Origin of the sequence: Terriglobus sp. TAA 43, assembly GCF_000800015.1 — a bacterium.
Lineage (GTDB): Bacteria > Acidobacteriota > Terriglobia > Terriglobales > Acidobacteriaceae > Terriglobus.
The window spans coordinates 1-115,343 of sequence record NZ_JUGR01000003.1 but is presented as its reverse complement, the minus strand read 5'-3'; the positions used below and the strand labels follow the sequence as shown (position 1 = coordinate 115,343).

Annotated in this window: 85 protein-coding genes and 2 pseudogenes (1 of these 87 running past the window's edge); 54 read left to right on the top strand and 33 right to left on the bottom strand. The window is 54.1% G+C overall.

The features are described 5' to 3' along the window. On the bottom strand, positions 1–971 hold the 5' portion of the coding sequence (locus tag M504_RS18250) for an esterase (protein ID WP_052201032.1). Its footprint begins 253 nt before the window's first position; only the first 971 of its 1,224 coding nucleotides appear in the window; its start codon is at positions 969–971; its stop codon lies beyond the left edge, outside the window. Then, positions 964–1,785: an SGNH/GDSL hydrolase family protein gene (locus M504_RS18245; protein WP_052201071.1), complete on the bottom strand. Its 822-nt coding sequence runs from the start codon at positions 1,783–1,785 to the stop codon at positions 964–966. The genes M504_RS18250 and M504_RS18245 overlap by 8 nt, the downstream gene beginning before the upstream one ends. Before the next feature lie 129 nt (positions 1,786–1,914). Between M504_RS18245 and M504_RS18240 the strand changes: the two genes are divergently transcribed. Beyond that, the gene (locus M504_RS18240) at positions 1,915–3,297 is read left to right on the top strand and encodes a neutral/alkaline non-lysosomal ceramidase N-terminal domain-containing protein (protein WP_047497042.1); all 1,383 of its coding nucleotides are present in this window, start codon (positions 1,915–1,917) and stop codon (positions 3,295–3,297) included. A gap of 38 nt (positions 3,298–3,335) precedes the next feature. Here the strand turns inward: M504_RS18240 and M504_RS18235 are convergent, their stop codons facing one another. Then, positions 3,336–4,424 (bottom strand): GntR family transcriptional regulator, encoded by a 1,089-nt coding sequence (locus M504_RS18235; RefSeq protein ID WP_047497040.1) that lies wholly within the window; start codon positions 4,422–4,424, stop codon positions 3,336–3,338. 419 nt (positions 4,425–4,843) lie between these two features. On the opposite strand from M504_RS18235, the gene M504_RS18230 reads away from it, so the two are divergent. The 9 genes from M504_RS18230 (at position 4,844) to M504_RS18190 (ending at position 18,458) form a co-directional block, all read left to right on the top strand. Further along, a complete protein-coding gene (locus tag M504_RS18230; RefSeq protein WP_052201031.1) occupies positions 4,844–8,398 on the top strand; it encodes a TonB-dependent receptor in 3,555 nt (1,184 codons plus the stop codon). Between the two features lie 86 nt (positions 8,399–8,484). Further along, on the top strand, positions 8,485–9,774 hold the full coding sequence (locus M504_RS18225) for an SGNH/GDSL hydrolase family protein (RefSeq protein WP_198137693.1): 1,290 nt from the start codon (positions 8,485–8,487) through the stop codon (positions 9,772–9,774). A gap of 207 nt (positions 9,775–9,981) precedes the next feature. Next, positions 9,982–10,755, top strand: a complete 774-nt coding sequence (locus M504_RS18220; protein WP_232296356.1) for a GntR family transcriptional regulator — start codon at positions 9,982–9,984, stop codon at positions 10,753–10,755. A 28-nt stretch (positions 10,756–10,783) separates the two neighbouring features. Further along, positions 10,784–11,929 (top strand): sugar MFS transporter, encoded by a 1,146-nt coding sequence (locus M504_RS18215; protein ID WP_047497038.1) that lies wholly within the window; start codon positions 10,784–10,786, stop codon positions 11,927–11,929. A 128-nt stretch (positions 11,930–12,057) separates the two neighbouring features. Then, positions 12,058–13,401: an AGE family epimerase/isomerase gene (locus tag M504_RS18210; RefSeq protein ID WP_084214528.1), complete on the top strand. Its 1,344-nt coding sequence runs from the start codon at positions 12,058–12,060 to the stop codon at positions 13,399–13,401. A gap of 27 nt (positions 13,402–13,428) precedes the next feature. Continuing rightward, positions 13,429–14,397: a sugar phosphate isomerase/epimerase gene (locus M504_RS18205; protein ID WP_047497034.1), complete on the top strand. Its 969-nt coding sequence runs from the start codon at positions 13,429–13,431 to the stop codon at positions 14,395–14,397. A gap of 39 nt (positions 14,398–14,436) precedes the next feature. Next, entirely contained in the window at positions 14,437–15,891 is a 1,455-nt protein-coding gene (locus M504_RS18200; RefSeq protein WP_047497032.1) for an aldehyde dehydrogenase family protein, read from the top strand. A gap of 54 nt (positions 15,892–15,945) precedes the next feature. Continuing rightward, positions 15,946–16,746, top strand: coding sequence for a c-type cytochrome (locus M504_RS18195; RefSeq protein WP_047497029.1), 801 nt, complete (start codon positions 15,946–15,948; stop codon positions 16,744–16,746). Positions 16,747–16,802: 56 nt separating this feature from the next. Next, positions 16,803–18,458, top strand: coding sequence for an acido-empty-quinoprotein group A (locus M504_RS18190; protein ID WP_232296355.1), 1,656 nt, complete (start codon positions 16,803–16,805; stop codon positions 18,456–18,458). Here the strand turns inward: M504_RS18190 and M504_RS18185 are convergent. Beyond that, a complete protein-coding gene (locus tag M504_RS18185; protein WP_047497026.1) occupies positions 18,451–19,386 on the bottom strand; it encodes a carbohydrate kinase family protein in 936 nt (311 codons plus the stop codon). The genes M504_RS18190 and M504_RS18185 overlap by 8 nt on opposite strands. A gap of 266 nt (positions 19,387–19,652) precedes the next feature. Here M504_RS18185 and M504_RS18180 point away from each other — a divergent pair, with 266 nt between their 5' ends. Next, complete coding sequence (locus M504_RS18180) at positions 19,653–20,345, top strand: hypothetical protein (RefSeq protein ID WP_047497024.1); 693 nt, start codon at positions 19,653–19,655, stop codon at positions 20,343–20,345. A gap of 228 nt (positions 20,346–20,573) precedes the next feature. Here the strand turns inward: M504_RS18180 and M504_RS18175 are convergent, their stop codons facing one another. Further along, a complete protein-coding gene (locus M504_RS18175) occupies positions 20,574–22,205 on the bottom strand; it encodes a glycosyltransferase family 39 protein (protein ID WP_084214526.1) in 1,632 nt (543 codons plus the stop codon). Positions 22,206–22,279: 74 nt separating this feature from the next. Between M504_RS18175 and M504_RS18170 the strand changes: the two genes are divergently transcribed. From M504_RS18170 to M504_RS21905, 3 genes and pseudogenes are all read left to right on the top strand, one after another. Continuing rightward, complete coding sequence (locus M504_RS18170) at positions 22,280–25,291, top strand: RNA polymerase sigma factor (protein WP_047497020.1); 3,012 nt, start codon at positions 22,280–22,282, stop codon at positions 25,289–25,291. A gap of 74 nt (positions 25,292–25,365) precedes the next feature. Next, positions 25,366–28,470 (top strand): carboxypeptidase regulatory-like domain-containing protein, encoded by a 3,105-nt coding sequence (locus M504_RS18165; RefSeq protein WP_052201029.1) that lies wholly within the window; start codon positions 25,366–25,368, stop codon positions 28,468–28,470. Positions 28,471–29,096: 626 nt separating this feature from the next. After that, positions 29,097–29,396 (top strand): annotated as a pseudogene (locus tag M504_RS21905) (ArdC family protein); the annotation flags it as partial. A 118-nt stretch (positions 29,397–29,514) separates the two neighbouring features. Here the strand turns inward: M504_RS21905 and M504_RS18155 are convergent. Both M504_RS18155 and M504_RS18150 read right to left on the bottom strand, forming a co-directional pair. Further along, on the bottom strand, positions 29,515–31,491 hold the full coding sequence (locus tag M504_RS18155) for an alpha-L-arabinofuranosidase C-terminal domain-containing protein (RefSeq protein ID WP_047497018.1): 1,977 nt from the start codon (positions 31,489–31,491) through the stop codon (positions 29,515–29,517). 82 nt (positions 31,492–31,573) lie between these two features. Further along, positions 31,574–33,268, bottom strand: coding sequence for a carboxylesterase/lipase family protein (locus M504_RS18150; RefSeq protein ID WP_047497017.1), 1,695 nt, complete (start codon positions 33,266–33,268; stop codon positions 31,574–31,576). A 471-nt stretch (positions 33,269–33,739) separates the two neighbouring features. On the opposite strand from M504_RS18150, the gene msrB reads away from it, so the two are divergent. Beyond that, on the top strand, positions 33,740–34,192 hold the full coding sequence (msrB, locus tag M504_RS18145) for a peptide-methionine (R)-S-oxide reductase MsrB (protein WP_047497015.1): 453 nt from the start codon (positions 33,740–33,742) through the stop codon (positions 34,190–34,192). A 58-nt stretch (positions 34,193–34,250) separates the two neighbouring features. On the opposite strand, the gene M504_RS18140 is transcribed toward msrB, so the two are convergent. Next, positions 34,251–34,889, bottom strand: a complete 639-nt coding sequence (locus tag M504_RS18140; RefSeq protein ID WP_047497013.1) for a carboxypeptidase-like regulatory domain-containing protein — start codon at positions 34,887–34,889, stop codon at positions 34,251–34,253. A 578-nt stretch (positions 34,890–35,467) separates the two neighbouring features. Beyond that, positions 35,468–35,989, bottom strand: coding sequence for a heme-binding protein (locus M504_RS18130; RefSeq protein WP_047497010.1), 522 nt, complete (start codon positions 35,987–35,989; stop codon positions 35,468–35,470). A 389-nt stretch (positions 35,990–36,378) separates the two neighbouring features. On the opposite strand from M504_RS18130, the gene M504_RS18125 reads away from it, so the two are divergent. Then, the gene (locus tag M504_RS18125; RefSeq protein WP_047497008.1) at positions 36,379–37,068 is read left to right on the top strand and encodes a type 1 glutamine amidotransferase domain-containing protein; all 690 of its coding nucleotides are present in this window, start codon (positions 36,379–36,381) and stop codon (positions 37,066–37,068) included. 89 nt (positions 37,069–37,157) lie between these two features. Then, positions 37,158–37,724 carry a hypothetical protein gene (locus M504_RS18120; RefSeq protein WP_047497006.1) on the top strand — a complete coding sequence of 189 codons (567 nt, stop codon included), beginning with the start codon at positions 37,158–37,160 and terminating at the stop codon, positions 37,722–37,724. A 79-nt stretch (positions 37,725–37,803) separates the two neighbouring features. Here the strand turns inward: M504_RS18120 and M504_RS18115 are convergent, their stop codons facing one another. Next, a complete protein-coding gene (locus tag M504_RS18115; RefSeq protein WP_052201027.1) occupies positions 37,804–39,114 on the bottom strand; it encodes a glycosyltransferase in 1,311 nt (436 codons plus the stop codon). Between the two features lie 379 nt (positions 39,115–39,493). Between M504_RS18115 and M504_RS22805 the strand changes: the two genes are divergently transcribed. The 11 genes and pseudogenes from M504_RS22805 (at position 39,494) to M504_RS18060 (ending at position 53,210) form a co-directional block, all read left to right on the top strand. Continuing rightward, positions 39,494–40,312: a sigma-70 family RNA polymerase sigma factor gene (locus M504_RS22805; RefSeq protein ID WP_084214524.1), complete on the top strand. Its 819-nt coding sequence runs from the start codon at positions 39,494–39,496 to the stop codon at positions 40,310–40,312. Positions 40,313–40,397: 85 nt separating this feature from the next. Next, positions 40,398–41,261: an alpha/beta fold hydrolase gene (locus tag M504_RS18100; protein ID WP_047497003.1), complete on the top strand. Its 864-nt coding sequence runs from the start codon at positions 40,398–40,400 to the stop codon at positions 41,259–41,261. A 315-nt stretch (positions 41,262–41,576) separates the two neighbouring features. Beyond that, positions 41,577–42,446, top strand: coding sequence for an enoyl-CoA hydratase/isomerase family protein (locus M504_RS18095; protein ID WP_156994000.1), 870 nt, complete (start codon positions 41,577–41,579; stop codon positions 42,444–42,446). Between the two features lie 540 nt (positions 42,447–42,986). Beyond that, entirely contained in the window at positions 42,987–44,222 is a 1,236-nt protein-coding gene (locus tag M504_RS18090) for a carbohydrate porin (RefSeq protein WP_047496997.1), read from the top strand. An 86-nt stretch (positions 44,223–44,308) separates the two neighbouring features. Continuing rightward, a pseudogene (locus tag M504_RS22555) lies at positions 44,309–44,656 on the top strand (Crp/Fnr family transcriptional regulator); the annotation flags it as partial. Between the two features lie 108 nt (positions 44,657–44,764). Further along, on the top strand, positions 44,765–46,051 hold the full coding sequence (locus M504_RS18085; RefSeq protein ID WP_232296373.1) for an NAD(P)/FAD-dependent oxidoreductase: 1,287 nt from the start codon (positions 44,765–44,767) through the stop codon (positions 46,049–46,051). 226 nt (positions 46,052–46,277) lie between these two features. After that, positions 46,278–46,775, top strand: a complete 498-nt coding sequence (locus M504_RS18080; protein WP_052201024.1) for a heme-binding protein — start codon at positions 46,278–46,280, stop codon at positions 46,773–46,775. Between the two features lie 125 nt (positions 46,776–46,900). After that, positions 46,901–47,767, top strand: a complete 867-nt coding sequence (locus M504_RS18075) for an enoyl-CoA hydratase/isomerase family protein (protein WP_198137691.1) — start codon at positions 46,901–46,903, stop codon at positions 47,765–47,767. A gap of 165 nt (positions 47,768–47,932) precedes the next feature. Next, positions 47,933–48,778, top strand: coding sequence for an aquaporin (locus M504_RS18070; protein ID WP_052201023.1), 846 nt, complete (start codon positions 47,933–47,935; stop codon positions 48,776–48,778). Positions 48,779–49,074: 296 nt separating this feature from the next. Then, positions 49,075–49,779, top strand: a complete 705-nt coding sequence (locus tag M504_RS18065) for a response regulator transcription factor (RefSeq protein ID WP_084214522.1) — start codon at positions 49,075–49,077, stop codon at positions 49,777–49,779. A gap of 401 nt (positions 49,780–50,180) precedes the next feature. Beyond that, positions 50,181–53,210 (top strand): TonB-dependent receptor, encoded by a 3,030-nt coding sequence (locus M504_RS18060; RefSeq protein ID WP_047496995.1) that lies wholly within the window; start codon positions 50,181–50,183, stop codon positions 53,208–53,210. A 92-nt stretch (positions 53,211–53,302) separates the two neighbouring features. Here the strand turns inward: M504_RS18060 and M504_RS18055 are convergent, their stop codons facing one another. From M504_RS18055 to M504_RS18040, 4 genes are all read right to left on the bottom strand, one after another. After that, positions 53,303–53,692: a hypothetical protein gene (locus M504_RS18055; protein WP_156993994.1), complete on the bottom strand. Its 390-nt coding sequence runs from the start codon at positions 53,690–53,692 to the stop codon at positions 53,303–53,305. Between the two features lie 79 nt (positions 53,693–53,771). After that, positions 53,772–54,398, bottom strand: a complete 627-nt coding sequence (locus M504_RS18050; RefSeq protein ID WP_047496991.1) for a response regulator transcription factor — start codon at positions 54,396–54,398, stop codon at positions 53,772–53,774. A 73-nt stretch (positions 54,399–54,471) separates the two neighbouring features. Next, positions 54,472–57,534 carry a sensor histidine kinase gene (locus tag M504_RS18045; RefSeq protein WP_047496989.1) on the bottom strand — a complete coding sequence of 1,021 codons (3,063 nt, stop codon included), beginning with the start codon at positions 57,532–57,534 and terminating at the stop codon, positions 54,472–54,474. A gap of 143 nt (positions 57,535–57,677) precedes the next feature. Beyond that, positions 57,678–58,628 (bottom strand): LysR substrate-binding domain-containing protein, encoded by a 951-nt coding sequence (locus M504_RS18040; protein ID WP_052201022.1) that lies wholly within the window; start codon positions 58,626–58,628, stop codon positions 57,678–57,680. Between the two features lie 96 nt (positions 58,629–58,724). On the opposite strand from M504_RS18040, the gene M504_RS18035 reads away from it, so the two are divergent. From M504_RS18035 to M504_RS21545, 5 genes are all read left to right on the top strand, one after another. Then, positions 58,725–60,065 carry an MFS transporter gene (locus M504_RS18035; protein WP_198137690.1) on the top strand — a complete coding sequence of 447 codons (1,341 nt, stop codon included), beginning with the start codon at positions 58,725–58,727 and terminating at the stop codon, positions 60,063–60,065. Positions 60,066–60,260: 195 nt separating this feature from the next. Then, positions 60,261–61,340, top strand: coding sequence for a nitronate monooxygenase family protein (locus M504_RS18030; RefSeq protein ID WP_047496987.1), 1,080 nt, complete (start codon positions 60,261–60,263; stop codon positions 61,338–61,340). Positions 61,341–61,864: 524 nt separating this feature from the next. Then, positions 61,865–62,773, top strand: coding sequence for an ArdC family protein (locus tag M504_RS18025; protein ID WP_047496985.1), 909 nt, complete (start codon positions 61,865–61,867; stop codon positions 62,771–62,773). Continuing rightward, positions 62,770–63,183 carry a hypothetical protein gene (locus tag M504_RS18020; RefSeq protein WP_047496983.1) on the top strand — a complete coding sequence of 138 codons (414 nt, stop codon included), beginning with the start codon at positions 62,770–62,772 and terminating at the stop codon, positions 63,181–63,183. Before M504_RS18025 ends, M504_RS18020 begins: the two co-directional genes overlap by 4 nt. A gap of 80 nt (positions 63,184–63,263) precedes the next feature. Continuing rightward, complete coding sequence (locus M504_RS21545) at positions 63,264–64,949, top strand: ParB/RepB/Spo0J family partition protein (protein WP_052201021.1); 1,686 nt, start codon at positions 63,264–63,266, stop codon at positions 64,947–64,949. A 299-nt stretch (positions 64,950–65,248) separates the two neighbouring features. Here M504_RS21545 and M504_RS18010 read toward each other — a convergent pair whose 3' ends face one another. Beyond that, positions 65,249–65,866 carry a TetR/AcrR family transcriptional regulator gene (locus M504_RS18010; RefSeq protein WP_047496981.1) on the bottom strand — a complete coding sequence of 206 codons (618 nt, stop codon included), beginning with the start codon at positions 65,864–65,866 and terminating at the stop codon, positions 65,249–65,251. An 88-nt stretch (positions 65,867–65,954) separates the two neighbouring features. On the opposite strand from M504_RS18010, the gene M504_RS18005 reads away from it, so the two are divergent. Continuing rightward, a complete protein-coding gene (locus M504_RS18005) occupies positions 65,955–66,902 on the top strand; it encodes an SDR family NAD(P)-dependent oxidoreductase (protein WP_047496979.1) in 948 nt (315 codons plus the stop codon). 15 nt (positions 66,903–66,917) lie between these two features. Continuing rightward, positions 66,918–67,526, top strand: coding sequence for a DinB family protein (locus M504_RS18000; protein ID WP_047496977.1), 609 nt, complete (start codon positions 66,918–66,920; stop codon positions 67,524–67,526). 113 nt (positions 67,527–67,639) lie between these two features. Here M504_RS18000 and M504_RS17995 read toward each other — a convergent pair whose 3' ends face one another. Next, positions 67,640–68,464, bottom strand: a complete 825-nt coding sequence (locus M504_RS17995) for an AraC family transcriptional regulator (protein WP_198137689.1) — start codon at positions 68,462–68,464, stop codon at positions 67,640–67,642. A gap of 166 nt (positions 68,465–68,630) precedes the next feature. Here M504_RS17995 and M504_RS17985 point away from each other — a divergent pair, with 166 nt between their 5' ends. After that, positions 68,631–69,017 carry a nuclear transport factor 2 family protein gene (locus tag M504_RS17985; protein WP_052201019.1) on the top strand — a complete coding sequence of 129 codons (387 nt, stop codon included), beginning with the start codon at positions 68,631–68,633 and terminating at the stop codon, positions 69,015–69,017. Between the two features lie 12 nt (positions 69,018–69,029). Further along, entirely contained in the window at positions 69,030–69,467 is a 438-nt protein-coding gene (locus M504_RS17980) for a nuclear transport factor 2 family protein (protein WP_047496972.1), read from the top strand. 216 nt (positions 69,468–69,683) lie between these two features. Here M504_RS17980 and M504_RS17975 read toward each other — a convergent pair whose 3' ends face one another. The 3 genes from M504_RS17975 to M504_RS17965 all read right to left on the bottom strand — a co-directional run bounded on the left by M504_RS17975 (position 69,684) and on the right by M504_RS17965 (position 72,959). Next, positions 69,684–70,373, bottom strand: coding sequence for a hypothetical protein (locus M504_RS17975; protein ID WP_047496969.1), 690 nt, complete (start codon positions 70,371–70,373; stop codon positions 69,684–69,686). Between the two features lie 388 nt (positions 70,374–70,761). After that, a complete protein-coding gene (locus M504_RS21540) occupies positions 70,762–72,231 on the bottom strand; it encodes a PAS domain S-box protein (protein WP_052201018.1) in 1,470 nt (489 codons plus the stop codon). Further along, positions 72,228–72,959, bottom strand: a complete 732-nt coding sequence (locus M504_RS17965) for an alpha/beta fold hydrolase (RefSeq protein ID WP_198137688.1) — start codon at positions 72,957–72,959, stop codon at positions 72,228–72,230. Before M504_RS17965 ends, M504_RS21540 begins: the two co-directional genes overlap by 4 nt. A gap of 389 nt (positions 72,960–73,348) precedes the next feature. Between M504_RS17965 and M504_RS17960 the strand changes: the two genes are divergently transcribed. The 5 genes from M504_RS17960 (at position 73,349) to M504_RS17935 (ending at position 81,020) form a co-directional block, all read left to right on the top strand. Then, complete coding sequence (locus tag M504_RS17960) at positions 73,349–74,623, top strand: sodium:proton antiporter (RefSeq protein WP_198137687.1); 1,275 nt, start codon at positions 73,349–73,351, stop codon at positions 74,621–74,623. Positions 74,624–74,708: 85 nt separating this feature from the next. Continuing rightward, positions 74,709–76,037: an IS1182 family transposase gene (locus M504_RS17955; protein WP_047496967.1), complete on the top strand. Its 1,329-nt coding sequence runs from the start codon at positions 74,709–74,711 to the stop codon at positions 76,035–76,037. A 748-nt stretch (positions 76,038–76,785) separates the two neighbouring features. Beyond that, a complete protein-coding gene (locus M504_RS17945) occupies positions 76,786–77,868 on the top strand; it encodes a DNA cytosine methyltransferase (RefSeq protein ID WP_198137686.1) in 1,083 nt (360 codons plus the stop codon). Then, positions 77,865–79,832, top strand: a complete 1,968-nt coding sequence (locus M504_RS17940) for an ATP-binding protein (RefSeq protein ID WP_052201017.1) — start codon at positions 77,865–77,867, stop codon at positions 79,830–79,832. Before M504_RS17945 ends, M504_RS17940 begins: the two co-directional genes overlap by 4 nt. Then, positions 79,833–81,020 carry a hypothetical protein gene (locus tag M504_RS17935; RefSeq protein ID WP_047496962.1) on the top strand — a complete coding sequence of 396 codons (1,188 nt, stop codon included), beginning with the start codon at positions 79,833–79,835 and terminating at the stop codon, positions 81,018–81,020. A gap of 294 nt (positions 81,021–81,314) precedes the next feature. Here M504_RS17935 and M504_RS21900 read toward each other — a convergent pair whose 3' ends face one another. Then, positions 81,315–81,536: a helix-turn-helix domain-containing protein gene (locus tag M504_RS21900; protein ID WP_047496960.1), complete on the bottom strand. Its 222-nt coding sequence runs from the start codon at positions 81,534–81,536 to the stop codon at positions 81,315–81,317. Between the two features lie 106 nt (positions 81,537–81,642). Between M504_RS21900 and M504_RS17925 the strand changes: the two genes are divergently transcribed. The 4 genes from M504_RS17925 to M504_RS17910 all read left to right on the top strand — a co-directional run bounded on the left by M504_RS17925 (position 81,643) and on the right by M504_RS17910 (position 89,158). Continuing rightward, entirely contained in the window at positions 81,643–82,287 is a 645-nt protein-coding gene (locus tag M504_RS17925; protein WP_047496958.1) for an RNA polymerase sigma factor, read from the top strand. A gap of 297 nt (positions 82,288–82,584) precedes the next feature. Beyond that, on the top strand, positions 82,585–83,580 hold the full coding sequence (locus tag M504_RS17920) for an anti-sigma factor domain-containing protein (RefSeq protein WP_156993988.1): 996 nt from the start codon (positions 82,585–82,587) through the stop codon (positions 83,578–83,580). Between the two features lie 86 nt (positions 83,581–83,666). Continuing rightward, positions 83,667–86,801 (top strand): TonB-dependent receptor, encoded by a 3,135-nt coding sequence (locus M504_RS17915; protein WP_047496954.1) that lies wholly within the window; start codon positions 83,667–83,669, stop codon positions 86,799–86,801. A 23-nt stretch (positions 86,802–86,824) separates the two neighbouring features. Continuing rightward, positions 86,825–89,158: a hypothetical protein gene (locus M504_RS17910; RefSeq protein ID WP_156993986.1), complete on the top strand. Its 2,334-nt coding sequence runs from the start codon at positions 86,825–86,827 to the stop codon at positions 89,156–89,158. 224 nt (positions 89,159–89,382) lie between these two features. Here M504_RS17910 and M504_RS22160 read toward each other — a convergent pair whose 3' ends face one another. From M504_RS22160 to M504_RS22385, 6 genes are all read right to left on the bottom strand, one after another. Beyond that, positions 89,383–89,535 (bottom strand): hypothetical protein, encoded by a 153-nt coding sequence (locus M504_RS22160; RefSeq protein WP_156993984.1) that lies wholly within the window; start codon positions 89,533–89,535, stop codon positions 89,383–89,385. Positions 89,536–89,584: 49 nt separating this feature from the next. Beyond that, on the bottom strand, positions 89,585–91,465 hold the full coding sequence (locus tag M504_RS17905) for an asparagine synthetase B (protein WP_047496950.1): 1,881 nt from the start codon (positions 91,463–91,465) through the stop codon (positions 89,585–89,587). Continuing rightward, entirely contained in the window at positions 91,465–91,836 is a 372-nt protein-coding gene (locus tag M504_RS22800) for a lasso peptide biosynthesis B2 protein (RefSeq protein ID WP_198137684.1), read from the bottom strand. The genes M504_RS17905 and M504_RS22800 overlap by 1 nt, the downstream gene beginning before the upstream one ends. A 4-nt stretch (positions 91,837–91,840) precedes the next feature. Then, positions 91,841–93,193, bottom strand: coding sequence for a phosphotransferase (locus M504_RS17900; RefSeq protein ID WP_047496948.1), 1,353 nt, complete (start codon positions 93,191–93,193; stop codon positions 91,841–91,843). Then, positions 93,186–93,479, bottom strand: a complete 294-nt coding sequence (locus M504_RS17895) for a PqqD family protein (RefSeq protein ID WP_047496946.1) — start codon at positions 93,477–93,479, stop codon at positions 93,186–93,188. The genes M504_RS17900 and M504_RS17895 overlap by 8 nt, the downstream gene beginning before the upstream one ends. Positions 93,480–93,604: 125 nt before the next feature. Beyond that, positions 93,605–95,152, bottom strand: coding sequence for a hypothetical protein (locus tag M504_RS22385; protein WP_198137683.1), 1,548 nt, complete (start codon positions 95,150–95,152; stop codon positions 93,605–93,607). Positions 95,153–95,814: 662 nt separating this feature from the next. Here M504_RS22385 and M504_RS17885 point away from each other — a divergent pair. Together M504_RS17885 and M504_RS17880 are read left to right on the top strand one after the other, a co-directional pair. Then, the gene (locus M504_RS17885; protein WP_255347736.1) at positions 95,815–96,171 is read left to right on the top strand and encodes a PadR family transcriptional regulator; all 357 of its coding nucleotides are present in this window, start codon (positions 95,815–95,817) and stop codon (positions 96,169–96,171) included. 36 nt (positions 96,172–96,207) lie between these two features. Continuing rightward, a complete protein-coding gene (locus M504_RS17880) occupies positions 96,208–99,069 on the top strand; it encodes an ABC transporter permease (RefSeq protein ID WP_047496942.1) in 2,862 nt (953 codons plus the stop codon). 131 nt (positions 99,070–99,200) lie between these two features. Here M504_RS17880 and M504_RS17875 read toward each other — a convergent pair whose 3' ends face one another. Continuing rightward, positions 99,201–99,416 (bottom strand): hypothetical protein, encoded by a 216-nt coding sequence (locus tag M504_RS17875; RefSeq protein WP_047496940.1) that lies wholly within the window; start codon positions 99,414–99,416, stop codon positions 99,201–99,203. 267 nt (positions 99,417–99,683) lie between these two features. Further along, entirely contained in the window at positions 99,684–100,097 is a 414-nt protein-coding gene (locus M504_RS17870; RefSeq protein WP_047496937.1) for a putative toxin-antitoxin system toxin component, PIN family, read from the bottom strand. Between the two features lie 812 nt (positions 100,098–100,909). On the opposite strand from M504_RS17870, the gene M504_RS17855 reads away from it, so the two are divergent. Continuing rightward, positions 100,910–102,688: an ATP-binding protein gene (locus M504_RS17855; protein WP_047496934.1), complete on the top strand. Its 1,779-nt coding sequence runs from the start codon at positions 100,910–100,912 to the stop codon at positions 102,686–102,688. A 44-nt stretch (positions 102,689–102,732) separates the two neighbouring features. On the opposite strand, the gene M504_RS17850 is transcribed toward M504_RS17855, so the two are convergent. Continuing rightward, positions 102,733–103,128, bottom strand: coding sequence for a response regulator transcription factor (locus tag M504_RS17850; protein ID WP_047497308.1), 396 nt, complete (start codon positions 103,126–103,128; stop codon positions 102,733–102,735). A gap of 331 nt (positions 103,129–103,459) precedes the next feature. After that, a complete protein-coding gene (locus tag M504_RS21885; RefSeq protein ID WP_084214556.1) occupies positions 103,460–103,603 on the bottom strand; it encodes a DUF3309 family protein in 144 nt (47 codons plus the stop codon). A 291-nt stretch (positions 103,604–103,894) separates the two neighbouring features. Between M504_RS21885 and M504_RS17840 the strand changes: the two genes are divergently transcribed. Both M504_RS17840 and M504_RS17835 read left to right on the top strand, forming a co-directional pair. Then, on the top strand, positions 103,895–104,683 hold the full coding sequence (locus M504_RS17840; RefSeq protein WP_047496929.1) for a DUF4386 domain-containing protein: 789 nt from the start codon (positions 103,895–103,897) through the stop codon (positions 104,681–104,683). An 887-nt stretch (positions 104,684–105,570) separates the two neighbouring features. Continuing rightward, a complete protein-coding gene (locus tag M504_RS17835; RefSeq protein ID WP_047496927.1) occupies positions 105,571–106,059 on the top strand; it encodes a hypothetical protein in 489 nt (162 codons plus the stop codon). Positions 106,060–106,097: 38 nt separating this feature from the next. On the opposite strand, the gene M504_RS17830 is transcribed toward M504_RS17835, so the two are convergent. Together M504_RS17830 and M504_RS17825 are read right to left on the bottom strand one after the other, a co-directional pair. Then, positions 106,098–107,342, bottom strand: coding sequence for an exo-beta-N-acetylmuramidase NamZ domain-containing protein (locus tag M504_RS17830; protein ID WP_084214514.1), 1,245 nt, complete (start codon positions 107,340–107,342; stop codon positions 106,098–106,100). A 29-nt stretch (positions 107,343–107,371) separates the two neighbouring features. Continuing rightward, positions 107,372–110,584 (bottom strand): TonB-dependent receptor domain-containing protein, encoded by a 3,213-nt coding sequence (locus M504_RS17825; RefSeq protein WP_198137682.1) that lies wholly within the window; start codon positions 110,582–110,584, stop codon positions 107,372–107,374. 396 nt (positions 110,585–110,980) lie between these two features. On the opposite strand from M504_RS17825, the gene M504_RS17820 reads away from it, so the two are divergent. The 3 genes from M504_RS17820 (at position 110,981) to M504_RS21535 (ending at position 114,189) form a co-directional block, all read left to right on the top strand. After that, positions 110,981–111,166, top strand: a complete 186-nt coding sequence (locus tag M504_RS17820; RefSeq protein WP_047496926.1) for a type II toxin-antitoxin system HicB family antitoxin — start codon at positions 110,981–110,983, stop codon at positions 111,164–111,166. A gap of 870 nt (positions 111,167–112,036) precedes the next feature. Then, on the top strand, positions 112,037–112,420 hold the full coding sequence (locus M504_RS17810) for a BlaI/MecI/CopY family transcriptional regulator (RefSeq protein ID WP_047496921.1): 384 nt from the start codon (positions 112,037–112,039) through the stop codon (positions 112,418–112,420). Then, complete coding sequence (locus tag M504_RS21535; RefSeq protein ID WP_052201013.1) at positions 112,417–114,189, top strand: M56 family metallopeptidase; 1,773 nt, start codon at positions 112,417–112,419, stop codon at positions 114,187–114,189. The genes M504_RS17810 and M504_RS21535 overlap by 4 nt, the downstream gene beginning before the upstream one ends. 745 nt (positions 114,190–114,934) lie before the next feature. Here the strand turns inward: M504_RS21535 and M504_RS17795 are convergent. Further along, the coding region (locus M504_RS17795; protein WP_232296353.1) for a hypothetical protein at positions 114,935–115,343 on the bottom strand (409 nt) is incomplete at its 5' end.

Here is a 115,343-nt window from a genome sequence, read left to right as displayed (position 1 = left end):
ATGGCAGCGCTATAACCAAGAACATATCGGAACAGTTCCGGGTGAGACAGTCCGATGGAGAGCGCCTGGCCGCCGCCCATGGACAAACCAGCAATGGCACGCGCGTCAGGAGATGTGCGCACTCGAAATTCATGTTCGACCAGGGGGATGACTTGGTCCAGAAGGTCGCTTGGAAAGAGGGGGGAAAACATGCTGTTCTCTCCGGTGACGCGCTGAAGAGGTTCGACGCCGGGCGCCTGGAGAGCGTGTCCCTGTGGCATGACGACGAGCATGGGGTGAATTTTGCCTGTCGCCAACAGATTGTCCAGGATGATGTTGGCGCGACCGTTACGCACCCATCCCGCAATATCCTCACCGTTGCCGTGCAGCAGATAGAGAGCGGGGTATTTTTGTTTGCTCGTGTCGTATCCCGGTGGCGTGTACACCCATAGTGCGCGGGTGAATCCCATCGCCTTGGACTCGTACAGCATCATGCGCACTTGTCCGTGGGGGACAGCTTGTGAATCGTAGATCGCCGGGGATGCTCCCGGCACTTCAACGAAATTGGAGATGAGCTGACCGGGAGGCACCGGTTTTACAGATGGATTGGACGGATCGAGGACGTCGACACCATCCACGCGGAAATTGTAGATCCATATTTCCGGATCCAGTGGCACCGTCGTAAGAGACCATATGCCAGTGTCGTCCTTGCTCAGTGGTTGGGGTCCTTGGCCACGCGTGATCTCTCCAATCAAGGACACGCTTTTCGCCAGCGGTGCGCGGAATCGAAAGGTCACAGTCCGATCGTCATGTACCTCTGGGGAGACGAGGGCATTGTTGGGATAGTTGGACGCAGCGCGACTGCCTCGCGCGGTCGCAACAGCTGTTCTCCCCCCTTGTGAATCCGTCAACTGTGCATCCATCTGCGTCATGCCGAGGAGTGCGGATGCCGCGAAGAACAAGGAGATGCGGACGATGCGTGTCTTATTCATGGGGCGTAAGTATCTTGCTTGATTGAGTGGTTGAACCCTGCAGTGCCTGCGTTATCGCGCTTTCTGCAATAGGGGCCATGATCTTGTATCCCTCGGCCGTCGGATGAATGCCATCCACACTCAGACCTTCTTTCATCCCTTGCTTTTCATCCGCCATCGGGGTGAAGTAGTCGGCGTAGATGTACCGTCTCTCGGCGCAGAAGGCTTTGATCCAGGCATTCAATGCAACCACCTTGTGCGCGGGCTCCAGGCCTTTTCGCCATGGATAATCAAATGCCGGGGTGACGGACGTTAGGACGACACGTATCCCATGCGCCTCTGCGATCTCCGCCATCGCTTCTAAGTTGTGTTCAATCATCTCGATGGACGATGGTCCGGTATTTCCAGCAATATCGTTCGTTCCACCGTTGATCACTACCACGTTGGGCTTTAGCTGCACCACGTCCTGGAAGAAACGAAGCAACATCTGGGGAGTCGTCTGCCCACCGATGCCGCGGTTCAAGTATGGCTTCCCCGGGAAGAAGGTCTCCGGTTTCGCGGACCACAATTCTGTAATGGAATCCCCCATAAACACGGCGACCACGGGTTGCTTCACAAGCGCATCTGCATCGCGGTATCGGGAAAGATTAGGCCAGTCTTTCAACATCTGTTCTCGACGTGCCTGGATGCGCGCTTCACGCTCCTCTGCGGTGAGCTGTTGCGGAACAGGAGTTGTATTGGCGGAATTGCCTGGGGTGGAAGAAGTAGAGGCTTGCGCTGGAGCATGTTGCGTTACGAGCGCAGTTGCCAATAGAGCGAGTAATACGGACCTCATGACGACTCCTGCGAAGTGATGAGAGATTGAACGGTCGAAATCTTCAGGCATCAAACCTATCATGACAGGAGCATATCCTGCTACCATTCGCGAAGCCTTAAAGACGAAGGCAATCGGGAGGAAAAACAGATGCGCTCCAAGAGGTTGGTGGGTTGCATGCTCGCCGTGGTCTTACTTTCTGCTTCCGCGGAGACGATCAAACAGGGGACATTCCGGGCTGGTGCGGCCAAGGTGGACATAACGCTCCAGCAATCGGACTTGCCTAAGAACTACCGGGGTGTGCTCGATCCCGTTTACGCGCGCGCCGTGGTCGTGAGCAATGGTGCATCAAGCGTGGCGCTGATCACGTTGGATGCGGGAGGTGTCCCGAATCCGGTGTGGGAACATGTCTCACAACGAGTCGAGAAGGAACTAGGCATTCCTGCGACAAACGTTTTGATCACCGCAACCCATTCCCACAGCGTTCCTTCTCCCTACCGCAGGGGAGCGAACGGAATGGAAGAGACGCCCGCTGCCCGCACCTATGAAGACAAAATCTTTCAGGCTGCAAAGGCGGCAAAGGCCGCACTCCAGCCCGCCCGGATCAGCTACGGAACGGGAGTATCTTTCCTCAATGTGCAGCGCGACCAGATTGACCCTGTGACGCATGGCTGGTGGGAGGGTGCTAACTACCTCGGACTGTCCGACAAAACGGTTGCCGTAGTGAAATTTGAGGCATTGGACGGGAAGCCTATTGCGGTCTATTACAACTACGCGATGCACGCCGTGATTACCGGTGTGCTCGATATGGTAAGCGCCGACATCCCCGGTGCAACCTCTCGCTACATTGAAAAGCACTATGGAGATAAGATGATCGCCCTATGGTCGGAGGGGGCTGCGGGCGACCAGAATCCCATCTTCTTCCAACAGACTTACGATCTTCGACAGATTCGCATTGATGACTACGCCAAACGAGGGCAGGACATTAAGAACTCGTTGCCTCCTGGTGGTGAGGGACTCGATCGCTCGAATCCAGAGGTGAAACAGCTCATGGAGGAACAAAAGAGCATGATTCTTTCCATGGGGCAGCTTCTTGGGGAAGAGGTGCTGCATGTTGTGAGAACGTCGGGGCAAGGGCAGAGTGAAGGGCGCCTCTTTGGCGCAGTGAAACAGATAACATGCCCGGGCCGGCAGCGAACCGACCAGGGAAGAGCAGGATCCGCAGGAACATATCAGGACGGGCCGCCCGTGAAACTTCAACTCGGCCTTCTGATGATCGATGACGTCGCAATTGGTGCGGTAAATGGCGAGGTCTACAACGAGATTTCGCAACGCCTTAAGAGCGAGTCTCCGTACAAGAAGACGATGATGGCAACTCTTACCAACGGTATGGCGAACTCCGGATACATTCCTGACGATGCATCGTTTGGTCACAATACATTCGAAGTTCTCTCTTCAAGACTGAAGCCAGGCTGCGCTGAAACCTCGATTGTGGATGGCATCATCAGCTTGATGCCACGCATACAGTACTGACTCGATTTGGGTTCTTCGCTGGCTGCGAAGAACCCTATCTATTCACTTCCACCACACGATTGCCTCACCACCAATCGACAGTCGAGTAAAACATCACGTGGTGGCAGATCGGGCGTCTGCATCCGATCCAGCATGACAGACAGCGCGACCTGGCCAATGTGCCTGCATGGTTGATGCTGTGTCGTGAGTGGTACGGGCAAAAGCTTCGAATACTTCACATCGTCGAATCCCACGAGCTTGATTTCATTCGGAATGCGTTTGTCCATTGCGAGCAGGGTGTGCATCAGATGCCCTGCCGTCAGATCGTTGCCGCAGAGAAACGCATCCGGTTGATGCTTTTTCAGGCACTCCTTGACAAAGGACGCATCCGTCGCATCCCCCATACAAACCATCGGTTTTCGATTGCGTGCGTCGTCCTGGATCAAGGCTTCGCGATAGCCAGCAATTCGCGCATCGACCGTGGAGGCCGACTCAGGGCGTGCGAAGAACGCGATCCGCTTTGCACCCGAGCGAATGAGATGCGCCGTGGCGACGTACGCGGCACGCCGATTGTCTATACCGACCAGGTCGAAGAGGCTCCTGTTCGGATATGGCTCCAAGCAACGATCCAGCAACACGACGGGAATAGCAGCCTTACGAAGAGCCAAGACGACCCTCTGATTCGCCTGATAGCGATCGGGAGAGAACTCAAGCGGTGCGAAAAAAACACCGGAGACCTTTCTCTCGATGTAGTGCCGACACAACTGTTCCGCGGCTTGCTCTTTCGTGTTTTGGCTGGATGCAGTATTACCCCATAACAGCGAATGACGAGACGCTTGCGGAGCATCCATGATTCCTTTGCAGATGGCCTCGAAAATCTCCGTTTCTCCCAGTTCCGGAATAAGCAGTCCAAAGACATGCTCGTTCGATGACCGTTCTGTGGAGACATAAGATCCAGAGCCAATTCGTCGGACGATTAGCCCCTGATGTTGCAGTTCCTGCATCGCGCGGAACACGGTCATGCGAGAGACACCATACCGGCGCACCAGTTCGGTTTCACTGGGCAGCCTCTGACCCGGCTTGTATTTACCGGAACTCAGATCATCTTGAAGTTTCTTAATAATTTCCTGGTACTTGTGATTGGTCATAGCCACATCCCATGCAGTGACAGGAACTCTACCACAAGACAACTGTTAGACAGGTTCGTGCAATTCACCTAGTGATCTTCGCAGAGAATCGCGTGAGTCCACTGAAGATCGCAGCCAATCTCGGGCGAGGCCACGCGCATCGCAGCGACGACGATTCACCCATAAACCGCCTATTCGCAGAGATGTGACTCCTAGTATCCAAGTCACAAGCGACATTGCTGCGTGTTCCTGGCTAGGTTGCAAAGTGTCGGCGAAAGTTCCCTATACTGCTTTTTCTTGGAACAAGCAGATTCTCCACCGTTTGGTGCTTGACAGCGCCATTTAGGGATTCGTAGGATGGCCGCCAAGCTGTCCACCTATCATTACAGCGCATCAGGTTGGGGCACTCTTAAGGTCGACGACAGCGTGACGGAGGCATTATGCAGGTTCAGTTTCAAACACGGAGAGCTGCAGGTTCATTCAGCGCGAAAGCGCTTCTGGCGCTTGTCGCAACTGGCGCACTCGGGTTCTGCGCAGGAACGCTACACGCACAAACGACATTTGGTTCTCTGGTAGGCACAGTGACCGATCCCTCCGGCGCGGCCGTGCCTGGAGCGAAGGTGACGCTCACCAACCAGGACACGAATCAGGTTCATGTGATCGATTCGAGCGAGGCCGGCACATACAGCTTCGTGAACTTAAATCCCGGAACCTATCGCGTCGACATCGACACTGCGGGATTCAAACATCTCACACTCTCCAACCTTCAGGTGCAGGTGGGGGGCACGGCGCGTGCCGACGCATCGCTGCCGATTGGCAACGTGACCGAGACGGTCGAAGTTACGAGTGCGGCGCCGTTGATCCAAACAGACACTGCCAATCTCGGCGGCGTGATTGAGGGTCGCACCATTCAGGACATTCCTCTGAATGGCCGTAACGTAAACAACCTGCTGACGCTGGTTCCGGGCGTGATCGCACAGGGAAGTACAAGCGGAAACATCTCCACCAACCTGATTGCGTATGGCAACTATCAGATTGGCGGTGGCTTCGGTAATCAGAGCATCACCTTTGTGGACGGTGTGCAAGCAAACATCCCAGCAAATAACGCGACCTCATTCATCCCTTCGCAAGATACCGTGCGTGAGTTCCGCGTCTCCACCAGTAACGTGAGCGCCGAGTTCGGCGGTTTTGCGGGTGGTGTGATCAATATCAGCACAAAAGCCGGGGCTAACTCATTTCATGGTTCGTTGTATGAATACCATCGCAATCGGATTCTGAATGCGAACGACTTCTTCAGCAACCGCGCTGGCCGGGGCCGTCCTGCCTATATCCAGAATCAATTTGGCGGTACACTGGGCGGTCCTATACGCAAAGACAAGACCTTCTTCTTTGTGGGATACGAGCGTCAGCCGGTAGTGAACGGCAATCTCTCTACGACTACAGTTCCAACCGCCGCTGCATTACGTGGCGATTTCAGCTCTCCGCTCTATCCGAAGATCTATGACTCTGCAAACGGTGGAGTCCAGTTCCAGTGCAACGGTGTCCTCAACGTGATCTGCCCAAACCGTATCGATCCTGCTGTAGCCGCTCTACTCAAACAGGACTATCCGGCGAATGCGACCAATCCCAATGCCATTGCAAGCAACTACATCACAACGACGCGGACGCGCTATACCAACGAGCAGATCAATGCGCGCGTCGATCAAAACTTCGGTACCCGCAATGCCGCCTTCGTGAAGTATGCAAAGTTTAAAGTGGAAAGTCTCACGACGAATCCGTATCCGGGCGTGCCTGCATTTGAGCCACCAAAGCCGGGCGGAATTTCAGATCACATCGCTATCATCGGCGACACTTTCACGCTGAACCCCACCACCATCTTGGATGGTCGTGCCTCCTATCTCCGGGTGTTTCAGTACACGTACCCTCGCGGACTCGGGACGGATATCTCTGGTATCTCGCCTGGTCTGGCTGCCATGCAAAACGCTCTTGGCCAGAAGCTTCCAACAGCCTTCAGCTTCGCTGGAACTGGCATTGCAGGAAGCACGGGACCAGCACAGCTCTATTGGCACACAAACGTGTATGCGCTATCAGGAAGCCTCACAAAGATATTGGGACGTCACACCGTGAAAGTAGGTGCGACATGGCGCAGTGTTCAATGGATCGCAGACCCGGACAGTGGCGGCAACGTATTCACGTTTACTGCACAGACCACGGCTAACCCTACGGTCGCTGGAACTGGATACTCCGTGGCCTCGGGATTGCTTGGAACACCAACCAGCACATCGGCTCAAGCCATTGGTGGCTCGCGTGCCTTTCTGCATAACTATGGATTCTTTATTACAGACAGCTTTCAAGCCACAAGGAAGTTAACTCTCGACCTTGGTCTGCGCTGGGATCAGCCTGGATCGTATTCGGAGGCGAACAACTGGAACACGGTTATTCTTCCCAACGCACCAAGTCCTTTGGGAACGATCTCCAATCCAGCCTTAAATACGAATCAAACCGTACCGGGTAAACTCGCGTTGGTTGGTAGCAGTGATCGTCCCTCCCGTCGTGAAGAAGATCTGCACTGGCTCCTCTTTGCCCCGCGTGTCGGATTTGCCTATCGCCTGTCCGAGAACATGGTCCTACGTTCCGGATACGGCATTTCCTACCTTCCTTCTACGTTATCCCAGGATGGTCCCAACAGTTCCAGCGTGAACACAGCGGCCACCCTGGTCACGAATACTTTCAATCCCAACAATACCTACAGCCAAGTCAATACGACCGTAGCGAATCCGTTCCCGAATGGCGTTCTAACGCCGAGCCGCGGAGACGCGTCTCGTCTCAGTGCACTGTATGGCCAGAACATTCAATCGCGTCTGACGAATCAGCCATACAGCTATGTTCAGCAGTGGAACTTTGCATTCGAACACCAGTTGAGCTCTACAGCGAGTTATAGCCTCGCGTATGGTGGCGCACGAGGCGTTCATCTACAGGCACAAGGTGCGAACACATGGTCCGCGTCCAACATCAACCAATTGCCCGACCAATACTTGGGTCTCGGGGCTGATCTCGAGACGCTTGTTCCCAATCCCTTCTACGGGAAGATCGCAACTGGTTTGTTGTCTCAACCCACGGTCTTCAAAGGGCTATTGCTCAAGCCCTTCCCGCAATACAACTATGTGACAGCGGCAGGCAGCAGAAACAGCGGCTCGAGCTACAACTCGCTCCAGACATCCGTGAAGAAGCGTTTCTCGCACGGTGGGTTGGTGACGCTTGCCTACACCTGGGGCAAGCTCATGTCCAATACGGACTCAGTGACCCAGTTCCTTGAGGGAGGAAGCACCTATCAGGGAACGGTGCAGAACAACAACAACCTGGCAGGGGAGTGGTCGGTAAGTTCCTCTGACTACCGACATTCAGCAGTGATCGGATACGGCATCGATCTTCCGTTCGGACAGAAGCAGATGTTTCTTCCTAATGTTCACGGAGTCGTAGGCATTCTGGTCTCCGGTTGGAGAGTGAACGGCCTGTCCACGTTTAGGACGGGAACGCCTCTTGGTATCCTCGCGGCACCGAATGATCTCTCCACCTATTTTGGTGCTGGCGGCTACTACCAGAATGGAATCGGTCAAGGAACCACCCGGCCCAACGTGGTAGCAGGCTGCAACAAGATTCCGGTGAGCGACGCTCATGCCCGAGTCAATAGTGGTTCGTGGTTTAACAAGGCATGCTTCACCGCTCCCGGACGCTTTCAGTTTGGGAATGCACCTCGAGTCGACAACGACATCCGCCGTCATGGCGTGAACAACTACGACTTCTCACTCTTGAAGGCAACTCAAATTCGAGACTCCGTAGCCCTGAGCTTCACGGCGGAATTCTTCAACATCTTCAATCGTGTCCAATTCCAGGCTCCCTCCACGGCTGCGTATGACGGAGGAAGTTATGGTCAGGTCACGGCACAGGCCAACAACCCACGTCAGATCCAGTTCGGTCTGCGATTGACGTACTAGCGCCTCCAGGGGACGAGGGCCTTAAGCCCTCGTCCAAATTTCCTCCTCTTGCATCCGGAAATACTTTGCTCCGACTCAGGGTCACTATGAAGAAGATGTACGGCGTGTTCGTTCTGGGTATCGGTCTCACGTGTCTCTGCGATTGGATTGGTGGTCATGCCCAAGCCTCGAAGCACTGGGTAACAGCCTGGGCTACCGCTCAGGACATGGCGCCGACCAAACCCGCTATTCCCAATGTTCCGGCCACCGTAAAGCGGCCTGTGTTCCCTGCGAACCGTTCTAGTTCGCGTCCTGCTCTTCCCACGGACGTAAGAGACCAGACCGTCCGTATGACCGTAAAGATCGGGCTTGGGGGGACCAAGTTTCGGGTGGAGCTGTCGAATGCATTTGGCAAAGCGCCCGTCTTGTTGGGTGCAGTCCACATCGCCCGGAAGAACGCGGGATCTGCCATCCAGCCAGCCACGGATCACGAGTTGACGTTTTCCGGTCATCGGGAAGTAACAATCCCGCCGGGGGCCGTCGTCGTCAGCGATGTGGTCGATCTCGACCTTCCCGACCTCTCTACCGTCGCGGTATCTGTGTATGTCAAGAGCTCAGAAGGAGTGGCAACCACACACGCCCTGGCACTGCACACTACCTACATCACCTCAGGCAACGCGACATCCGCTGTCGAGTTCCCAGAGTCTTCGACGACAGACGCCTCGTACTTATGGCTGTCAGGAATCGATGTCCTTGCTTCATCAGATCGCTTCGCTATCGTCGCACTTGGCGACTCGATCACGGACGGTTTCAAGACCACGGTGAATGCAAATAAAGCTTGGCCATCGCTCTTGCAGGACAGACTTCTCACGTCGAAAGGCTCTCCCAAGGCGAGTGTGTTGAATGAAGGAATTTCCGGTAATCAAGTCTTACAGGATGGGGCAGGTGTAAGCGCACTTGCACGATTCGACAGGGATGTACTGAGTCGCCCCGGCGTTCGCTGGATCATCCTTCTTGAAGGCATCAACGACATCAATATCCATGGCCAAGTGGAGGACGATGACGCTCTTACCGCGGAAGATCTGATCGCTGGCTATCGACAGATTGTGGCACGCGCACACATGAACAACATCAAAGTGATGGGCGCAACACTCACTCCGGAAGAAGGCGTATGGCTCGCAGGTCCGGTGGGTGAAGCGACGCGGCAAAAAGTCAATGCGTGGATACGTGCTACCGGAAACTTCGATGCAATTGTTGATTTCGATCAGGTCCTACGCACACCTGGACATGAAGCCGCGCTTCGCTCAGAGCTTGATCCGGGGGATCACATTCATCCCAATGACAAGGGCAATGCCTTGATGGCTGAACAGTTCTCGACTTCCGAGTTTCGGCGATAACTCATGAACACGACCCCTACTTGGCTTCCTATAGGCATAGGATACTATCAGCCGGAAACGCATAAGGCTCGTCCGAAACTGGACGTCTCGACGTTGCGGAGCAGATGCTCCGCTCATCCGCGACGGAAGTTTGGGCGTGCGTTCTTTTCAGGCGAAATCAGAATGCAAGAGAGGCATCGCGGCTGGATATTCGTGATGAAACTAAGCATGAGTAAGTCGTCGTCTATTACCGTCGGACTACAGGATTTGGGAACAATTGTCGAAGCAAGCCCCATACCCCTCTATTTCCAGTTGATCAAATTGGTGGAAGAGAAGATCCAAACCCAGGCGTGGGTTCCCGGACAGAGTCTTCCAAGTGAGCAGGCATTCTGTGACCACTTCAGCCTGAGCCGTACTGTAGTGCGTCAGGCATTCGCAGATCTGGAGCATCGAGGTCTACTCAGGAAACGCAATGGCAAGAAAACGACGATCGCCCATCCTGAATACCGTGGTGCCTTGATGCAGAGCCTGAGAGGCTTTCATGAGGAAGCGGAGCGGGAGGGACAGCGCCCTCGTACAAAAGTACTGGAATTTAAAGTCATCGCCGCCGATGCCAACATCGCTACGAAGCTAGGGATTGCGGAGGGCGCAAAGGTCATTCTGCTCACGCGACTTCGTTATCTGGGCGAACAGCCGGAAGTCTTTGTGAAGACGTATCTGAATCATGATCGCTGCGCATCGCTGCTCTCTGAGAACTTTTCTGACAAATCGCTGTACCGGGTAATGGAGCAGAAGCTCGGGCTCGTGATTGCCAAGGGCGTGCGAACCATCCGGGCAGTAGCGCTGAACGCTCGCGAAGCCAACATGTTGAAAGTGAAACCGCAAAGCCCAGCATTGCTTTTGTCCAGTGTCGGATACCTGGATGACGGCACTGTCTTGGAGTACTTTGTCGCGAAACACCGCGGAGATTGCACCGAGTTTGAAGTTCATCTGATTCGCTAGAAGTCATCATTCCTACGGAGTTGCCATAGTGCTTATTCTTGTCGCGTGTGTTGTGATCTTTATCTATGGAATGATGGCATCCCTGCTGGGGACCATTGTTCCAAGTCTGGGAGCGACGCTCTCCCTGACCAACACGCAGATTGGTTATTTGGCCTTGGCCCAAGGCTTGGGTTTGGCTGGGACGTCGGTCGTGGCTGGCGCATTCATGGACAGCAAAGGGAAGATGGCTGGTGTCGTGGTCGGCCTTCTAGCCAGCCTGGTCGGTCTCACCATGCTGTCTCATCCCACCAGCCTACTTCTTAGTGTCATCGCCATGGTGATCCTCGGATGCGGTGGAAGTCTCGTCATCGTAGGATCAAATGCGATCGCGAGTGATGTCCCCGATGATCGGCGCGCTGCCACAATCACTTTTCTCAATGTGTTTGTGGGTCTGGGCGGCTTCGCGACTCCTTTTGTCGCTGGCAATCTTCTCGGCTCCGATGCCGTGAAGAGCGCCTATTGTGGAATCGGAATCGTCGCAATAGCACTTGTTCTCACTCTGTTGACCCCATTTCCCAAAAACAGGCCAGAGCTCAGACGGGGCAGAGCAGAGACTGTCAGTATTTTCCATTCTGGTGTCCTGTATGTGCTGGCCTCCATTACCTTTCTCTACACGGCGTGTGAGTTCGGCATCTGGAACTGGCTCCCAAAATTTCTGATTGCGACGGGACTTCCCAATGCAAAGGCCCTCAATATCCTCTCGTTAGGGTTCGCTTCGGGCCTTCTCATCGGACGCCTTCTTGCCACAAAGCTTCTAACGAAGGCCTCGACGTACTATGTCAACCTCGTCTGCTGCAGTCTCATGTGTCTTTCACTCTTTGCCGTTCTGAGATTTCCTGCTGCAGCAGGCGGCGCGCCTCTGGTCTTCTTCACGGGACTGGTTATGGCACCGATATTTCCAACGACCATTGCAATTGTGGGAAAGCTGTTTCAACAACGTTCGGCAACGGCGATCGGTTTCGCGATCACGTGTGGCTTCAGTGGTCTGGTCGTCAGTTCACCCCTGATCGGTTGGCTGGCAGGAACTGATCCTTCCGGACTCAAGCGAGGACTGATGTTGTTACCCGCTATGTCAGCCGCAGTGGTTGTCATTCTTGTGCTGTTTCGGAATCGATTGGTGAAAACAACAGAATAGGAAGAACCCGTAGTTTATGAAAATTCACCTGTAAACCTATAGTCATAGGACGACTGGTTAAGTTATGCTGCTGCTACTTGATCGTAGTAGCGGAAACCGTATGGAAAGCATTTCGTAGGGAGAGCGACATGATGAACAGAAGGCACTTTGGAAGGCTCGGGCTGGGAACCCTGGCTCTCTTGTCCGTGGAGGGGTGGGGAGAGCAGGGACAGAGTCGTGGTAACTCAGGAGCGGCAAGCAGCGCGGCCAAGAACATCGATCGTGCGTGGGTGAAAAAGGCCATGCTGCCGGACTTGCTGGATCACTGGCTCACTGCTTCTGTTATGCCCAACGGATTCATCCAGGAAAACCTCGATCGCGAATGGAAGCCATTTGGAACGCAACGCGAGGCAAGTCTGAATGGGCAGGGACGACAGCTCTACTGCATGGTTGCTGGGTATGAACACTCGAAAGACCGGCGATACCTCGATGCGGTGACGAAATGCGCGGATTTCCTGATCAAGATGCGTGACCCGCAATACGGTGGCTACTTCAACCGGACAACCCCGGATCTTAAAGTTATCGACGATACGAAGACCGGTTACACAAGCTTCACAATTTTTCCGCTTGCGCACGCGGCTCGAGTGACTGGCAAAAAAGAATATGCCGATGCTGCTCTGCAATCGTGGCACGAGGTCAGCACGAAGATGCGCGATGGCCAGTTTTTCTACAACAGTATGAAACGTGATTTCAGTGGCACCGCACCGATGACAATTGGAAATCCGTCTGGCGCGGTGCGTCCCGCAGGACAGGGACCAGCACCTGGCGCGATGATGCGTCGACATGGTCTGAACGTGCATATGTTCGAGGCATTGCTGGCACTCTACGAAACGACCAAGTCGAAGGAAGTATGGTCCGAAATTCAGACCGAGATGGCGGCATTCGAGAAAATGTATGACTACTCGCGAGGCTATCTTCCCGAGGGATACGACGATCACTGGAAAGCGCCTGACCCCAAAACGTATAACGTCGGTCATCTTTTTGAATGGGGTTCGCTCTTTAGTCGAGCAGTCGAACTCGGCGCGGACAAGAAGTTTATCGAGCTCGGATCACGGAGTGTCGATCTTGGCTTGAAGATGGGCTTCCATAAACCTACGGGTGGTACATGGATGATTGCGAATGCAGACGGTAGCGGACCTGCGCGCGACTACATGATCTGGTGGACGCAGTGCGAAACCATCAAAGCAACGGCTCGATATGCCACACTCCACGGCCGCAGCGACCTGTGGTCGATCCATCATCAGGCTCTTGATTTCGTGAAGAAGAACTTTCTCGATCACGAATACGGTGGATGGTTTGAAGGTGTCATCCCGGGAAAGCCACGCGAGGCTCTCGGCGATCGCGCTTATCTCAAAGGGGCCGTGGATGGTCCGGAGCTTGGTTCTTACCACCAGACCACCATGTTCACTGACCTTCTTCACCTTTCCGCTTAGCGCGTTCTTCTTACGAGGTCAGAATCGATGATCACCCGCCGGACATTTGCAACAACCGCCTTATCTGCGTTGGCATATGCGAAGTTTGCGCCCGCGTTTGCACAACAGGCAGTCAAGCCCATCGACTCAACGATTGATGGCGTGCTGATGGGAGTACAGTCTGCAAGTTTTACCTTCAGCGGAATGGGCTTGCCAGACATCATTACCACGATGCGTGCGGTGGGGCTTTCCACGATCGACACCATGTCGGAGCATGTCGAAAACTTCCTTGGTGGGCCCGTTGCCCTCCCGGGCACCGGCCGTCCGGGCCCGTGGGTTCCTCGTCCACCCAGACCCGCGGGAAGCCGTCCCAGTTTTCCTCCCCCAGACCCTGCCAAGCGCGAAGCGCTCCGTCGCTGGCGCCTTGAAGTCGGCTTGGACAAGTATGAACAGGTCGCGAAGATGTTCCGCAATGGCGGCCTCAACTTCTTCTCGTACAACCTGAGCTTTGATAACAGCTTCAGCGATGAAGAGATCGAAAAAGGATTTCTGATGACGAAGGCTCTGGGGACACGCATCATCACGGCGTCATCTCCTGTTGAGATCTTCCCGCGTCTGAAACCCTATGCGGAAAAACACGATGTGATTGTTGCCTTGCACAATCACACCATCGGCCCCAAGGAGTTCGCTGAGGCCATGGCTCTATCGGACAAGTTCTGGGTGAACCTCGACGTTGGGCACTTCTTCGCGAGTGGCCACGATCCGGTCGAATACCTTAAGCAGCATCATGAACGCATTACCAATATCCACATTAAAGATCGCTTGAGTCACGAGGGTGAGTCCGTTCCCTTCGGCGATGGGCAGACACCGCTGGTTGCGGTCTTCCAACTTCTGAAGAAAGAAAGATGGACCTTTCCAGCCTGCATTGAATACGTCGGCCCTGCGGGACCTGCGATTGAACTTGCAAGCTGTCTGCAGTACTGCAAAGACGCCATCAAGCACCCCTATCAAGCGTAACTCTGGCAACTGCCAGTAAGAGGAATGGAGACCCCCACCATGCAAATGCTCATCAATGGAAAGTTTGTGGATTCGTTGAACGGTGGCACGATGCAGATCTTGAATCCAGCAACGGGCAAACTGGTGGACACGGTGCCACAAGCAAATCAGGACGATGTGGAGATTGCGCTCGAAGTGGCTGTACGCGGCCGCGAGATCATGCGCAGGCTTCCTGCGCACCGTCGGAGTGACATTCTTCGGCGCGCTGCGGATAGGATCGCGGCGGAGCATGAGAGCTTGAGTCAATTGCTGTGCTCAGAGAATGGCAAGACCATTCGGCAATGTCGCGGCGAGATGACCGCGACACAGCGATTGTTCCTTGACTTCTCAGAAGAAGCGAAACGCATGCGCGGACAGACGATCCCGATGGATGCGGTTGAGGGACTGGAACATATGATCGCCTATACCATCCGGCAACCCATGGGGTTAGTCGTCGGTATTGTTCCGTTCAATTATCCTGCGGAGTTGTTTGCACACAAGGTGCCGGGCGCCCTCGCAGCAGGCAATTCTGTAATCGTTAAGTTGCCAGAACAGTGTCCGCTTACCGTGTTGCAGCTAGGACGAATTTTGCTTGAGTCGGGGCTTCCTCCCGAGGGCATTCAAATGCTCACCGGGCATCCACGCGATCTCGGAGACCGGCTCATTACCCATCCTGAGGTGGCAATGATTTCGTTTACAGGCGGTGTCGCGGCAGCAAAGGGGATCGCCAAGCTGGCTGCAAATTCCTTGAAGCGAACAGCCTTTGAACTTGGTGGCGTTGATGCAATGGTTGTTCTGGAAGACGCGAACATTGATGCTGCGGCTGCTGCCGTCATTCAAGGAAGATTGACCAATGGTGCAGGGCAGATCTGCTGCGCAGTGAAACGTGTTCTGGTCGATCAGAAGATCATGAAGCCGTTCGTGGACGCAGTGGTCGAAAAGGCGAAGGCCATCAAGATGGGGGACCCCTCGTCCGAGCAGACAGATCTTGGTCCGCTGATCACACCGCAAGCTGCCGAACGGGTGCATTTGGAAGTTCAAAAGTCGATTGAGCTCGGTGCGAAATGCCTTATTGGTGGACACCGCGTGGGTGACAACTTCTATGAGCCCACAGTTCTGGTTGAAGTCGATAGTGCGATGCCTTGCCTCCTTGATGAGGTCTTCGGTCCAGTTGCTCCCATCGTCCCATTTCAGAGCGTGGGTGAGGCGATTCGTGTAGTGAATGAGTCGCCCTATGGTTTACAGGCAAGCGTCTTTTCGGAAAACATTCACAACGCGCTTACGGTGGCGAACAGGCTCGAAGTGGGAGGCGTGGTCGTGAACGGACCAGGGTCTTTCCGTCCCGGCAACGTTCCTTTCGGCGGCTTTAAGCAGAGTGGCATCGGGCGCGAAAGCATTACCGATACCATCCGCGAGATGAGTCACGAAACTGCTGTGGTTCTGAATCAACAGCCAACCTTTACTGCGGAAGCATAGGGAGGCGCTGTGAACATTCTGGAATTTCATTGGCCAAGAGCTGTTGGAGCAAGCATGTCCTTCGCGGCGTGCAGTCTTCTACTTGCCTTGCCCGTGCAGGCGCAACAGGGACAGGCTGCGCCATTGTCTCGACCGAATCCTTATGCTCGCAAAGCCGTCGATTCCGGATTGGCGGAGCAAGGCAAGAATCTTTTCAGCGTTCGTTGTGCGTTCTGTCATGGTTCGGATGCACGGGGCGGAGAGAGCGGCCCCAATCTACTTCGATCGAGCGTTGTCTTGAACGATGAGGACGGAGAGAAGATCGGCGAAGTTGTCCTTCATGGCCGTCCTCAGCAGGGTATGCCTTCCTTTGATCTGACGGCACAGCAGATCAAGCAAATCGCCGGATTTCTGCACAGCATTCCAGTCAGCGGGAATCAGCGTCGCGAGGCAGCACTCATCATTCCGGTGGGAGATCGCATCGAGGGCGAGAAACAGTTTCAGTCCAAATGCTCATCGTGCCATTCGGTCACAGGGGACCTAAAGGGCATTGGAGCAAGAACGACAGACCCACGCACCTTGCAACAGACTTGGATGATGCCGGGTATGCGGGGCGGCGATCCCTCGGTCAAAACGCCACAGAAGACAGTAACCGTGACGAAGGCTGGAATGATTGTGAAGGGTGATTTGCTGCGTATCGATGACTTCATCGTTCGTCTGAAGACAGATAACGGAACCATCCGCAGTTTTACCCGTGCGACCGATGATCCGAAGGTTGTCGTGCATGATCCGTTGAAGGGGCATCTTGACCTGCTGTCTTCTTACACAGACAAGTCGATTCACGACCTCACCGCGTACCTGGTCACACTCCGATGAAGATGCTACGAGCGCTGCGCTTTTCCCTGGTTCTTTTCGCGGGAGTCTCTCCTCGCTTGCCCGCTCAATCACTCGCGCCAAGCGATCTATTGGGTCGCCTCAACGCAACCTGGCCAACCTATTCCGGTGATTACACGGGGCAGCGATACAGCCAGCTAAAACAGATCACGGCAGCGAATGTAAAGAACCTTTCGCTGGCGTGGACATCGCGCATTAACTCAGGGCTTCCCACTTCCGGTGGACGTGCAAGTTTCTTCGCGGGCCCTGCGCCCGCACCAACCATCATTGCCGGTGAAGGGAAGGGAGACTTGAACGAGAGCGGCGCGACTTCGCGTTCCAGCCGTATTGTCTGCTCTGCCATCGTCTGGAACGACACCATCTATCTCTCGACTCCTGATAATGCTTGGGCGATGGATGCACGCGATGGCAACATCTTGTGGCACTTTGTTTGGAAGACACGCGGAGGCACACATACCGGGAATCGCGGACTTGCACTCTACAAGGACACGCTCTTCCTCGAGACGCCGGATGATTACCTCGTTGCAATCAGCGCCAAGAATGGAACAGAAAAGTGGCATAAGGTGATTGCTCCCTTCAACGAACAGTACTTTTCTACGGGCGCCCCCATCCTTATCGGAGACCATCTCTTGGTCGGTACTGGAAACGATCTTGATGCGCCAGAGGCACTCACGTCCTTTGATCCCGAAACGGGAGACGTCCAATGGAAGTGGTACGCCACGCCACAGACCGAGGACGATCCAGCCTTGAAAACTTGGGCGAACTTGCGTGCTGCGAAATATGGCGGCGGTCCGATGTGGATTCCAGGTTCTTATGATCCTGAAACGCATCTCTACATTCTCGGCACTGGCAATCCCACACCTGCCTATACTTCACAGAGCCGCGGCGAAGGCGACAACCTATACACATGCTCTCTTGTCGCCATCAACGTGGATACGGGGAAGCTGGTCTGGCATTACCAGACGTCGCCTCATGACACGCATGATTGGGATTCGACACAGACACCGGTCCTTGTGGACGCTCCGTTTGGAGGAAGGCCGCGCAAGCTGGTTTTACAGGCTACACGCAATGGCTACTTCTATGTTCTGGATCGTTTGTCAGGCGAACATCTGCTCACGAGCAAGTTCTCACCCATAGCTAACTGGGCTACCGGTTTGGACACAAAGGGTAGGCCAATTCGTGATCCGAAGAAGGACTTCGATATTGCGGGCTCGCTTGTCTCGCCCGTGAACGCGGGGGCAACGAACTGGATGCCGCCATCCTTCAATCCGCAGACAGGGCTCTTTTACGTCACGACTGAGGATGCATATTCCATGTATTACCTGACAGAGACAGATCCCCGAGGTGCCATGGGATTGGGAGGAAAAGATGAACTCGGTGTCGGCCTCATTGGAAGTTACCTCACCGCGATGGATTACAAGACCGGAAAGATTGCGTGGCGGCACAAGTATCCGGAGGCTCCGAGTTGGGGTGGAACGAATGTCGGTCACGCCCTTCTGAATACAGCAGGTGGTTTGCTCTTTGCAGGTGATCCTCAAGGCAATCTTGTAGCCTATGATCCTGCCAACGGAAATCCGTTATGGCATGTCCATTTAGGAGATGTCTCCGGACCGGTCCAGACGTTCCTGCTGGATGGGAAACAGTATGTGATCGCGGCTGCGACCGACACTCTCTATGCGTTCCGTCTCAACTAGCTGGAATTCCATCGCGATTCTGCTGCAATGCGAACTGTTCTTGCAGCAGTTCGCGTTCCTGCTCCGACCACTCAGGTATCGCACCGATTTTTCTTGCAACGAGGCCACCCATGTAGTTGGCAACGCGTCCTGAATGTTCCATGCTCAAACCGTGATGCCAAGCATGAACAAAGCCCGCGCTGAATGCATCGCCCGCACCTAACGGATCCAACACCTGAATGTGAGCGCAGGGTATGGTCAGAACCTCCTTGGTTGTGACGAGGAGGCATCCAGCTGCACCGAGCGTCAAGCAGACACATTCCAGATCGAATATCCGCAACCACTGATGACAGAACCCTTCCGGACTCGCATCAAAGTTTCGGAAACCGCTGGCTTCCGCGAGTGTATGAGCTTCCGATTCATTGAGTTTCACGATGTTCGCGTGGCTTGATAAGCACTTTACCAACGGAAGGCTCCAATTGTCGGGCCTCAGATTGATGTCATAGAAAACACGGAGATGTGGCATGCTCCTGCGCAAATGGACTGTTCGAAGAGCAAATTCCGGTTGCAGGTGGAAGAGAGTTCCGATGTAAAGCCAGTCTGGTCTGTATTCACCGATTTCCTGCATCGCGAAAGTGTCGACCTTCACGAAATCGTAGGCAGCAGGACGGTTGATTCTCGAGGTCGGCTCACCGTTCGGGCTTAGCACAACGGAGGTACTCCCCGTGGCCGCTTCCGAACTGGTTTGCAGAAAACGTAGGTCCACTCCAAGATTCTTGATGTTCTGAACAGCTTCGTCGCCCGAGTCGTCCCTGCCGACTGCGCTTAAGATCGCGACTTCGTTTCCGAGGCGAGACATGTGTGCGGAGAAATTGAGGGGAGCGCCGCCGAGGGTTCTCTGAGTGCCGCAATGATCCCACAGGATCTCGCCAATGCTAAGTACGCGCATCTCCCCTCTTTCTGTCTCTAGCCCGGTCCGGGCCCTCTTGCGTGGGCAACCAATTAAAGCACGGTGCGCAATACCCCAGTCAATCTGGAAACCATGTCAGAGCGAGAGGCCGCTAACTGATTTGCTGACTCGTTCTGTACCGGAGGATGATGGACGTATGCGTATTTGGCGGGCAGGAGCGACAGCAGTGTGCATGGCTATTGCCATGAGCATAGAGGCACAGCAGCAAGTGCAGGGCGATCCCGAACCATATTCGCACCTATCGAATGGCGGCCTTAAACCACTCGCTGACGGCTTTCGTGGTACAGGGGCAGCCTTTCTCTGCGCAGCAGGTCGCCAAGACGGGCAAAACTCTCCAGGATGGAACAAACATCGAGCACTTCGGTCATCATGCGATCTATCGCGACTCCGAAGGACGTGTACGCGTCGAGCAGCCGTGCGGTTGCGCGCCGGACCACGAGCAAAAGGTAGAGATTTATGTGATGGATCCGGTCGCTGGCACGATGACGACGTGGCGACAGGGTGCAGGCGAACCCCAGGTGGCCAAGGTCACGAAATGGGAGGCGAAGACACCGGAGTCGGTTGAGGCACAGCGTTCTGCGGCAAAGCTGATGCGTCAATCGGTGGGCGACGGCACGAGACCGCAGCCGGTCAGCACCGTGTCTGAAGATCCGCTTCAGGTGCTAGACAACATTCCGCTACGGGTGGTGAAAGTGACAACGATAGTGCCCGCAGGGCGTAGTGGCAACGACCGTCCGATCACCAAGATACACACTGCGTGGATATCCGATGACCTCAAGCTGGTCATGATGGAGCAGTGGCAGGATCCACCCGCAGCGCTGCGAACAGTGGACCTGGCAGAGGTGGTTCGCAAGGAACCGAATGCGGCGCTGTTTCGAGTCCCGGTGGGTTACACGGTGAAGACGGTCGAGAGGTCTCACGAGGGCCCGTTGTACTAAAGGGACAAGATGGCGAAATCGTAGGTCATGCGCTTGCTGGTAGGTATTACGTCGGTTCCAATAAGTCGAGCTGTCGGACGCGTTTTCTGAAGCCCAATGAACTGAGTTTGTCGTTATCTCTTACGAGCTACTCCTTGCCGCTCTCAGTCCATCAATAAGCGCGGGAACACCGCGATCTTTCTAATCAGCCAGCGGGTATGTTTCGCTCGATCCGGTGGAACAAGAGCTTCATATCCCGGGTCGATAGCAAAGGATTTGATACGTACTCGGCTGTTGCTCACGACTCCACCACTTGATCGTGTGTGGTGGTCGGCCTTGGGCACATTGAAAGTAGTTTGCTTTCAGATAGCTTGCGAACTTAGGCCACTGCTTTACCTTCTGGAAGTTGTTCGGACCTGAAGGGAACAGATCGTCTGTGACCACAAGTAACTGTGGTGGCTTTCGCCGAAGTTCCTCGAAGAACGACTCCCGCGCTCTCAGAACAGCCTGATTCTCTGTCGCGTTGAATAGGAACTCGTCGTAGATAAATCGATCGCGTTGCAAGGCTCTCAAGTCGTAGAGAACGGAGAAGCATCCGCCGATTGTGTCGATGCATTGCACATGGCCCGATACACTTCCACCGCTCAAACGCAGCAGATCACTCTGCAGCATCTCGGAGAATTCGTTGTTATGCCAGTCGTACCGACTTGCTTTGATGGTGCAGAGCGGTGCCAGGATAAGTGCGCCGAACGCAATCCCCACCCAACCAATAGGCCGCGCCCAGCCGCTCTCCTGTGTGCTGCGATAGCAATCGATGCTCATGATCATCAGGAGCATGGCGAGAAACGGATAGCGGTGATAAGAGAATCCCTTTCCTTGTGCAATGTATGAGACAAGTCCAAACGTCAGGCCAATCAGCATGGCTTTTCCCTCAAACGTGCCCCATCGCCTCCATTGCGTGCGGAGGCAGGGAATCCACAACAGGACGAGTGGCAGGAGAGGTGAGAAAGAATGCAAGAGTAGAAAGCCTAAGGGCTTCCGCGCTAACCCCGTGTGGAATGGCAGCAGGCCCGTCATGACGGAGATGAAGTCCGTGGATGCATGCATCGCCGAGAGGAAGGTAGCCGTAGCCGCAAGCGGTAGCAGTAGACCGACGATACCGTAGTAGGCGAATGAGGAGACTGTCTGCTGTCTCTTTGTCTTCTCGGCCACCATCACGAGAAGCAAGGCGACGCCAAAGAAGATGAAGATGGGCTTGATCGTCGTAGCAAGGCTTGCACTTATGCCAAAGGCGAGCATCCACCGCGGTGACTCCTTTCTGGTTGCCTGAAAGAACGTTGCGTACGCGAGCAATACAAGGACTGCCACAACAAGATCGCGCTGGCCGAGTTCGAAGATGCCGTCTTGACCGTGAATGAGTGTCAGCAACGCCGCGGCTGATAACCCCGAAAACCACCCATAGGGTCGTGCTATCGACATCATTGCAACTGCGGCGACCGCCGTCAGGCCGAGGTCGAAGATGCGCCATACCAGGGAGCTGCTACCAAGCAGATGAAGGACGGCATAATCCACCAAATATGAGCCGGGCAGGTTCATGTCGTCGATTTGGCGATACGGTACGCGCCCGTGGTCCATCAGGAAGCTGATGTAGCGCATAAGCGCTGCATCGCCCGATAGCGGCCAATGCAGCGTGTTGGCCGCAAAGATGGTCACGCAGGCAACAAGAAGACAACTCCCACTTAACAGGGCCGGGTGTGTACGCGCAATGTCGGCTTTGCTGGCGTGTCGGTGTTGGTGGAAGTGAACGTAAGTAGATAGGCGGGCAGGAGCGTTGTGCGGATCAGGCAGAGGCTGCAGCATGTTGTAGCGATAGAGCCGCATGCGTTACCGAAACTACCTTGGAACGGCACGAATGACGCAATTCGTCGCGATGCTTGCCCAGTGAGAAAATAATTATGGGGTTGAAGGGTAGATTCGAAACCGGCAATCCCTCATTACGCTTGATGGTCCCAAAGAAAACAACATGGAGCGCGTTCGGTTCTCTCCGAAAGCCGGACGAGTTCCTCGAACGCCATTACGATCGACTGCTTCGCTGGGGCGTTCTGCTGACTCGAGGCGATGCAGGTTTGGCTCGGGAAGTCGTCCACGACTTGTGCGTCTACCTCATGTTGACGAACGTAGACTTCGACACTGTTGCCAATCTTGAGGGCTACCTCTACACCTCACTCCGCCACGTGTATCTGTCTCGCCTGGATCAGGCCTCTCGCGAGACGCTGCGGTTCGTGAGTGTCGCCGATTTCGACTCAGTACAGTTCGCGCTCCTAGGAAATGATCGGAATGGATCGCTGGCCATCCAGAACGAACTTCGCGCGATTTGTTCCTACGCTGTCTGGCGAAAGGACGCATCGAAGAGTTTCAGCTATTTCATCCTCCACTTCTTTCTTGGATATTTCCCCCGCGAGATCGGGGAACTTGCGATCCTTCCCGTCGCCGCCATCTACAACAAGCTGAAGAGTGCTCGGACCGAGCTAGGAGCGCATCTTTCTGCCATCGACAAAGTCCATTCCATCGATCAAAGCAGTAAGCCGATACCGCCTGAGTCTGTTGTCTCAGTGGCCGTGATGGAGTTCTTCGCCGAGCTTCGCGCAATGATTGCTGAAGCGAGAAAAGGAGAGTGCCTACCGGAAGCCGCGTTATTAGATCTTTATTCGCAGGATCCGTCTTCACCGATTCCTTGCGATCTTCTTTCACACATGGTCAGTTGCGAACGATGCTTGAATGTCATCGATCGTCACTTCCAACGCCCCACTCTGATCGACAGGGATACGCTTGATGGCTTTGACCGCGGACTCAACATGCAGGGACCCGCGCCCCGCATAGACGACAATACCTTCGAAATCATGCGCCGACACAAAGAGCGCATCTTCCACCATCGGCCTCAAGCGTTGTTCATCGCCGTGAATGGCCGCGTCCTAGCGTTCCACGATGTACATGGGACGGAAAGCACACTCGCTGCGCGACTGGACTACTCCGAGCGGCCTGACTTTGTGGAGGTCTTTAGCGAGCAGCAGGTTCGACTCGCGCTGATTTCCATTGGGGACGCTCCACCCAGCGGACCGTCAACCCTGTCGCAAAGCATCTCTCTCAGTGAACGTCGAAGGTTGAATCTTAAAATCACATTCGACGGACTTGGTATTCACGGCGAAGCTATCTACTTCGATCCTGATGCGTTTCCCGTCCATCTAGAGTTGAGCGAAGGCGCCAATGCTCCGGCCATAACGCCCACACAGAACTTGGGGCGACGTCTGTCGGTCAAGGAACTCCTCTCAACCCTGTTCCCATCGCCTGTCGGCGCATGGATTCTTGCAACTGTTCTCGTACTCGCGACGGGAGCCTACCTCATCCATCACGTCGGCGTTGCTCGTGTCGACGGGAATGCAGTGCTTGATCAAGCGGTTCAGGCGGAAGCAATGGCGATGGTGGAGGCTACGAAGCATCAGACCCTGGTGCTGGAAGAAACAAGCTCCAACGGTCAACAACTCAAGGGTGTTGTTGAAGTGTGGCAACAGAATGGTCGCTCCATGCGACGTCTCTATGACACCCATCATCATCTTCTTGCGTCGGCGTGGAACAGTCGAGACGGACACGCGGATGAATCGACCGCTCCAGAAGGTGCAATCGTTGACCACGCGGCACGCCAGCTTCTTGAGAATGATTTATGGAAGCGTGACGTATCGCCGCAAAGCTTCCGCAGCCTGGTGGGTAAAACCGTACAGGCTGCAACCGATGCGGACGGGTATACGCTCAGCGCCTCCTTTGGACCGCAGCTGGAAGGGCATGTCGACTCGGGTGTCCTTGTGCTCGATAAGCATTTCAAGGTTGTTCGAGAAGAGTTGCATCTGGGCAGTACGTCGCCGATCCGGAGCGCTAAATTCGTCTTATTGACGCAAGAGTTTGAGCCGTCGTCGCAAGTTCTGGATAATGTGTTCTCTGAGCAAAAGAGTCAAGGTGGATCAACCGATGTGCCAGGCCGAACTGCTTCAGAGCGCCAAAGTTCGACAACGTCCGAGACGAAGTTGGTTCAGTTGCAGGTCGAGACGCTGTACGCGATGACAAAGATGCAAGCCGACATTGGAGAGCCGTTGCAGATATTGAGAACGCCAGATGGGCGACTGTTGGTATCGGGAGTTCTATCGAGCGAATCGCGAAGAGCAGAAATCGTGTCAAGGCTGAAGACACTGCCAGAGCAACAACTCCTGATTGTGAATCTGAACACCCAAGGCCAGTACGATGCCAATGCGTCTTCACTCCCGAGGAGCAAGGCGCTTCCCGTTAGCGTCTATAGTGTAACGGGCGCTGAGCCCCCTGCAGATGCCCTCATCAAGAGGTACTTCTCGACCTCCGGCAGATCGAATGACGATCAGAAGATGGCTGCATCCCAGTTTTCGCGCGACGTGCTCGAGAATGCTCAGCGTGCCTTGCAACATGCGTATGCCTTGGATCGGTTGAAAACAGACTTCACCATGACCGAGCTTCGACTCGCTGGGCCCATCTATCAGCAGCAGTGGGCAGAGATGGCTGCAACACATGCTGTCGAACTACAAGATCAATTGAGTGCGTTAGAGACTCAACTCGCTACCATCGCTCCATACAACAAAGGGCCCGAGCTGTTAATCGACGCAGGCACAGCCCCCATCGACAATCCGATGATGTTCGCACATACCGTTTCCCAGCTGCTGCGTAAGACCCAAGAGCTAAATCGGACAATCGGGCTTGCATTTACGTCCAACGCCGCTCAAACCTCCGGTCAGAATGCCGTGGACTTGTTGGCACACGCAAGAGCATCCGTGCCCATGGAAGAAGTGACAAGAGCCGCGGACTTTGCACAGCAGCTTTCCATGTCTCAAGCGCCTCATGCAGGAAAGAACAATCGGGGCAGCTCTCTGCCTTCTCCTGGTAATCCGTGATGTGGTTTAGGGGGAGAAGTTATAGAGCCTGCCTGATCTGTCCTTTCTGGCTCGCAAGCATCAACGTGCTGTCGATGCGTCTCATTGCGCAGGTCAGTACTGCGAGTGTGATGGGAACAGTTGTTGACGTGACGACGGCTCGCATCGCCGATGCGGACGTGAAGCTAGTCAATCTTCTGACGGGTACGGAGAATGACTCGAAGACGAACCGCAGTGGAGCGTTCCTGATGCCCGGTATTATTCCGGGCGACTACACGTTGGAGATCGACCGCGAAGGCTTTGCTGCGGTGCAGGTCACCGGCATCACGCTCCACGTAGGAGATACGAAGAATCTGCTCATACGCATGCGGGTTGGCTCTGTCTCCCAAACCGTGAATGTCGAGCAAACAGGCACATCGCTTGATAGCGGTGACATCTCGGTAGGCACGGTGGTCGACAAGGAGTTCGTGGGGAATCTGCCCTTAAACGGTCGAAGCTTTCAGGACTTGATTGACATGACTCCCGGCACTCTTACGCAGAGTCCGCAAGTGACGGGACAGACGTTTGGAGGACGTGGAACCTTCAGTGTGAACGGCCAGCAGGTGGATGCGAACGGGTATACGGTCGACGGTGTCTCTGCAAATGTTGGCACGGGCACACTCGCTGGCCATCAGAAATTTGCGAGTGACGGCAGCGTTGCTGGACTCACAGCGTTAGGCACGACGCAAAGCCTCGTCGCGGTCGATGCTCTGCAAGAGTTTCGGGTGTTGACGTCTACGTATTCGAGTGAGTACGGACGGTCGCAAGCGGGCCAGCTTGTTCTGCTCACGCGGTCCGGCACCAGCACCCCTCACGGCACCCTCTTCAACTACGTGCGAACAGACGCGCTCGACGCGAACGACTGGTACACGCGCTTCAATCATGCGGACAGACGTACAACCTATCACCAGGATGATTTCGGGGGGACTCTGGGCATGCCCGTGTCTGTCCCCGGTATGCATCGAGGAACAAGCAAGGGATTCCTGTTTCTTTCATATGAAGGCCTTAACGTTCAACAACCATCGGCACCACAAGTACAGTTCGAACCTCGCCTGAGATTGCAGGGAGAGGCCGCGGGAGATCTTCAGCCGGTGCTTAACCTCTTTCCGCAAGGCGATTACGGTACTGAGTATCCATCCACAGACTCGACTGGATTGGCGCCGTACGCAGGCGGTGCAACCTCGTATCCTGGCATCGTCAACGCGACGAGCGTCCGCTTTGATCAAGCGTCGTCCTTTCGTTTTAACGGGTTCTTTCGCTATGGCGAAACGCCGAGCAGCAGTGAAGCCGGTAGCCTCTCGTCACTGACTCGCGTGCATGTCGACACGCGCACCTTAACTGCAGGGTTCGATGCACAACTCGGAGCGCGAGCCAGCAATGATCTGCGGGTAGGCTATGCTGCAAGCCACGCTTCGTTGGCGACATCACTCGACAACTTCTCCTACTCCACGTCGTTCCACTACGGCAATAGCCTCAACACTCTTATGGGGCTGCCATCATCGACAGACGGCTCAAGTGCCGACGTCTTCATTCAGATACCGGGTGCGGGGCCATCGGAGATTCTGACCGACCACGCTTCAGGCAGACTCGAGCAATGGAACCTGCGAGACACGATCAGTGCCCAGGTTGGCGGGCACCTCCTACGCTTTGGCTTCGATCAACGACGCGTCGTCTCCACTATCCGGCCTCCTGCGCTCAGTGTTGAAGCGGACTTCTTCAGCACGAATGCCCTAACGCGGAATCTGTCGTCTGCCATGTCTATCACAAGGAACGGGACAGCCAAGCCCGTCTTCGAGCAGTTCGCCGCGTTCGTTCAGGACGAGTGGCGGATCGCGAAAACGTTCACCGTCTCGTCAGGCCTTCGATGGGAGATAGCACCGCCTCCGCGTGGTAGCGACGGCAACGATGCCTACACATTGCTCGGGGACGTGAATGCTCCGTCAACGCTTAGCCTGGCCAGCAGAGGCACGCCCCTTTGGCGCACGGGGAAATTCAACGTCGCTCCGCATGCGGGCGCTGTCTGGTCACCCATAGTAACGCCCGGAAAGGAATTGCTGTTACGGGGAGGAATGGGAGTCTACTTCGCAACGCCGAATCAGGCTGCGGTGGAATCGTTCTCAGCGATGGGCTTTTCCGAGACAAGACATCTATCGAATGTGCCGGTTCCCATTACTCCAGCGCAGCTAGATTTTTCAACGCCTTCATACGGGACCGCAGCGGTCTTCGCATTTCCTCATCACCTCCAGCTACCGTATGCACTCCAATGGAACGTCGCGCTTGAGAAGTCGCTAGGAAGAAGTCAAACAATCGATGTGTCATGGGTTGGAACCGACGGTCGCAGGCTACTCCAAAAGCAACTTAGAAATGTTCAGGGACAGAACCCGTTGTTGGGTGAGATCTATTTCTTCCCGGGTCAGGTCACGTCCAGCTATCAGGCTTTGCAGATCAAGTTCCAACGAAGCCTCAGCAAGGGGCTGCAGGTCCTTGCAAGCTACGGATGGTCGCACACTCTGGATTACGGCTCGACCGCCCCGGCCTTTCCCTTGAGTCGAGGGAACTCTGACCTCGACGTCCGTCACAATCTCCAGGCAGCGATCACATGGGATCCACACTTCCATCCGAACGCACGACCAGGGAGCACTTTGTTCTCGGGATGGGCCATTGACGGAAGACTCAGTCTTCGCAGCGCTTTTCCAATCACACCTCTAGGAAACATCTTCTCTGACTCAGCCACTGGCAATCGTTATTACAGTGGAGTCGACCTACTACCCAGACGCTCGCTCTACCTCTACGGCGGACAGTATCCCGGCGGCAGAATCATCAATGGCGGGCCCAATGTAACCTCGCCCGCCTTTGCACTACCGAGCGGAACCGCCGCAGGCAATGCTCCGCGCAATCAGTTGCGAGGCTTCGGCGCTTCTCAGGTGAGCTTGTCGGTACGTCGAGACTTCTCGTTGCGGACAAAGCTCAAACTTCAATTCAGGGTAGACGGATTCAACGTCTTCAATCATCCGCAATTCGGATATATCGACCCAACCCTTATGGATGCACTGTTTGGTCAGGCGACCTTGATGTTGAATCAGAGTTTTGGCTCCACGGGATCACTGTATGAATCGGGAGGTCCGCGATCATTACAGATCGCACTTCGGCTGCACTTTTAAAGCAAGTAACAGATTTCAACTCCAACGACGTAGTCAGACGTATCTCTCGAAAAGTCCCTTCACCTAGACTGCGCTGATAGGGAACGAGGAACGCCGTCCACGGAAGTGACGCTGTTGGATTGATGCGAAATCGCCAACTCACTCATTTAGCCGTGATCGGCAAGCGGAATCGGATTCCGCCAGTGAAGTTCTTTGGCTGGATCAGCAATCCGTCTGCTTTCATGATCTCGCTGCGCTCCCTCTGAAAAGAGAAATATCCCCTCTGGACACCCCTAAAGAGAAAAGAAAAGTCTAGACAAGCGAGAGAGAATCTCTGCGGGCCGTTCCCTCCCGCAACGCCCACCCTAAGAGTTGTTGTGCGTTGGCACGCACGGATGCGGTAACCAAACCTTGCTGAGGGCTCCGCCCTGGCGCGGCGCAAGGGTATCCCCAGTCTTCCGCGCCTTCGGCTTGTGCAGACCTTCGCTGCGCTTCGTCCTTTCCGCTCCAAGGATGGGAGAGCCCCCTCCCCTTGCACCTTGCCGCCCCGCCGTTCGCCACGTGGGCGTTCGGCATATGCATGCCGCGTTTCTACGCGGAAGTGCAAAAGCCAAATGCAAGGAGCAGAGCACCTTGAGCAGAACACCATGAGCCGCAACACCGAGAACCTCGCCACCATCGACAGCAAGAAGCCCCTCACCAAACAGGAATTGATCGCCGCCAACATCAAACTTCTGATTGAGCAGTTAAAAGCAGGACACTCCGGTGCCTTGACCCACTAACTCACCGCCATGGGACGGTTTCACGCCTATTCCTTCGGAAACGTCCTGGAGATTGCGCGGCAGATGCCCACGGCGACACGCGTCGCCGGCGTCTGGACATGGAAGAACCTTGGCCGCTCGGTGAGGTCTGCACAGAAGGGAATTCGTATCCTTGGCCCCATCGTGGCGTACGAGCTTGAAAGTGGACCACGAGGAATGGTTGTCAACATTTCGGCAGCGGTTCTGATAAACCCTCGACGAAAATATCCAGCCCCACCACTCGCTCTGCATATTGCATAAGGAGTTAAGTGAGCGAATGGATTTCGAGAAGCGCCACGCTGTAGGGAGGCAGCGGAAGCGAAAGGTCTCTCGTGTATTCCGGCTTGGTAGTTACTGGATTGAAAGCATCAGGATGGTCGATGGATGCTGTGGTCATCATCTCCTTGCTGATGCGATGAAGCGTAACCGTCGCAGATGTGGGGGCATTCTTCCCTTTCAATCGCACCAGGACCGTGTTCGCGCGTCCTTCATAGTTAACAGCCTTCACAATGATCCGCTTCCAATTCGTGCTGGCAGTCACTAGGGCGTCGACGGAGCCGGGATTCCAGCCTTTTGGAATGGCTGTAGAGATTTTGTCAATCAACGATGCGTTGTCATTGATGGACTGAAAGCTTCCTTTTGCGGTAGCGACAAGGCGCTCAGCAAAATGCTCTTGAAACAACTTCGAGATGGGATAGCCTCCCCCCGGAAACCAGGTGACATGATCGTGATAGATCGCGGCTGTCCAAGTTGGGTCGTCAGTGGTATTACGCATGAGCAGGGCGGGGCACGTCATCGTGAGTTCCGGTCCAAGCTCCTCATACATCATGAGGCTGCCGGCAGCATGCAGGCCTGCCCGCCAGTCGTAGGTATGTTGCAGGCTCCATTCCAACACGCCTATCTCAAGGTGCGGGTGCTTCGAGGTGCGAATGTAATCTCTCAGCTTTTCCAGATAGTTGCGGATGCGACCGATAGCAGTCTCAAAGTTCGCCGGCTCGTATTCGTAGTTGTGGCAACCTAACAAGTCAAAGTTTGCACCTGCGAGATCGATGACCGTTTCGCTCCAGTCCATATCATTCGAACGTTTTTGACCGCAGGCGATGATCTTCGCGTTTGGCGCGACCTCTCGCAATCGCGGACCAAATATATTGACGATCGCTGCGTAGGATTCTGCGGTAAAGCCGTTGTTCATCGGCTCGTTGTCGATCTGTAAAAGCCTTACGTTGTGAGGTTCAACATGACCATTGGCTGCACGAACCTTCCCCCACTCGGTTGTCGGCGGATCATTCATATAATGCACCCACTCCAACGCGTACTGAACTTCTGCTTCCGAAGTGTTCTGCGCTTTCAGCGTGATGAGTGGTTCTGCTCCGACTGTCTTGCATAGCTTGAGAAACTCATCCGTGCCAAAGCCGTAATAGTCGGAATATCCGCCCCAAAAAACATTCGGGTGATATCCCCTCGCTTCGTATGGGCCAATGCCTTCTTTCCATCTGTAGGTCGATGCGAACGATCCCCCGGGCCACCGGATGAAGGCCGGCTTCAAATCTTGTAATGCCTTGAGCAGATCCGGACGAAACATTCCGTTTCGCCGCACGTCTGCGCGTGCAAGTGAGACGAAGTCGAGCAGCAGGGAACCGCGGCCTGTTGCGGTAAGTTCGATCGAGGCCTGTGTGTCATGGACCGTGCTTGTGAAGTGAAACGGCACACGATGCCATTCCCCCTGTTTCAAGTTCAACAGTACTGTCGCGATTGGCTTGTTCTCTGAGCTAAAGACATGCAACGACAGATGCGGACTCCCTTCTTCCTGTTTCACCCAAAGGAATCCATCGTAGTCTATGCCTCTCTCCAAGAAGATCCGTTTCTGAGAAATGGAGACGCGTCCGTTTTGAAGATGCATGCGAACTGCTTTCGTGCTGTTCTGAAAGCTTGAGTCGACAAGCTCCACCTGACCGCCATCTGAGGTCGGCGTCCAGAACGCTTCGAAATCCTTTCCTTCAAAACCGGCTCCGCGGATTTGCTCTGCAAACAAGCCATCTTCCACCGAGTGATTGATGTGTTCGAGAAATTGTCCATAGATACCGCGATTGATTGCTCTGGTGGTTCTGTCAGTGTCCACTAACAGGACAGTAATGGGATCGGTGGATGCTTCGTGGGTTTGTAGGAGTTGCGCGCCGATCGAGGAGAAAGGCATGGTCGCTGTGAGTGCGACCGTGCTGCGGAGAAAGTGTCTTCTGTCCATTGAATGAGTTCCAAATTCTAGAGGAGAGCTTGTCGTACGGAGTGGCTAAGTGGCGTTCTCGGGTCACCGTTTCATTCGGTGCTTAGCTCAGAAGGACGCGCCTCACATCTCCGTCGGGATCGTTCTCCATGCGGCAGGTATTGTCGAACACCATCGTCTGGCAGTGAGTGGGATCGGTTGGCGTCCAAACCAGACCCGGCTGACTAGGATTGCCTGTGCGTGCGAAATTCGCCCATGCAGTACTCATCTTTTTCGCCAAAGCCTGAGCCTCAGGCGTATTGCCTGTGCCTTGTTCACAGCGCTTTGCGTTGTCAAAACAGAATTGAAGCTCGGAGGTATGCCAGGCGCCCGGTACACCATCAAGGATGGGCGTCTGCCAGGTGAAGTAGTAGGCGTAGGCAGGGGCAGAGTGGAGGTCATGCTTTAATCCTGCCATCTTCGCAACATTATTGCGGACGGCGAGGCCATTCAAACCTGGATTGCCGCTGCACATATATGCCAGTGTCTGAATCTTCTTGTGCGGGTAGTTCTTCTTGAGACCGGCGATGATCTTGTCCGTCCTCGCATCGCCGTAGGTCTTGGCGAGGCCCGCGCGCCATTCTTCCTCGGTGGGCCGATAGCTCATGCGGTTTCCCTCTTCGCTCACTGAACCAATGAGCATGGGCACCGTCTTCGAGATTTCCGGGGCCGTATCGAAGAACGAGCGCAGAGTGATGTTCTTCCCATCTACACATGGGGACCATCCAACACGTGGTTTCCCAGGCGCGCCAGAACCGCCAACGAGCGGTCCTGAGGGATTGACCTTTGCCACAGCAGCGTTGCCTGCTGCAATCAACTTGCTCCACTCCATCTTCTGCAGTGCTTGCATGTCATTGGCTGGCAGACCAAGATCTTTCATCACCAATCGGGCAACTTCCTTCTGTTGCTCCCGCGTGGGAATATTGCCACCGCCTCCAGATTGAACAGAAGCCCTGTGAAATAGGCCGGAAGCAGAAGGCATTCCCATGAGCGTCGTGACCTTGGAGCCACCACCGGACTGCCCGTAGATCATGACTCGGTCAGGATCGCCACCGAAGTGTTCGATATTCTCACGAACCCATTTGAGCGCGGCCACGAGGTCCGTCATGCCGACGTTGACGGAGTCTTCATACGCCGGGCCGCCTACCTCAGATACGTCAAAGAAACCCAGCATGTTGAGACGGTGGTTCACCGAAACCTGGACTACCTCGTGATTGCGAGCCATCTGCGTCCCGTCATGCGCCGACAGTTCATACGAAGATCCGAAGCTGTAGCCGCCGCCGTGGATATAAAACATGACAGGCAATCGCGCATTCAGATTTGGAGTCCAGATGTTGAGCTTGAGCATGTCTTCGCTTAACCAGCCGTCATTCCAATCCAGCAAGAAAGACTGTTCGACCGCCGTCCATGCGTGAAGGGTTTGAGGGCAGTTCGCTCCATAGACCAGGCAGGGCAATTCGTCGGACCACGGCTTCGGAGCCATCGCTGGCAACCAACGATTTTCTCCGCCGGTGTTCCGGCCGTAGGGCACACCTTTGAAGGTGTAGACCCCGTCACTAAGATAGCCTCGCACTTTGCCGTATGCCGTCTTGGTGACGGCGCTCTGAGGAGTAGAGCAGGAACCAGTTTGTTGGTGCGAACCTGGCTTGATCGCTTCTGCAGCGTTTGCACTCGGCACCGAGAGGCTTAACCCCGCCGATGCCGAAAGTAAGATCGCCTCCCTGCGGTTCAAAAATCCGTTCCGGTTCAGCCTGCTCATGCTTCTCTCCCTGTGGTTGGCATCGCAACAATTGGCCAAGCTTTATGACACTTGGACGCGCAACAAAAGTAGGGAGAGAGAGACTATCGTGTCAAGATAAATTGTCGATGCGAAGTAAATAAGCGATGCGGAACCAGATCGAAGCGTTTCGATCAACAATGTCGTTTTTGCTGAAAAAACGCTGGAAAAATGGCCATCTCTCCAGCTGGTCTGCGGTAAATCTAGTCAACACTGATTCGATGGAGAATGTTTTAGTTTGTGAAGGAGATAATCAGACACCCGGGACATCTTGACGTTCCGTTTGTATCGCAATCAAGAAGAACTAAACATCATTGCCTTACCAAGGAGAGAACGAGCGTATGGTTCACCGGCGAGAGTTGCATAGATCGCTTACATCGGCACGTCATTCGAGGTTGTGTACCATTAACCCCTCAGGCGTCATCGAATTCGATAACACCTCCGAGGTGAGACATGGCTGCTTATATGAAAAGCGATGAGGCGATCGCACAGCTGAGCCCCGAACAATTCCAAGTCACGCAGAACAATGGAACCGAGGCACCGTTCGAGAACGAGTTTTGGGATCACCACGAGCCAGGCATATACGTTGATGTCGTGTCCGGTGAACCTCTTTTCTCGTCTTTGGATAAATTCGACAGCAGCTGCGGTTGGCCAAGTTTTTCGAAGCCTGTTGAAGCCGAGAATGTGGAGGAGCGGCACGATAACTCCCACGGCATGAGTCGCACCGAGGTTCGCTCGAACCACGGTGACAGCCATTTAGGACACGTCTTCGATGATGGTCCCCAAGAAATGGGAGGATTGCGTTACTGCATCAATTCGGCATCACTCCGATTCGTTCCCCTTGATGAGCTTGAGAGCGAAGGTTACGGGGAATATCTCAAGCGCTTCGATTCCAAGAAATTGTGAGCCTGGGAATTCAGGCGTCCGCGAAGTCCAACTCATCTAAAGGATCTGAAAGCACGGATCAGAGAGGCTGAAGATCGACTTTGATACTTAATTCCTGCTCCTCCCCCAGAAATAACTGGTCGTCTCCGCTACTGGACTGATATTTCCAAGTCTTGAAGCCCGGTGTCTGCACTTCTAGAGTGACCCTCGAGTTCGGCATCAGGACCGAAGCGTCTCCCTGATCTGAAAATCCCTGCTGGAAAACAATCTTGGGGTTTATTACCAGTCGAAGAACCACAGTAGCACCAGGAAACTTCTCATGCTGCGGTGTGACGATTGAAAGCTTCAAGAGACCGGAAGGGTTCGGGAGTTTGATAACGTATGGAGTTCTCTGATGCCCAGAAACAATCACTGGCGAATTGACGAACGAATCGCGGTAGAGCAGAAACCGACGGTCTGGAATTCTAAGCGTACGGTCAGAAGCAAGCATCTCGTACTTGCCAACGGGAATATTGGCAAATGTAAATTTCCCCTGACTGTCAGTTTGCGCGAGGAGACCGGTCGGTCCGGGACCATCAATCCTCAGTGCTTCGACTTTGACTCCCCTGGTCGGTCGATTGCTTGGGTCAACGACCTGTCCAATAAACATCCCCGCCGTTTGGCCTGAACAACATATGGGATACAGAACCACCATCGCGAACAGGTTGCGTTTCACCATACACACCCCTAAGAAGTTGTTCCCACGGATGAGGAAGACGTGCCATGGATCAGAATCGTCTCAGAGGAGTCTAGATCAATCGATCTCATGGTGCCGATATCCCGCGTTGATCGCGAGGCAAACCCTTCGCACGATCTGGCCTGACTGGCCTCACACGAACAACATCGAAGCGGTTCTGAGGGAGGAGGCATCCTCCCTCGCTGCGATCGTTCTACGATCTGCGCTCCCCACCTCAGCGGGCTGTTCCTTCCCGCAACGCCCTCCCTGAAAGCCGTTGTGAGCTGCTGCGCACGGATGCGGAAACCAAACCTGGCTGAGGGCTCCACCCTGGCGCGGCGCAAGGGGTATCCCCAGTCTTCCGCGCTGCGCTTGTGCAGACCTTCGCTGCGCTTCGTTCTTTCCGTTCCGCTCTGCTGCTCTCCAAGGATGGGAGAGACCCCTCCCCTTGCACCTTGCCGCCCCGCCGTTCGCAACGTGGGCGTTTGGCATAGGCATGCCGCGTTTCTACGCGGAAGTGCAAAAGCCAAAGCAAGGAGAGCAACACACCATGAGCCGCAACATCGGCAACCTCGCGCAACTCAACGCGAAAGTTGGTCCGCAACCTTTTTCACACCCGCTTGAGCGCAGACTTCATCCTTATCTCCTCCCGGAGCTCCTCCCACCCCAAGCGCCGCTACGATTTTTCCATCTTTCATGAACGCCACGGCGCCTGGAAGGGCCATCACGTGTGATACCGTCGCCAGCCTCGGTGCATAAGGGTTCGTCTTCGTGAGTTCGTAAAATTTGCCACTCGTGTCGAAGTGGAACATGGGGCCGAGCGTAACGACACCATATGCCTTTTCATAACTCGACTCTTGGGTATGTACCGTTGCGTTGTCTCCTCGCAACTCCACTTGCGTGACGCCATCCATATCTACGACTGTGGCTGTGACTTGATAACCATTTGCTGTGCACACTCGTATCGCCTCCAAAGAAGCGTCGAGTGCCAATTGTAGGGGGAGCTGGTAACGATAGCTGTTGTTTGGTGGGTTCGTGGATTGAGCCTGTGTCGCGATTGCTACCGCAGCAATCGTAAGCGATGTGAGCAGACTTGGTTTCATAACATCTCCTCCTGTCCTGTTGTGCAAAGTTGCACGTTGAGAGGTGGCTACATTTAGACGAATTGCGGAGCCTGCTAGAGGCAGATCCCGCACGAAGTGTTCGACTACTTCAATTTCCGGCGATCCGTTTTCGTGACCCGGTTCAAATAGCCACCGCGTTTGTATTGATCAGTATGGGCGTCAGAGAACACAAACGAAATTGAACCAAGGTATTGCTCACGTCGCCTTAGGCCAGAGCCCTTAAAGATCCGAGTCACTCACCCCGTGAATCTTGTGACCAATACCAAGGTGTTGCTCATACTATCGTTCAATGTGTTTCGTTCGCTAACCGTGGTGTGATTCGACCAGAGCCAAATCATCGGACCGATGGCTCAAGAGGAGCAGCGATTATGAAGATTCTGCAGGTACTCACTTCCCATGATCAGCTCGGAAATACAGGGCGGAAAACCGGATTCTGGTTAGAAGAAGGAGCAGCGCCGTACTTTGTGTTTCGAGACGCTGGTGTCGATATTACCCTAGCATCGCCCAAAGGCGGCCAGCCTCCAATCGACCCCAAGAGCGATCTTCCAGACAATCAGACGCCAGCTCAGGTGCGCTTCAAGAAGGACGCAGAAGCAATCAAAGCTTTCGCGAATACCGTCAAGCTCGCCGACGTAAGTGCGAAGGATTTCGACACCGTTTTCTACACCGGAGGCCATGGGCCGATGTGGGATCTGGCGGAGGATCCGGTTTCCATTGCGCTTCTCGAAGCGTTCTACGATTCCGGAAAGCCGATTGCGCTGGTTTGCCATTCTCCTGGCGTCTTGCGCCATGTGAAGTACAAGGGGGAACCGTTAGTGAAGGGCAAACAGGTGACTGGTTTCACGAACGGGGAAGAGGAAGAGGTTCAGCTAACAAAGGTCGTCCCATTTCTCGTTGAAGATGAGTTGCTAAGACTTGGTGCCATCTTCGAAAAGAAGAAGAACTGGGAACCCTTCACAATCACGGATGGGCGACTGATCACCGGTCAGAATCCCGCGTCCTCAACACTGACAGCTCAGGCATTGCTCAAACTTGTTAGGTCAGCCGTGGCGGCTTAGCGGCTGCCAAAATCTATATCGACTACTGAGAGTTGCTTCGGCGCGATTGCGACCTCAGCAACTCTCACTTCTGTACTGAGGTGATTACGATGGCTAATACTTCGCCAGAAATTCCGCATGAATCCGCCGCGGCTTCTAAAGCACTCGAGATGAGCTTTGAGCTCTCTGTTGTGCCGGTCAAAGACGCGGACCGCTCCAAGAACTTTTACCAGAACCTCGGGTGGGCTTGCGACCTCGATTACAAAGGTGCCAATGGGTATCGCGTTATTCAGTTAACGCCAGCCGGATCCCGTTCGTCGATCATTGTTGGCAGCGGCTTGACTGATGCTGCGCCTGGATCCGCTCGAGGAATGCACTTGATCGTTTCGGACATTGTGGCAACCCGAAAGGATCTGCTTCAACGAGGTGTCATTATAGGTGAGATTTTTTACGATCCGACAGGTATCTTTCATCATGCGGATTCGAGCTACTTAGCTTCTGGACCAAACCCGGAGCGGAAGAGCTATGCTTCCTACGCATCGTTCCAGGATCCCGATGGTAACGTTTGGATGCTTCAAGAGATAACGGCGCGACTGCCGCCACACACCGAAGCTGACGAAACGCATTTTACGCCGCAGTTGATGGAAGAAGTACATCGGGAGTTTCAACGCGCCTAAGGGCGCGTTTCCCGGTGGCACTGAAGCGATGCTTCAGTGTATGAACAACCGGCTCAAGGGTTATCTTTGGACACTGCGTTCAATCGATCGATTCTTCACGTGTATTGTCTTGTGCATGGGTAGCGCCGAGAGCTCCGTCCACCTCGTCAGCAATCGTTGAGAGCGCCTCGGTATGTCGGATCGTCGTTCCGATTACGCGTGCTCGGTCATGGAATCGTGGGGTGCTAAGCACTTCCTTGACTGCACTGAGGATGGTTGGCTCCGAAGGTGAGGAGGTCTTTAGATCCAAGCCTACTCCGGACCAAGCAACGCGCGATGCGACGTAGGGTTTGTCCTCTGTGGTGCCTGCCACGATCACGGGCACACCAAAGCTAAGAGCCTGTTGAACCCCGCTGTAGCCTCCGTTCGTAATGAACACGTCCGCGACAGCAAGGATTGAGCTGTATGGGGCATACCCGAGGACAATGGAGTTGTCGGTCTTATGGATCCGGTCCGAATCCTTTCCACCCGCAGTCGCAATGACGTGGACAGACTCATCCGCGAGTGCTCTGAGAGTAGGGTTCACAAGCTGATCAAGGTTTGCATTGGCCAACGTACCTTGCGTTACAAAGATGATCGGTCGAGTGCGATCGAGCTTATCTACTTGAACGATCCCTTCAGCATGCTGTTCATTCGGGATAATTGGACCGACGAAACGCAAGTTTTGACGACGCTCTAGGAGCGGATATTCGAAATCGTCTGTGCAGAGCTGTAGCAACCTGTCGGGGAGGCGGTACATGGAATCGAACATTTTGAACCCGCCGTCGATTGCGACTCCGAGCGTCTCTAAAACTTCGTCGATATAGCGCGTCCCCGGCAGAACTGCTTCGTCGAATCTCAGACCGTCGGCAATATTTCTTGCTTGACCGGCCACAGACGCATCGGGACCACTGAATGGAGAGGATCCGGCATCACGCCACATGGGGGCTATCACTCCACACGAGATCACGGGTGGTCGAGGTTCCTTTCTGAGCAACAAGGGCAGTACACCCATGAACAGGACATCCACGACAATGGCATCCGCCTGTTTCTCGGCCAAAGCACCCTCCAGCGCCGACAATTGACCGGGGATGCAATCTCCGAAGATACGCTTCAGATGAACGATGTGACCCGAGAATCCTTCTAAGAGTGATTCCTCTTTTGTGAAGAGCGATTTCAGATTTCTCCAGTCATAGTTGGCGCGTCCTGCGAGTGGACGAAACGATATCGACCGCGCCTCCAGGTCTTCTCGGAATGCTTCTGAGGTCAACACCGTCACACGATATCCCCGTTCTTGCAGGTGTTCTGCTACCCGGAGCATCTGAGACACATGGCCGACCAGAGGTGTTGATGCGACTAGGATGTTTGGCATAGTAGCGTCCTCCTAAATGCTTCTGTTGAATTCCGCTAGCGAACCTGTAGATGTAATCAGGAGATGGTTGGCGTCTTCTCACTAAGAGACGCCACCTGTTCTAGGATTTGAGCCGATCGATTCCTTGGCGTCGCATATCTCTCAGCGATGGCCGTTCCGTGATCACAGCAGACGGACAGCGAAGAAACAATTGAACGATGGTATCGCTCAAGGAAGTTACGCTGACTCTTCAAGAGTGGACGCAATTACTGGTTGGGCATTTTTGGTCTGGAGCTATACCAACGTCCGATTGTTTCAACCTGCGTACCGGTTCAGAATTCTGTTCAGCTCCAGCATGCATGGAGACGAACCAGTCGGCGATTGCTGATAGGACATTGCAATGGGCAGCGTGGCAACAGCGCTGCGAGCCAGCTGCATATGCAGCAGCGCTATTGTTACCACCGAACGGCTTAACGAGAGGAACTCCACGGGCTTGGATTCCTCACATGAGGGGTTGATCATGAATGTCCAAATCGATGTATTTCCGCAATGGAGAGACGATGCTTGTCTGCGGGACGGGTTCGCAGATCCGGTGGGTTTTCTTGAGAAGAGCGAGTCGGAATTGGTGAGAGCCGCATGCATGGGAGAACCGGAGGGGTTTGACGGTCTTTGGAGACTGTACTCGAAGAAAATCTACCGAGTCACATTCGCGATCGTCAGGAACCGAGCGGACGCAGAGGATGCTGTCCAGGAAGCTTTCTTCCTGGCATTTCGTGGAATTGTTAGTTTCGAGGAACGTTCCTCGTTCTACTCATGGCTCGTGCGAATTGCGAGGAACTCTGCACTGTCAATCCTGCGCAGACGCCGACGTGCTCGAATCGATTTCTTCGAGACCCTTACGCCGTATGAGGGGGGCGGGATCAGCATGGATCCACATGATGACTCGCCCAGTCCTGAAGAGATTTGTTGCGGGGAACAGAGGCGCGAAATCCTTCGCAGGGCGGTTGATAGGCTTCCGGGAATTCTCAAGGGCGTAACGGCAGCTTGCGTTCTAGAAGAATCCTCAATTCAGGAAGTAGCGTCGCAACTGAACATCTCGCGGGCCGCCGCAAAATCAAGACTTCATCGGGCTCGCGTCAGTTTGGGAATGATGCTTGCTTCATCTGGTAACGGGCCATCTGGCGGGCGATCTCTTCAGGGAGGGACAAGCGATGTTTAGGCGTTTTGTTGGAGTTCTTCTACTCATCCTGGCTTTTACAGAAATGCGCACCGCGTATTGTGACGCGTTAGAAAGGCAACCTCCGATGAATACTAAAGTTCAATACCGAACGGTCACTGTCGATGGCCTCTCAATCTTTTATCGCGAGGCGGGGCCCAAAGATGCCCCGACGATCCTGCTTCTGCATGGTCTTCCTTCCTCATCGAGAATGTTTGAGCCACTCTTTGCGCGGCTAGCAAACAATTTCCACCTCATTGCTCCTGACTATCCTGGATTTGGGCATAGTGATTGGCCGGCTCCGAATCAATTCCAATACACCTTCGATCACATTGCGAACGTCATGAACGACTTCACGGTGGCCGTGGGTTTGAAGAGATACGTCCTCTATATGCAGGATTATGGTGGACCGGTCGGCTTTCGAATGGTGCTTCAGCATCCAGAGCGAGTGCGATCCCTCATTGTGCAGAATGCTGTGGCGCACAACGAGGGATTAGGTCCCAACTGGCTTCCAAGGCGTGCGTACTGGGCGGATCGCAAAGCTCATGAGGAAACGCTACGAGAAAATCTGTTGTCTTTCGAAGCTACCAAGAAACGTCATCTTGGAACTGATCCACGGATCGAACTCTATGACCCAGATCTGTGGACGGATGAACATGCCTTCTTGACTGCTCCCGGCCAAGCGGACATTCAGACCGAGCTGTTCTACGACTATCGGACAAACGTGGAAGCCTATCTCTCGTGGCAAGCATGGATGCAGCACACAAAGCCCAAACTGCTCGTCCTGTGGGGGAAGTATGACACGTCCTTTGATATAGGCGAACCGGAACGTTATCGCAGCGACGTTCCGAACGCAGAAGTACACGTTCTGAATACCGGCCACTTCGCACTCGATACGGATGCAGACAACATCGCGGACCTGGTGCGCAATTTCGTCAAGAAAACGTGGTGAGAGGATATCCAGCAACTATCCAGCAACTCTGTGCGAGAGAGGGCGATGAGAAGCGCGACCTCTAGAGCGCATTCTCCTCCATGAATCAGCAAGTTGCCCTGCCGTGAAGACAGGGGCACGGAATCGCAGCGCTCCTGCTCTTAGCCTCATCGACACAACGAGCGCCGTTACTCCAAAGGGCACCGTTTTCTCCGTGGACGAAGAAGGCGCAAAGCGTATCCAACAAACATTTCCTATACGAAAGTGTCGCTGATACTTAGGTCCGATTGATTGGACTAGTAGTGACACAGCCTAATGAAGAAACCGGAGGCAGTTATGAACGCTACCTATCGAGAGGGCGCTGTCCGAGTCACTCATCATTCAAGTTCTTTTTGGCGCGTAACCTTTGACCTTCCTCCATTGAACATCTTTGGCCCTGCGAATATCCCCCAGCTTGAGGAAGTGGTCAGTTCTATCGAACGCGATTCAGATCTAAAGGTCGTTGTATTCGATAGCGCGATCGAGGGCTTCTTCTTAACTCATTACGATCTCCGTCCAAGACCAGAAGAGTCAGCAGTATTTCCTCCAGGACCAACGGGACTTCCTGCGGTACCCGACATGTTTGTCAGACTGAGCCGTTCCCCAGTGGTCTCGATTGCATCAATTCGCGGCCGTGCAACCGGTGTTGGTAGTGAACTGGCGTTAGCGAGTGACATGCGTTTTGCTAGTCGCGAAAAGGCGATTCTGTCGCACTGGGAAGTTGGAGCGGCTTTGGTTCCAGGCGGAGGGCCGATGTCGCGTATGCCTCGCTTAATGGGGCGGGGACGTGCGCTGGAGATTCTTCTTGGGGCGGATGACGTCCCCGGCGACTTGGCTGAACAGTATGGCTATGTCAATCGGTCATTTCCTGATCATGAACTCGATGGGTTTGTTGACGCCTTGGCATGGCGAATCGCTTCGTTCGACAAATGGGCGATTTCTCAAACGAAGCAGTTGGTCAACATCAACAGTTTGCCACCCAACGAAGAGTTTCCTCCTCAGTGGCAAGCGTTCACAGAGGCACTGGGAAGGCCTGAGGCGCAGATGCGATTGAAAGAACTCGCCGAGCGAGGCTTACATTTTCCCGGTGATCTGGAAAGCCATCTTGGGCGTTACGTGGGGGAACTAGGAACATCATCAGAAACACCAAGCCACTCAATGGGCTGAGCCTGCAAACTGACGCCAACCATCGAGTGATTCACCTAATAGAACCGTCGGTTCGCCTGTTCGACAGTCTTCGAGCCTGATATGGAAACCAATCTTCCAGTTCTGAAATCTTCGCCACGAGCGTCTTCTGAGTGCGGCTCGACACAGCAAACATTGCGTCCGATATTGAGTTGCGCATTCTGCGTTGTGCTCGCGCTCACTTGTGGTCGTTCGTGTCAAGGACAGGACACAGCAGAACAGCTATCCCAGCTGAAGCGGGAGTACGAGGTTTCAGTCCAAACGTTCGAAGCCCGAATTGCTGCTCTGGAACGACAGATTGCGGAGAAGCAATCCAGAACTACGGCCGTGGACGCTTCGACCAAGAACGTAAGGAATAGTTCTACGGCACAAGATTCCAACCAATTGTCGGAACGTATATCGAAGGCCCTTGCGAGTGATGACGTTGGCGGCCGTTTTCAGGGGAGAGTTCCATCCGAGCCTACGTACGACTTATTGAGAGAGGCCGAAGCGAAGATAGAGGATCTTCAACAACACGACAAGTTGTTCGAATTTCACGGATACCTTCGTTCCGGTTCGGGCGTGAACAGCCACGGTGGACAGCAGGTTGCATTTGCAGCCCCCGGTGCACAAGCGAAATATCGCCTTGGCAATGAAGCTGAAACCTACGCCGAACTGATTTTCGTGAACAATTGGACGAACTCAGTTCACAGCGAAGACAAAGCCTGGTTCCGCAGCGAATTCATGATTCAGGCGAACACGTTGAACGCAACCAACTTCTCGAACTTCGCCAACAGTTCCATCAACGATCAGTACCGCGTTCGCGAGGCATTCGTCCAAGGGGGCGGAATCTTTCCTAGCCAGCACGATGCAAAGGTTTGGGCAGGCGAACGGTATTACCGTCGTCAAACGATATACAGCAACGACTTCTTCCCGCTGGACCTCAGTGGCTATGGTGGTGGCGTCGAGGATATAGACCTCAAAGTCGGGAAGTTAGCTGTTGCCTATATTGGTGTCTCGCGACCTGACGTCGTTACACAGAATGGGAATCTCAACACCAGCCACATTGACACTCGACTGTATGGAGTCAAAGGCCCTCTTGGGCTCTGGAGTGCTTGGTTTGACTACGCTACTTCAAAAGGTGGTGCGTTTACGTCTACGTCCGGAACCACAGGTTCAACATCAGTAGTGAAGGAAACTGTTCCGAGTACGAATGGTTACGCCTATGGAATACGACATCAGCGTCTTGAGTGGCACGGCGGCTACCACACTCTAATCGTTCAGTATGGAACCGGAGCCGCCAGCAACTTCAGTGGACCGGGTATCGGTATGACGATCCCCACGCCAGGGCCCAACGCTCGCGATGCCAAGCAATTCCTCATCACCGAACAGGTCGTCTTGCAGCCCAATGAAAAGTTCGCTGTTATGCCTGTCTTCCTCTTTCAACGGAAGAAGGACTCGACAACACAGAATCAATGGTTGCAGTGGACGTCGTTTGGAGTGAGGCCAGAAGTCTTCTTGACGCGGCATCTTTCAATCACTGGAGATTGCGGATTCGACTACACACATCTATCTGGAGCTTACGAGGGCTGGCTGCGCAAGTGCACCATAGCGCCTCAGATCGGCGCTGACCGCAAGTTCTTCGGAAGACCGGTATTACGCGCGTTCCTTACTTACGCAAGTTGGTCGAAAGACTTTAAAGGAATGGTGGGTGGGACCCCGTTCATCAACTCAACACGAGGACTCACCTTCGGCGTGCAGGTCGAGCATTGGTGGTAACGCATGTAGTCTGTGCCGTTCCATGGAGGACCGTGCGCTCACTTCAATAGCGGCGCAAGGACTGGGGGCAAGCAGGAGGTGGAATCATGTCTTTCGAAATCGTACGGAATCCCATCGCAGAGCAGGCTGGAATGTATCCGCGGTTGTCCTCAGAGCAGATCGAACGCGTTCGTGCATTCGGCGAAATGAGACGAGTTCACGTGGGGGCAGTTCTATATCGCCCGGGAGACTCGACAGTCTCGTTCTTTGTCCTCTTGTCGTCGGCCCTCGAAATAGTACAGCCAACAGCGGCAGGGGAGAGGGCCGTCGTTGATTTGCTTCCCGGAATGTTCACTGGAGAGGCCGGAATGATTGGTGGCCAACCGGCTGTGGTGCTTGCTCGTGTCATTGAGGCTGGCGAAGTATTGGAAGTTAAACCAGAGAGGCTACGTCTACTCGTCTCCCAGGATTCCGAGATTGGCGACATACTCTTGCGGGCTTTCATGCTCAGACGCTTGATGTTGGTTGATCGGCATCTCGGAAATGTATCCGTGATTGGATCCATGCATTCTCCGAGAACCTCGTCCGTCCGAGAGTTCATTGATCGCAATGGTTATCCCTACAACTACGTCGAACTCGAGGCAGATGCTGGTTCGCAGTCTTTGCTTGATCGCTTCGGGGTTGATGCCAATGACATTCCTATCGTCATTTGCAACAACAAGACTGTTCTCAAGAATCCTTCTGCACTTGAATTGGCAGAGGAACTGGGATGGAACGGCAGCGTGAATCGCGATATGGTTCGCGACTTGATTATCGTCGGAGCGGGTCCTGCTGGGCTCGCTGCTGCAGTTTACGCAGCCTGGGGGGGGCTTGATGTCCTCTTGATTGAGAGTCACGCCCCTGGAGGGCAAGCCGGTACGAGTTCAAGAATCGAAAACTATCCGGGCTTCGTTACGGGCATTTCAGGGCAAGAACTAGCGTCGAGTGCGACTGCACAAGCCCGGAAATTCGGTGCAAAGATTTCGGTAGCATGCGCAATCGCGCAGCTTAATTCGTCGCGTTGGCCGTATGAACTTACCGCAGGTGATGGGCATCACTTTCTTGCCAAGACAGTTCTGATCGCTACAGGAGCTCGCTATAAGAAGCCTGATGTGTTTGAGCCATCTAAGTTCGAGGGATGTGGATTGCACTATGCTGCAACTCAAGCGGAAGCCCAGGACTGCAGCAATGAAGACGTCGTAGTCGTGGGTGGCGGGAACTCGGCTGGACAAGCGGCGGTGTTCTTGGCGAGGTCAGCCAGGAAGGTGTACATGCTGGTGCGTTCGTCCAACTTATCCGCAAGCATGTCTCAATACCTGATTCAACGGATCAACGCGAATGCAACCATTGAGCTTCTTCACGACACCGAGCTCGTTGAAGTGAACGGCTACGATGCTGTCGTCTGCGCATCGTGGAAGAACAATCGCACCGGGAAGAAGACAACCATTGCAACCAAGCACGTGTTCTTCATGGCGGGTGCAACTCCTAACTCAAGCTGGTTGACCGGGGCAGTCAATCTTGATGAAAACGGGTTTGTGCTTACGGGGCGCGATCTTCCAGCTTCGACATCCTTCGACAGGATGAGCGCGTGGCCTGCTCAACGCTTACCCCAACCATTTGAAACGGACGTTTTGGGGATCTTCGCAGTAGGAGATATACGAGCGGGAAGTGTTAAGCGAGTTGCGTCTGCTGTCGGCGAAGGGGCTGTTGCAATCAGCTTTGTCCATCGTGCTCTCGCAGAGCTACGGTCGGAGATGCCTTACACGCTTGGATCAAGCGGCAATGCGAGGTTGGAAGGTAGTCAGCTGTGACTTCGCGAGGAGTGTTCCGATACCAAGGTGTAGAACACACCATCGTGCAGTAGTTTCTGTTCGCTGTTCTGTTCAGAATGAGCGGTAGTGAGATTCCACAAAGAGATCACTCGCCAAGTCCTATACCGCTTATGTGCTTTGTCCCGTGACTGCGTATTGACCGAAACCTGGACAACGCACGTTTACCATCTCACCGCAAGAAAACGTCACCCTTGGGGGAACTGTCATGTCAACGAAGAACACAAGTATCACTGCATCTTCTGAAGATCAAGTAGTCAACCCGCTCGACGCTGTACCAGCGGAAATACCGTTCGATGTGCCCTACGGCCCACCGATCTCATTAGACCAAGCCCAGGCTGTCATCCGCGCGGGTGTAGCCGAAGCTACAAAGAGAAATTGGAAGATGAACCTAGCGGTCGTCGATTCTGGTGGCAACCTTGTGGCCTTTCAACGTATGGACGGGGCAATGCTTGCTGCTGCTCAGATCGCTCAACACAAAGCCCGTGCAGGAGCTACCTTTCGGCGGCCAACGAAGGTATTTGAGGATGGCATTCAACTCATGCATCTCAACTATCTGCTCGCCTTTGATGGAGTGATCGCTTCTCGAGGCGGCATTCCCTTGATCACGGAAGGGAAGATCATCGGGGCTATTGGATGCTCGGGCGGAACGGATTCTCAAGACGAAATCGTCAGCGAAGCCGGGGCCGCAGTGATCAAAGGCTGATATCGGCAACCCCGGTTCCGAGAACCTCTTTGATTGTCAGAATTCGAATCGCCAGCAGAAAGGCTATCGAGGACTAACGATCAGATGCTTCTTTCCATACAGACACGACTATCGAGGAGATTGTTATGGCAACCATGAGTGCACCGATGACGTCCACCGCTACAAATCCAACATCAGCGCAACTTCGAATCACTTGTCACTCTCCACAGTATTGGAGGGTGACGATCAATAACCCTCCGCTGAACGTGATGGGACCGGAAATGGTTAAGGAATTTCAAAAGGTCATAAACGCCTTGGAAGCTGACGAGCAAGTGAGAGTTGTCGTCTTCGAAAGTGCGGTTGAAGACTACTTCCTTAATCACTCTGATTTCACAGCGAAGCTCGAAGACTTGACCTCGCTTCCTCCGGGACCAACGGGCCTTCCCCTCTGGCCGGACTTCCTGGTGAGGCTCACGCGTCTACCAGTCTGTTCGATTGCTTTGATTCGCGGTCGTGCGACCGGAAATGGGAGCGAGATAACGCTCGCCTGCGACATGAGTTTCGCCAGCCGCGAAAAGACGATCATCTCGCAATGGGAGGTGGGAGTAGGCATGGTTGCCGGGGGCGGTCCTATGGCTCGATTGCCTGAACTCATCGGCCGGAACCGCGCTCTAGAAGTGTTGTTGAGTTCCGAAGATCTGCGAGCGGACCAAGCCGAATCGTATGGGTACATCAACCGCTCGATTCCCGACAGTGAGTTAGACGCTTATGTGGATGGGTTAGCCACTCGCATCGCGAAGTTCGACAAGTGGGCGATTGGTCAGACGAAACGACTCGTAAACGCCAAACTTCCTCCAGATGTAGAGATTGGTGCTGGATGGGACGCTTGCATTGCATCTCTGGGACGTCCCGCCGCCCAGAATGGGATCAAGGAACTAATGGAACGGGGCTTTCATAAGCCCGGGGACGCCGAAAATCGATTGGCATACTATCTCGGCGTGATTCCCCACTAGGGAGAATCACGCGAACTATTCGAAGGTTGATTTGGCTCGCACGATCTTCTGCAAAGCATCGATCGCAGGAGATCGTACGATGACCGTTTCAAGAGGGAAAACCGCTGCCGGGTTCGTCGGCGAGCCATCTTGTATCTTTCCGAACGATGTGAAGCGGACGTGTTTATGTCAGTGCCTTTGATGCATCGAACTCCATTCTCTGCGTTGAGATCGGATTGGCGCCTCTACGCTTACGAAGCGATCGAACTCGCGATCTTTATGATCTGCGCTTGCGCCTGGGCTGTCCTATTTCTCGATGCTTCCGCCCCCGTCCTTCACATGTGTCCCAATCCAGTCGTCCGACGAGCCATTATGGCTCTAGCCATCGGAGCAACGTCGGTCATCATCATCCGTTCACCCTTCGGCAGGAGGTCAGGTGCGCATTTCAACCCAGCAATCACCCTCACGTATCTTCGTCTCGGAAAAATTGCCACTTGGGATGCCATGTTCTACGTCCTGGCTCAATTCGTTGGGGCAGTATCCGGAGTAGGCATCGCGGGGCTATTCCTTCACAGGAGCCTTTCCTCGCCGACGATCGATTACATCGTCACCATCCCAGGAAGATTTGGCGCCACCGCGGCGTTCGCGGCGGAGTTTTTCATGGGCGCGCTGCTCATGGCCTTGATCCTGATCTTCTCGAACCGGGTACCACTCGCGGGCTATGTTCCATATTTCGTCGGCGTCCTGATCGCGGTGTTTACTTTTTCCTTCGCTTCAATCTCGGGCGTGAGCATTAATCCTGCCCGGACGATAGGTTCCGCTTTCTTTGCTGGGATCTGGACATCGGTGTGGCTCTATTTCGTCGCGCCTCTATCCGGCATGCTTGTTTCTGCTGAAGCGTATCGGCGAATCAATGGCCCGGATTCTGTTCTGTGTGCCAAGTTGCATCCTGATCCTACTGTGCCGTGCCCTTTCAATTGCAAGTTTCCTGGCCACCATCCCGCGGGTCCAGAAGATGGGTATGAATCATAGAGCGTGAGGCTTGATGTTCGAGGCAGGCAGCTTTGCCGGAGAGCAAGCGAAGATCGGCAAGGGTACCCAGAGGGCACCATCTTGTTCAGGATCTGCGCCCATCGACTCTTTCGGGATTGGTTTTTCATAGACCACATTCTCGAATGCCTGTCCTCACCCGTCCGAACGCGCTCGAAAGGAGATAGCTTTTAACACGATCCAGTCGCGTGAAAACTCAAATGAGGGTTCTATGAATCAACGTCGGCGCCGAGAATGGAGGCGAGTTTGTTCTCAATTCCACGAAGCGAGCAACGGCGATGACAACGACGATATGCAATACACAGCCTGACGTACAACTCCCGTTATTCCAATCATCTGTGCAAGGCGCCGCGACGGTGTACATCATTGATGGAGATGAATACTATCGTTCTTCACTGGAAGCCTTGGCGCAGGCAAAGGGATGGCATGTCGAGGCCTTCGGGACAGGCGCGCAATTTCTGGAGCGCGTTTGCCCACCAGTTCCGGCATGCATCATCCTAGATGCTTCGTTGCCCGACGTCGAAGGGTTGAAATTACAGAAGCAACTCGCTATGCAAGCCCCTGCGATTCCAATCATGTTTCTGACGGAGCAACAAGATGTTCATGTAGCCGTGCAGGCAATAAAAGCTGGGGCGGTGGAGTTCTTTACAAAACCCTATGTCAACGATGAACTTGTCCGTGCAATCGAAAAGGCATTAGATCGCAGCAATTCTCTGCGCATGCGCGAGGCAGGATTACGAGAACTCAAATCTCGCTATGCATCCCTTAGCAACCGCGAACGGGAAGTGTTATCCCTCGTGGTTGCTGGACTACCGAACAAGCAGGTGGGCGATCATCTCGGAATCAGTGAAATTACTGTAAAGGTCCATCGCGGGAATGTGATGAGGAAGATGAAAGCAGACTCGCTTCCGGCGCTGGTAAATATGGCTGCTTCTCTCCGCCTCATTCGTAGGCACATCTTCGGGGCCTCGGCTGTGGCCTGATGTATTCAGAGTCGATTCCTTGACGAACTTGTCTCTTACCACGTCAACGGAGTTGCACCTCTGGCTCGTCACCCCCGAGTCGTGTCCATGAATTTCTTTCACAATTTTGATCTTGAATTGGATAATGGGGTCGGGAGTATGCTTAAGTCATCAAACGGAGTCGTTGGGATTACTCGCCGCCCTCCGTTACGTGGAATCGCGGTCCAGCGGCGAAACAACAATCACTACATCTATAGAGACTTCAGGCCGTAAACGGCCCGATCCGCAGTGCGCCGAGACGATCCTGTTTACGAATTCAGGAGGTCGTGAACTCGATGATCTTAAACTCCTTAAGATCTATACATTCTCTCTCGTTCGTGTCCTACGGAATTTTGATCTTTCTCCTCACCCCTCACGTTTCCATGGCTCAAGCTTTGGCGGGTCTCGGTGCCCTCCACGGTACAGTCACTGATCCGTCCGGGGCCGTAGTCACAAATGCTCATGTCGTCATTTCCAATGATGCGATCGGTCTGAAACATGATCTGACAAGTTCTTCCGAAGGGTTATTTCAGGCGGCATCCCTACCTCCGTCGGAAGGCTACAAGCTTACCGTCACGAAACCTGGATTCTCTGCATTCGTGGCCGCCGGGATTGCCGTGCACGTTGGGCAAGATGCCACTCTCAACGTGACCCTGACGATCGAGCAAGCGGTGCAGGACATACAGGTGAACGCATCGGCGTCCGTTCTGGATGTGAGCCGACTTGGGGTTTCCCAGCTTGTGAGCCAGAAAGAGATCAATGACCTTCCAATCAATGGGCGGCGTGTGGATCAATTTGTTTTGCTGACACCAGGCGTCACTACGGATGGCGCAAACGGTGAAGTGACCTATCGCGGAGTACCTGGGAACAACTTGTTTCTCCAAGATGGCATGGACGTAACGCAGCAGTGGGGACAAGACAATGCTGGAAGCACAAACGCCTTTTCACCGATCAGCCAAGACGCCGTGCAAGAGTTCCAGGTGGAAACATCGAACTATAGCGCCGAGTTCGGTCATGCAGCTGGTGGCATCGTCAACACGCTGACCAAGAGCGGAACGAACAGCTATCACGGCGGCGCATTCTGGTTCTACAAGAATCGAACACTCAATGCGACTGATCCTTACTCCCTCAACAATGGCAAGCCTTTTAATCCACCCAACTGGCGACATCAGGTGGGCGGAAGTATTGGTGGGCCGATCATCAAGGGCAAGCTTTTCTTCTTTGGAAATACTGAAGAGATTCGCGAAAGTCGGCCGTTAGTGTCATCGTATGCTGGCTCGAATCTCGTTAACTCTGATGGCACCTTCAAAGATGGTGTATGCAATGCAACCGAGAAACAATGCGCTGCGGCACAGACTTACGTGAGGCGCAGTTTCGCCGTGTTGAAGCGTACGTTGAACGAGAATGTTGGATTCGCCAAATTAGATTGGCACCCAACTGAGAAAGAGAGTCTCACTGTCAATTTCAACTTGATGCAGTTTTCGTCTCCTAATGGAACCGTTACCGCTTCGGCATTGACGGATGGAAGTGGGTTTTATCCCAATGGAGACCAGATCGATCTAACACGATGGGCGAGGTTTTCTTACACGCGTGTGGTTTCGCCACGCGCCGTCAACGAGTTCCGTTTTGGTTGGTTTAAAGACACTCGCAAACAGTCGATAAATCCAGCCATCGCTCCTTCAAATGGCATACGATCCGGTCTTTCCGTGGGAGACATGAGCAATCTCGGCATGTCGGTCAATATTCCAAACTCCCAACCCTCAGAAGATCGTTTTCTCTTCACAGATACTTTTTCTCTGCTGGTGGGTAGGCATCAGCTTAAGTTGGGTGTTGAAACCAACTACATGCGTGATGTCGAGAACGCGCTCTTCTATGCTCGCGGTGAATATTTCTACGGCGATCTAAGCGACTGGGCGGAGGATCTTACGCCCGATACAAGTGACGTGAATTCTGGGAGGCACTACTCCGGGTTCTTACAAAGTTTTGGGCCACTGCTGACTCGAGCGATCGTGCGTGACTATAACTTTTACATCCAGGATCAATGGCAAGTGACTCGTGACCTGACTTTGAACCTTGGCATGAGGTATGAGTTCAACCGATTTACGCAACCGCCGGAAAATCCAGACTACCCGGCAACCGGAAAGCTGAATGAGCCCTTGGCCAATTTTGCTCCGCGCATTGGATTTGCGTATTCAACGAGGCAGGGAAGCACGGTGTTCAGGGGAGGATTTGGCATCTCGTATGCACGTTTGCCTTCTGCGAGCATCATCCGTCTGCAGCAACGCAATGGCGTCATCCAGAAAACGATTTTCTTTGAACCAAACACCACAGGAGCCCCGCGTTTCCCGAGCTATCTGAGTTCGACGAACATTCCCGGGGCCGGCAGCAACGTGACCTGGGCTGACCCAGGACTGAAGACGCCCTACACAGAGCAAGCTGACTTTACCGTCGAACAGAAGTTAGATACGAAAACGAGAGCGACTATCTCATATCTCTGGAACAACGGTGTGGGATTCCTGACACGTAAAGACGAGAATTTGGTTGCGCCGACGAGTTCATACGCTTGGAGGATTCTCGATTCAAGTGGTTCTGCGCAAACGGGAACGTATACTACGCCGCTTTACACGGCGACGTACGACACGAGATACGGAGTATTGAATCATATCTACAACGGAGGCATGCTCTTTTATGACGGGTTGGCGATAACGTTGATACGTCAGCAGACGAGTTGGGTTCAGGGGGCTCTTGCGTATACGTGGTCCCATGCGATTGACCTTGGATTGGGATCCGGTGCCGACAATATTTACTACACCGATCCTCCAGTCACGGTCTTCAATGGTAATCAGCGTTTCGAGAAGGGAAATTCGTCGTTAGATCAACGTCATCGGTTGGTACTTAGTGGATCCGTTACGCCACCAATGAGGCCGTTCCAATCGCACCTGGCGAACATTACTGCGAATGGATGGGAGCTCTCGTTGATTGAAACGTATGCGACGCCTCAAGGCGTGGACCCATATGTGAACATCTCCGCCCTTCCAGCGGCGCTCGCGAAGGTCGTTTATGCGAGCACAATCAGTGGTGTGGGCATTGGATTCGAGTCGTACCAAAGGGTGCCATTCTATCCACGCAGCAGCCTGGAGTTGGGGACAACTTTCAGGACGGATGCTCGATTGACGAAGCAATTCAAAATTGCACACGAACAACGCCTCGCGATGAACTTTGAGCTATTCAACGCTTTCAACTACCGCACCATTACATCCGTTAACCAGGTGGCTGTTGTCGCCAACGTCGATGGCAACGGAAACGGAATTCTTGTTCCGGTCCCGAAGCCAGGACGGGGAACTGCTTCAGCAGGGTTTCCTGATGGCACGAATGCCAGACGCGCACAGGTCTCTATCCGTTACAGCTTCTAATCGAACGCAAATGGTCGCACCTTCAGCACGTACGTCGAAGAGCCAGCAGATCAGAATTCGCACGCCCCTTCTCTGCAACCCCTTCTGATATCTCAATTGCGGGGACGTTCCAGTCGTTCGATGTCAATTCTCCGCATACCAAAAAGCCACGCATCGATTGAGAATGCTCCGGGGCCAACGATCGCTATCCCGGCTCCCATGGCTGCAAGAAGCATGGCGGGGCAAACCGTACCGTGGAGAAATACAAGTTCGCAAGCCGATACGGCCACAGCGAGAAATCCCGCTACTCTCGTGAGTAGACCGGCGATGAGAATCGCACCGTTGCCGATCGTCAAGGCCGCAAGGACGAATACAAACAGGCTCCGGTCCGCTGCTTGCAACTCCCTGCCGTCGAAAATAAGTGCCATACCCGCGGCGAAGCGAATAAGCAGCAATCCCAGGGCGGGCCAACCAGAAGCGAAGTTGGAGAAGAAGTGTCGCACGGATATCCCCATGCGATCCTATCGGGCTAGGCCCGACATCGGGCATCCCCATTGGAGTGTTAAATAAACTCTTTCGAGTTCAAAGATCGATAATTCCACGCTTGATGCCGATGATCGCGGCGTGTGTTCGATCATTGGCGTCGAGTTTGGACAAGATATTCTTGACGCGACCTTTGACCGTTTCTTCGGTAACGGATAGCTGGTCTGCAATTTGTTTGTTCGCATTGCCATTCGCAATGAGCCGAAGCACGCTGATCTCTGCTGGGGTGAGAGGATCGTCGGTAGCATGTTCAGCCAGCTCATAGGACGCCTCGGGTGACAGGGTCTTCTTGCCTCTGTGCACCGCGCGGATTGTTTCGATCAGGTCTTTGTGAAGGGTATTCTTCAACAGATAAGCGCGGGCTCCAGCTTTGAGTGCGCGGAGTACCTGTGCGTCACCGCTGTATGTCGTGAGAACAATAATTCGAGCCTCAGGGAATTCACCACGAATGGATAGGATTGCGTCAAGTCCACTCATCTCTGGCATCTGTAAATCCATAAGAGTTACGTCCGGCTTATGTTCTCTGAATTGTCGGATACCCTCAATACCGCTGGAGGCCTCTGCAACGAGTTGCAGGTCTGGGTGGTCCGCCAAAAGGCTGGTCAACCCCTGGCGAAAGACCGGATGATCATCAACCGTCAAAACCCGAATTGGATTCGTGACCATCTTCTTAGCCCCTACCCAGCCCTCAATGCGAACAGCCTTACAAACGGATGGATCAGCTCTCTCCCGAACGGGATCATAGTTGGACCGTCAATTCAATCTCAGTACCTACGTTTAACTGACTCCAGACCTCTAGCGTACCGCCCACAAGCTTTGCTCGTTCTTTCATCCCTATTAAACCCCAATGGCCATCTTTGTGATGAGTCATAACGGAGGGATCAATCCCTTTGCCATTGTCGCCAATCCGTGCGCGTAAGCGGTGTGCGTCGTATCGTATCTGCACATCGATCCGTTTGGCGTCAGCATGCTGGATCGCGTTTCTCAGGGCTTCCGTTACGATCCGGTATACCTCGTCCCGCACAATCGGGTTCATGGGAACTGGTGTTCCTTCGACCTGAACTCGAATCTCGGGGAACGCCTCTTCCGAAGAACTGTTCGAAAGCTCTTTCGCGAAATTCGCAATGGCTTGATCTAGATCCGCTGTTTTGACACTTCTTGTCCGCAACTCATTAAGGGTATCCCTGCCTTCGGCAACCGCCTCCGATGCCTGTTCGAGAGCCGCTTCCACTCGGCGTTTTGCTTCGTCAGGCTTGTCGGGAAGAACGTTCGAGACAGTCTGAATACGCAACAGCAAGGCGTTGAAGCTTTGTAGCAATGTATCGTGTAGATCGCGAGCGATGCGGGTCCGCTCATCAACACGAGCTTCCAGCGTTGCCGCGAATTGGCTCTTCAGCTGGCCAATTCGAAATAAGTACGCCGCATAGATCAAGAGAAGGAACGCAAGCGCACAGCAGCTCAGGAACCAGGCAGTCTGGTAGAAAGCGGGAGCAATTGCGAAGGTCAACACTGCTCCCACCTCGTTCCATACACCGTCGTTATTGCAGGCTAGAACGCGGAATTTGTAGTCTCCAGGACCCAGGTTCGTATAGAACGCCTGACGTCGAGTATCGACGTTCTGCAAGCCTCTATCCACTCCCTCTAACTGGTAACGAAAACGCACTCGTTCGGGAATAGACAAGCTAAGAGCTGTGTAGTCGATGCGTAAGTTGGCTGTATGAGCTGGAAATCGAAGATCGGCAAATTGCAGGTGAGAGGAGTTATCGGCGGAGACTGAGAGGATAGAAACCGGGGGTGGGAGCGTGTTCTTGGGAGGGGTAGTTCTTGGATCGATCCATGCAACGCCTTTCGTCGCGGTAAACCAGATTCGTCCATCTGTTCCTTGGATCGCTTTTGGATAGGGATAAACACTCTCGAAGCGTCCGGGGATTCCATCGTCTGAATCGAATCGTTCAAAACGAAAATGATAGGAGCGGTCGGCCAGAGCGTGCTCCACTTCCTCTGCTGAAATGTGGATGACACCGCGAGCCGTATTGAGCCAAACCCCATGGCTCCCTGCATCGACGATTCCAGTAACGTCTCCTAAAGTGGAAACGCCCAGGGGGTTCATTCGGCGGAACTGATCCTGTTCGATCATCAGAAGTCCATCTGCATCACCTCCCCATATCCGTTGGGGGCTACGTTCCGCGAATGCTTTGATAAAACTCCTGGGCTTGTCGGAACTATCGGAATAGTCCACGATGGTTCCCTTATTCATGGTCAGGATGTCGCCTTCGTAGGTTGACACCCATACGCGTCCGACGCTATCGGAAAACATCGTTGCGACCCTCTGCTCCGTGACCTTCGTGGGTGTAATCCAAGGTTTCCAATGGTCATGTTCCAGCGAGAAAAAACCGTACTTGTGAGCAAACGCCCAGAGAGTTCCAGCGCTGTCTCGTGCCACATTCCACATACCCGGTCCACCGCTATTGCTGCTAAACGGAGCCTTGACTACGTCCTGGAATTTGTTGCCATTCCAGCGAGCAAGGGAACTGCCCAGTAGCCAAGTCGCTCCAGTCTGATCTCGATAAAGTTTGAAGGCGTCGGTGGGCATCCACGATGGATCATTCAATTCTCCGTCAATCTTTGCTACGTATGCCCAACTTCCGACTACCCAGATACTTCCGTTGTCCGCGGGCGCTGTTGCGACCCGATATAACGAGGACGGCAGTGGAACCGGGACCAACGCCGTATCGTGGAATTGGTCTAGCCCGCGCTGTGTGGCAACCCAGATATTTCCTTCGTGGTCCTCAAGTATTGGCGTGCAGGAATCAGCACTTAGGCCATCCTTGGAAGTGAAAGTCTGAAAGTCTTTGCTTGCCTTTAAGGTCGACCAGGCCTTCATCGACGCGGAGTGTGAGACGCGTGCGACCCCGGAAGAATCTGTCGCTACCCAAAGGCTTCCGTTGCGGTCGAAGAGAAGATTGTCTGGTGCTTTAATCTTCACCACGAACTGGTCGTCGGTCGGACATTGGAGAGGCGTCCCTCTTGGTGTCGTGGCCTCGCATCTCGCCGTGGAGGCAGAGATAGTGCTTATGGATTTACTGATTTCGCGAACGTAGCTCAGGACGTCTGATACCCATAAGGTGCCATCGGGCGCCTCAGCGATCTGAATTGAGAGTCCTGCGTACACTCCGGTCGGTTTGAACCGCCTCGTACCCTTCTCGAGATAGAGGATGGTGTGGTTGACACCCACCCAGAGGGTTCCTTCCCTATCTACGAATAGTGCTTCTGAAGAGAAGCTAGGTACGTATTCCGGAAATTCCCAAGCCTTACCGATGTGCTCCCAGCGAGTGCCAGCCAATCGCAACAATCCAGCTTCCGTGTTCGCCCAAATGGCGCCGCTGTGGTCCTGAACTATCGTCGTGGGATTCGACGTTACGCCTTCCTCTTCGCCGTAGCACCGAAGAGCGCCATTCCGTAGAACGCAAATTTTGTACTCGAATCGATACGTGATCCATAGGCTTCCGTCGGGGAAGGCATGTAATGCTCGTATCGGACCTGCGGATAGCCGATCCCCCGACACCGGGACGTATCGTTCGAAGCGAACCCCATCGAATCGAAAGAGTCCATCATCGGTGCCTATCCATAGGAAGCCGTCTGCGGTTTGAGCCAGCGCCTCCGCTCGACCGGGATATCCTTCTTTTTCAGTCCACGACCTATGAGCTAACTGATGGATATCGCGATCTGGGTTGAGCGCTTTAGCTTCTGTTACGACCCACAGGAGAAAAAGACAAACCGAAAATGTGCGAAGAAGCTTCACTAAGCCTTGCCCCTTCTTTTGAAGAGTGTTGGCCGTTATCCCATCTCAAATGCTTCGGCTAGCCCAGTCTAGGCCATGTTCCGCGTCGGGCCAAGAGCAAAGCGATGACGGACGCGAACCCACGTGGTGAGCTACTTCCCCCTTCAAATTTGAGCAACCGATTGTTTTGCGTCCGTGGCTCTTCGTCCCAGTTCAGCTTTCTTCCGAATCAGGTCGCTGTTGCGATTGAGGAACTCGAGAAATGATCGAAGAACGATTGAGGGTTCGTCGGTTGGCCATGCAGCGATCAGATCAAGATAGAGGTTGTTTGGTGCAAGGCGAACGAACTGAACACCGTTGGATCTGAGGTTGCTTGTTGAAGCGGGAACAATGGCGACTCCTTCCTCTGCCTCCACCAGGGAAAGGATCGTCTGCATCGAATTTGGCTCATTCTCCACGTGAGGAGAGAATCCTTCCGACCTGCAGGCACCGACGATCATGTCAAACACACCAGGTGCTCCGCGCCTATTGAAAAGTAGGAACCGTTCATTAGCGAGGTCTGCAAGTCGGATGGTCTTCTTTTTCAGCGATCGCGATAGGGGAAGCACCGCAACGAGTGGATCGCGAAGCAGTACGCGTGATTGGAATTTTTTACTGCGTTCTAGAGAGAGCGAACGCGTAATCGCGATGTCAATCGCGCCATGATCGAGTGCGTCATCAAGCTCCACAGGATAGAGATCCTTCAACTCCAGCCTCACATCGGGATATTCCAACTTATACCTACGTATCAGGTCAGGCAGAAAAGAAAGCGTTGCGGAACCTATAAAGCCGATTGAGAGTCGGCCAACCTTGCCTTGGGCCGCTCGCTTCGCGGTTACAACTGCGTCCTCTGCCTGCTGGAGGATGCGGACTGTATCCGTATAGAAGATTTCGCCTTCCGGTGTGAGTCGTGCCATTCGATTCGCTCGAGAGAAGAGTTTCAAGCCGAGCTCTTCTTCAAGATCTGAGACCGCCTCACTGATCGAAGGCTGAGCGATATGCAGCTGCTGCGCTGCCTTTCGGTAGCCATTACATTCCACAACGGCTCTGAAATAACGCAGATGTCTCAGTTCCATTGAGAGGTCCTCCCTATCAATCCGATTGGAACATACGACGGATCGGATCGATACGCTTTTGAATCTATAGGGTCAGTGGAAAGAATGAGGACGTCTGTGACAAAACGTTCGGTCGATGACCGTCCACAAGCCGAAGCAGTGAGGCTCGCGACAGATCCAAGCGGTACTGCTCATACGTCTTACGCACTTCGAAATGAGAAGTATTGGAAGCAGAACCTCGTGGTGTGTATCTTCGGTTCCTTTACAACCTTGGTGAGCCTGACTCTCCTGCTTCCTTTCCTCCCCATCTACGTGGAGCAGCTTGGCGCAAAGGGAACTGCGTCGATTGTTCAGTGGTCAGGCTTAGCCTTTGGGGCAACGTTTCTGGGAACGGGATTGACTGCTCCTCTTTGGGGCCATCTCAGCGATCGGTTTGGTCGCAAACCAATGCTTGTACGGGCCGCAATCGGCATGGCAATCGTCATGTCTACGATCGGTCTCGCTCACAACGTCTATCAATTGGTTTTGTTGCGACTGCTTGCGGGATTGATTGGTGGCTATTCGTCTTCGGCAATGGTGCTCATCGCGACCCAGGCTCCTCGACAGCGGGCAGGATGGGCGCTGGGCATACTCTCCACCGGATCTTTGGCCGGAAATCTGATCGGCCCTCTTGTCGGAGGTATACTTCCTGGATTTATCGGCATTCGGCAGACATTCTTTGCCGCGGGAGGAGTGATCGCCGTTGCTGCTGTAGCAACGATCTTGTTGGTAAGAGAAGATCGCAGCGCGATGCCGAGCCGCGAAACACGCCAGCGTATGGAGTGGACCAAATCCCTGCGAATCACGGTTGTTTCTATGCTCGCTACGGCAATGCTGGTGCTGCTGTCGAATATGTCGATAGAACCAATCGTCACCGTCTATCTGCAGGAGCTGCACGTAGGTCGCAATCAGGTCGTCTTCGACGCAGGTATGATCATGGCCGCTTCTGCATTCGGCAGTGTCTTGTTGGCGCCACGTTTGGGCCGCATTGCAGATCGCATTGGCGGTTGGAAAATGATCGCCTACTGCCTTGTGGCAGCCAGCCTGACATTGATTCCGCAAGCCTTTGTGACCGACTGGTGGCAACTGGCAGGTCTTCGATTCTTGCTGGGGATGTCTCTTGCTGGATTGCTGCCATCTGTTGCAAAGGTCATCAAACACGCCGTCCCCGAACATGCTTTAGGGAGGGTTATCGGCTACCTCCAATCTTCGCAGTATGCGGGACAGGTACTCGGGCCGCTCATGGGAGGTGCCATCGGTGCTCATCTCGGAATGCGGTTCGTCTTTCTCCTAACCAGCGCGTTGTTGATGATGGGAGCGTTATTCAATCGGATAGGGTCACGCGTCGTTCATGCATTGGATACTGCCAATCGCAACATCACCCCGCACTCAGAGCCGGTCCAAAATCTGGTTTTCTAGCCTCTCCTTGCGATTTAAAACGACCCTCCTCCAATTGATAGCGAGACAAAGGAAGCTGAACATGCGAAGCAAACAAAAAACGATCCACATGTAGCGAGCTTCCCGGATGAAGCTCGCGCTGTCTGAAATTACCTTCATCGTTTAAAAGAGAAGGGGCGGCACACTCGTTCTCGTCCCTATCCAGAGGAATACATAGTGGTCACAAAATGGAACCAAACTCGCGTCTCTGAGATCCTGGGGATTAAGTACCCAATCATTCAAGGCCCCTTCGGTGGCCTCTCAACACAACGACTCACCGCTGCGGTCTCGAACTTCGGGGGGCTCGGATCCTTCGGAACGCATGGCTTTGAACCGAGTGCAATCGGAGATGTCGTTGCAGAGATTCGCTCTCTGACGACGCGACCGTTCGCGATTAACCTGTGGGTTTCCACCGAAGATGAAGGAGCGCGTACTTCGGATGCGGCTGCGTTCCATCGCGCTCTCGCGCACCTCGCACCCCATATTGAAGCCGTTGGGGGGACTCTGCCAACCTTTACACCGTTCAAGCCGGTTCGGTTCGAAGATCAGGCACGTGTACTTCTCGACGCCAATGTGCCCGCAATCTCATTCATCACTGGCGTCCCGCCAAAAGAGATCATGGACGAAGCGAAAAGGCGAGGGATTGTTTTGCTCGGCACTGCCACGACACCCCAGGAGGCGGTTGCTCTTGAAGAAGCGGGCGTAGACATTGTCGTGGCTTCCGGTTTTGAGGCAGGAGGGCATCGCGGTTCGTTTCTGAGATCAGCCGAAGATTCGTTGACCGGCACGTTCTCGCTTCTGCCGCAGACTGTCGATGCGGTTAGTGTTCCTGTTGTAGCCGCTGGAGGTATCGCGGATGCAAGGGGAATTTCGGCAGCGTTCGCTTTGGGCGCGGAGGGCGTGCAGATGGGGACGGTGTTTCTGGCGACCGAGGAATCGGGAGCTCCACCTGTCCACCGCGAATTGATTCTTCACGGCGAGGCTGGGCATACCGCTTTGACGCGAGGATTCACCGGTCGACTCGCGCGAGGAGTCAGCAATGAACTCCTTCGCACTGTGAATCGCTCGGGTGCAGAGATACTGCCATATCCCTTACAACGCTCGCTTGTGCGCAGCTTGGCTCTCCCAGCACAGAAAGCCGGTAGAGCAGATCTCCTCCCCCTTTGGGCAGGGCAGAGCGCCGCGCTCGCCCATCACTCCAACGTTTCTGAGTTGCTGCAATCGCTCGTGCAAGAGACGTCACAGCGACTCGCGTGAGCTGATTGGAGGTCAGTATCCATAGCCGGGGGAACACTTCCATATCAGTGAGATCCTCTATCGATTCCCGTCGTAGAAAAATAGAGATCTAGCAAAGCCCTCGAACGCGCAACTCTTCGTTCAAAAGCAGGCCGTACCTCAATCGCAGGAAATTCGAGGGAGGAGGTCTCCTCCCTCGCTGCGACCATTTCAGGATCTTCGCTTCCCACCTCTGCGGGCTGTTCCTTCCCGCAACGTCCTCCCTTTAAGTTGTTGTGCGCTCACGCGCACGGTAGTCGAAACCAAACCTTGCTGAGGGCTCCGCCCTGGCGCGGCGCAAGGGGTATCCCCAGTCTTCCGCGCTAGCGCTTGTGCAGACCTTCGCTGCGCTTCGTCCTTTCCGCTCCACTTCATTTCGCTCCAAGGATGGGAGAGACCCCTCCCCTTGCACCTTGCCGCCCCGCCGTTCGCCACGTGGGCGTTCGGCATATGCATGCCGCGTTTCTACGCGGAAGTGCAAAAGCCAAAGCAAGGAGCAAAACACCATGAGCCGCAACACCGACAATCTCGCCACCATCGACAGTAAGAAGCCCCTCACCAAACAGGAACTCATCACCGCCAACATCAAGCTCTTGATTGAGCAGTTGGAAGCAGGACATTCTGACGTCTTAACCCACTACCTCACCGCGATGGGGCGGTTTCATACCTACTCCTTCGGCAACGTCCTGGAGATTGCACGACAGATGCCGACCGCGACGCGCGTCGCTGGCTTCTGGACGTGGAAGAACCTTGGACGCTCCGTGAAGTCTGGAGCGAAGGGGATTCGCATCCTTGGTCCCATCGTGGGCGTGCGCCGCAAGAAGGACAGCGAAGCCGAGAAGGACATCACCAAACAGAATGAACGGGTTCCGCTTGGCTTCCGCAATCTCTATGTCTTCGATGTTTCGCAGACGGAAGGTGTCGACTTACCGAGTTTGAACGAAGTAAGTGGTGATCCCGGAGAGAACATCGACCGTCTGATTGCCTTCCTCAAAGGCAAGGGAATTGCCGTTTCTTACTCGGAACAAATTGCACCTGCGCTGGGAACAAGCTATGGCGGTCGTATCGCCCTGCTTCCCGGACAATCCAAGGCGGAAGAGTTCTCGACGCTGGTGCATGAAACAGCGCATGAACTTCTGCATCAGGCCGACCGGCGTACCGCGACCACGCGGGCCATCCGCGAACTAGAAGCCGAGGCCGTGGCTTTTGTGGTGGGCAAGGCCGTGGGTCTGGTCAACGGCAACGCCTCTGCCGATTACATCCAGCTCTATCAGGGCAATGCGTCCCTTCTTGCGGAATCGCTTGAAGTCATTCAACAGACATCGAGCCTCATCCTCGCGGCACTGGAGCCTACGGTTGACGTCGCAGACAAGCAAGCCGTTACCGACGTAACGAGCGAGGAGGTGGCTGCATGAAGACCCTCCTCGAACTCCTCCAGAAAGGTGGAGGCTGGCGACCCAGCCTCTACCTCAAGATCGCAAATCCGCCCTACATGGAACTCGTCATCGAAGCCACCGATGAGTCCGGGCCATGTGGTCTGCCGTGTGTCTCCGTTGCGCACTACGGCGAACAGAACGGTGACCCCATGCGTGACCCGGAGATGTGTTTTGAACTTGGCTTCGCGGGTGGCCCGCATCTCGACCCCTTCTACTGGCGCAACGACTACGTGGGGATCGAGCAGTGGAGTCGCGATACCCGCGAGGGCCGGTATATCTACGTCGCACACCTTCACCAGCAGCATGAGAGTTTCGCGAAGCAGTGGGACATCAACCTGCGCGAACAGCACTTCCTCGAAGCCTTCACGGGCCAGTGCATCCTCGGCTAGTCCGCTCCCTTGGAGCGGAACGCAGCCCCATCGTGTGCCGCTCCGTCCTCTGTCATCACCCACCGCCCAAGGAGGGCATCATGCAGAACAGCAGCGCCTTTCAGTACCTCGCTCTCGATCTCATCGACGAATCCACCACCAACCCGCGCCAGACCTTCGACGAAAGCAAGCTCGCGGAACTTGCCGCTTCCATCCGTGAGCATGGTGTCATTCAACCCATCGTGGTTCGTCCCAAGGGTAATCGCTTCGAACTCGTCGCCGGTGCGCATCGCTTTCGTGGGTCGTTGCTTGCAGAACAGTTCACCATTCCGGTTCACATCAAGGAACTCACCGACACCCAAACCATCGAATGGCAGGTCGTCGAAAACGCGCAACGCGTCGACGTGCATCCCTATGAGGAAGCGCGCGGCTTCGACCGGTTGTTGGACGTTCCCGGCTATGACGTCTCCGCAGTTGCTGCTAAAACGGGCAAGAGTGAGAGCCACGTCTATGCTCGTCTCTCCCTCCTCAAACTCATCCCCGAAGTCGCACAGGCCTTTGTGGAGGAACGCATCACCGCCAGTCACGCCAACGCGATTGCGCGTCTGCCCGAGGAACATCAGGCCGATGCCTTTCACAACTGCTGGCGCAAGGACTGGCAGGACAACGAAGCTCATCTCTTACCCGTGCGGCATCTCGATGCATGGATCGCCGACAATCTCTTTCTCGATCTTGCCGACGCCCCGTTTGATCGTGAAGACATCGCCCTCAATGTGGAAGCGGGTGCCTGTCTCACTTGCCCAAAGCGCAGCGGCTACAACACCAGCCTCTTCGCGGACGTATCCGGCGACCAATGCCTTGATAGTGCCTGCTATCAGTCCAAGGTCACAGCCCACATCGCTGCGGTGTTGGTGGATCGTCCCGGTCTCGTGCAGATCGAAACCTCGTTGCGTCCTCCACAGCAACAGAAGCCGGGTGCATTGAACAAGAACGCCTATCGCATGCTCGATCTTCCCGATAACCCCGATGCCGACCTCCCCTGCAACACGACGCGTACTGCGCTCATCGTCTACGGGCGTGGCATCGGAAACACGGTCATGGTCTGCACGGACAACCAATGCCCTGTGCATGACCCCACCACCGCTGCGCGTATCGCCAAAGAACATGCGGAACATCCTGCGCCAGTCGCCGCTCCTGCGGTGGATGATGAGACGGACGAAGAGCGGCAGGCCAGGGAAGAGGAGAACGAACGACGATGGCTTGCGTACGACGCAGAAGCGGAACGGAGGCGTGTTGAACGGGAAGATGCCTTTGAACGGGAACAGAAAGAGTACGAGGCAGAAGCCAAGCGTCGCGAGGAAGCGTATCACGCGCGGGTCGCTACGTTGGAACGAATCGTGGAACACGCGCCGCTGGTCTTCACTCCGGATCAGTTGCGACTTGTCATTCAGATCCTTCTCAATGATGCGCCGTACGGCTTGTTTGAAGAGGCTGCGGGACACTACATGCCGGACGGTGAGAATCACGGCAGAACCGACGACGAAGTTCTCACCGAAGCGTTGATCGTGTGTGTCGATGAAAAGCTACCCGCGTTCCTGTTGCGGTTGCTTCTGACCGAACATCGAGCCTTTCCGTTAGGCGAACAGACGGATTGGTTAGAGAAAGCTGGCGCTCTCTTCGCTCCCATGTCAGAGAAGCCCAGGCGTTCTTCGAAGAAGAGAGAGAAGGGAAGCAAGAAATTAACAGCATCCCCTCTCCGGAAGCCCGCATTCGATCAGGCAGCATAACGTAACAGACTTATCCGTATGGGTCATCCCGGCAGTTGTCCGGGATGACCGTTTTCTTTGCCCGCGCGGCGCGCCGGGAGAACCCCCCTCGGTTTCTCCCGGACCCTCATCCCGCTTTCCTGCCAGCCTACGCCCGCTGGCCCGCGCGGCAGAAGACGTTCCGAGCCTGTTACGAAACTCACCAAACGTTATTTCGGGACTGGTTGCTGACGACAAGCCGACTTCCCGAGACTTATCTGAGCTTAATGAGTGCCTAGCAATTGCGCAGTTGTCCTTCTAACGCTTTCCCGAGACGTGCGTTAGGGTTGCTCCCCAAGGATCAGAGGCACATAGCTTCGGACGTCTCTCAGCAGCTCTTGGCGAGTGATGCCAACCTTGGCGCGAAGCTGCACACCCTGCAGCAAGTCGACGAGCAAACGGCCTCGCACCTTTGCTGAGGGTGTCCGTGTCAGACGACCCATTTTGACCTCCTGCTCGAAACGTTTCGCGAAGATGTCAGCGTTTGTTGTGAAGCCATGCGCGAGCCAGGAACGGATCTCTGTTACCCGTTCCGAATGTCCCAGTGCAGCGGCAGCCAACATGCAGCCACTGCGAGCGTCGCCCGTCGCAGTGTTGACGGTAGCCTCGCAAAACGTGGTCACGGCCTTATGGATGTCCGGCTCCGCTTGAAACGCCGCCATTTTAGGGGCTCCATAGATCAGCGCGTAGCGCTCGACGGCCCTGAGCAGTAGGGTGGATTTGTCTCCGAAGGCTCGGTACAGTGCCGGCTTGGTGACATTCACGGCACGTGCGATCCGATCCACGTCGACTCCCTCAAATCCATGCTCCCAAAACATCTCCACAGCACGGTCGAGTGCCTCGTCGGGAATGAAGCCTTTGGGACGTCCCGGAGAACGCTTCTCAACAATAGTTACCATTGCGTACGAAACTCCTTGCATCATTTCTATGATTATCGTACTCTCGCGTATGTAACGCCGCAAGGCAGTGGATACAGGAGTGAATGCAATGGAACATTCGATCGCCCTCGTCACTGGGGCTACTTCCGGGCTCGGTTACGCGGCGGCCCGCTTGCTCGCCGCCAAGGGCTATCGCGAGATCATCGTCACCGGGCGCAGCCTGGCGCAGATCCAGCAATCGGCAGCTCAGCTCGCGGCGGAAACTAAGAGGAAGATCTTCACGTCGCTGGAGCTTAATCTAAACGACCCTGCCAACGTTCAGTCTGCTGTCGCCGCGCTGGTCAAGCAAGGTCAACCGGTCGATTTCCTGCTGCTCAATGCCGGGTTGGTCCCCTACAAACAGCGCGTGCTCACTGCCGCTGGCGTCGAAGCCTCTCAGGCTCCGCTCATCGGGCATCATCAGTTGACCGTTGGATTGCTCCATGCAGACCTGCTAAGTCCCAACGCTCGAATTGTGATCGCCGGCGCGGAACCTGCCCGTGGAGGCGTACCCATGTTCAAGTACACCGATCTTCCAGAGTTCGCCACCAGATACTTCGAAGGCGACCGAACCGCCGCTGTGGAAGCCCTCATCCACAACGGGCCAAACGTGAAGTACGTGCCGAACAACACCTACGCCGACGCGAAACTTATCATCGCCTGGTGGACGGCAGCGCTGGCGCGCCGGCTGCCGTCTGGCATGGCCGTGTACGCCGTCTCGCCGGGTGGAGCAACCGCCACAAAGGTGGTGCGAAGCGCTAGCCCTCTGCTGAAGTATGTGTTCATCCCGATCGTGAACCTGATACCCGGCATGAACCAGACGCCGGAGGTGGCGGCCGGACGCTACATTCAGGCGTCGCAATTCGGAACCGACGAATCAGGCCAATTCTTCGCATCGGCTCCGGGGAAGTTCTCGGGCCCTATCGAGGTGCAGCAACAGCCACACCTTCACGACGTTGCCAGCCAGGAAGCCGCGTGGCAGGCCGTTGTCAACGTCTCCGGCGCGAACCTGTCTTAACCAGAAGAGGAAACCATGAAAGTAGCGAAGCAGATTATTGTAGCGGTATTTCTTGCATGCATCTCCACGGCAACAACGGTAGCGCACGCGCAGCAGAGCGCGTCAAAGCCCACTCCGGGGACGCTGGTTTCTCCGGCAGAGGCGCTCAATGCACTGATGGATATGACTGAGAGCCAGATGATCAGTCTGGTGAAGAGTTTCCCTGCCGACAAGTATGGATTTGCGCCAGGCCCGGCGATCTTTGCACCGAACCAGAAGACAGATTACGCGGGCGTCCGCACCTTCGGTGCATTAGTCCTTCACGTCGCGCAAGCGAATTACATCTTGGGATCGCGCGTGAGCGGACTCAAACCCGATGTGGATCCAGCCAAGCTTCCCAGGTTGTCGAGCAAGGACGAGATCGTTGCTGCACTGGAGGCCTCGTTTGCTTTCGATCACAAGGTGATAGGAACGATCACAGCCGCCAACGCCTTCGAAAGCACGAGTGGTTCGTTCACGCGCGCGACCCAGGCCGCATTCATCGTGGTGCACGCCTCTGATGAATACGGGCAGATGGTGGAATACCTGCGCATGAACGGGATAGCTCCTCCGTCAAGCGGCGCTCCTGCTCCGCCGAGGCAGTAGGCCGCCTTCTTGCTGTGAACTGCTTGCATATCTCTCGAGAAACACCCCTCACGTCGGTGACAGATACTGGCGAGAAGCCTACTTGCAGGTTTACCTCTCAAGGCAAATTGCCTTCAGCCGCGATGCGCGAGCCATCTTTGCGGGGTCACGCCCGTCAGCCTCTTGAAGACTCGGGTGAAATGACTTTGGTCGACGAAACCCGTGTCTGCCGCAACAATCGCAAGATCTGCGTTCGGTTCGAGCATCAACTCCTGGGCTTTACTGATGCGCGTGTTCATCAAATAGCGGTGTGGCGCCAAGCCAGCTGATCGCTTAAACATCCGCCCAAAGTGTGACGGGGAAAGCTCGACTAGACGAGCCACCTCAACGAGCGAAATGTTACGAGCAGAGTGCTCCTGCATATAGTCTGCAACGATTCGGAACTGTGAAGCATTCAATCCAGTTGCGGCTTTCTTGCCTCTCCGTTCAAAGCATGCGCTCAACAGGGCTAGCATCAGACCCTGTTCGTAGAGGCTTTCCGAGTGGTCGACCGATTCCAACTCGGCGGCTAGCAAACGCGCGCATTCAACGGCTCTCGTCTCGTGGAACATGACTTCAGGATCATCGAATCCGCTGATCGGAAAATCCTGTCCCAGCAAGTTTCCTAAGGATTCGAGGTCAAAGCTGAGCCGAAGCTCACGAACCGTCTTTATGCCGTCCGTGTATCCCCAGACCCTATGGTTAGGAGGAACGAAAGTGATGTGATTTGGCCGTCGTCGCTCGAAAGGCGCGGCGCGCCTCAAGTTCATGCGAGCCTCACAACTTCCGCCAATTTCTTCGAGTACAACCGCCAGCGTCGCTCGTCCGCTGGAGAGATCATGCCAAGCTCGACCTGGGTGGTTGTAGTGCCTAAGGTGTCGAACTTCAATCCCTGCGATGGTACGCAGCTTGCCGCGCACAGACCGAATCCCACTTGGGGCGCGGAATCGAAACGAGTCATTCCTATCCAATTCGTACATTGCGAATGCGGACCTCTTTGCCTTCGACGTTTTCGTACTATGAGGATCTGTTTGTACAAGCCAACTCTCGGCCCACTTCATATTCTTACTCAAGAACGGAGGGCAAGTGACAGCAAAGGAGCTTCTTCGACACACGCTGGAGGACATCTTCAGTGAACCCGACTTCTCAAAGAGAGGCACCTTGATGCGAGAAGCCTACGCGGAGGATTGCGTGTGGGTTCATCCGGGCGGCAGGCTGGTTGGCATCGAGGCAATCAATAGCGCCGCAGAGGAGATCCGACAGAAGTTCGTCGGTTATCGCTACTACGTTGTCGGCGAAATGCAGGAGATGCAGAACGTCGCACTGTGTCGATGGGGCAGCGGCATCCCAGGTGAGCCCTTTCACTACACCGGAACGGATGTTCTTGAAGAACGAGAGGGCCGTATGACGCTGTTCTATACGTTCATCGATGGACATGCGCCCATGCGCTTCAACAATAAGTCACCGAACTAAGAGAGGTCTTCCTTGAACGCTGTAGAGCTTTTATTCGAGTACACGCATCGTGTTTCTGATGGACGCCTTGACGACGCATTCGATCTTTTTGCGGACGACGGAGCCTTCGAGTTCCCCTACTTCCCATCCGTTGGCATCGGAGGACGGGTGGCCGGTATCGAGACGATCCGAAACAATATCGGAGATTTCTTCAGGAATCGCACGGTAGATTTCAAGTTCCGAGATGTGAAGATTTTCGCAACAGACATTCCGGAGCGCGCCTTCGGCGAATACTCGGTTTCCACAACGATTCAGGCGACAGGGCGAACCTACAACCAGCTTTACGGAGGCAGGTTAGAGTCCGCCAGCGGAAAGATAGTCTTGCTAAGGGAGTTCTGCAATCCAGTCGAGGCGGCGATCGCGATTTTTCCAAATGGGATCGCAGATCTCGTCGCAAGGACAAAGGCGTGAGTAACGAGAAACGCCGATAGCGGAAGCGACGGAGCTGGATCGATGCTAAATCGCCAATTCACTCTGGAGCGAGATGAGTGCATTGCACTGTAGTCGTCAATCGAGAGCGTCCGGATAGATTACTGACGCTATGCCGACTTATCGTGAGTGATCGCACTTTCCGATAGCGTCGTTTTCAGCAGCGGTGATGATCATGAAGACACGAGGATCAATGGCTTATCGCGTACGAACCTTAAGCCCTTCGCGAGCGCGATCAAGGAAAATGCGCGCTTTATCCGGCGCCTCCTTGTCCAGAAGTACCCCTTGCTTACCAACTGGAACAGTACTGTCCTCCGGCAAGGCCTCACCATAGAGAATCATGAATTCCGCCCGGTGATCCGCTGATGGCACGTGAAACATATGGACGAGAACAGCTTTACGCGGAAATGAGATACCCTGCTTTGCAAGAAGCCGTGCCGCTGCAGCGGCATCCGACGCCTGATCTTCCTTGAGCGCCGCCGTCAAATCAGCCCAGCTTTTTACGTCGGAGTTGAACTGCAGGTCGCCTAGCTGCAAAGGACTTAGGGAACCGTAGTTATAGGTTCTGTCATTGGACGGGAGGAAATGCTCGAACTGCAACCAGTAAAAGCTCTTGACGGCACCGCCTCGCTCTCCCTTTACGAAAATAAATTGCTCCGCTTCCGCAACGCCATAGAGGTTGATGTGCTGCGTGCCGACAAACCTGAATCCCTTTGCGATGCTCATTTGTACTTTGGGGGCTTCGTTCGAGTAGACCGTGTTGCCCCGAACCCGACGCACCGCATCCGTGTTCGCAATCCCGCTACCTTGAGCGAAGGCGGAGAGGGAGAATATCGATGCCGCCGAAAGAATGACTATCGACGAAGACTGCCATTTCAACGAGTGCATAGTTATCCCTTAGTGAAGCTGGTAGTGCTACGAATCTCAAACGAGTGAAGTTCCCAAAGAAACCGTGCTCACGAGAAATTCACTGAGCCTGCCGAATGCCGTTTGTTGGAAAATGGACCTGCCTCATGAGCCATACTGCCTTCACCAACCATGACGCATGGCGCAGCCCGGCGGGATGCAAATTGTCTCTGTCAGATGCTTAGTCCTGAGAAACGCACTTGTAGTGAGTAAAGAGCCGCAGGCAGTAAAGGGGAAAAGTGCAGGAAAGGGGAACAAGCCTGTTGCGAAACTCACCGACCGTTATTTGCGGAGCTGAATAGCTGACGTTGGGTCGATTTATCAAGACTGATCTTGTCTTCATCAACCCGAAGGTGCGTTCTGTCTGCGTTCAGTGGGGGTGTGGGAAAAATAGGCTGAAGACTGTTCCAGAATGCCTGGGATGTTCGGAACTCCGGACGGTCATAAACCCTTTGTTTTTCTGAACCAGATCCTTCGTAACCCACAGCCCAAGGCCGGTGCCCCCGATTCCCTTGGTGGAAAAGAACGGCTCGAAAATCCTGGACAGGGTCGCTTTGTCCATCCCTGTGCCGGTGTCCGCAATGAGAATGCGGACGCCATTTTCTCCGTTCCGCCAGTTTCTTGAATTACTGCATCGAAGCTGCAACACGCCCCCGTTCTTCATTGCGTCCGCAGCGTTTCCAACTATGTTCAGGACAATCTGCCGGAGCTCGCCCTCGTGACAATGAAGTGTATGTGTGGTCCGGGCGCTCATACGCGGTTCGATGTTTGAGTTCCGGAGCCTCGCGCGATAAAGAGCAATAACGGACTCAAACAGCGTCGTCACGTTTAGGTCTGTCCGGTTGCTGCTTTGACGATGGAATTGCAGCGTGTGGGTGGTGATTTGCGAGACCCTGGCCAGCTCTTCCTGCGCCATGGTCACCAACGACTTCAGTTCCGGCGTAGAAACTTTCAAGTCAAGGATGTAAAGCAGGTTGGTCACTGCTTCGAGAGGGTTGTTGATCTCGTGCGCAATGGAACTAGCCAATCTGCCGACCGATGCCAGTTTTTCATTCTGCAGCAAAGCCCTCTCGGCGCGCTTCTGGTTTGAGATGTCACGTAGCACCGCTGAGGACGCGAGAAAGGTTCCGGGTGCCTCCATGTGCGGAGTCAACATAATCGAAGCGTCAAACCGCGTACCATCTGCACGGCACGCGACGATCTCGCCGTTGAACTCGCGGCCCTCTGCCAGCTCCCGGATCGGGATCGCAAGGAAATCTCTCGCATCGGTCGGCAGAATCAGTTCCGTAAAAGAACGTCCCACGGCCTCAGCAGAGCTGAGCCCAAACATCTTCGCGGCCCCGTTGCTCCAGTTACGAATTGTGCCGTCGATGTGGGATGTAATGACAGCGTCCGACGAGTGAAGGATCACTTCAGATAACTGTTCGGCTTCGTTGCGAGAACGCAGAAGGTCTCGTTCAAACTGTCGTCTCTCAGCCGCGTCCAGCAGAACAGCACGGATGCTGACTGGCACACCTTCGACGTACTGGACAGTGAAGTTCACGAGGACTGGAACACGGCCCCGTGCAGTTCGCAAATCCAGCGCGATCTCCTTGCGGCGACCGTTCAATAGCAGAGCAGGCAGCAGTTGTGTATCAAAAAAGATGGCACCCGCAGAACCCAGAAGATTGCGGAAACTTGCACCAATGACTCTGTCACGATCAAGCTTCGAAAGCTCCAGAAACGCCGCATTCGCCTGGACGATCTGCCCATCCAGGTTCAGCACGACATAGCCGCATGGGGCGTTCTCAAACAGGTCTTCAAACGAAGAGAACCCCTGCTGAGATGACAACTCGATCAAAGGAAGTCCTGGATCGCTTGGGTCACGACGCCCGGCGAGCTCAGATGCGGACAGTGGCCCGTCGCCTCCATCACAATCAGCTGGCTCTTGGGTATACATCGTTGCACATATTGTCCCACGCTGACGGGAGCGATGGAGTCTTTATCGCATTGCAGGATCAGCGTGCGGGAGCGTAGGTTCAATAGATCGGCGCGATTGTCCGACAGGAAGGTCACTCGCGCAAAATGCTGCGCATGGATCGGGTCTGTACTGCAAAAACTTGCTTCCAGCTCGGCGGCAAGTTCCGGTCGTTCGGGGTTTCCCATGATGATGGGCGCCATCATCGCTGACCAACCGGAGTGGTTGTTGTCCAGCATTTCAAGCAGGTCCTCAATGTCAGACCGCTCGAATCCTCCCAGATATTCGCCGTCATTGATGTAACTCGGGGATGGACCGATCATGACGAGGTTCTCGAACAACTCTGGACGTTGGATGGCTGCGAGCGCGCCGATCATGGAACTCACCGAGTGCGCAATGAAGTTGACCTTCTCGAGCTTCAACTCTTCGATAATCGCGATCACGTCAGCAGCGTACCCTCGAAGGGTGCTGTACTGGGTACGACTGAAAGCTGTGGAGTCGGAGTGACCGGAACCTACATAGTCGAACAGGATGACCTTGTAGTCGTTTTCGAACGAAGGAGCGACGGCGCGCCACATCGCTTGATCGCAGCCGTAGCCATGGGCAAACATGATGACTTTTGAGCCTTTGCCGCTGATTTTGACGTTGTTGCGTTGAACGGATGTCAATAGAACCTTTCACAGCGTTGCCGAAAAGGCCCTCGCGCTGACGTGCGTCAAGCCATCAGATGCAAAAATGGTGTCGCCAGCCATAGTTCGAACGAAAATTATCCTGCAGTCGTCAAATCCTGAGCGCACTGAGTAACTACCGACAAACGCTCTTGTGGAAGTTGGAACGCCACAGGCAGCAAAGGGAAAAGTGCAGGAACGGCGAGCGATGCTGTTATGAAACCTGTTACCAATCCGATCCGCACGTCGAGAGAACAAGTTTCCCGACTGAAGAACCGTCCAGAGGACGCCGATGTGCCGATTCTCAATCATCTATCCTAGCGATAGCCGACATGATGCCTTCATTCGCGCTGCTTAGCGCACTTGTCACACTCGGTGCTCTCTTCAGCTTCCTCAGTTATCGGGTACTTCGATTGCCAACAAGTATCGGGACGATGGTCCTGTCTTTGGCTGCCGCCTGCGCTCTCATTGTGGGCGGGCACACTGTCCCAGCGCTTCAGGCGAGCGCTCATCTGCTGGTATCCGGCATCGATTTCAATCAGGCAGTCCTCCACGGCATGCTCGCATTCCTTCTATTCGCTGGAGCTCTGCAACTTGATCTCAAGCAGCTCGGATGTGAACGCGTATCTGTACTCAGTTTGGCTATTTTCGCCACCGCGATTTCGACGGTCATCGTCGGATTCCTATTCAAAACGGGTTTGCACATTGCAGGCATCCCGATCAGTTGGACGCAGGCACTTCTGTTTGGGGCATTGATCTCGCCCACCGATCCGATTGCGGTGCTGGATATGCTGCAGCGCGTGGGTGCTCCGCCAGAACTGAAGATCCAGCTTGCGGGTGAGTCGTTGTTCAACGACGGAGTTGGTGCCGTAATTTTCGTCGCGCTTCTGGGGGCTTCGGCTAAGGGATCGGGCCATGGCAGCTTGCCTTCCCCTGCGACGTTTGGAGCCTTGTTGCTCGGAGAGGCAGGTGGAGGTATTGTGCTGGGAATGACACTTGGGTATCTGACGTACCGTCTCATCCGGATGGTCGATAGCTATCGTGTTGAGGTCATGCTTACGCTTGCTCTGGCCATGGGAGGTTACGTCCTGGCCGACAAACTTCATCTCTCGGCGCCTCTTGAAGCTGTTGCCGCTGGACTTATGGTCAGCGGGACTGCGCGGCGCTTCGCGATGTCCCCGAACACCCGAGATCACCTTGAGAAGTTCTGGGAATTGATCGACGATATTATGAATGTCGTGCTCTTTCTCTTGCTGGGCCTACAGCTACTCATCCTTCCTCTCAGCTTTTCTCTGCTAACGGCAGGATTGATCGCAATTCCCATAGTGCTCATTGCACGTTTCGCCAGCGTAACCGCAGTAGTACGCACACTCGCGGTTTGTCGTCAGAGGGTGACTGGCAATGTGATGATATTGACCTGGGGCGGGCTTCGAGGAGCGCTGGCAGTTGCTCTTGCCCTCTCGCTTCCGCAGGAACCCGCTAGAGAACGCAACTTGCTGTTGGCAGCGACTTACATCACGGTAGTGTTCTCCATTTTGGTGCAGGGCCTGACGATCTCGCCTTTCCTGCGGCGGATGCAAGGACGCTTAGGCAATGTCTCGTGCTGAACATCACGATCTACTCAAGACCTCCGATTTTTTAAACAGCTAGGGATGAGACGATGTCTTCGTAATCGCGAGGACATCGTCACTTATGGCCTATATAGAAGGTGAAGGACGCAAACAGTCCACACTCTTTCCTGTTGTCTTAGACGACCTAGTCCCGGCAAACCACGTTTGCCGCGTAATCGACGCATTTGTCGAGAAGCTAGACATGGCTCAACTAGGTTTCGAGCGGGCACAACCCGCTGCCACTGGTCGTCCCGGATACGATCCTCGCGCACTCCTCAAGCTTTATCTTTATGGGTATCTGAACCAAGTGCGTTCCTCTAGACGTTTAGAAGCTGAATGCCGACGCAATGTTGAACTGATGTGGCTCTTAGAGCGACTTTACCCGGACTACAAGTCCATTGCTGAGTTTCGGCGCATGCATCAGGAGAGCGTAACGTCTGCTGGGGCGGAACTTGTACGATTCGCTAAAGGTTGTGGTCTTATTCGTGGAGAATGGATAGCGATCGATGGAAGCAAGTTTCGAGCAGTGGCTAGCATCGACAGTGCCCGCGAGCGATTTCAGTTGCAGCGATACCTTGACGCCATGGAGAAAGCGGACAGTGAGCAACATGAAGAAGTTGACGCTTCCGCTGTTCAGGCTGCGCTGAATAAGCTGAAGGAACATCCTGAGCCCGAAGCAAACTTCATGCTTATGAGGGGAGCGACCGCACCCGCGTATAACGTTCAAACCGCTGTCGATGCGGAGCACGCCATCATCGTGACGCATTCTGTAGTATTGGACGCCGCTGATAATCGCCAGTTGCAACCAATGGTTGAGGCGACAGCAAGGGCCTTGAATCTGGAGAGCTTCCATGTGACGGCTGATGCCGGTTACTCCAATGGAAAGCAAGCCGCAGAATGCGAGCAGAAAGGATTTGAGCTACACATCCCAACTGCACGTAACGTGCATACAAGAAGTGGCGGACTCTTCTACTCCCGTGAACACTTTCAGTACCAAGCAGACTCTGACTCATACACTTGTCCCGCTGGCAAAACTCTTCACAGAAAACGGACTCGGCCGAAGGAGCTTGATATCGTCTATCGGGCTGCTAGTGCCGATTGCTCGACATGTTCATTGAAGCCAAACTGCACTCTTGCGTCACAACGGTCCTTCACTCGCCACTTGCATGAAGAGACGTTGCTCCGCATGCAGGAGCGTGCCACTCCCGCAGCCATGAGACTTCGAAGATCAACTGTCGAACACCCATTCGCAACGATGAAGTATCGGATCTTCGGGCATCCGAGGCTGCTCCTACGCGGACTGAAGGGTGCCCGGATTGAAATTGGACTTGCAACAATGGCCTATAACCTCAAACGTATGGTGCAGGTTGCTGGTGTTCCGGCGCTGATCGGGTCGATCGGGGAGCCCTGAGCGCCCAACTCTGAATTCATAGACATCTGAACTCAACTGCGGTCGCTTGTCGCGAAAGCTTTGGAGAGTTTGGTAACAGCCTCGTTCCCCCTTCTGCACTTTCCCCTTGCGAAGCGATCTTTGACGGATCCTGAACAAAATCGCTCTCTTCTATAGGCTATTGGAGGAATAGCGTTAGGTTCTCACTGCCTTGATCCGCGTTCCGCGGAAAGACGATTTAGATAGTAGCTATCTGTCGCGGTAGAACTCCCACGATGGTGTTTTGATCGCACAGCGTTTGGAAGTCTTCAACGACATCTAAATACGTGTCCGCAACCGTTACGATATGGCTACTGCAGCCGCTGAAGGTATTCTTGATGTGTCTTTGTGAGCATCAACGTAATCGTCATCCCGTGGAGAACGTCGTACTGCTGCTTCATGGTGTATCGCTGGTGTGAATTACCTGTAAATGCGCACCTCATTAAGGTCTCCAATATCCTGGTTGCATGTGACGGGAAGAAGCCGAGGTGGGTAGCAGAAGACGCGAACCCGACTGGAGACATGCAAGGAAATGAAACTCGTTTTTCAAGGGTTCTGCATCTGTACATGCTGCGCAAAACGAACGCTAGATGAGTAGCGAGTTTGATCCCGCTTCCGACGTGAACTACCTTATTTGCTTGAACTTGTAAATTGAATGGCTCTCGGCGCTATCATAAACAAAATTAGGTAGTTGTGTGATGTCGTTGGTGAACCGTATCCTAATCTAACGGTGAAGATTAAAAGCCATACCGGGAGCCGCCTAATCGGCGAAAAGCCCTCTCGATCAAGACGCAGGATTACTTCACATGAACGGCGTGGGGCGCTGCCTCAGATAGTCTCGCTTTTTTGTGGCGCCGGTGGCCTCGATCTCGGTTTCGTGAAAGCCGGCTTTTCAATCGCGGTTGCGCTCGACAAGTCCGCAGCAGCTGTGAAGACTCACAGTCGTAACTTTAGCTCTGAAAGCCACTGTGTAGACCTGCGCGAACTTGGTCCTAAAGGGGTCATTGCCCTCGTCGAACGTCACATTGAACCGGGGGCGCGTGTCGGAGTCATAGGCGGTCCGCCATGCCAAGGTTTTTCAAGGGCTAATACAGAGTCTCATCCAAACGATCCCCGCAACGCATTGGTTGGCTTGTACCTCGAAATCATTCATGAGTTGAAGCGAAAATACCGAGTCGATTTCATCGTTTTTGAAAACGTCTTAGGAATTCAAGATTCGAAGCACCTCGTGCTTTATCAGGGCCTTCTCGACGAAATTTCCAAGCTAAAATTCAACGCGACTGCGATGCGCTTGTGCTCGTTGGATTTTGGTGTTCCGCAGAAGCGAAATCGCGTTGTGGTTGCTGCGGTAGCAGATGGATATGGATATGGTGATATTCGAGTCAGGCGGAGAAAAGGCCTCGGAACGGTGCGAGAGGCTATCGGAAATTTGGACTCTCCCGCTTTCTTTTCTCGATCGCTTACACCTCAGCAGATTCCGGTACATCCGAATCACTGGACGATGAGGCCCGTTTCGAAGCGATTCAGCACACCACCGGATACGTGGCGTGTCGGTCGTTCCTTTAAACGAACGTATTGGGACAAGCCTAGTCCGACTATTGCTTTCGGACACCGGGAGATTCATGTGCATCCGTCGTGCAAACGAAGACTGAGCATTTATGAAGCATTGCTCCTTCAGGGATTTCCAGAACGATTCGTCCTGGAAGGAACATTCTCCGCGCAGGTCGAGCAAGTTTCTAACGCGGTACCTCCGCCAGTTGCTTTTGCCGTAGCAACTGCGATTAAGCATTCCGTAGACGGTGTATCTAAATGACTTTACAAACTCTGACGGAACAAGAACTGATCCAAAAAATCAGGCAAAGTCAAAATGATAAGACTTGGGTCGAAACGCGCCTTGAAACTGATGAGCGAGTCATTGCACGTGTCACGGATGGAATTTACCGCCAACCGGCGTCCGCACTTCGCGAGCTTATCTCAAATGCTTATGACGCCGACTCCACAAGGGTAGTCGTAAAGACAGACGCGCCGAGGTTCGAGAGGATCGTCGTTGAAGACAATGGCTCAGGGATGACGCCCGAAGTTCTGGCACATCTTCTCCATCACATCGGTGGGAGCGCTAAGCGGAATGAGGAGGGCAAAGAATTAGGAATCACAAGCATTGTCGATCCAACACTCAGTCCTGGTGGCCGTAAGCTCATTGGAAAAATCGGCATAGGGCTGTTTTCGGTTTCGCAGCTGACGCATTCGTTCCAAATCATATCGAAGGTGGCGAACGACAAGTACAGGACGATCGCCACAGTGACACTTCGTCAGTATTCGGATGAACCTACTCACGATGATGCCGCGGGCGAGGAGAAATTCGAAGCGGGCAAGGTGAACATCTGGCGAGAAAAGGCGGTTGACATCGCTTCTCATGGGACAACAATCGTGTTGAACCAGATCCGCCCTCAAGCACGTGACACTTTACGGAGCAGGGAGATATGGGGTCTGATCGAAGAAGCTGAGAAGGCAGATCCCACAGAAGAGAAGCAAGATATCGATCCGCCGAAATACCACATAGGCCGAGTTGATCCGAAATCAGGTGATCTCTTGAAACGAAGCTCGGGTAACTTTGCCTCAGTTCCCTGGAGCGAAGGAGCGAGCCCGGAAGATGCATTCCGAGATTTGGTCAATTGTGTATGGGATGAAGTCTCAGAGGGATTTAACCCCAACCCTCGTCTTGACCGCTTATTTGATTACTACTTGCGAATGATCTGGCAACTAAGCTTGGGCATTCCGCTGCCTTACGTGGATGGGCATCCATTCGATCTTGCTATTGAAAATTTCGGGCACAGTTTCTTGCTTTCGAACCAAGGGAAGGCTTCGGCTGCACTCATCAATGAGCCTCCCTCAAGCTCGCCCAGGGAGATCTTAGGTCTCTCGACAGATTCTGGTTCATCTATCCCGTTTGAAGTCTTCATTGATGATCTGAAGCTCTATCGTCCATTGCGATTCACCGATCTGCCGATGACTAGCCATGCGCTCAAAGCGCCCTTATTTTTTGTTGGCAGATGTACTCAAGAATTTGAAAAAAGTCCGATCGCCTTGAGTGGTGGCCCGCTAGAGTTCGAAGCATATTTGTTTTGGGCACCGAAGATTGCCCCTGTCGAGCATCAGGGCTCCCTGATCAGAATCCATGGATCGAGCGGAACGCTCTTTGATCCAACATTCATGCGCTATCAAGTTTCAGAGCAGACACGGCTACGCCAAATCACATGCGAGATTTTTATTAAGCGGGGTCTTGATAGCGCCCTCAACATCGACCGCGAATCCTTCAATAACGCTCATCCTCATACTGTCTACATAACAAAATGGCTCCATAATGCTCTGCGCCAAGTGGCTTCCGCACAAAAAAAGATCGCAGGTGAGGTCCGGAAGCAAGAGCGCAGTGAAACCCAGGCAGTAGCGGTCTCGGGAATCCAGTCCATCGCCAGGCGAGTTTGGGAAGAGCAAACCGGAGATGAGGGTGCAAGCCCACCTCCCATCGAATTTCAAGCAACTAAGAGTTTTTCAAGCGAAGAGACCGATGCGTATATCTTCTCTCGTGCCTCGACTCTTGGTACAAATGCGGGCGCCCGCACTTCGGGAGCACAGACCCGGCAATCAATCCTGGAAGAAAAGCTAAAAGCAATTATCCAGACCCTTGCAAGTTTTGAGCTCCTGGATCAGCTGCCAAAGCGAAAGCAAGAGAGGTTGATTCGAGCAATCTACGACATTCTGAAAGCTGAAGACCAATAGATGGCTGAGAACGAACAAGAAGATTTGGCGGCGGATATTATTGGGGCCCCAGCGTACGAAGCACCGCGACCAACTCAGAAAGAATTTCTTCCTTGGCATCGACCCCGGAAACAATACGTTCGGGTCGAACAGTGGTGTGCGGAGATCAACAGGATGATCCAGCAGCGCGAAGAAGTGCCTGCATCTTTAAAATACCTTGGTCTACCTGGCATCGATCTTCTCGATCTACGACACATACACAAGATGGTTTGCACCCCCAAGAATCTCGCATTTTCGTTCTTGGGATTTAACACTGCTCTTGCTTCGAATAAAGACGATCAAACTGAGATCAACATCTCTTTGGATGAAGTGCGGCGATTGCCGCTAGTTGAAGAGACATCGGATGTTTTGAAAGACGACGTTTGTCTCTTGGGAGATAAGGAGTCGATAGCTTTTCAAAGAGCACGTGCATTTGGCCCTTTCGACGTAATAAACCTAGATCTGTGTGATGGTTTTGGGAAACAGGCCCCTGGTGCCTTGACGAATAATCACTATCGAGCGCTTGCTGGAATCTTGAAAATTCAGCTTCTGAGCAAGACACCTTGGCTACTGCTCTTGACGACTCGTGTTGGGCAAAACGATGTGCATCAAGAATTGCTCGATCGCTTTGTCGATGTTTATGGCTCCAACCTGGACAATCATGATTCGTTCAGGAAGCTTTCATCAAAGGTCTTCGGAATCGCTGCAAGAACCGATATTGCTCAAAAAGTAGCAACCGAAAAGGGGCATGCTGATCTCTTCTTGACCGGCTTGTGCAAATGGATGTCAAATCTCGCGATCACTAATAGTCCGAAAGCAACAATCGACGTACGGAGCGTCATGGGCTATCAGGTTGCTCCACAAGCATCATGTGAAGACCTGATATCTATAGCGATTGAGTTTACGCCCCACTCAGCAACGATCGTCGATCCTTCCGGAGTTATTGTCGATCCCCCTGAACTCCCTAATGAAGCAAAGATGGCTATGGCATCGCTGAAGAAGGTTGCCGAGCGGGCCGATGTCGACCGCATCCTCGTAGAGGATCCCCCCATTCACGACGTGATGCTCGATGACATGAAGGAACTGCTAGAGGCTGCCCGCTATGACATCTCAGCTTATTTAGATTGGCTTACAAAGGAGCGGGCGAGTTCACCGATCTTGGCGACCTGAACAAAACCTTCCGGCGTCGATGATTGACGGTTCTGTCCCTATAAGCGAAATATGGCTCGCCGTCAGGACAACCAAAACAAAGCGCAAACATAGCGAAAAGTCTCGCCACTGGATGCACAGGAGAGATGTCTCCATGACGACCTAGCGTCCGATGAGTGTATATCGCTGTCAGCCTCCAAAAGGCTGGTGCTGACAATCATTCGGTCGCGGAAGCGGAAGTGCAAAGACAACCCCGTGTCAATGACTGCCGTGAGCTTTGCCGCGGACGCGTATCAGTTGTGCAGATCTGTAACGCTAAGGCAGAGAGTCGAAGAGCTCTCGCGTTCTCACTTTCAATGCTTTTGCGAGCTTTGCGACGTTTTCTAACCCCACATTGCGTTCCCCACGCTCGATCCCCCCGACGTAATTGCGGTGAAGTCCTGCGCGCTCTGCGAGTTCTTCTTGCGAATAGCCACGTTCCTCTCGCAACGATCGTATCGATCGGCCGAAAAGCGTTTTGATCGAGGGAGTGGGCACATCTTCATGCTTCTCGCGTACCCACTATGAGTCTACACACAATGAGTGTGATATTCTCCGCTACAGTAGGGCTCGCTCGAGAGAAGGGCGCTTTGGGGAGTGCAAGATGAATTCAGAAGTTGCGCTCGAGCTGCCGAAGACCCTCGGAAAGATCGTCGATGCGGGCCCGCTGCCCACGTCACGTCCGGTCGGACAAGAAATGGTACCGGTCACGGATGAGCAGTTGCTTGTCGCTCTAGTGAATGGGTCGCACGAAGCACTTGGTCTGTTGTTTGGAAAACATGCCCGAGCGGTCTATCGGTTGGCACATCGAATTCTATGCGACGAGACGGAAGCAGCGGATCTACGGCAAGAGGTGTTTCTCTATCTCTTTGAGAGAGCGGCCAACTTTGATCCTGAAAAAACCAGTGGCCTCTCTTGGATATTGCAGATCACCTATCATCGAGCCATCGATCGACGGAGGTATTTGTCCCATCGACATCACTACCAGTCGGAGGTTTTCGATGAAACTCGCCAGCATGAACAGAGAAGTGAACTCTCAGCGGAACACCTTGACGGTAAGGCACTTTTGTCGAGGCTGAGGGAACAGCTCCCTCCCGACCAACGGAAAACGTTGGAACTCCACATCCTTGAGGGGTACAGTTTCAGAGAGATCGCGGAGCGGAGCGGGCAGACGCTCGGGAACGTTCGGCATCACTACTATCGTGCCATTGAGCGCCTTCGCGCGAACCTGTTCTCGCGTACCAAGTAGTCAGGATTGGGTATTGCCAAACGCACTGATCGCAAGAGGTTTGAGCCGGTGAACGAGCGACTCCACGAAGAGTTCATCACATTCTGTGCGCTCTTCCATGCCGGCGAACTGTCGGAGGAGGAGTGGGCTCTCTTGCAGGTTCATCTTGCGTACTGCGATGACTGTCGTCGAACCTTTGAACAGTTTCAGCAGATTTCACGCGATGTTTTTCCGGTGATAGCTACTGATGCGCTTGATGAGGCGCGGGGTCTCCCCAGAGAATCGCAGGCATCTCTAGGCACTGCGGAGGCACGTCTCATGGCGTCGGTATTGGACCTTCCTCGTGAGCAATCCGCCGAACCTCGTAAGCGACCGACTCGACTTCTAGTCCTGAATGGAACTCTCGCAGCATCGATTGCAGTGCTGGTCACGCTTCTCGGTCAAAAGTTTCGAGAAGATAAGAACGCTTCACCTCGTCAGCCTTCCCATTCAGTAATCTCTTCCGCCCCTGTGTCGGCTCCTACTCCCAAAAACAACGCCCTACCAGGTGAGCCGGAGAGCGCGCGATTGGCGGAGATGCAGCGACGAGTTTCCGAGCTGGAGAATCGTGCGTCCAATCTCGACGCGACCAATGCATCCCTTCGGCAACAGATGCAAAAGGAGCAGGCAGAGCGAGAGAATCTCGTCGCGGAGAGAGACAATCTAAGCAAACAATTGAACGCGGCTCAGTCTCAAGTGCGGACCCTGAAGGACACGGCGGATTCCTCCCAGTCCACTTCCGACCGACAGGCCACGCAACTCGCCTCCCTCGAGACGAATGTCCGGATGTTGAATGCGGCTCTCGAAGACTCCAAGACCACCTTGAATGATCGCGAACGCATGCTTGCTCTCGATCGTGACTTCCTGGCGCACGACCGTGATATTCGCGATGTGATCGGTGCTCGCAACCTCTACATCGCGGACATCTTCGATGCCACCGAGACAGGGAAGACTGCGAAGCCTTTCGGCAGAATCTTCTACACGCAGGATCGCTCGCTCGTGTTCTATGGCTTTGATCTGGACAAGCAGCCAGGGCTTAAACAAAGTGTTTCGTTTCAAGCCTGGGGTACTGGCGCTGATCGTCAACCCGTGAGCCTCGGATTGTTCTATCAGGACGACGCCCACAAGCGTTGGGTGGTTCGCTTCAATGATGCCAAGACGTTGTCGCGACTCAACATGGTCTTCGTGACCGTGGAACCTGAAGGCGGAAGCCAAAAGCCGACAGGGAAGCCCCTTCTGCGCTCTTATCTGCAAATTCAACCGAATCATCCATAATCTAGCTCGGGTCGTTGGTACACCTTCGCGTGGCCAGCCGTAGACAGAGTAGGCCCACCACTCTCAAGTCTTCGGAGCACCGCAGCATGAAACGTCGGATTGCAGTACTTGGCTTGTGTCTTGTTCCAACTGTTTGTCGAGCGCAATCGACAAACGCAACGATTAGCGGCGGGGTGACAGACTCCGCAGGCAAGTTGATTCCCGGTGCGGATGTTCTCATCCAGAACGACGGCACCGGCCTCGTCTACAGCGCGAAGACCAATGACGTCGGTATGTACCTTGTACCCGTTCTTCCGCCTGGCCACTATCACGTGCAGGTGACGAAGCCTGGATTCCAAACCATCATCAAGGCCGATGTTGTTCTCAACGTCCAGAGCGCCGTGGCGCTCAACTTCTCATTGCGTATCGGAGCCGCTTCGGAGAGCGTGACCGTCAAAGCGCAAGGCACGCAGATCAACACGGTGGACGGCTTGGTGAGCACAGTCGTTGAGCATGACTTCGTCGAGAAGATGCCTTTGAATGGGCGCTCGTTCCAGAGCCTTCTCACACTTGCCCCCGGCGTCTTTCAGGTTCCTGTTGCGCCTCAATCGACGGCTGCCAGCTATAGCGGTGAGATTGTTGTGAATGGCATGCGCTCCGAATCAAACTACTTCACCGTCGATGGTGTGAGCGCAAATACAAGTGCATCACCGGGACAGTTTGGAACCGGCGCTGCAGTCTCTGGCAATGCTTCGTCCGTTACAGCACTTGGATCAACGCAGAGTCTGGTCTCTGTGGATGATCTTGAGGAGTTTCGGAGTAACACTTCGACATTCTCCGCGGAGTTTGGCCGATCTCCGGGTGGCAATTTCTCCCTGAGCACGCGTTCCGGCACTCAGAGCTTTCATGGTTCTCTGTATGACTATCTCCGCAATGATGTACTCGATGCCAACAACTGGTTTAACGACTACTACGGATATCCCAAGGGCAAAGAACGTCAGAACGATTTTGGGGGCACGCTGGGTGGGCCCGTTCCGTTTCTCACGCGCGGCAGTCGCACACCGGACACGTTTTTCTTTCTGTCCTATGAAGGAGCGCGTCTCCGCACACCGCAGGCTGTTTCTCAGGTGCTGGTACCAACCGATACTTTGCGGTCTTCGTCCCCTGCGGCGCTACAGCCGCTCTTGAATGCTTTTCCGCGACCGAACTATGGGATTGGCACAAGGACCGACGGCTTCGCATACTACCTTCAGTCAGTTTCTTTTCCTTCCTCTCTCGACAACATCAGTGGTCGAGTCGATCACGCTTTCCGGAAGGGAGTCAACGCCTTCGTGCGATTTGCGAGTACACCATCGCAATCTACGACCTACTCTGCTGCAGTGAGGACGGAGACCCAGATACGCAACAAGGGCCTCACTACCGGACTCGATCTCGCAATCAGCGGATCGCAATCCAATCAGCTACGGTTTAATTGGACTCATGTTGAGGCACCTGTTTCGTTGACGTCCACGAATCTTGGCGGCGCTACTCCCTTAAACTTGTCGACGCTCCCTGGTCCGAATGGTGGATCGTTTCCCGCAAGTGGTGGAGTTCTGTCGGCTACGTTTTCGTTTGCGAACTACACCATCTTCAATCTCTACTCGGTGCCATCAGAACAAGAGCAATTGAACATCACGGATAGTCACACGTGGTTGTTCCGAACGCATACGTTCAAGGCAGGCATCGATTGGCGTCAGATCGATTCAACCCTCTATCCACTGTCTGTGGAAGAAGAGCCGACCTTCACAACGATGGCCCAAGTGCTATCAAACACACCTGCAACGACCGTGGTCGCCCAGAATTCGCCCATTGAAGGGCTGCCCCGATATGACAACTTTGCCGCGTACCTCCAGGACGAGTGGAAAGCCACAAGCCATCTTTCGATCTCTGCGGGTGTTCGTTGGGACATCAATTCTGCGCCCCATGATCGGGGAACCTCTCAGCCCTACACCGTGTCTCAGATCACGGACTTGAAATCGATTGCGGTTGCTCCCTATGGCACGTCTTTGTGGAAGACAGATTGGACGGGGATCGCTCCTCGCTTGGGCTTGGCGTGGCAGGCATATCCTGGCAACGTCCGCAATACGGTCGTGCGTCTTGGCGGCGGGACTTTCTACGACACTGGAACGATGCAGGGCAGTACCGGTTATGGTGGTGTGGGATACAAGGCCAGCAAGACCTTAACCAATGTCCCGTACCCGCTGAACTCGGAACAACTGTCGCTACCTGCCCCAAGTGTCACCACACCCTACAGCGGAGTTGTCACCGGCTTTGATCCAAACCTGCGATTGCCATTCTCGTACCAATATTCTGCGGCGGTGGAGCAGGGAATCGACAATCACACGACATTCACTCTGGGATACGTCGGGTCTTCGGGTCATCGCTTGCTCACCCGGTACCAGTACTATCCAGCATCGTTGGGCAATACGAACTTCTCTTCCGGTGGTCTTCTCTATCTCATCAAGGGCAGTGCATCTTCTGGATACAACTCGCTCCAGGCAAAGGTGCAGCGGTCCGTTCGCAAAGGCTTGCAGTTGCTGGGATCCTATACGTGGTCGCACTCCATCGATAACGCTTCCAGCAATCTGATCGTTTATCAACTGCAACGATCCAACTCCGACTTTGACATCCGCCAATCGCTCCAGGCTGCGATGACTTGGGACATTCCGGGTGCGTCGACAACTGGAGTGCTAGGAAAGTTGAGCAGTGGATGGGGCCTTGATCTGCGGTTGCAGGCTCGCACTGCGCTTCCCCTGAGTGTGATTGGTGCGCAGTCGCTCAATACGCAATCTGGACAATACACGCAGTACTTTCCCAACTACGTCGCGGGTCAGCCAATCTATCTGCATGGTGCCTATCCCGGCGGCCGCATTCTGAACTACGCAGCGTTCGCCGCCGCGCCCAGCGGGCAGCAGGGAAATGTCGCCCGCAACGCGTTTCAGGGATTCTCAGCGGCGCAACTCGATGCTGCGGTACGAAGAGACTTCGCTCTCGTCGACCGTCTTCATCTCCAATTTCGAGGTGAGGCTTTCAACCTGACGAATCATCCGCAGTTCGGCGCCATCTACAACCAACTCTCCTATGGTGCCACCCAGTTTGGCAGAAGCTACCAGACGCTCAACGCAACGCTCGGTGGGCTGAACTCGCTCTATCAAAATGGCGGACCTCGTTCGTTCCAATTCATGTTGAAGCTCAGTTTCTAACGCACCATCCCGAGGACAATGCAATGACTAATCGAAGCCTGCGCAGGCTTCTTGCCGCAGTGTGTCTGAATTTGTGCATCTTGACGCTGTATGCCCAAGAGCACACGTTGACTGTGAGCGACGACATCAGCATCGTTCGATTTGGCACGATCTGGGGAGAGGAGCGTGACCGTGCGGTTCAGGAATCTCCGGATGGTCGATGGCTTTGCGTTCATACAGTTCGCGCCGATGAACGAGACGATCGCCTCCATGATCAGTTGCGCTTCTACCGCAACGAGAGACTTCTGCATCCACAGCCATCCACCCCACTCTCCGACGTGCATCCGGATTGGATCGTGGAAGAGAGTGTCGTTCCCATCAACCAGATGGATGCCACCGTTACGCAACTTCGATGGACACGAGGAGAAGAAGTCGCGTTTCTGAAATGGACGGCTGACGGGAAGCGAGAGCTATACCTCGCCGACCCTTCGAAGCAACGCGTCCGCAAACTCACCAACGGCGACCGGGACATCATCTCGTTCGACATCGCGGATGAGAAGCACTTCGTCTACACGTCACCCGCGCAAGAGATTGTGGACCGTCAGGCCAGAGAAGTGCATAAGCCTGCACGCGTTGTGGGCAATGCGATGCTCACACATGTTCTTTATCCCGGATCGGATACCGTTGCTTCACGAACAGACCTGTGGTCCGTTCGTGAAGGACACGAACAGCGGATCGTCGACCCTGAGAGCCATAAGCCACTGCGGATATTGGCAGACGGCACCCTCAACCTGAGCATCTCTCCGGACGGGGCCTGGATTGCGACGGTTCGCCCCTACGACAACATTCCGCAGGAATGGGTCACACGCTATCCGCTCGCGTATCCGGGAGCACCGCATCCTCTTCGTCCCGGCGTTCAGGACCTCAATCAGATTGTGAACTGGGGGCTGCTTGGCGAGTATGTGGCCATCAATACCGCGAGCGGTAGCATTAAGCCTCTTGCGGGTGGCCCAGATGCTTTTCGATTGGATTGGACCGAGAATCGTCTTGCTGGCATTACCTGGTCGTCCGATAGTCGTTTCGTGTTTCTTCCGTCGACATTTGCGGATCGCCCCCTGACTCCTGACAATCGCCCCTGCTCGTCAATCGTGGAGATGAAGTCATTCGCGCTGAGTTGTGTTCGACCCTCAAAACGAAACTTCGGGACTACCCACGAAGATGGGTATGCGCGGCTGTTTTCTGCGCGGTTGCTGAACCAGAATGGAGAAAGTCCTTCGCTTGAGCTGGAGACGGAATCTTCCGGAACACGTTGGTTTGAACACTACACTCGGTCGCCAGACGGACGTTGGAAGGCAACGGCGCGCACTGCTGTCGCAAGCGTGCCACAGAGATTTGAAATCGTTCAGAGTACCCTCCACAGTCCTGTACTTGTTCGAACAGCCAGTGGCGATGAGGCGCAATCGATCATCTTCGATCCCAACCCACAACTCAAGTCAGTGCACATGGGAACGGTGGAAGACTATCGATGGAGCGATGGCGATAAGAACTGGAATGGACTGCTCTTCCGGCCCATCGGATACCAACCTGGCGTTCATTATCCGCTCGTGATCCAGACGCATGGTTTCGACAACAGTGACTTCATGCCGAGCGGCAACTTCCCGAGTGTTTTCGTCGCGGAGGAACTCGCTGCCGCAGGGATCATGGTTCTTCAAGTCAAGGATTGCCCGGAGCGTTCTACGGTGACCGAAATGTCCTGCAACGTCTCCGAATACAGGGCCGCGATCGAACAGTTGTCAGCAGAGGAAGGAGCAGATGCAGACCGTGTGGGGTTAATCGGCTTCAGCCGGACTGTGTCGTACGTAATGAAGGCTTTGGTGAGCAAAGATGTGCGCTTCGCTGCAGCTTCCATCACGGACGGCATCAACGTTGGCTACATGGCATACCTTGTGGACGCAGCAGGCAGCGAGTCCTTCATTCGCGATCAAGAGAACCTCGCGGGAGGTCCTCTGCTGGAGCCTGGAATGGGTGCTTGGTTGAAGAACTCTCCAGAGTTCAACACGGGAGACATTCGAACTCCACTGCGCATCGTTTCCCGCGTGGATTCTGGAATCCTCGAGATGTGGGAGCCGTATTGCCGGCTGTGGCTGGGAAAGCAGCCTGCGGAAATGATCGTGTTAAACACGAAGGCTCATCTGGTCGCGCAACCGTCCGTTCGACGCATAGCGCAGGAGGGAAATCTGGATTGGTTTCGCTTTTGGTTACAGGGCTTCGTCGATCCCGATCCATCGAAGAGGGATCAGTATCAGCGTTGGGAGGCACTCCGCGCGCGAGAAATGCTCTCAAGAATTCACCATGATGCGCCACCGTTTTCGGATTGAGTTCTTAACTATTCGTCGACGGCGTAAGCGTTGCCAGTACTCCATGGGATATCGGGACCAGAGGCCTCGGGTATGAGTGGGGAGGTCTTTGCACCATGGATTGATTGGATGGCCTCGGTTGCGTTTCCTAACTCGTAAATCGAAGGCGAGTTGAATTTCATCGGCTGATTCCTCCATTGCATTTTTAGTGGGGACACGCTCGCGAGAGGTGTCCCCGGCTAGGGTTATTCGTCAATGTTGTACGACATGCCAGTGCTCCAGATCAGATCTGGGCCGCCAGCATCTTGCACAAGCTGCTGAACCTTGGATCCGCCGACTGCCTGAATTGATGCAGTCGCGGAGCCCAGTTCTGCGATGGTTGGCTTGATGGACTTCATTGTCTTGTCCTCCTTTCTTGGATTTGCGTCCCTCTGCATTGCAGAGCTGTCAAGCCGATCTTGGAGTCGGTGTTGCGATCGTTCCTTGTTCGACCTGCTTCCGAAGCCATTGCTCGAGCGCAATTGCCATCTGAAGGGGCAGCGCCGGTCCTGGATTGCCGGTGACAATGTTTCTGTGTGCCTGTCGAAGCAGCTTCATGTCGAAGAACAGCCCGGAGGTCAGCCAATCCTGTGCAAGAACCTCATTCGCACTTTCGCTGCGAAGTAGCTCGTGTGCTTCGCGAAGTCCGAACCACTTCGTCCGGCGCGTAAGAATGCCCGCTGGAACGATGCCGTGGAGTGCTCTTCGCTGCAAGCGTCGCCGTTCACCAGCACGAAGGACCTGATCTCGCGGAATCGATGCCAGAAAGCGAAACAACGAAAGATCCAGGAGTGGGTACCGCGTTTCGGTACCACCGAAGAGCGGTGTCCCCGCGATTGTGAATTGACTTGCGAGTTTCGAGCGCAGCCACTCGTAGGTCAGTTGGCTGGGTGTAAGGGCTGGCCAGTCAGAGAACTCGGTAAACACTCCGGTCTCTGAGCTTCGTTGCTGAAGCAGCCAAGGGAACGCTGTTTCGGGGGATTCCAACATGGACGTCGGGAGACGTTGGGCTCGGAGCAGTGCGCTGACCTCTTCCCAGCACGACCAGATCGTCTGTTGGCGCGCGATCGACCAGGCCAGAAGCGACTTCGCACCGGCAACGAAACGATAAGCAAAAAGATGGTCGGCGATTTCAGGTGCTCCATAAGGGACTCCTCCCAGAAACTCATCTCCTCCGAGGCCGGACAAGAGTACGCGACTGTTGAGATCACGCAAGGCTTGGTGAATGATCGATTGACGTTGCAGGTTATGCGCGAACCTTCCGGGTGAGGCCTGGAACGGGGTTGTGAGAGGTTGTAGCTCCGTCGATTGGTGCAGACGGCGAAAGTCTGCGAATGAGATATGCTGTCCAACCTTGTCACGTTGTTGTTCGACCATCGCGATGTAAGGGCGTTCATCGCCGCTGGGTTCGTCCGTATCAAAATACGAGATCGTTTCGATGAGCGATTGATTCTCGTTCCCGCGGATGCGGTCTGCAATGCAGACGATCGTGCTGGAATCGAGACCACCACTCAGCTCCGCGGTAACGGTTGTACGTGACCGCAGACATTGGGAAACCGATCGGGTCAAATGTAAGCGAAACTGCTCTTCATAGTCGGCATCGGAATGTAATCGGATCGGTTCGGTCGCGGCGAGACTCCAGAATCGCCGTCGTATGGGAACGCTCTCTGGTCGAAGCGCAACAACCATTCCCGGAGGGACAGCGAGAATCTCCTCGTAGCATGTTGTGTCGAGACATGGTTGCGACGTGAATAGTTTGTGGACGTGCTTGCAGTTCAACGTCAGAGTTCGGTTCGCTCCGAGTACAAGAGGCTCGAGCGCACTGCACCAGACATGCTGATGCGGATCACTGCGAAGGAAGAGTGGTCGTATTCCCATAGGATCGCGGGCAAGAAATAACCTCTGCGTCGCCATCTCCCAGACGCAGAAGGCGAAAGCACCCTCTATGCGCTCGAAGGCATTGAGCCCCCATTTCTCATGGCACGAAAGAACCAGATCGACGTCGGTTGGATCTTCGCGCGATGTGTGGCCAAAGCGATTGAGGAGTTCATCACGATTGGAGAGATAGCCATCAAAGACGATCCACGCCGTTCCCCTGCGGAACGGTTGAGATACCGTTGCGTCGGTGCGTGTATTGAGCGCACGATGGATCAACCCGACTGGACCCAATGCGCGAGAGGAACCCTCGTCTGGACCGAGAAACATGATGGCTTTCTCCAAGTCGCGGAGATTGTCGCCGTCCACGCGTTCACGGATATCCCTGCGAAAGATACCGGCAATCGCACTCATCAGCAAACCTCCAAAATGAGGAAAGCTTCTCGTTGTGCGAGCCTGTCCCGAATAATTTCGCCTTCAAGAGTCACCCACGCGTGGGCCCGAAACGGCCTACGTTGTGAGCCGATGGTGAGCTGCGCCGCGAGGCCTCGAGAACGACACATCCGAGTGAGCACGCAGGATCGTTGCAGGCAGAGAACTTGTTTTGGATACAAGGCACAAGCGACTTCTACTGCGTCATAGAGTGAATCGGAAACCGTCGTTGACGCCGGTCTGGGAGATGTCGGCAAAGAGCGGATCGCTTCATACAGTTCCAGAAAGGAATGGCGCTTCATGAAGATGTCCCAACGGATCAGTAGGCAATATGCCTTCAGAACATGAACCATTTGGCTAGGCATGGTGGTCCATTCGAATGTCTTGAGGGGCACCCGTTGTGAATCGGCTCACTCCCGGCGGTTCTTCTGCGATGGAGCACTGGATGCGACGCATGAGTGATCGAAGGATTGGCCAAAAGCGATCTCGCCGCTGAACCCGTTGATTGTGTCTCCATCCGATGACTGCGGTTGCGAGTGGTCCTAGAACCGGCATGATGGAGACGACCACTTGTCTGTTGATCTCTGAAAGGTCGGGATGTAGTCGAGCGACGTAGTTTTCTCGAAGCCTCGTAACGCATCTCGGCTCAAGACATTCCGCGGAGGCAAGCAAGAGTTCTGCAGAGATAACCGGAGCCCCGATGTAGCTCTCCGCCCAATCAAGGAAGGTGGCTCCGTTGTTTCCCATCAGCACATTGCCCGAACCGAGATCGCAATGGATCAGTCGGTTCGGGATTTGCAGATCTTCGAAGCGATTCAGAAGGGTTGTGATTTGCATTGATAGCTCACGGAGGTCGCCGTCACTGAGACGGGGCGCACGTGATGACGTCTGCGCTTCCATGGCCACGCGTGACTCTTCCATCAGCTCTGGCAAACACCGCAGAATGTCGAGATTGCGGAGTGAGCGTGCCCCCGCTTGCTGGAATTGACGCAGATGATCTTGGGTTGCAATTTGGATTGAGGCCAAGTCCTCCAAAGCATGCGACCAAACCTCGATGTCATGTACTTCGCGTAGGGGGACACCGACAACTTCTTTTGAGATCCATGCATTCCAGTCATCAATGAAAAGCTCCGTGGGAGCGGTTCGTTCGGGCGCGTACTGGGCCAAAAGCTTCGTTAAAGCGAATTCGTGCGTATTGGGATCGCCCACTCCTTTGAACCAATACTGTCTTGCCTCCGAAGAGAAACGGAACAAAGAAAACCGGTTCCCGCAGTTCAGTTGCCGGATCTCTGTCATCTCCGCATGCCAATAGAGCGTTTGGAACGTGTCGATCCAACCCACCTGTGCATAGGGATTCAAACGAGCGACTGTTGGTCCATGGGCATCCGAAAACAATGCAAGCGTGTCTGCATCAAGCCATGAGGCGAACTCATGTTCCTCAAGGAATCGAAGTTTGACGGGCAGCGTTTCTGGCGACGAGAGCAGTTCCACAATGGCGAGGTAAGCCTTGTCGAGACGGGCATGCCAGGAGAGAACAAGAACTTGGATGCCGAGCGTCGAGAGTGCGCTTTCGGTTACAGCGAGGGCGGGACGTAAATGATTCGAGACCTCAACCGATGGAAGTTGGGTAGGATTTGCACGTAGTACGGCAACCGTTCGTGTCGCTTTGTGAAGAATGAGCAGATCGTATTTCGCGCGAAGACTATGCATGACATGACCGCTCCGAGGTAGGCTCCGTTTTGCCAACAATGACGAGACCAAGGGAGTCCAGGGTTTGAAGAAATTCACCAACGGCCTTCTCGATCACGGCAGGGGAGGTCATCGTTTCCTGGGATAGAACGGCGACGATTTGATCCACCGAGGCACCCGCAAGCACATGCTGCCAAATGTCTGCTCCTGTCGCATTCAGATCAAAGAACCGATTCTTTGCCAGATCGAGCAAGACCCCACCGTCTCCCTCTCGGGCAAACCGTACATCTTCACGGATCCGAATCATGACTCCACCCGTTTCGAACAGGATGTCTTCGTGATTGCAAGCTTGAAGGACGACGAGAGAGCTCAACCCAGTAACGGGCTTAGAAGGCCAAAGTTACGCTAAAGGGCATTGGCTGGAACTGTGTCTCAGACCGGAACGGCAATGGCCGCCACGCGTCGCAGCAACGGGATCTCATGATGCTGGAGTGCGATCGGAGGCACTTCTGGAGAGCCTGAGAATAATGTCAGAGCTTCCGCATCGCGCCGCAGAAAGCCTAGGAAAGATTGAGTGCCGCGTTGCAACATGTAGATGGGCCGTTGCCAGCCAGGCTTCCTGGGGTCGACCGACACATCAGAGATGTCGTTGCCTGTATCGAGGATCGCGATGGTACCAGCCACAAGCTGCGGTTCGATCCCTTGCAGTCGGCCGGTCTCAGGTAGGCGTACTACCTGACCTTCGAAGTCGCGGAGTCGCGGGAACCTCTGAGACAGCAACGTCGGCCACTCGACGAATTGGTGTTGGAGCTTCTGCCATTGTGTTATCGGTTGTGGCACTCCGGCTGTGCGTTCGAATTGCGTCACATCCGCAAGCTGTCGAGCTGCCAACAGGGTTTCGAGTGAATAGCGTCTTCGGTCGGATGACAATACCCCGGCAGCTCGGAGAGCGTCGCGGTATCGGACAACACTGATCATGGTCATCTGAATGAGAACGTCAATGTGTGGCTGACTCGTGGTTTGTCCACGGTACCGCTTCTCAGTTCTGGAACTCAAACGTCGCCCAAAAGCATTTTCGAGAACGTCTCTCACGTAAGCGCCGTCCCCTTTTCGCATCCGTTGAAATCGGGCGTACTCGGTGGCGAGCAGGCCATGCAAAGATCGATGTTCCCAAGGCAGCGCGAGCGGTGCGTCGAGGCGCGGCGCCGCCGGTGTCTGTATGAGGGGGTTTTCTTTTGTGGGTAAGTCTATAGCGAAGAGCCGGACTCGTCCGACGATGCGAACCTGTCCTGGATATCGAAACTCCTGAGGGCCGGTGTAGTGCTTGCCGCCGGTCAGCAGCAGCAGCTTTCCACGTGTTGTCACGCAGCGACTACAGCGATATCCATTGCCGAATTGCAAGAGGTAAATGGATCGCGGACTTGGATGCAGCAACTCTTCTTCGGAGATCGGCTCAACCATGGCAATCGATCCTGGAGGTAGGCTAGTCCCAAGACTGTCGAGGGTACCGACTTGAACGTAGAACGTTCCCTTAGCTCGCCAGGGCTCTCGATCGATTGCACCAATGGGGACATTGTGTTGCCATTCCGAGACGAGTTGGTGAAGGGAACTCGTCGCTTCCCAGGCTTTCCCTTCATGGAACCGATGAGGCAGATCGATGGGCAGATCACGCTCGAAGGCATAGTGTTCGATGATCCGAGTTGAGGCATTGTTGAGAATCGCATCGTAGTGACGCAATCGGTCGAGGTTATAGCCGAAGAGGCGATGTGACCCTTGGAGTGTTAGCGAAAAAATATCTGCGACTTCGAGAACCGTGTGCAACGTGGGATGAGAGCCGGTTCGAGCGATGTTGTCGATCAAATTCTTTGCTACCGCTTCGCGTTTGTCGTGAGCCCGCGCCTCGGCCTCTGTCGCGTGCGGACTCTTTCGGTACAACTGGCGAAGGTGCGTGATTGCGCTTACAACCTGTTGACGAGGCACTGGCGTATACACAGACGACCACCATTTCCTTTGCAAGACAGAAAACCGCATCGTCAGTTGGAACAACGGACGAGCACACTTTCAAGCGACATCAAGAGACAGCAAGGACGCGCGTAACGTTTATGTCGTTGTGACCTGGGAAATGGTGAGGCGAGACGGACTTCATCTTAGGGAATCGATCCCTTTGGTTCTATGCAGTGTGCCTTTGTGCCAGAGAATTCGCAAGAGATCGAACCAACGTAGCGCAACATGGCGATCCCTCAGATGACGCGACTTCTGCGTTCTCTCCCTCGGGGGAAACCCATCCGTCGCTTTACAGCGTCAGCGACGACTCGCTTTCTGATGCGCGGGTAGCCAAGCCCTTGTCGCCGACCATTAGGCACTCAAACCACTTTCGGACTCGGAAAATGTGAATAGAAAATGAAACCGGCAGGATACTTGGCTCCTCCTTTGTTGCAGCGAAGAGGGGGATGTTTCCAAAAGAACCACAGTCAGGCGTTCTCGACTTATCGCCAGGAACGTCTGAGAATCAGGAGGCTTGCGTTCCTCCACGAATTCCTCCGCCGAGTGATGAATCCACGTTCCGTTCTCCAGCCGACTCCTCCTCTTGACAGGCTAGAGGAGCGGTTCTAACCTCTAGATTGACTAGAGGAGAAGATCTGGTGGCCAAGGGAAAAGAAGCGGGTCAGCGCGATGCCAAACCGAGCGACTTGATTCAGGGAACTCTGGAAATGCTCATCCTGAAGACTCTGGCACTTGAGTCCCTGCACGGTTACGGCATTGCTCTCCGCATTGAACAGATGAGCAACGGGGTCTTTTGCGTCAACGCCGGTTCGTTGCTTCCCGCGCTCAGCAGGCTGGAGCGCGCGGGCAACGTGAAGTCAGAATGGCGGCCAACAGAAAACAATCGCCGTGGCAAGTACTACTTGCTAACCGCTAAGGGGCAGAAAGCGCTTCTCGCGGAAACCGAGCAATGGCAACGGCAGATTCTCGCCATCTCGCAAATCCTTGAAGCTTGATCAGAAACTTCCAACGCTAATCGTTAGGAGGACATCGTGCATTGGATAACCAAACTGGTGATCGGCCTAAAGTCTCTGCTGCAAAAGGATCGAGTGGAGCGGGAACTCGACGAAGAGCTCGAAAGCTATCTTGACGCATCTACCGCTCACAAACAGAACTCCGGGATGACTGCCGAGGAAGCGCGTCGAGCTGCGGTGATCGAGATTGGCAGCCGGAATGCCGTTAAACATCATGTGTGGTCTTCACGGTGGGAATCGGTTTTGGAAGAACTGGTTCAGGATTTCCGCCTGAGTGTGCGCATGCTAGTCAAGAGTCCGGGCTTTGCTGCAATTGCCTTGTTGTCACTGGCCCTCGGCATCGGCGCCAACACAGCCATCTTCACGCTCATTAATCAGGTGATGCTGCGCAATCTCCCTGTACCGCATCCAGAGCAACTGGTGACGTTCGGCGATGCAGAAAACAGCGGTATCGCCGCCGGGATTGATATCGGTGCTTACGGCTTATTCCCTTGGTATTTTGCCCGCCAGTTAGAGGCTCAGCCTGGGCCCTTTCAAGGCATCGCGTCGTTTGGAAGTTTTGCCAATGAGGTAAGCGTGATGCTGCCTTCTTCCGACGTTGCTCCCATCTCAAATTCATCTGCGATCCTTGTACGAACCAGCCTCGTATCGGGCAACTACTTCAGTGTCCTCGGCGCACAGCCATTTATGGGACGGGCAATCAGTACGTTGGACGATGCCATGCCGGGTGCTGGAGCCGTGGTGGTCATTAGTCACCATTTCTGGGAGCAATCGCTTTCATCCGACCCTTCCATCCTTGGCAGGTTCATGAGCATCAACGGAACCCCTTTCCAGATCATCGGTGTTATGCCTGAAGCCTTCCATGGGATGAAACGACAACTGGAGCCACCGGACTTATGGGCTCCAATCTCGATGCAGGCCGTCGTCCTTAAGCATCCTTCGCTTCTATTACCCGCGGGTACGGCCGGTGGAACATATTTCTTGAATGTCTTTGGACGCTTGAGTGATCAGGCATCCACGAACAAATCCTCTTTGGCGCAGACGCAAGCGTGGCTCGACCAACAGATTCGCGTCGGCCTGCGTGCCATTGAAGGAACGAAATTGAGTGCTTCACTAGAACAGGAGATCAACCACGTAACCGTTCCCTTGGTCTCGACGTCGCGCGGAGTGTCTCTGGTCCGAAGTCAGTATGGTGACTCATTGCGTATTCTCATGGGCGTCGTCATCCTCGTCCTGCTAATCGCTTGCGCAAACCTTGCCAACTTCCTATTGGCTCGTTCGGCAACTCGCCAACGAGAGATCGCGACTCGCCTCGCCCTCGGGTCCACCCGCGCGCGCATCATTCGACAGGGCCTGATGGAAACATTTCTGCTTTCGGTCATAGGCGGCACGCTCGGCCTCGCTGTCGCCTTTGCCGCAACGCGCTCGCTTATCGCGTTCGTAAGCCAGGGAAGCTCCTACATTGCGATGAGTCCCACGCCGGACGCGACAGTTTTGTTGTTTACGCTTGGCGTCTCTTTGTTCACCGGCATTCTCTTCGGACTTGCGCCCGCGGTCATTGCATCGCGTACAGAAGCCTCCGGCAATCTCACCACAGGCGCCCATACCGCGCTAAGCAGTGGTGGAAAATTAGCGCGTCTGTGGCCCAAGGCGTTGGTTGCGGCACAGGTCATGCTCTCGCTCTTGTTGCTGGTTAGCGCGGGGCTCTTTCTTCGCACTCTGAGTAATCTCGAAAATCAGGATTACGGCTTCGAACGCTCGCAATTGCTTCTCGCTGAGTTCAGCGCAAGCCTTGCCGGATACAAGCCCAGCCAGTCGCCCGGCCTGCACCAACAACTTCTTGATCGTCTTTCTGCACTGCCGGGAGTCAAGTCCGTTGCTCTGGCGGCCACTGCGCCCATCAGTGGAGGCAACTGGTCTTCCGACATCGCTATCCCTGGATATATTCCAGCGCCTAAAGAGAGCATGAATTCGAAGCTCAATCGTATCTCCGGCCGGTACTTCGAGACTGCAGACATCAGGATTGTTGCGGGGCGCGCGATCAACGAAACGGATACGGCCAGTCGACAGAAGGTGGCTGTGATCAATCAAGCCATCGCCAAGCACTTCTTTCCCAAGGGGGACGCGATCGGTCGCTCACTCTCGATCGGCATCAGCGATGTCAAAGGCCCGTGGCAAATTGTGGGCATCGCACGAGATACGAAGGCAGGAGATCCACGCAGTTCAGAGCCGCTCCGAATGACTTATATTCCGTTGGCTCAAATAGAGCCTTTCAATCCTGTCGATCCGTCCGCGAAGGCTGCTAATCCTCCCGTCGCGCCGGAAGAAAATCAGGATCGTGTTGCTAACCTGATCCTTCTGCGCACAACAGGGAATCCAGCCAACACAGTCGCGGATCTTCGCGCTGCAGTGAAATCCATTGATCCGAACCTTCCCTTGACCAAAATCACAACGATCCGCGACGAGATCGACGACTTCATTTCGCACGACCAGCTTGTTTCTACACTGACCTCTCTCTTTGCTGGGTTGGCGCTATTGTTGGCCGCCATAGGGCTCTATGGTGTGATGAGCTACAACGTTGTATGCCGTAGGAACGAAATTGGCATTCGCCTTGCGCTGGGTGCGCAGACCCTTCGGATTCAGTGGATGATTTTGAACGAATCGTTGTTGCTACTCGCGATTGGTGTGGGCGTGGGACTGCCGCTCACCTTACTAGCAACCAGGTGGATCAAAGCGCAACTCTTCGGCTTGAGCGCACTCGATCCCATGTCTTTCGCGGCAGCCCTTACCGTAGTCAGTGTGATGACTCTCTTGGCGGCATGGCTTCCAACACGTCGAGCTACGCAAATTGAACCGATGAGTGCGGTTCGTTGCGAGTAAGGCGAGATGAGATGGTTGAAGGTCACCTGCGTCCCAAGTTCCTCTTACGCATTGGGTGCCTTCCAAACGCGGATCGTGCACTGGTGCGCAGATGCAAATCAGTCCAGCCGAAGAAGATCAGCGGAACACCACTAGAACCCGAGGTAAGTAACAATCTCGTCGTTGACTTGGACAGAAGCGGTGCTTCCCATGCTCTCGTGTAGCACGGCGTAGAAATTCTCGAACTTGTTTGCTGCAAATTTCTGAATGGCAAAGTCCACATTATTGGTTGCGGTTTCGCGATGTGGTCCATCGTCGATCCAGATCTCGGACCGTCCGTTATTCAGGCGCTTGGAATACAAGGTCATGGTTCCAGCCTATCGCTTCTGTTGATTGCTCCTGTCTCGAACATCATGTCTTCTTCTTGGATTAACGATCAGTCAGCTAGCCCATGGGTACTACGGGATCGTTCGCGAGAGCTTAACTCGAGCAAACGGAATTTGAGTGAATGCTCAATAAGCCCCGTAACAGCAGCATTACGACTCGCGTCTGGGCAGATCCCCGATGCCCGCAAGTCTAGAAGTTAGCCGCTCCCTTGCGTACATTGCTGGTGGGGAGACTCAGAGTCGTAGACCTCAGCGTGGTCGGAGATGGTTTAGATACTCGGTTGGTGTGAGAACGTTGACGCCTTGGCGTCCCCTTTCAGGGAAATGCCTTACGTTTCCTGTGATCAACCACGCTCCAGAAATATGAGCCAATGCAAGAAATGGAAGGTCGGCCAAGTCGGGAAGACTCGTGGGCCAGTTCTCTGTGGCGTCCGCCAGTTGCAGGCTTTCTTCAATGAGAAATTCGAGCCACAGAGGAGGGAAGCCGTATCGTGCAAACTTCGCACGTCGTGCGACCTGGCGATATTCCTTGACGATTGCGGGGCTTGTGACGGCCTGGACTTGCCCCTCAAACGCCCAATCCATGATGAGATGGGCGGGGGCTCCCCCAGGCTTAATGCCCGCAGAGATGATCACGTTGGTATCGAAGACCGCGAGTCGCACTATGTCTTCCGAGATTTGGAACGAACAAGCCTGACTTCCTCATTGATCTCTTCGTCACTGACCGGAGAAGAGCTCTTAGCGAGTGTCCAACTTTTGCGAAGGCTTGCCTTTGCGATAGCTCTCCTCAATTCGCGATCTTCGGCAGCAACATCTCCCATTACGGGAACGAGAAAGAACGTCGGTCCGTCTTGACCGGAAAGCAGAATAGTTTCTCCCGGCGGAACTTCCAGCAGAGCCTTTGTTCCACGCGTACGGAATTCTCGAAGTGAGATTTGGCGCATAACAACCTCTACCCTTAAGTGTAGCCAATTTGGCTACACCTCGCCAAGCCGAGCGGGTAAGTGCTCGAGCATTCGACTGAAGATCGACAGGTTGTAGGTTCAATTCCTACCGCATCCACCGATCAAATAAAGCCACGGCACAGACGCTGTATGCCAAACGTGTAATCCAATCGATCGGGATGCTTATGAGATTCCCACCTGTAAGTTATCTCGATTCATACTCATCCGGGAATTACTAAAGACAATAGCACAGAGCTCGCGGTCACGGGATTCATGATCTTCCGATCTTGAGATACATGACCGACCACAGGGACTGAGAACTGTAACAGAGTACGGTACGGCGTGGCATCAGGGTGGGATGATCCTCGGAGTTGCCGGCCTTTGACCTGCTGAATTCCTAAAGCCGCTGTGTCCTTCTGAATGGTTATTCAAAACGACTGCCCGCATTTCCAGTCCGATACTCAATGGCGGCGGGTCTTGAGACTTCCGGACGGCCTCTATCCTTCGACGCAAGGTATAGTTTTGCCATCAATGACAGCTAGTCGATACTTCGTTCTACTGTTGACCTATTTTCTCTTCATTGCCACCGCGGCTCACGGTGAGCATTCGAAAAATGTGCTCGTCCTGCACATGGAAAACTCACATACGCCTGCGAATGTCGCGGCATCCCGAGCTATCCAGGAGGTCCTCGGACGCGACCCTACCGTTCAAATATTTGAAGAGTATCTTGATGAAGATCGCCTGGGCGTGGATGGTGCGGCGATGGCCGATGTCTTTGCCCGCAAATATACCGGACAACGCTTCGCTCTCATCATGACGGTTGGGCCGCCGGCACTCCGGTTCCTCGCACAATACGGAGAACAGCTCTGGCCATCCGTTCCAAGAGTGTTTGCTGACGTTGATGGCAGTCCCGAGCAGCTTCCGCCGAACACTACCGGTGTATACGGCTTCTTCCGCTTCGCGCCCACCCTCGACTTGGCACTTCAATTGCAGCCCGATGTGCAACACGTCTTCTATATAGGCGGCGGCGCCTCAGGAGAGATTGCGCGCCGGAGCATTGCGCAGAACGAGTTCCGCCCCTACATGGGACGACTGGACTTCACCTACATAAACGGTCTTCCCCTGCCGCAACTTTTGAATCGACTCTCCGGCCTTCCCCCGCACAGCGTTGTGATCTACACGACGTTCTTCAAGGATAACGAGGGGAATACATTCGTCACTGCCAACCTTGCGCCCGTGATTGTCGCTGCTTCGAATGCCCCAGTGTATGGAACCCTGCAGGGCGTTCTGGGGAGCGGAATTGTGGGGGGCAGCCTATTCGATTTTGGGCCGCAGACTCATGCAGCGGCTGAGCTAGGGCTGAAGATCCTTCGCGGCACCCCTGCCACATCTTTGGCCGTTGAGGAGGGGCCTTCCAACAAGGTCGTAGTTGACTGGCGGCAGCTCAAGCGATGGTCGATTCCAGAGACCAACGTACCAACGAACGCCACGATCATGTTTCGCGAGCTCACCCTATGGGAGCGCTACCGAGACTACGTCTGGATCGCTGCCGGGGTGCTGATTGGTCAGACGCTTTTGTTGATGGTGTTGTTCATCCAAGTGCGAGCTCGACAACGTTCCAATGTGGCGATTCGTGGTCTGACGATGCGGTTGGTTCATGCAACCGAGGATGAGCGTAAGCGCGTTGCCAGCGAACTGCATGACGATATTGGGCAGCGGCTTTCGCTATTGTCAGCACAGCTTGATTCCATGGTCATCCGATCTGGAAATGAAATCGAATCGCAAGAACTGAAGGAATGCCTTCACGAGGTAGATGCACTTGTTACGGACGTGCACGACCTCTCACACCAGCTGCATTCGTCGCAGGTGCAGCATCTTGGCTTAGATGTTGCTCTGCGGAATCTATGCAGAAGCATCGCTCAGCGAAACAATCTGAACATCGCGGTGGAGTGTGCCGATCTCCCCTCGGAATTACGACCGGACGTCTCGGTCTGCCTCTACCGCATAGCGCAGGAAGCTTTAAACAACATCGTGCGCCACAGTGGTAGTGACCGGGTTGAAATAAGCGTTAGCGGGACAGAAGGCCGAGTCACGATGATCGTGAAAGACTTTGGCCATGGGTTCGAAGCAGCCAAATCTCCAGCAGGTCTTGGGCTTGTAACGATGGAGGAGCGCCTGAAGGCTATCTCCGGCACTTTCTCAGTGTCTTCTAAATTGGGCGTCGGTACCACGATCAGTGCTTCGCTACCCTTGCGCGAAGCAGTTGCGGGGCACGAGACAGCAGAGACGCAACGCGGCTCTGCTGCATGATCATGCTTCTCGCCTTGGTGACCGTTCATGGGCTGTTTTTTTAATTAGCGGACAAGTCTAGGAGTCATATACTGCCTCCCCGCTAGCACTTCCCGAACAGCATGTACTAGCTCAGAACTTGCCGATTTCTTGAGCACATAACCATGTGCCCAACCGCTCAAGGCACTCGCTGCAATCTCCGGATCTTCGTTCATCGTAACGATAAGCAGTTTCGTATGTGGTGCGAAATCAGCCAATTGTCGCCTGGCTTCGTTTACGTCGAACGACGGCATTGAAAGATCAAGCGTGATGAGGTCAGGCCGCAATCGCATAGCCTCGCGCAAAAGGGTGCGACCGTCAGACACGATACCAAGCACCTCGAACTCCGGTTCAAGCAGCTTCCGAAAAGCCTCCGCAAGTCGAACATAGTCTTCTGCAATAAGAATCCGCTGTCGAGTCATTGCAATCCTTCTTACAAAAGCAGTCCGCACATCGACCAAAGTCTTTGGACGATGTGCGGCGACATCCTTAACAATTCTAGCCAAAGAGACAGCAAAAGAACGACCGGCTCATCCGGTGGCGTCACTGCTTGTAGCAATTTCAATCAAATCGTTATTGGTAGCCGCCCCGCGCCACTTCGAGCAGTCACTCAACCCGGACGGACCGAGGCACGTCATCCTTTAACAAATGCCAGAGCAGGCCGTCCTGAGGTTTTCGCAGCAGGACGGCTCGGCTTAACCGTTCCGAGGAATCATCGGAACGGATGTTTGGGATGTCCGAACGATCTTCGGTCTAAATGATCTTGAGCAGCAGCAGGAGCAGCACGATGGTGAGGATCAGGCTCAACCCGCCGCCGCCATAATAGCCAAGTCCCGGTCCCATGCGATAACCTCCAAAACCGAACACGAGGATCAAAATGATCAGCAGAAGAATCATGAAATTGCCTCCAAGAATTTCGTTCTTCTCATGAGATGCGTTCCTCTGCCATTCGGTCAAAAGGAAGGCCTCGGCCGGAGCCGAGTCGAACGTGCTTGATGGATGCAGCAAGCGAGCCTTTGCAACAGACTCTTTCCCATCGCTTCATTAAGTTCTTATTTACGGGCGTTCGGTAATGGGAAGGGCGCCTCCAAGAACCACTTGTGTCATCGACGATTTTCCTTTGTGTCTGAAACGGAACCAAGAGAACTATTCCCTCGTATCTCGAGATGCCAGCCATGAGGTGATTTGATGAGAAGACATCGCGGGTTCATCGATTCAGACCCTTCTCGTATAGCGAGGATCGCTGCTCTACTTTATCTCTCGACGGTGCTGCTGGGTATCTTCTCCCAAAAGCTGATTGGCGACCAGCTCATCATCGACAGCGACCCTGCAGCCACCGCGGCAAACATTCTCGTCCATAGCGGTCTCTACCAACTCGGCTTTGCCGTGTACATGGTAGAGATGGTCTGCAATGTTGCGATGACAGTTCTGTTTTACGTGTTGTTGAAACCGGCTGGTCCGGTGGTTTCACTTATGGCGGCGAGCTTCAGTTTCGTGGGATGCGTGTTGAAGACTATGAGCCGACTCTTTTTTCTCATGCCACTCTTTGTGCTGGATGGGTCTAGGTCGCTACACGGCTTCGATTCGGCGCAAGTGCAATCCCTAGCACTTCTGATGACCAAGGTGAATACGCAGGGTGCAGCCGTCGCAATGATTTTTTTCGGTCTTTATGCTGTGTTGAAGGGCGTTCTTATCATCAATTCGACTTTCCTGCCTCGTATCCTTGGCATCATCGGTATACTCGCAGGCTTCTCATGGTTGACGTTCCTCTACCTTCCAGTTGCATACCGTGTGCTTCCCTATACGCTAGCTTTGGGCCTGCTTGGGTCGGCATCTCAGATTGGTTGGTTATTGATCTTTGGCGTAGACGATCTCCGTTGGAAAGCCCGGGCAACTGATTGGGAACGTCACTCCGCGAACGAATTCGAGTCAGATCTAGAACTGAGGAGAGTGGAGCGACAGGGGCGATCGACGTAGATACGTTCGTCTCCTCACAAATCGACCATTCGTCGTATGGCTCAAGCTGCAATCAGAGGTTCACCAGGATAGATCTTTGCGTATCTGAACGACTTACAGATTGCGTTGCATTCGGAGGCCACCGGATAGTGCAGGGAAGTGCGTTCTCGGTACGATCAATGATGACATCAGTGCTACGCTGGCTGGATGGAAGTCGTCTCAGCGATTTTCGACGTAATGACGAATCCTCGCGGAGGCTTGATTCTTCGTATCAATCAACAGAGTATTTGGCCTGCTGGTATAAGGCCGTCCCGACCGATGACGATTAGGAAAGCTAACGATGCCGAGCTTGCGAAAGCGTTCGCCAGAGCCGGCATCGCTCTTTCTCGTTTCCATACCAGACCAACATGGGGAGCACGATACCAGGTGACCGTTGAACAGCTTCGAACGCTTGGTTTTGATATCTGAGTTTCACGTTCTCAATATCCTGGCCGCGATCTTCGCTTCACTCATCAAATGGCCGGATCTCTCTGTTGAAAAACATTTTGGGTCGTGCGTAATACTCCCCCATGACGATCATCCCTCTGACCATCGATATTGTTGTGAGGGATCAGCAACGGCATCGATGAAAGGGCTTCCTCCCGCCGCAGGATTCGAGAGTTTGCCTGTTGCTCCAAATCGTGTGAAGAATCTCTGCTCTCGGACCTGAGGGTTGGAACCGCAAGGTGCAGCGTACTCCGTTCGGAAGATATTGCGAGCAGTTGTATAGGCATGACCAGAGCTTGGCTCATCCCGACTGTCCGCTGAGCAGTTTCGTTCGTGTTCGTCATGCTCGATCGATTAATCGTCGGCTAGGATATCCTTGGTTGATTTAAGGGCTGTGAGACGGCGCTTGAAGGAGTTTGAAGATGAAGGCTGTCCTAATAATCTTTACGATCGCGGCTGCTGTTGTTCTACCTCCACGGTTGATATCGGATGAGGGTATGGCGGCCGTTTCCCAGGAAAGCGCTAAAGCTCCCGCACCGAGTGTTCCGAGCATCGGAGTAGAAGTTCTTTCTGATACCCGCGGTGTAGACTTCAGCCCTTACTTGAACACCATCATCCACTCCATCCGAGATCGATGGATAGTGCTGCTGCCCGGGGAAGCTCATCCTCCAACCGCGATGAAGGGTGAAACGGATATACAATTCACGATCCTTCCTGATGGCACGGTTTCCTACATGCACTTGGACGCGAGCACGCATCATATTCCACTTGACAGGGCTGCTTGGGGAGCGATCACCACCTCAAAGCTCGGTACATTACCAGCGGGCTTCAGTGGACCGAATTTGGAGCTTCGGCTCCGTTTTCGTGTGAATCTAGATGCCCTTGAAGCCAGCCCCGCTCCAGCGCATTGATCCCAAGCGCGCCAAGGCGATCCGTTTTGGAGCCGTGATCAATAGAGAAGATAGCGGGCGCGAATTGCCTTGAACGCATTCAATTCGGATTGCCATCCTGCTGCTATCGCTCGTGGGTCGATCCCTTTACGAATCTCCTCAAGTGTCGACTTATTGAGCAACAGGCGATCAACGCGGTCGAGTTGGAATTGTTGCGGATAGAGCTTCCATAGAGCCGACACTGCCTCGATACCGAGTTCCGGCGCGTCGAGGGCATTGCGATCATTCACGATGATTTCGACGCCTTCAACTCGTTTGCCAATGTACGGATAATGCTCTGATCCGCTTGGAACATAGGTCACTGGCATGAAGCTTACGCCAGGGATCTTTCGGGCTTGCAGATACGCTGCTAACTCTGTTGCATGAATCCAGGGGGCACCAAAACGGACGAACGGGGGCTCGCCAGGCCCCTTAACATTCACATTCGTGCCTTCGATTAGTCCGGTACCCGGGTAGAGCATGGCCTGGGTCAAGCTGCGGATATTCGGGGAAGGATTGATCCAGAGCAAACCCGTGTCGTCATACCAATCCGACCGTTTCCATCCGCTCATCTTGATTACTGTCAACGAAGCTCCGAGATGTCCTTCCCCATTGAAGAGTTGGGCCAGTTCGCCCATCGTCATTCCAGTGCGCATGGGTTCGGAAGATGGATTCACGTAATTCTCCCGACCCGGTGTTGAGAGCGGGCCCTGCACCGCCATTCCGTTGATAGGGTTCGGACGGTCGAGAACAACAATGTCAAGATGGTTTGCTGTCGACACCTGAAGGAAATACTTCATGAGCGTCTGGAATGTCCAGTAGCGTACACCGACGTCCTGGAGATCGATGACAATCACATCGAGTCCTTCCGTCTGTTGCGCGGTTGGATGCAGTTGAGCCTCAGTTGCACCAAACAAACTGATAATGGGCAATTGGCTTGCCGGATCGATCTTGTCGTTGATGGAGTACCCATCCACCGCGGCGTTGATACCGTGTTCGGCGCTGAATAATGTCACAACCTTCAATCCGGGAACGGCTGCTGCCGCATCCTGTCGCAGCACATCAATCGTTCTTCGTTGTTGCGAGTCGATCCCCACAGGGTTCGTGAGGACACCAAGCCGTAAATGTCCCTGATGCTTTTCAGCGAGTTGTTTGAGGGGAGCAAAATGTTCCGCCTCCAACACATCGATTCCCGTCTTCGTCTGACCGTGCAACAACGTTGTCACAGCGAAGATGCCCAACGGCAACAATCTTCGAAATCCCATACAGCACCTCTAAATTCTTTCTGAAATTTCTAGAACGAGAGCCGCGCTGCGAACTGCAGCTGTCTGCCTTGGGCATTCGTACGCAGGGAGTTGATGACACCGAAGGTCGATGTTCCCAATGTAGAACCAGGCTGACCAAAATTTGGTGTGTTGGATAAGTTGAATGCTTCCGCGCGTAACTGAAGAACGGCTTTTTCAGGGAGCTGGAAATCTTTAAACAAAGAGACGTCAAAGTGCCGATAGTGTGGTCCATAAAGGCTGTTTCTGGATGTCGTCCCAAGCGTTCCAAGTAGTTGAGCAGCAAATGCGGACGTATTGAACCATGTCGCAATTGTCCTATTCGCTATATTTGGATTTCCTACTTGATTCGGACGGTCAGAGCCGACGCCAGTATTTGTGCGCGGACTTGAGTTCACCACAGTGAAGGGCTGGCCCGTCTCCCACACATCGATTGCGTTGAACTGCCAACCTTTGCCGACAACTCCTGCAAATCCGTTGAGGTGATCTGCAAATGCCAAACGATAGTTCAACATCATCGTGAATCGGTTGCGCACATCCAGTTCACTGTTGCCATACTCAACCGTTGAGTTATGGGCAGGGTCTGCACTGGTGTAGAGGCCACCTGCAGAGAATCCTTGGACATCGCCAAGTGCATGCGCCCACGTGTAATTAGCTTGCAGGGTGAGCCCGTGGCTGGTTTGCTTTGCCAGCGTTGCCTGAAACGAATTGAAGTTGGAGGAGCCGTTGGACTGAATGTTATAGATATCTGTTACTGCCGGATACTTCGAGTAGAACGGCCGCAGGGTCGTATAGGCCCCCGCTGTTGTTTGGCCAAGAGGACCGAGGTTGACATTCGGTGAAATGCGCAGTCTTTGCCCCAACTCTGCAACATAGGCGAGGGTTAAAACCGAGTCGAAGCCGAGATCCTGTTGGACATTCGCGTTGATCTCATGCACGTAGGAATTGCGATAATCCAGCTGCATACCGCGAAGCGCGCCTGAAGGTGACGTAGTGGAGGCAAGCGCAGGCAAGGGCAGCGGGGTTGAGAAGGTCGTCGTATTCGGATTCGGCTGATAGGTCCCTACGTACGGCGGGTCTGCAAAAGGCACCGAAGGCCCCGTGTTGTCGCGGAAGAACACTACTGCGTATCCGGCTCGCAGGACCGTTTTGGAGGTGGCACTAAACGCCATCCCCACACGAGGTGCAATGGAACGGTAGTCGGTCTGAATATCTGCTGTGTCGGACCCGCCTCCTCCACCGGCTACGCGGAATGTTCCGGAGGCAGGATCAAAGTGGGAGATGTGCCCAAACTTGTCTTTAACCGGCGTGATGATGTCATACCGAAGGCCAAGGTTCAACGTCAGCTTATCTGTTGCTCGCCAGTCATCCTGCACGAAAAGACTTGGCTCGAAGTTTCGCAGATAGCGTGGGTAAAGCTGCACAACTCGCGATACCTGAAAGACATTCCCTTCGAGCAGATTGATGAGAGGACTCAGCGTGGAGATCGTAGATGTGGAAGGATTCGTGGTGAATGTAAACGCACCTGAGCCGGACGTGGGTTGCTCGTTGTAGACCTGCCGACGAATGAGCATGGCTCCATACTTCAACGAGTGGCGGCCTTTCACCTGAGTTAACGCCGCGCTGTACTGAAATGCGTTATCCCTATCGAACAATGGGAGCGAGCTCGAGACACCCAGAGGGGCGTAACCGGTCACGGAAACGGTTGGAAGAGCCGATGTAAAGATGTCCAGATTTGCGTTTGTGATGCCAAAAGCGTTCCCGTAGTTCTTGCCATAATTCAGCGGGAGGGAGACGTTACTGATATGGGTATAACCCGCCTTCAACTCAAGAAGGAGTGAAGGGTTGAATACGTGGATGTAGTCAGCAATCCACTGATAGGCCTGCTGCGAAGCCGACCCGGGGAAGGATACTGATCCGCCGGGATCCACCCCGCCCACATTGGGAAGAGCGCTTGGCGTGAGTGTATCGACGTTGTTATATGCCCACCGTCCAAAGATGGAATTACGCTCATTGAAGTGGTGATCAATGCGGGCATCTGCAGTTGTGCTGTTCTGTGTTTGTGGGTAGGAAGATGTGTAAGTTGTTGCTCCGTTGTTCGGAGCCGGATAAAGCGCAAAGTATTTCGCACCAATCGAATTGATCTGCGAACTGCTTAGAACCGGGCCACCACGGTCAGAAAAATCTCCGGGGTGAGCTACTTCGTAGGCGGTAGGAACCAGATTGTTGACAAGAGAATTGGTGGCGTCGATTCTGCGAAATCCTTCGTAGTCAGCGAAGAAAAAGGTCTTGTCGCGGAAGACAGGGCCACTGATGCTTCCACCGAATTGATTTTGACGAAACTTTGGCTTTGTCGGAACGGCGGCTTTCGTTGCAAAAAAATTCCGTGCGTCGAACAGATCGTTGCGCACGAACTCAAAGATCGATCCATGAAACTGACTACTTCCGGAACGCGTAATGAGGTTGATGATCGCACCGGGGGTCTTGCCCACCTCTGCTGGTGGGACACTTGTGATGACTCGAAACTCCGCAATCGCATCGACCGAGGGCCGAACGCCAATGGTGCCTACGGTGTACTCAACGTTATCTACGCCTTCTACCATCTGATAGTTCAACGTATCGGACTGTGCATTCGCGACAACTGCAGATGTCTGCCTGCGATCATCAGGCCGGTTGCCGTTGGCAATGGCGGACGACGTCCCTTCGTTTGCACCCGCCGCAAGCTGTGCCAATTGAACGAAGTTTCGGCCGTTCAGGGGAAGATCCTGCACCTGACGCTGACTCACCTGAGTACTGAGATTGCTTGTGTCAGTACCAAGCATGGAGGGGGCGGAGGTTACATTGACTGCAACATGACTGCCTTCAAGAGTCAACGCAACGTCCAGACGTCTACGATCACCACCGTCAAGAGCAAACTGCTGTATTTGATACTGTGCGAAACCAGGTGCATCTACGGAGAGCTTGTAAGTTCCATTTTGCAAAAGACCGAAGGTGTATTCACCCGACCCATTCGTCTGCGTCGTACGAACTGCGTTTCGTTCCGTAAGCGTCAACGTTACGCTGGCGTTTGGAACGAACGCGCCGCTAGCATCCCGAACTGTTCCGATGACTTCTGCTGTTGATACCTGCGCCATGGATATTTCCGGAAGAAATAGTGAGGTCGCGATCAGGAAACCAACGGAGACGAGACATTGCAACAAACGATGGAAACGGGACGAGGTCATGGGGGACTCCCTTTTAATTTTGATCATCTGCAAACACGTCACGACCGGCAAAACCACCGGGATGCATCTGCCTCTTTGTCAAAAACTATGGCCGAGACAAACTTTCGTCTGTGTATACAGGGAAATAATTAAGCGCGTCAACGCTAGACCATTTGCGATCATTCGATTAGCAGGGGCTATGACTGTGCCTAGAGCAGTCATCAAATGAATGAACCGGGCAAATCTTGCACTTCGCCATCTGCGCGAATTGCCGAATGCGATGACGTGGAAGGGCGTTCTGTGAAGGCCATTACGGCTGACATATGAGCTAGTGCTTGATACAGACGAATAGCATCTGCAACCTGCTTGTTCTGCGTTGAGCAATGGTGTTACTAACTAAGAGGACGGAGACGTGTGGTGTCTGAGGTCCATCTCAAAATCGCCGGATATAACGCAGTATTCGAACATGCGGTTGATGGAAGTTGGAGAGGAACGGTACCAGACCTGCCGGCGATCCTGACAAGCGGCCCCACGCTAGACGAGGTCAAGGCCAACATGCAGGAAGCAATCGGACTTTGGCTGGAGAATGCGAAGCGGTCTTAATGTATGCGCTTCAAGTGCCTTTGGGAAATCAGTCGTCCATCGGATGTCGACAAAGAGCAGAACTAGGGAATCGTCACAGCTTGCTGTACTGAAGTGCGCCGCTCGTAACGCGGTGACTTGGGATCGTTATCCCCGCAATTCGTAACTGAGCCACTTGCTCCTTACTCAAGGAAGGAGGCAGGTAGACTCCTGAGAATGTGTATAGGCCAGTGGTGTTCGCGTCGTAATGAAGCGCTGCATGAGGCGCCTGGATATAGAGGGAGTCACCTGGTTTTACAACATGCCATTTCTGGGCAAGTTCATTGATCGGTGGAGCGGGAAGGCCAGAGCCTACAAAATCGCAGACTCCCGTCCCTTTTTGCTAGCCGATCCCAGAAGGGGGGAGCCGAGCCTCATTGAGCCATACGCTCCCGTTCGTCGTTGCATTACCGCAATCGATGTTCGGCTCGGGGATACGCCCCTCTTTCTGGCCGATATTGATCAGATGGAACGTGAAGGCTTGAGGAGCCGCCTCGGTCAAAGGCCCCGGTTCGAGAATCAGGCTAAGTTCGGGCGTTGTCTTTATTTTTGTGGCTGCCTGAAAAATCGATGCGAGGGGGGCTGCAAAAAACCGTGAATAATAGAACTTGAAAACGGAATCCCATCGTTCAATCCTGTGCCAGAGTAGCCGTTTGTGGCCTAACTACTCAAATGGTTCCGATCGGATATGGAGTATTGCGGACGAGAAGCCGACCTACCAGGACCTCACATACGACAGATCGAATGGCTCAGCCTACGGAGCTTTGATTCGCATTGACAGCTTTGCCCGCGAGAGCATAAGTTTCTTTGCGAAACATACTGATGTAGTAGCTTTACATACAGGAGTCGCGAATGGCCGCCAAGCGTTTGAGCAAACTAGAACTTCGCTTTCTGGAAGTTGTTTGGGCAAAAGGGGAAGCCTCGATCCGCGAAATGCAGGAGGCCTTTCCGAAGCGCGACAGGCCTGCCTACTCCACGGTGCAGACGATGGTGTACCGGCTCGAAGCGAAGAAGGTATTACGACGAACGCGCAAGGTTGGTAATTTCCATATGTTTGCCGCACTGATCTCTCGCGATGCGGCGCAGCGCACACTTGTGGAAGACCTGCTGGCTGCATTTGGAGGTGAGTCGCGGCCGGTCGTTGCACATCTCATTGGCGCGGGCAAGTTGACGCTGGAGGACATCCAGTTTGCCGAAGCAACATTAAAGAGCCTCAAGAACGGAGAAGCGCAATGAGCAACTCGCATCTGTTTTTGCTTCTACCCGCAATTGGCAATCACCTCTGGCAATCCACGGCTTTTGCCTGTGCCGTCTGGCTCATCACACTTACGCTTCGCCATAATGCTGCACGACTGCGCTATGGGCTTTGGATTGCCGCCTCGCTCAAGTTCCTGCTGCCACTTTCACTGCTGCTTAACTTTGGCGCTCTTATGGCAGGTCCGCGGAAGATCTCTGTTCCACAGCATCAGTTCGCATACTCCGTAGCAACTACCGCGATGCATCCGCTGCATGCTGACACTCTGCAGGTGAAAGAGATGCCCGACAGAGGATCTGGACCCGCTCCACTCTATGCGACCATAGCAACGATCTGGTTCTGCGGATGCGTGTGCGTGCTTTCGGTATGGTTGATGCGCTGGCGCCAGCTGCGAGAGACATTGGACGACGGAGTTCAGGTCGACGAAGGCCGTGAATACCAGTCTCTTCGAGACGTTGGTGGTGACATCTTCCTTCATCGTTCCTGGGCAGTGAGAGAGCCGGGTGTCTACGGTATTTTCAGCCCTGTACTCTTGTGGCCGGAAGGCCTATCAAGCCGTCTTGATGACGAACATCTCGCCGCGATCATGCTGCACGAAGTGACACACGTGCGGCACCGCGACAACCTCATCGCGACGCTCCATCTAGTTGTCGAAGCTGTCTTCTGGTTCCATCCATTTGTCTGGTGGATTGAGCGGAATCTTCTGATCGAACGGGAAAGCGTCTGTGACGAGACCGTCGTTCACAGGCTCGGCAATGCGGAAGCGTATGCGCTCAGCCTTCTCAAGGTGTGCCGTTTCCGCATTGAACACGAGCAATCTCTGGTTGCCTCGGCAGGAGGCGCTGATCTTGGCGAGCGTGTCGTACGTATCGTGACGCATCGGGTTGCGAAGCTCTCTCCCGTTCGGTCTTTGATGTTGATCGTGTTTGGAATCGTGACGCTTGTCATCCCGCTTGCGCTCGGCGTGCTGCATCCGTTGCCGGTGTATGGGCAGGTGCTGTACCGCGAAGGCGCGCTCCCGTCTTTTGAAGTGGTAAGCGTCAAGCTCAGACCCGATGGTCCGCCGCTCACGCCTGCCCCGCAGAGTGGCAGCTCTGTACATCTCTTCTTCACAACCAAGATGCTGATTATGTACGCCTATAACCTGCCCGACTTCTCAGAGGCGCAGATCGCGAAAGGTCCCGGCTGGACGGATGATACCTACGATATCGAGGGAAAGTTCAGCGATTCGGACTATGCGGTAATACAGAAAATGTCTGTCGCTGAAAGACAGGAGCAGATTCAACTGCGGTTGCAATCGGTCCTAAAAGAACGATTTCACCTGGCAGCACATTTGGAGAAGCGCGAGCAGACAATCTATGCGCTCGAAGTTGCAAAAAGCGGTCCGAAGCTATCTTCAGCCAGACACCAGGAACCGGATCGGTTCGGCATCACGCATAGCGGAATGGACTACGAACTGAAGGTCACCGGCACGGACCTGGATAGACTCGCCAGTCTGCTCGGCCGCGAACCTGAGGTTGGAGGCCGCAGCATTGTTAACAGAACGGGATTGAGCGGCAGCTACGATCTGACATTGCATTGGACACGGATGGCGTCATCTGGTCCAGATCCAGAATCAACCGCAGCGGAAGGAAATGCTCCCTCCTATTTCACGGCAATCCAGGAGCAACTCGGCTTACGCCTGGTTCCAGCGAAGGGGATGGTAGATTCTATCGTCGTTGACCATATTGAAAGGCCTTTGATCAACTGAGGGTTCGAAGGTCTAGTGCATACCTACAAACGCCGTTATCGTCACTTTGATGATAACGCAGTATTTGAGACAAGGGGATTCGTGAAGGTACGACCGGAGGAAAGGGTTTGTCTGGGTTTTGCGCTTCATATGCCAAGAAGAAAATGCAGCATCCACCAGATAAGGAATAGCGAGATGAGGGCCCCAACGACATGAACAATCCAGTCGCCTGCGGTTTTCGGTTTACCGAAGTTAAACATGTGGGATGGTAGCACTTTACCATCTATGGTTCCCAGCATCGAGGCATAGACCATCGCATACCGGATTGAAACTAAACGAAACCGCCACATTTGTACCTGCATCTGGCTATTTGCAGCAGCTCGAATAACTGACAAAATGTCGGATCGTCACAGTACCTCGACGTTTTCTGACACTCCACCAGCCATAATCTAACCTCAATGGAGTTTGTCGAGAACGAGCGGATCACTATCGATAAGCCGACTTATCGTGAACGATCGGCGATCTTATGATGCCTTCTGACGACAAGCCGACTTGTCAAGACTCATCGCTCGGTCCAGAGACCTAACGTGGCCGAATTGGCTCTTCTTGGATGGTAATGCGTTCTCCACCTCAATCAGCAACACACTAAATCACACTGGCCATTTATACATGGCGCTGATGACCACCACTTGGGGTTCTATTCACAAAAGCTCCCACGCTGCTTCGTGACCGATCCGGTCTACATCGCGGGGTGGTGTAGAGTTCGCTATTGAGTCGCAGAGGATTTGCCGCCGTGGGCCGCCAGCAATCGGGGAAGAATGATCGAGGTCATGATCTTATTCGGAGCAGATCCACCTGCGTTATAGGAGCCCGCAGTAAAAACTGCGACGAAGTCATATTCCGGAAGAATGAAAATCTTCTGCCCTCCGTTACCTTGTGCGGCACCCAGATAGACCCGTTCCGGCCCCGTGGGCATCTGGACGTTGAACCATGGGCGCCACCAGAAATATCCATAGCCAGAGTCGTCCACATGGCTGACCGTTGAGATGGCATCGTGTGCATAGGTGGGCGAAAGAATCTGCCTGTCATGCCATTTGCCTTTGTCCTTGTAAAGAATGCCGAGTTTTAGCATGTCCCGGGGCCGTAGATGGATTTGTGAGTACTCCTTATTTGCA

What these genes read in the sequence shown, in the direction of transcription:
- M504_RS18155 (WP_047497018.1), bottom strand. Translation starts at nt 31,491, where the DNA reads ATGGACAGAAGACACTTTCTCCGCAGCACGGTCGCACTCACAGCGACC.
- M504_RS17830 (WP_084214514.1), bottom strand. Translation starts at nt 107,342, where the DNA reads ATGGGATTTCGAAGATTGTTGCCGTTGGGCATCTTCGCTGTGACAACG.
- M504_RS18080 (WP_052201024.1), top strand. Translation starts at nt 46,278, where the DNA reads ATGTCAACGAAGAACACAAGTATCACTGCATCTTCTGAAGATCAAGTA.
- M504_RS18165 (WP_052201029.1), top strand. Translation starts at nt 25,366, where the DNA reads ATGCGTCTCATTGCGCAGGTCAGTACTGCGAGTGTGATGGGAACAGTT.
- M504_RS17905 (WP_047496950.1), bottom strand. Translation starts at nt 91,465, where the DNA reads ATGAGTGCGATTGCCGGTATCTTTCGCAGGGATATCCGTGAACGCGTG.
- M504_RS18020 (WP_047496983.1), top strand. Translation starts at nt 62,770, where the DNA reads ATGAAGACCCTCCTCGAACTCCTCCAGAAAGGTGGAGGCTGGCGACCC.
- M504_RS18025 (WP_047496985.1), top strand. Translation starts at nt 61,865, where the DNA reads ATGAGCCGCAACACCGACAATCTCGCCACCATCGACAGTAAGAAGCCC.
- M504_RS18175 (WP_084214526.1), bottom strand. Translation starts at nt 22,205, where the DNA reads ATGCGGCTCTATCGCTACAACATGCTGCAGCCTCTGCCTGATCCGCAC.
- M504_RS18065 (WP_084214522.1), top strand. Translation starts at nt 49,075, where the DNA reads ATGACAACGACGATATGCAATACACAGCCTGACGTACAACTCCCGTTA.
- M504_RS18170 (WP_047497020.1), top strand. Translation starts at nt 22,280, where the DNA reads ATGGGGTTGAAGGGTAGATTCGAAACCGGCAATCCCTCATTACGCTTG.
- M504_RS22805 (WP_084214524.1), top strand. Translation starts at nt 39,494, where the DNA reads ATGGGCAGCGTGGCAACAGCGCTGCGAGCCAGCTGCATATGCAGCAGC.
- M504_RS18100 (WP_047497003.1), top strand. Translation starts at nt 40,398, where the DNA reads ATGAATACTAAAGTTCAATACCGAACGGTCACTGTCGATGGCCTCTCA.
- M504_RS18240 (WP_047497042.1), top strand. Translation starts at nt 1,915, where the DNA reads ATGCGCTCCAAGAGGTTGGTGGGTTGCATGCTCGCCGTGGTCTTACTT.
- M504_RS18220 (WP_232296356.1), top strand. Translation starts at nt 9,982, where the DNA reads ATGAGTAAGTCGTCGTCTATTACCGTCGGACTACAGGATTTGGGAACA.
- M504_RS17875 (WP_047496940.1), bottom strand. Translation starts at nt 99,416, where the DNA reads ATGACCTTGTATTCCAAGCGCCTGAATAACGGACGGTCCGAGATCTGG.
- M504_RS17975 (WP_047496969.1), bottom strand. Translation starts at nt 70,373, where the DNA reads ATGCACTCGTTGAAATGGCAGTCTTCGTCGATAGTCATTCTTTCGGCG.
- M504_RS17925 (WP_047496958.1), top strand. Translation starts at nt 81,643, where the DNA reads ATGAATTCAGAAGTTGCGCTCGAGCTGCCGAAGACCCTCGGAAAGATC.
- M504_RS21885 (WP_084214556.1), bottom strand. Translation starts at nt 103,603, where the DNA reads ATGATTCTTCTGCTGATCATTTTGATCCTCGTGTTCGGTTTTGGAGGT.
- M504_RS21535 (WP_052201013.1), top strand. Translation starts at nt 112,417, where the DNA reads ATGAGCAACTCGCATCTGTTTTTGCTTCTACCCGCAATTGGCAATCAC.
- M504_RS18210 (WP_084214528.1), top strand. Translation starts at nt 12,058, where the DNA reads ATGATGAACAGAAGGCACTTTGGAAGGCTCGGGCTGGGAACCCTGGCT.
- M504_RS18205 (WP_047497034.1), top strand. Translation starts at nt 13,429, where the DNA reads ATGATCACCCGCCGGACATTTGCAACAACCGCCTTATCTGCGTTGGCA.
- M504_RS17920 (WP_156993988.1), top strand. Translation starts at nt 82,585, where the DNA reads ATGGCGTCGGTATTGGACCTTCCTCGTGAGCAATCCGCCGAACCTCGT.
- M504_RS22160 (WP_156993984.1), bottom strand. Translation starts at nt 89,535, where the DNA reads ATGAAGTCCATCAAGCCAACCATCGCAGAACTGGGCTCCGCGACTGCA.
- M504_RS17895 (WP_047496946.1), bottom strand. Translation starts at nt 93,479, where the DNA reads ATGATTCGGATCCGTGAAGATGTACGGTTTGCCCGAGAGGGAGACGGT.
- M504_RS17850 (WP_047497308.1), bottom strand. Translation starts at nt 103,128, where the DNA reads ATGACTCGACAGCGGATTCTTATTGCAGAAGACTATGTTCGACTTGCG.
- M504_RS18125 (WP_047497008.1), top strand. Translation starts at nt 36,379, where the DNA reads ATGAAGATTCTGCAGGTACTCACTTCCCATGATCAGCTCGGAAATACA.
- M504_RS17840 (WP_047496929.1), top strand. Translation starts at nt 103,895, where the DNA reads ATGAGAAGACATCGCGGGTTCATCGATTCAGACCCTTCTCGTATAGCG.
- M504_RS18245 (WP_052201071.1), bottom strand. Translation starts at nt 1,785, where the DNA reads ATGAGGTCCGTATTACTCGCTCTATTGGCAACTGCGCTCGTAACGCAA.
- M504_RS17965 (WP_198137688.1), bottom strand. Translation starts at nt 72,959, where the DNA reads ATGTTTGCCCATGGCTACGGCTGCGATCAAGCGATGTGGCGCGCCGTC.
- M504_RS17955 (WP_047496967.1), top strand. Translation starts at nt 74,709, where the DNA reads ATGGCCTATATAGAAGGTGAAGGACGCAAACAGTCCACACTCTTTCCT.
- M504_RS22800 (WP_198137684.1), bottom strand. Translation starts at nt 91,836, where the DNA reads ATGGTTCATGTTCTGAAGGCATATTGCCTACTGATCCGTTGGGACATC.
- M504_RS17810 (WP_047496921.1), top strand. Translation starts at nt 112,037, where the DNA reads ATGGCCGCCAAGCGTTTGAGCAAACTAGAACTTCGCTTTCTGGAAGTT.
- M504_RS18150 (WP_047497017.1), bottom strand. Translation starts at nt 33,268, where the DNA reads ATGAGCAGGCTGAACCGGAACGGATTTTTGAACCGCAGGGAGGCGATC.
- M504_RS18195 (WP_047497029.1), top strand. Translation starts at nt 15,946, where the DNA reads ATGTCCTTCGCGGCGTGCAGTCTTCTACTTGCCTTGCCCGTGCAGGCG.
- M504_RS18010 (WP_047496981.1), bottom strand. Translation starts at nt 65,866, where the DNA reads ATGGTAACTATTGTTGAGAAGCGTTCTCCGGGACGTCCCAAAGGCTTC.
- M504_RS18185 (WP_047497026.1), bottom strand. Translation starts at nt 19,386, where the DNA reads ATGCGCGTACTTAGCATTGGCGAGATCCTGTGGGATCATTGCGGCACT.
- M504_RS17825 (WP_198137682.1), bottom strand. Translation starts at nt 110,584, where the DNA reads ATGACCTCGTCCCGTTTCCATCGTTTGTTGCAATGTCTCGTCTCCGTT.
- M504_RS18235 (WP_047497040.1), bottom strand. Translation starts at nt 4,424, where the DNA reads ATGACCAATCACAAGTACCAGGAAATTATTAAGAAACTTCAAGATGAT.
- M504_RS21545 (WP_052201021.1), top strand. Translation starts at nt 63,264, where the DNA reads ATGCAGAACAGCAGCGCCTTTCAGTACCTCGCTCTCGATCTCATCGAC.
- M504_RS18040 (WP_052201022.1), bottom strand. Translation starts at nt 58,628, where the DNA reads ATGGAACTGAGACATCTGCGTTATTTCAGAGCCGTTGTGGAATGTAAT.
- M504_RS18230 (WP_052201031.1), top strand. Translation starts at nt 4,844, where the DNA reads ATGCAGGTTCAGTTTCAAACACGGAGAGCTGCAGGTTCATTCAGCGCG.
- M504_RS17835 (WP_047496927.1), top strand. Translation starts at nt 105,571, where the DNA reads ATGAAGGCTGTCCTAATAATCTTTACGATCGCGGCTGCTGTTGTTCTA.
- M504_RS18075 (WP_198137691.1), top strand. Translation starts at nt 46,901, where the DNA reads ATGGCAACCATGAGTGCACCGATGACGTCCACCGCTACAAATCCAACA.
- M504_RS18140 (WP_047497013.1), bottom strand. Translation starts at nt 34,889, where the DNA reads ATGGTGAAACGCAACCTGTTCGCGATGGTGGTTCTGTATCCCATATGT.
- M504_RS17915 (WP_047496954.1), top strand. Translation starts at nt 83,667, where the DNA reads ATGAAACGTCGGATTGCAGTACTTGGCTTGTGTCTTGTTCCAACTGTT.
- M504_RS18000 (WP_047496977.1), top strand. Translation starts at nt 66,918, where the DNA reads ATGAAAGTAGCGAAGCAGATTATTGTAGCGGTATTTCTTGCATGCATC.
- M504_RS18070 (WP_052201023.1), top strand. Translation starts at nt 47,933, where the DNA reads ATGTCAGTGCCTTTGATGCATCGAACTCCATTCTCTGCGTTGAGATCG.
- M504_RS18200 (WP_047497032.1), top strand. Translation starts at nt 14,437, where the DNA reads ATGCAAATGCTCATCAATGGAAAGTTTGTGGATTCGTTGAACGGTGGC.
- M504_RS18180 (WP_047497024.1), top strand. Translation starts at nt 19,653, where the DNA reads ATGGCGGCCTTAAACCACTCGCTGACGGCTTTCGTGGTACAGGGGCAG.
- M504_RS17900 (WP_047496948.1), bottom strand. Translation starts at nt 93,193, where the DNA reads ATGCATAGTCTTCGCGCGAAATACGATCTGCTCATTCTTCACAAAGCG.
- M504_RS18085 (WP_232296373.1), top strand. Translation starts at nt 44,765, where the DNA reads ATGCATTCTCCGAGAACCTCGTCCGTCCGAGAGTTCATTGATCGCAAT.
- msrB (WP_047497015.1), top strand. Translation starts at nt 33,740, where the DNA reads ATGGCTGCTTATATGAAAAGCGATGAGGCGATCGCACAGCTGAGCCCC.
- M504_RS18050 (WP_047496991.1), bottom strand. Translation starts at nt 54,398, where the DNA reads ATGGTCACGAATCCAATTCGGGTTTTGACGGTTGATGATCATCCGGTC.
- M504_RS18130 (WP_047497010.1), bottom strand. Translation starts at nt 35,989, where the DNA reads ATGAAACCAAGTCTGCTCACATCGCTTACGATTGCTGCGGTAGCAATC.
- M504_RS17935 (WP_047496962.1), top strand. Translation starts at nt 79,833, where the DNA reads ATGGCTGAGAACGAACAAGAAGATTTGGCGGCGGATATTATTGGGGCC.
- M504_RS18060 (WP_047496995.1), top strand. Translation starts at nt 50,181, where the DNA reads ATGGCTCAAGCTTTGGCGGGTCTCGGTGCCCTCCACGGTACAGTCACT.
- M504_RS18225 (WP_198137693.1), top strand. Translation starts at nt 8,485, where the DNA reads ATGAAGAAGATGTACGGCGTGTTCGTTCTGGGTATCGGTCTCACGTGT.
- M504_RS18115 (WP_052201027.1), bottom strand. Translation starts at nt 39,114, where the DNA reads ATGCCAAACATCCTAGTCGCATCAACACCTCTGGTCGGCCATGTGTCT.
- M504_RS18005 (WP_047496979.1), top strand. Translation starts at nt 65,955, where the DNA reads ATGGAACATTCGATCGCCCTCGTCACTGGGGCTACTTCCGGGCTCGGT.
- M504_RS17855 (WP_047496934.1), top strand. Translation starts at nt 100,910, where the DNA reads ATGACAGCTAGTCGATACTTCGTTCTACTGTTGACCTATTTTCTCTTC.
- M504_RS18120 (WP_047497006.1), top strand. Translation starts at nt 37,158, where the DNA reads ATGGCTAATACTTCGCCAGAAATTCCGCATGAATCCGCCGCGGCTTCT.
- M504_RS17910 (WP_156993986.1), top strand. Translation starts at nt 86,825, where the DNA reads ATGACTAATCGAAGCCTGCGCAGGCTTCTTGCCGCAGTGTGTCTGAAT.
- M504_RS18095 (WP_156994000.1), top strand. Translation starts at nt 41,577, where the DNA reads ATGAACGCTACCTATCGAGAGGGCGCTGTCCGAGTCACTCATCATTCA.
- M504_RS17940 (WP_052201017.1), top strand. Translation starts at nt 77,865, where the DNA reads ATGACTTTACAAACTCTGACGGAACAAGAACTGATCCAAAAAATCAGG.
- M504_RS17960 (WP_198137687.1), top strand. Translation starts at nt 73,349, where the DNA reads ATGATGCCTTCATTCGCGCTGCTTAGCGCACTTGTCACACTCGGTGCT.